Origin of the sequence: Lelliottia sp. F153, assembly GCF_002870005.1 — a bacterium.
Taxonomy (GTDB): domain Bacteria; phylum Pseudomonadota; class Gammaproteobacteria; order Enterobacterales; family Enterobacteriaceae; genus Enterobacter; species Enterobacter nimipressuralis.
Window position 1 is genome coordinate 1 of the sequence record NZ_PKFT01000004.1, and the last position, 115343, is coordinate 115343.

Annotated in this window: 112 protein-coding genes, 3 tRNA genes and 3 pseudogenes (1 of these 118 running past the window's edge); 51 read left to right on the plus strand and 67 right to left on the minus strand. The window is 53.6% G+C overall.

Annotated features, from left to right (window positions below):
• Positions 1-754 (plus strand): annotated as a pseudogene (locus F153LOC_RS21620) (type VI secretion protein); the annotation flags it as partial.
• On the plus strand, positions 751-1407 hold the full coding sequence (locus tag F153LOC_RS12015; protein WP_102103981.1) for a DUF2931 family protein: 657 nt from the start codon (positions 751-753) through the stop codon (positions 1405-1407). The pseudogene F153LOC_RS21620 and the gene F153LOC_RS12015, both read left to right, overlap by 4 nt.
• Before the next feature lie 97 nt (positions 1408-1504).
• Here the strand turns inward: F153LOC_RS12015 and lpxM are convergent, their stop codons facing one another.
• The 3 genes from lpxM to znuA all read right to left on the minus strand — a co-directional run bounded on the left by lpxM (position 1505) and on the right by znuA (position 4874).
• Complete coding sequence (gene lpxM / locus F153LOC_RS12020) at positions 1505-2476, minus strand: lauroyl-Kdo(2)-lipid IV(A) myristoyltransferase (RefSeq protein ID WP_102103982.1); 972 nt, start codon at positions 2474-2476, stop codon at positions 1505-1507.
• A 118-nt stretch (positions 2477-2594) separates the two neighbouring features.
• Complete coding sequence (gene mepM, locus F153LOC_RS12025; protein ID WP_100779783.1) at positions 2595-3914, minus strand: murein DD-endopeptidase MepM; 1320 nt, start codon at positions 3912-3914, stop codon at positions 2595-2597.
• 15 nt (positions 3915-3929) lie between these two features.
• A complete protein-coding gene (znuA, locus tag F153LOC_RS12030) occupies positions 3930-4874 on the minus strand; it encodes a zinc ABC transporter substrate-binding protein ZnuA (protein ID WP_146003463.1) in 945 nt (314 codons plus the stop codon).
• 77 nt (positions 4875-4951) lie between these two features.
• Between znuA and znuC the strand changes: the two genes are divergently transcribed.
• Together znuC and znuB are read left to right on the plus strand one after the other, a co-directional pair.
• On the plus strand, positions 4952-5707 hold the full coding sequence (gene znuC, locus F153LOC_RS12035; protein ID WP_100779781.1) for a zinc ABC transporter ATP-binding protein ZnuC: 756 nt from the start codon (positions 4952-4954) through the stop codon (positions 5705-5707).
• Positions 5704-6489, plus strand: a complete 786-nt coding sequence (znuB, locus tag F153LOC_RS12040) for a zinc ABC transporter permease subunit ZnuB (RefSeq protein WP_102103984.1) — start codon at positions 5704-5706, stop codon at positions 6487-6489. The genes znuC and znuB overlap by 4 nt, the downstream gene beginning before the upstream one ends.
• Before the next feature lie 100 nt (positions 6490-6589).
• On the opposite strand, the gene ruvB is transcribed toward znuB, so the two are convergent.
• From ruvB to aspS, 6 genes are all read right to left on the minus strand, one after another.
• On the minus strand, positions 6590-7600 hold the full coding sequence (ruvB, locus tag F153LOC_RS12045) for a Holliday junction branch migration DNA helicase RuvB (protein WP_100779779.1): 1011 nt from the start codon (positions 7598-7600) through the stop codon (positions 6590-6592).
• A gap of 8 nt (positions 7601-7608) precedes the next feature.
• The gene (gene ruvA / locus F153LOC_RS12050) at positions 7609-8220 is read right to left on the minus strand and encodes a Holliday junction branch migration protein RuvA (protein WP_102103985.1); all 612 of its coding nucleotides are present in this window, start codon (positions 8218-8220) and stop codon (positions 7609-7611) included.
• A gap of 80 nt (positions 8221-8300) precedes the next feature.
• Positions 8301-8822 carry a crossover junction endodeoxyribonuclease RuvC gene (gene ruvC / locus F153LOC_RS12055; protein ID WP_015964021.1) on the minus strand — a complete coding sequence of 174 codons (522 nt, stop codon included), beginning with the start codon at positions 8820-8822 and terminating at the stop codon, positions 8301-8303.
• Between the two features lie 34 nt (positions 8823-8856).
• A complete protein-coding gene (locus F153LOC_RS12060; RefSeq protein ID WP_100779777.1) occupies positions 8857-9597 on the minus strand; it encodes a YebC/PmpR family DNA-binding transcriptional regulator in 741 nt (246 codons plus the stop codon).
• A gap of 26 nt (positions 9598-9623) precedes the next feature.
• On the minus strand, positions 9624-10067 hold the full coding sequence (nudB, locus tag F153LOC_RS12065; RefSeq protein ID WP_100779776.1) for a dihydroneopterin triphosphate diphosphatase: 444 nt from the start codon (positions 10065-10067) through the stop codon (positions 9624-9626).
• Position 10068: 1 nt separating this feature from the next.
• Positions 10069-11841: an aspartate--tRNA ligase gene (gene aspS, locus F153LOC_RS12070; RefSeq protein WP_100779775.1), complete on the minus strand. Its 1773-nt coding sequence runs from the start codon at positions 11839-11841 to the stop codon at positions 10069-10071.
• Between the two features lie 262 nt (positions 11842-12103).
• Here aspS and F153LOC_RS12075 point away from each other — a divergent pair, with 262 nt between their 5' ends.
• The 5 genes from F153LOC_RS12075 to cmoB are packed head-to-tail and all read left to right on the plus strand — an operon-like array spanning position 12104 to position 15679.
• Positions 12104-12670, plus strand: coding sequence for a hydrolase (locus F153LOC_RS12075; protein WP_102103986.1), 567 nt, complete (start codon positions 12104-12106; stop codon positions 12668-12670).
• Positions 12667-13485, plus strand: coding sequence for a DUF72 domain-containing protein (locus F153LOC_RS12080; protein WP_102103987.1), 819 nt, complete (start codon positions 12667-12669; stop codon positions 13483-13485). Before F153LOC_RS12075 ends, F153LOC_RS12080 begins: the two co-directional genes overlap by 4 nt.
• Positions 13486-13534: 49 nt before the next feature.
• Entirely contained in the window at positions 13535-13930 is a 396-nt protein-coding gene (locus F153LOC_RS12085; RefSeq protein WP_100779772.1) for an MAPEG family protein, read from the plus strand.
• Between the two features lie 40 nt (positions 13931-13970).
• Positions 13971-14711 carry a carboxy-S-adenosyl-L-methionine synthase CmoA gene (gene cmoA / locus F153LOC_RS12090; protein WP_100779771.1) on the plus strand — a complete coding sequence of 247 codons (741 nt, stop codon included), beginning with the start codon at positions 13971-13973 and terminating at the stop codon, positions 14709-14711.
• Complete coding sequence (gene cmoB / locus F153LOC_RS12095; protein ID WP_100779770.1) at positions 14708-15679, plus strand: tRNA 5-methoxyuridine(34)/uridine 5-oxyacetic acid(34) synthase CmoB; 972 nt, start codon at positions 14708-14710, stop codon at positions 15677-15679. The genes cmoA and cmoB overlap by 4 nt, the downstream gene beginning before the upstream one ends.
• Before the next feature lie 169 nt (positions 15680-15848).
• Here cmoB and cutC read toward each other — a convergent pair whose 3' ends face one another.
• Together cutC and F153LOC_RS12105 are read right to left on the minus strand one after the other, a co-directional pair.
• Positions 15849-16592: a copper homeostasis protein CutC gene (gene cutC / locus F153LOC_RS12100; RefSeq protein WP_102103988.1), complete on the minus strand. Its 744-nt coding sequence runs from the start codon at positions 16590-16592 to the stop codon at positions 15849-15851.
• 85 nt (positions 16593-16677) lie between these two features.
• Complete coding sequence (locus F153LOC_RS12105; RefSeq protein WP_102103989.1) at positions 16678-17238, minus strand: VOC family protein; 561 nt, start codon at positions 17236-17238, stop codon at positions 16678-16680.
• Between the two features lie 239 nt (positions 17239-17477).
• On the opposite strand from F153LOC_RS12105, the gene argS reads away from it, so the two are divergent.
• Positions 17478-19211, plus strand: a complete 1734-nt coding sequence (gene argS / locus F153LOC_RS12110; RefSeq protein ID WP_102103990.1) for an arginine--tRNA ligase — start codon at positions 17478-17480, stop codon at positions 19209-19211.
• A gap of 41 nt (positions 19212-19252) precedes the next feature.
• Here argS and F153LOC_RS12115 read toward each other — a convergent pair whose 3' ends face one another.
• The 5 genes from F153LOC_RS12115 to flhB form a co-directional block, all read right to left on the minus strand.
• Positions 19253-20392, minus strand: a complete 1140-nt coding sequence (locus tag F153LOC_RS12115) for a glycoside hydrolase family 105 protein (protein WP_102103991.1) — start codon at positions 20390-20392, stop codon at positions 19253-19255.
• A 4-nt stretch (positions 20393-20396) separates the two neighbouring features.
• On the minus strand, positions 20397-21980 hold the full coding sequence (locus F153LOC_RS12120) for an MFS transporter (protein ID WP_100779765.1): 1584 nt from the start codon (positions 21978-21980) through the stop codon (positions 20397-20399).
• Between the two features lie 261 nt (positions 21981-22241).
• Complete coding sequence (locus F153LOC_RS12125) at positions 22242-22634, minus strand: flagellar protein FlhE (RefSeq protein WP_102103992.1); 393 nt, start codon at positions 22632-22634, stop codon at positions 22242-22244.
• The gene (flhA, locus tag F153LOC_RS12130; protein ID WP_102103993.1) at positions 22634-24712 is read right to left on the minus strand and encodes a flagellar biosynthesis protein FlhA; all 2079 of its coding nucleotides are present in this window, start codon (positions 24710-24712) and stop codon (positions 22634-22636) included. Before flhA ends, F153LOC_RS12125 begins: the two co-directional genes overlap by 1 nt.
• Positions 24705-25853, minus strand: a complete 1149-nt coding sequence (gene flhB, locus F153LOC_RS12135) for a flagellar biosynthesis protein FlhB (RefSeq protein ID WP_100779762.1) — start codon at positions 25851-25853, stop codon at positions 24705-24707. Before flhB ends, flhA begins: the two co-directional genes overlap by 8 nt.
• 484 nt (positions 25854-26337) lie before the next feature.
• On the opposite strand from flhB, the gene F153LOC_RS12140 reads away from it, so the two are divergent.
• The 4 genes from F153LOC_RS12140 to F153LOC_RS12155 all read left to right on the plus strand — a co-directional run bounded on the left by F153LOC_RS12140 (position 26338) and on the right by F153LOC_RS12155 (position 31457).
• Positions 26338-26943, plus strand: coding sequence for a fimbrial protein (locus F153LOC_RS12140; RefSeq protein ID WP_233210353.1), 606 nt, complete (start codon positions 26338-26340; stop codon positions 26941-26943).
• A gap of 131 nt (positions 26944-27074) precedes the next feature.
• Positions 27075-27767, plus strand: coding sequence for a molecular chaperone (locus tag F153LOC_RS12145; RefSeq protein WP_102103994.1), 693 nt, complete (start codon positions 27075-27077; stop codon positions 27765-27767).
• Between the two features lie 8 nt (positions 27768-27775).
• The gene (locus F153LOC_RS12150; protein WP_102103995.1) at positions 27776-30331 is read left to right on the plus strand and encodes a fimbria/pilus outer membrane usher protein; all 2556 of its coding nucleotides are present in this window, start codon (positions 27776-27778) and stop codon (positions 30329-30331) included.
• Positions 30321-31457, plus strand: a complete 1137-nt coding sequence (locus F153LOC_RS12155) for a fimbrial protein (RefSeq protein ID WP_102103996.1) — start codon at positions 30321-30323, stop codon at positions 31455-31457. The genes F153LOC_RS12150 and F153LOC_RS12155 overlap by 11 nt, the downstream gene beginning before the upstream one ends.
• Positions 31458-31501: 44 nt before the next feature.
• On the opposite strand, the gene cheZ is transcribed toward F153LOC_RS12155, so the two are convergent.
• The 11 genes from cheZ to F153LOC_RS12210 form a co-directional block, all read right to left on the minus strand.
• Positions 31502-32146 (minus strand): protein phosphatase CheZ, encoded by a 645-nt coding sequence (gene cheZ, locus F153LOC_RS12160; protein WP_100780859.1) that lies wholly within the window; start codon positions 32144-32146, stop codon positions 31502-31504.
• 10 nt (positions 32147-32156) lie between these two features.
• Positions 32157-32546 carry a chemotaxis response regulator CheY gene (gene cheY, locus F153LOC_RS12165; protein ID WP_095282410.1) on the minus strand — a complete coding sequence of 130 codons (390 nt, stop codon included), beginning with the start codon at positions 32544-32546 and terminating at the stop codon, positions 32157-32159.
• Positions 32547-32562: 16 nt separating this feature from the next.
• Positions 32563-33612, minus strand: a complete 1050-nt coding sequence (locus F153LOC_RS12170) for a chemotaxis response regulator protein-glutamate methylesterase (RefSeq protein ID WP_100779757.1) — start codon at positions 33610-33612, stop codon at positions 32563-32565.
• Complete coding sequence (gene cheR / locus F153LOC_RS12175) at positions 33609-34475, minus strand: protein-glutamate O-methyltransferase CheR (RefSeq protein ID WP_100779756.1); 867 nt, start codon at positions 34473-34475, stop codon at positions 33609-33611. Before cheR ends, F153LOC_RS12170 begins: the two co-directional genes overlap by 4 nt.
• 20 nt (positions 34476-34495) lie before the next feature.
• Positions 34496-36097 (minus strand): methyl-accepting chemotaxis protein IV, encoded by a 1602-nt coding sequence (gene tap, locus F153LOC_RS12180; RefSeq protein WP_102103997.1) that lies wholly within the window; start codon positions 36095-36097, stop codon positions 34496-34498.
• Between the two features lie 43 nt (positions 36098-36140).
• Entirely contained in the window at positions 36141-37808 is a 1668-nt protein-coding gene (gene tar / locus F153LOC_RS12185; RefSeq protein ID WP_100779754.1) for a methyl-accepting chemotaxis protein II, read from the minus strand.
• Positions 37809-37892: 84 nt separating this feature from the next.
• Positions 37893-38858, minus strand: coding sequence for a spore coat U domain-containing protein (locus tag F153LOC_RS12190; RefSeq protein WP_102103998.1), 966 nt, complete (start codon positions 38856-38858; stop codon positions 37893-37895).
• On the minus strand, positions 38855-41239 hold the full coding sequence (locus tag F153LOC_RS12195; protein ID WP_102103999.1) for a fimbria/pilus outer membrane usher protein: 2385 nt from the start codon (positions 41237-41239) through the stop codon (positions 38855-38857). The genes F153LOC_RS12190 and F153LOC_RS12195 overlap by 4 nt, the downstream gene beginning before the upstream one ends.
• Positions 41215-41964, minus strand: coding sequence for a molecular chaperone (locus F153LOC_RS12200; RefSeq protein ID WP_100779751.1), 750 nt, complete (start codon positions 41962-41964; stop codon positions 41215-41217). Before F153LOC_RS12200 ends, F153LOC_RS12195 begins: the two co-directional genes overlap by 25 nt.
• A gap of 16 nt (positions 41965-41980) precedes the next feature.
• Entirely contained in the window at positions 41981-42529 is a 549-nt protein-coding gene (locus F153LOC_RS12205; protein ID WP_100779750.1) for a spore coat U domain-containing protein, read from the minus strand.
• 14 nt (positions 42530-42543) lie between these two features.
• On the minus strand, positions 42544-43113 hold the full coding sequence (locus F153LOC_RS12210) for a spore coat protein U domain-containing protein (protein WP_100779749.1): 570 nt from the start codon (positions 43111-43113) through the stop codon (positions 42544-42546).
• A 433-nt stretch (positions 43114-43546) separates the two neighbouring features.
• On the opposite strand from F153LOC_RS12210, the gene F153LOC_RS12215 reads away from it, so the two are divergent.
• Positions 43547-44806: a dicarboxylate/amino acid:cation symporter gene (locus F153LOC_RS12215; protein WP_100779748.1), complete on the plus strand. Its 1260-nt coding sequence runs from the start codon at positions 43547-43549 to the stop codon at positions 44804-44806.
• A gap of 83 nt (positions 44807-44889) precedes the next feature.
• Here F153LOC_RS12215 and cheW read toward each other — a convergent pair whose 3' ends face one another.
• The 6 genes from cheW to flhD all read right to left on the minus strand — a co-directional run bounded on the left by cheW (position 44890) and on the right by flhD (position 50326).
• Positions 44890-45393, minus strand: coding sequence for a chemotaxis protein CheW (gene cheW, locus F153LOC_RS12220; RefSeq protein WP_095282421.1), 504 nt, complete (start codon positions 45391-45393; stop codon positions 44890-44892).
• A 20-nt stretch (positions 45394-45413) separates the two neighbouring features.
• Positions 45414-47453, minus strand: a complete 2040-nt coding sequence (cheA, locus tag F153LOC_RS12225; RefSeq protein ID WP_102104000.1) for a chemotaxis protein CheA — start codon at positions 47451-47453, stop codon at positions 45414-45416.
• Positions 47454-47457: 4 nt separating this feature from the next.
• Positions 47458-48387, minus strand: a complete 930-nt coding sequence (gene motB, locus F153LOC_RS12230) for a flagellar motor protein MotB (RefSeq protein ID WP_102104001.1) — start codon at positions 48385-48387, stop codon at positions 47458-47460.
• Entirely contained in the window at positions 48384-49271 is an 888-nt protein-coding gene (motA, locus tag F153LOC_RS12235; protein ID WP_100779745.1) for a flagellar motor stator protein MotA, read from the minus strand. Before motA ends, motB begins: the two co-directional genes overlap by 4 nt.
• A gap of 123 nt (positions 49272-49394) precedes the next feature.
• Positions 49395-49973 carry a flagellar transcriptional regulator FlhC gene (gene flhC, locus F153LOC_RS12240; protein WP_100780858.1) on the minus strand — a complete coding sequence of 193 codons (579 nt, stop codon included), beginning with the start codon at positions 49971-49973 and terminating at the stop codon, positions 49395-49397.
• Positions 49974-49975: 2 nt separating this feature from the next.
• Positions 49976-50326, minus strand: coding sequence for a flagellar transcriptional regulator FlhD (flhD, locus tag F153LOC_RS12245; protein WP_181826511.1), 351 nt, complete (start codon positions 50324-50326; stop codon positions 49976-49978).
• Positions 50327-51120: 794 nt separating this feature from the next.
• On the opposite strand from flhD, the gene uspC reads away from it, so the two are divergent.
• Positions 51121-51546, plus strand: coding sequence for a universal stress protein UspC (uspC, locus tag F153LOC_RS12250; protein ID WP_100779743.1), 426 nt, complete (start codon positions 51121-51123; stop codon positions 51544-51546).
• A 19-nt stretch (positions 51547-51565) separates the two neighbouring features.
• Here uspC and otsA read toward each other — a convergent pair whose 3' ends face one another.
• The 6 genes from otsA to F153LOC_RS12285 form a co-directional block, all read right to left on the minus strand.
• Entirely contained in the window at positions 51566-52990 is a 1425-nt protein-coding gene (gene otsA / locus F153LOC_RS12255) for an alpha,alpha-trehalose-phosphate synthase (RefSeq protein ID WP_102104142.1), read from the minus strand.
• Positions 52965-53771 (minus strand): trehalose-phosphatase, encoded by an 807-nt coding sequence (gene otsB, locus F153LOC_RS12260; protein WP_102104002.1) that lies wholly within the window; start codon positions 53769-53771, stop codon positions 52965-52967. Before otsB ends, otsA begins: the two co-directional genes overlap by 26 nt.
• 164 nt (positions 53772-53935) lie before the next feature.
• A complete protein-coding gene (gene araH / locus F153LOC_RS12265; RefSeq protein WP_181826512.1) occupies positions 53936-54919 on the minus strand; it encodes an L-arabinose ABC transporter permease AraH in 984 nt (327 codons plus the stop codon).
• Between the two features lie 11 nt (positions 54920-54930).
• Complete coding sequence (gene araG, locus F153LOC_RS12270; protein ID WP_100779740.1) at positions 54931-56445, minus strand: L-arabinose ABC transporter ATP-binding protein AraG; 1515 nt, start codon at positions 56443-56445, stop codon at positions 54931-54933.
• A gap of 66 nt (positions 56446-56511) precedes the next feature.
• Complete coding sequence (araF, locus tag F153LOC_RS12275; protein WP_100780856.1) at positions 56512-57501, minus strand: arabinose ABC transporter substrate-binding protein AraF; 990 nt, start codon at positions 57499-57501, stop codon at positions 56512-56514.
• A gap of 316 nt (positions 57502-57817) precedes the next feature.
• Complete coding sequence (locus F153LOC_RS12285; protein WP_102104003.1) at positions 57818-58375, minus strand: DJ-1 family glyoxalase III; 558 nt, start codon at positions 58373-58375, stop codon at positions 57818-57820.
• A 213-nt stretch (positions 58376-58588) separates the two neighbouring features.
• On the opposite strand from F153LOC_RS12285, the gene F153LOC_RS12290 reads away from it, so the two are divergent.
• Positions 58589-59092 (plus strand): non-heme ferritin-like protein, encoded by a 504-nt coding sequence (locus F153LOC_RS12290; protein WP_102104004.1) that lies wholly within the window; start codon positions 58589-58591, stop codon positions 59090-59092.
• 148 nt (positions 59093-59240) lie between these two features.
• Positions 59241-60584, plus strand: coding sequence for an anaerobic C4-dicarboxylate transporter (locus F153LOC_RS12295; protein WP_102104005.1), 1344 nt, complete (start codon positions 59241-59243; stop codon positions 60582-60584).
• Between the two features lie 71 nt (positions 60585-60655).
• Here F153LOC_RS12295 and F153LOC_RS12300 read toward each other — a convergent pair whose 3' ends face one another.
• Together F153LOC_RS12300 and azuC are read right to left on the minus strand one after the other, a co-directional pair.
• Positions 60656-60907 (minus strand): DUF2766 family protein, encoded by a 252-nt coding sequence (locus tag F153LOC_RS12300; RefSeq protein WP_015959482.1) that lies wholly within the window; start codon positions 60905-60907, stop codon positions 60656-60658.
• Between the two features lie 108 nt (positions 60908-61015).
• Positions 61016-61099: a stress response protein AzuC gene (azuC, locus tag F153LOC_RS12305; RefSeq protein ID WP_014832437.1), complete on the minus strand. Its 84-nt coding sequence runs from the start codon at positions 61097-61099 to the stop codon at positions 61016-61018.
• 213 nt (positions 61100-61312) lie between these two features.
• On the opposite strand from azuC, the gene F153LOC_RS12310 reads away from it, so the two are divergent.
• A complete protein-coding gene (locus tag F153LOC_RS12310; RefSeq protein WP_102104143.1) occupies positions 61313-62731 on the plus strand; it encodes an MFS transporter in 1419 nt (472 codons plus the stop codon).
• Positions 62732-62770: 39 nt separating this feature from the next.
• Here F153LOC_RS12310 and F153LOC_RS12315 read toward each other — a convergent pair whose 3' ends face one another.
• Positions 62771-63409 carry an RpiB/LacA/LacB family sugar-phosphate isomerase gene (locus F153LOC_RS12315; RefSeq protein ID WP_100779736.1) on the minus strand — a complete coding sequence of 213 codons (639 nt, stop codon included), beginning with the start codon at positions 63407-63409 and terminating at the stop codon, positions 62771-62773.
• A gap of 81 nt (positions 63410-63490) precedes the next feature.
• Positions 63491-63835, minus strand: coding sequence for a hypothetical protein (locus F153LOC_RS12320; RefSeq protein ID WP_102104006.1), 345 nt, complete (start codon positions 63833-63835; stop codon positions 63491-63493).
• 54 nt (positions 63836-63889) lie between these two features.
• Here F153LOC_RS12320 and yecR point away from each other — a divergent pair, with 54 nt between their 5' ends.
• Together yecR and ftnA are read left to right on the plus strand one after the other, a co-directional pair.
• Positions 63890-64225, plus strand: coding sequence for a YecR family lipoprotein (gene yecR, locus F153LOC_RS12325; RefSeq protein WP_102104007.1), 336 nt, complete (start codon positions 63890-63892; stop codon positions 64223-64225).
• A 206-nt stretch (positions 64226-64431) separates the two neighbouring features.
• Positions 64432-64929 (plus strand): non-heme ferritin, encoded by a 498-nt coding sequence (gene ftnA, locus F153LOC_RS12330; protein ID WP_100779734.1) that lies wholly within the window; start codon positions 64432-64434, stop codon positions 64927-64929.
• Between the two features lie 30 nt (positions 64930-64959).
• Here ftnA and F153LOC_RS12335 read toward each other — a convergent pair whose 3' ends face one another.
• On the minus strand, positions 64960-65199 hold the full coding sequence (locus F153LOC_RS12335) for a YecH family metal-binding protein (RefSeq protein WP_102104008.1): 240 nt from the start codon (positions 65197-65199) through the stop codon (positions 64960-64962).
• Positions 65200-65381: 182 nt separating this feature from the next.
• On the opposite strand from F153LOC_RS12335, the gene tyrP reads away from it, so the two are divergent.
• Positions 65382-66593, plus strand: a complete 1212-nt coding sequence (tyrP, locus tag F153LOC_RS12340; RefSeq protein ID WP_102104009.1) for a tyrosine transporter TyrP — start codon at positions 65382-65384, stop codon at positions 66591-66593.
• Between the two features lie 58 nt (positions 66594-66651).
• Here tyrP and F153LOC_RS12345 read toward each other — a convergent pair whose 3' ends face one another.
• The 7 genes from F153LOC_RS12345 to uvrY form a co-directional block, all read right to left on the minus strand.
• Positions 66652-67320 carry a YecA family protein gene (locus F153LOC_RS12345; RefSeq protein WP_100779731.1) on the minus strand — a complete coding sequence of 223 codons (669 nt, stop codon included), beginning with the start codon at positions 67318-67320 and terminating at the stop codon, positions 66652-66654.
• A gap of 602 nt (positions 67321-67922) precedes the next feature.
• Positions 67923-68009 (minus strand) — tRNA-Leu (locus F153LOC_RS12350).
• A 12-nt stretch (positions 68010-68021) separates the two neighbouring features.
• Positions 68022-68095 (minus strand) — tRNA-Cys (locus F153LOC_RS12355).
• A gap of 51 nt (positions 68096-68146) precedes the next feature.
• Positions 68147-68222, minus strand: a tRNA-Gly gene (locus F153LOC_RS12360).
• Positions 68223-68372: 150 nt separating this feature from the next.
• A complete protein-coding gene (gene pgsA / locus F153LOC_RS12365) occupies positions 68373-68921 on the minus strand; it encodes a CDP-diacylglycerol--glycerol-3-phosphate 3-phosphatidyltransferase (protein ID WP_100779730.1) in 549 nt (182 codons plus the stop codon).
• Positions 68922-68977: 56 nt separating this feature from the next.
• Complete coding sequence (uvrC, locus tag F153LOC_RS12370) at positions 68978-70810, minus strand: excinuclease ABC subunit UvrC (protein WP_102104010.1); 1833 nt, start codon at positions 70808-70810, stop codon at positions 68978-68980.
• Positions 70807-71463, minus strand: a complete 657-nt coding sequence (gene uvrY, locus F153LOC_RS12375) for a UvrY/SirA/GacA family response regulator transcription factor (protein WP_100779728.1) — start codon at positions 71461-71463, stop codon at positions 70807-70809. Before uvrY ends, uvrC begins: the two co-directional genes overlap by 4 nt.
• 468 nt (positions 71464-71931) lie before the next feature.
• Between uvrY and F153LOC_RS12380 the strand changes: the two genes are divergently transcribed.
• Positions 71932-72156, plus strand: a complete 225-nt coding sequence (locus F153LOC_RS12380) for a DUF2594 family protein (RefSeq protein ID WP_100779727.1) — start codon at positions 71932-71934, stop codon at positions 72154-72156.
• A gap of 69 nt (positions 72157-72225) precedes the next feature.
• Here the strand turns inward: F153LOC_RS12380 and sdiA are convergent, their stop codons facing one another.
• The 8 genes from sdiA to F153LOC_RS12420 form a co-directional block, all read right to left on the minus strand.
• Positions 72226-72948: a transcriptional regulator SdiA gene (sdiA, locus tag F153LOC_RS12385; protein ID WP_100780854.1), complete on the minus strand. Its 723-nt coding sequence runs from the start codon at positions 72946-72948 to the stop codon at positions 72226-72228.
• 224 nt (positions 72949-73172) lie between these two features.
• A complete protein-coding gene (gene tcyN / locus F153LOC_RS12390; RefSeq protein ID WP_102104011.1) occupies positions 73173-73925 on the minus strand; it encodes an L-cystine ABC transporter ATP-binding protein TcyN in 753 nt (250 codons plus the stop codon).
• Positions 73922-74590 carry a cystine ABC transporter permease gene (gene tcyL / locus F153LOC_RS12395; protein WP_100779725.1) on the minus strand — a complete coding sequence of 223 codons (669 nt, stop codon included), beginning with the start codon at positions 74588-74590 and terminating at the stop codon, positions 73922-73924. Before tcyL ends, tcyN begins: the two co-directional genes overlap by 4 nt.
• Before the next feature lie 20 nt (positions 74591-74610).
• Positions 74611-75597, minus strand: coding sequence for a D-cysteine desulfhydrase (dcyD, locus tag F153LOC_RS12400; protein WP_102104012.1), 987 nt, complete (start codon positions 75595-75597; stop codon positions 74611-74613).
• 106 nt (positions 75598-75703) lie between these two features.
• Entirely contained in the window at positions 75704-76504 is an 801-nt protein-coding gene (gene tcyJ, locus F153LOC_RS12405; RefSeq protein ID WP_100779723.1) for a cystine ABC transporter substrate-binding protein, read from the minus strand.
• A gap of 85 nt (positions 76505-76589) precedes the next feature.
• The gene (fliZ, locus tag F153LOC_RS12410; protein WP_102104013.1) at positions 76590-77141 is read right to left on the minus strand and encodes a flagella biosynthesis regulatory protein FliZ; all 552 of its coding nucleotides are present in this window, start codon (positions 77139-77141) and stop codon (positions 76590-76592) included.
• A gap of 53 nt (positions 77142-77194) precedes the next feature.
• Positions 77195-77914 carry an RNA polymerase sigma factor FliA gene (gene fliA, locus F153LOC_RS12415; RefSeq protein ID WP_100779721.1) on the minus strand — a complete coding sequence of 240 codons (720 nt, stop codon included), beginning with the start codon at positions 77912-77914 and terminating at the stop codon, positions 77195-77197.
• A gap of 212 nt (positions 77915-78126) precedes the next feature.
• Positions 78127-79302, minus strand: a complete 1176-nt coding sequence (locus F153LOC_RS12420; protein WP_102104014.1) for a DegT/DnrJ/EryC1/StrS aminotransferase family protein — start codon at positions 79300-79302, stop codon at positions 78127-78129.
• A 319-nt stretch (positions 79303-79621) separates the two neighbouring features.
• Here F153LOC_RS12420 and F153LOC_RS12425 point away from each other — a divergent pair, with 319 nt between their 5' ends.
• Entirely contained in the window at positions 79622-83176 is a 3555-nt protein-coding gene (locus tag F153LOC_RS12425; protein ID WP_158238452.1) for a glycosyltransferase, read from the plus strand.
• A 38-nt stretch (positions 83177-83214) separates the two neighbouring features.
• Here F153LOC_RS12425 and F153LOC_RS12430 read toward each other — a convergent pair whose 3' ends face one another.
• Together F153LOC_RS12430 and F153LOC_RS12435 are read right to left on the minus strand one after the other, a co-directional pair.
• On the minus strand, positions 83215-86856 hold the full coding sequence (locus F153LOC_RS12430; protein ID WP_102104016.1) for a glycosyltransferase: 3642 nt from the start codon (positions 86854-86856) through the stop codon (positions 83215-83217).
• Positions 86857-87030: 174 nt separating this feature from the next.
• The gene (locus F153LOC_RS12435) at positions 87031-87936 is read right to left on the minus strand and encodes a flagellin (protein WP_102104019.1); all 906 of its coding nucleotides are present in this window, start codon (positions 87934-87936) and stop codon (positions 87031-87033) included.
• A gap of 239 nt (positions 87937-88175) precedes the next feature.
• Between F153LOC_RS12435 and fliD the strand changes: the two genes are divergently transcribed.
• The 4 genes from fliD to amyA all read left to right on the plus strand — a co-directional run bounded on the left by fliD (position 88176) and on the right by amyA (position 91962).
• On the plus strand, positions 88176-89579 hold the full coding sequence (fliD, locus tag F153LOC_RS12440) for a flagellar filament capping protein FliD (protein WP_102104020.1): 1404 nt from the start codon (positions 88176-88178) through the stop codon (positions 89577-89579).
• A 24-nt stretch (positions 89580-89603) separates the two neighbouring features.
• The gene (gene fliS / locus F153LOC_RS12445; RefSeq protein ID WP_102104021.1) at positions 89604-90014 is read left to right on the plus strand and encodes a flagellar export chaperone FliS; all 411 of its coding nucleotides are present in this window, start codon (positions 89604-89606) and stop codon (positions 90012-90014) included.
• Positions 90014-90373: a flagella biosynthesis regulatory protein FliT gene (fliT, locus tag F153LOC_RS12450; RefSeq protein WP_102104022.1), complete on the plus strand. Its 360-nt coding sequence runs from the start codon at positions 90014-90016 to the stop codon at positions 90371-90373. The genes fliS and fliT overlap by 1 nt, the downstream gene beginning before the upstream one ends.
• Before the next feature lie 101 nt (positions 90374-90474).
• A complete protein-coding gene (gene amyA / locus F153LOC_RS12455; protein WP_102104023.1) occupies positions 90475-91962 on the plus strand; it encodes an alpha-amylase in 1488 nt (495 codons plus the stop codon).
• Between the two features lie 45 nt (positions 91963-92007).
• Here the strand turns inward: amyA and yedD are convergent, their stop codons facing one another.
• Positions 92008-92421, minus strand: coding sequence for a lipoprotein YedD (gene yedD, locus F153LOC_RS12460; protein WP_102104024.1), 414 nt, complete (start codon positions 92419-92421; stop codon positions 92008-92010).
• 210 nt (positions 92422-92631) lie between these two features.
• On the opposite strand from yedD, the gene F153LOC_RS12465 reads away from it, so the two are divergent.
• The 5 genes from F153LOC_RS12465 (at position 92632) to F153LOC_RS12490 (ending at position 97012) form a co-directional block, all read left to right on the plus strand.
• Positions 92632-93219, plus strand: coding sequence for a DapH/DapD/GlmU-related protein (locus F153LOC_RS12465; RefSeq protein WP_102104025.1), 588 nt, complete (start codon positions 92632-92634; stop codon positions 93217-93219).
• A gap of 134 nt (positions 93220-93353) precedes the next feature.
• Positions 93354-93617: a hypothetical protein gene (locus F153LOC_RS21840; RefSeq protein WP_158238453.1), complete on the plus strand. Its 264-nt coding sequence runs from the start codon at positions 93354-93356 to the stop codon at positions 93615-93617.
• Between the two features lie 469 nt (positions 93618-94086).
• Positions 94087-95568 carry an MBOAT family protein gene (locus F153LOC_RS12480; protein ID WP_102104027.1) on the plus strand — a complete coding sequence of 494 codons (1482 nt, stop codon included), beginning with the start codon at positions 94087-94089 and terminating at the stop codon, positions 95566-95568.
• Between the two features lie 10 nt (positions 95569-95578).
• Positions 95579-96691 carry a hypothetical protein gene (locus F153LOC_RS12485; RefSeq protein ID WP_158238454.1) on the plus strand — a complete coding sequence of 371 codons (1113 nt, stop codon included), beginning with the start codon at positions 95579-95581 and terminating at the stop codon, positions 96689-96691.
• A gap of 18 nt (positions 96692-96709) precedes the next feature.
• Entirely contained in the window at positions 96710-97012 is a 303-nt protein-coding gene (locus tag F153LOC_RS12490; RefSeq protein WP_102128626.1) for a hypothetical protein, read from the plus strand.
• On the opposite strand, the gene F153LOC_RS12495 is transcribed toward F153LOC_RS12490, so the two are convergent.
• Positions 97009-97929 (minus strand): hypothetical protein, encoded by a 921-nt coding sequence (locus F153LOC_RS12495; protein ID WP_102104029.1) that lies wholly within the window; start codon positions 97927-97929, stop codon positions 97009-97011. The two genes, F153LOC_RS12490 and F153LOC_RS12495, sit on opposite strands and share 4 nt — an antisense overlap.
• Positions 97930-98477: 548 nt before the next feature.
• A pseudogene (locus F153LOC_RS21630) lies at positions 98478-98894 on the minus strand (hypothetical protein); the annotation flags it as partial.
• Between the two features lie 209 nt (positions 98895-99103).
• On the opposite strand from F153LOC_RS21630, the gene xisR reads away from it, so the two are divergent.
• Positions 99104-99349 (plus strand): excisionase family protein, encoded by a 246-nt coding sequence (gene xisR / locus F153LOC_RS12505; protein ID WP_102104030.1) that lies wholly within the window; start codon positions 99104-99106, stop codon positions 99347-99349.
• A gap of 45 nt (positions 99350-99394) precedes the next feature.
• Positions 99395-100690, plus strand: a pseudogene (locus F153LOC_RS12510) (tyrosine-type recombinase/integrase).
• 26 nt (positions 100691-100716) lie between these two features.
• Here the strand turns inward: F153LOC_RS12510 and fliE are convergent.
• Positions 100717-101031 (minus strand): flagellar hook-basal body complex protein FliE, encoded by a 315-nt coding sequence (fliE, locus tag F153LOC_RS12515; protein WP_100779700.1) that lies wholly within the window; start codon positions 101029-101031, stop codon positions 100717-100719.
• A gap of 228 nt (positions 101032-101259) precedes the next feature.
• Between fliE and fliF the strand changes: the two genes are divergently transcribed.
• The 14 genes from fliF to rcsA all read left to right on the plus strand — a co-directional run bounded on the left by fliF (position 101260) and on the right by rcsA (position 112787).
• On the plus strand, positions 101260-102942 hold the full coding sequence (gene fliF, locus F153LOC_RS12520; RefSeq protein WP_100779699.1) for a flagellar basal-body MS-ring/collar protein FliF: 1683 nt from the start codon (positions 101260-101262) through the stop codon (positions 102940-102942).
• Positions 102935-103930: a flagellar motor switch protein FliG gene (gene fliG / locus F153LOC_RS12525; protein WP_100779698.1), complete on the plus strand. Its 996-nt coding sequence runs from the start codon at positions 102935-102937 to the stop codon at positions 103928-103930. The genes fliF and fliG overlap by 8 nt, the downstream gene beginning before the upstream one ends.
• Positions 103923-104630 (plus strand): flagellar assembly protein FliH, encoded by a 708-nt coding sequence (gene fliH, locus F153LOC_RS12530; protein WP_100779697.1) that lies wholly within the window; start codon positions 103923-103925, stop codon positions 104628-104630. Before fliG ends, fliH begins: the two co-directional genes overlap by 8 nt.
• Complete coding sequence (fliI, locus tag F153LOC_RS12535; RefSeq protein WP_100779696.1) at positions 104630-106000, plus strand: flagellar protein export ATPase FliI; 1371 nt, start codon at positions 104630-104632, stop codon at positions 105998-106000. Before fliH ends, fliI begins: the two co-directional genes overlap by 1 nt.
• 21 nt (positions 106001-106021) lie before the next feature.
• A complete protein-coding gene (fliJ, locus tag F153LOC_RS12540; RefSeq protein ID WP_100779695.1) occupies positions 106022-106465 on the plus strand; it encodes a flagellar export protein FliJ in 444 nt (147 codons plus the stop codon).
• A complete protein-coding gene (gene fliK, locus F153LOC_RS12545; protein ID WP_102104031.1) occupies positions 106462-107688 on the plus strand; it encodes a flagellar hook length control protein FliK in 1227 nt (408 codons plus the stop codon). The genes fliJ and fliK overlap by 4 nt, the downstream gene beginning before the upstream one ends.
• A 105-nt stretch (positions 107689-107793) precedes the next feature.
• Positions 107794-108261, plus strand: coding sequence for a flagellar basal body-associated protein FliL (gene fliL / locus F153LOC_RS12550; RefSeq protein WP_100779693.1), 468 nt, complete (start codon positions 107794-107796; stop codon positions 108259-108261).
• A gap of 4 nt (positions 108262-108265) precedes the next feature.
• Positions 108266-109270, plus strand: coding sequence for a flagellar motor switch protein FliM (gene fliM / locus F153LOC_RS12555; protein WP_100779692.1), 1005 nt, complete (start codon positions 108266-108268; stop codon positions 109268-109270).
• Positions 109267-109680 carry a flagellar motor switch protein FliN gene (gene fliN / locus F153LOC_RS12560; RefSeq protein WP_100779691.1) on the plus strand — a complete coding sequence of 138 codons (414 nt, stop codon included), beginning with the start codon at positions 109267-109269 and terminating at the stop codon, positions 109678-109680. Before fliM ends, fliN begins: the two co-directional genes overlap by 4 nt.
• Positions 109681-109682: 2 nt before the next feature.
• Positions 109683-110057 (plus strand): flagellar biosynthetic protein FliO, encoded by a 375-nt coding sequence (gene fliO / locus F153LOC_RS12565; RefSeq protein WP_100779690.1) that lies wholly within the window; start codon positions 109683-109685, stop codon positions 110055-110057.
• Entirely contained in the window at positions 110057-110794 is a 738-nt protein-coding gene (gene fliP / locus F153LOC_RS12570) for a flagellar type III secretion system pore protein FliP (RefSeq protein WP_100779689.1), read from the plus strand. Before fliO ends, fliP begins: the two co-directional genes overlap by 1 nt.
• Before the next feature lie 10 nt (positions 110795-110804).
• Positions 110805-111074, plus strand: coding sequence for a flagellar biosynthesis protein FliQ (fliQ, locus tag F153LOC_RS12575; RefSeq protein WP_039032550.1), 270 nt, complete (start codon positions 110805-110807; stop codon positions 111072-111074).
• Positions 111075-111082: 8 nt separating this feature from the next.
• Entirely contained in the window at positions 111083-111877 is a 795-nt protein-coding gene (gene fliR, locus F153LOC_RS12580; protein ID WP_100779688.1) for a flagellar biosynthetic protein FliR, read from the plus strand.
• A gap of 286 nt (positions 111878-112163) precedes the next feature.
• The gene (gene rcsA, locus F153LOC_RS12585; protein ID WP_100779687.1) at positions 112164-112787 is read left to right on the plus strand and encodes a transcriptional regulator RcsA; all 624 of its coding nucleotides are present in this window, start codon (positions 112164-112166) and stop codon (positions 112785-112787) included.
• An 89-nt stretch (positions 112788-112876) separates the two neighbouring features.
• Here rcsA and dsrB read toward each other — a convergent pair whose 3' ends face one another.
• Positions 112877-113071 (minus strand): protein DsrB, encoded by a 195-nt coding sequence (gene dsrB / locus F153LOC_RS12590; protein WP_181826524.1) that lies wholly within the window; start codon positions 113069-113071, stop codon positions 112877-112879.
• 128 nt (positions 113072-113199) lie between these two features.
• Between dsrB and yodD the strand changes: the two genes are divergently transcribed.
• On the plus strand, positions 113200-113427 hold the full coding sequence (gene yodD / locus F153LOC_RS12595) for a YodD family peroxide/acid resistance protein (RefSeq protein ID WP_100779685.1): 228 nt from the start codon (positions 113200-113202) through the stop codon (positions 113425-113427).
• Positions 113428-113720: 293 nt separating this feature from the next.
• Complete coding sequence (locus F153LOC_RS12600) at positions 113721-114548, plus strand: mannosyl-3-phosphoglycerate phosphatase-related protein (protein ID WP_102104032.1); 828 nt, start codon at positions 113721-113723, stop codon at positions 114546-114548.
• On the opposite strand, the gene dgcQ is transcribed toward F153LOC_RS12600, so the two are convergent.
• Positions 114515-115343, minus strand: the final stretch of a protein-coding gene (gene dgcQ / locus F153LOC_RS12605; protein ID WP_102104033.1) for a cellulose biosynthesis regulator diguanylate cyclase DgcQ. Its footprint extends 863 nt past the window's final position; only the last 829 of its 1692 coding nucleotides appear in the window; its start codon lies off the right edge, out of view — the gene reads right to left on this strand; its stop codon occupies positions 114515-114517. The two genes, F153LOC_RS12600 and dgcQ, sit on opposite strands and share 34 nt — an antisense overlap.

The window sequence follows — 115343 nt, forward strand, 5'->3', positions numbered from 1 at the left end:
CTTCCATATCACGGCGCAGCACGAGTGCCGCTTTAACTTCGCCCTGAACAGCGTGCAACCCGCGTGGCCGGAGCTGGCTCTGCCCGGCGCGCATTCCGATATTGGCGGCGGCTACCTGCCTGCAACACGGGAAAACATCTACCTGACCCGACCGGAAGCAGTCACAGTGCCGCTGGATACCCCGCTGGCGGATACGCGAACTTACAGACATGCCATGGAACAGTTACCGATACTCGAATCCTCTGCGGTCGCGGCTCCGCTCATTCGCACTAATGACATTACAGCTGACGCCTGGGAGGACACGAGAATGCCCGTCCATCCAAGAGACGGGATGCAGAAGCGCGCATTTGCTGCTCTAACAATGAAAAAACGGATAGTGAAGAACGACTGGTCGAAGGTGGTGCTGCGGGTAATGATCGATGCTGCGCAGGATGCGGGTGTGGTGTTTAAGCCGATCGATTCAACTAAACCTGAATACGCTCTTCCTGTAGAACTTATGCCCCTTTGTGATAGAGCTATTACATTCAGTAAAGCGACGCGTTTAAGTAAATCGACGTCTTTCTTCACGGCATCAGAAGCTGACTTTATTGCTAAAAACTATATCCACTGCTCGGCAAACTGGAACAGTATTACGCTTGATCGTAATGGAAGGTTTCATGGCGGGGCGTCAATTTCTGAGACGATTGGCTTCGTAAACAGGCCCGACGAAAAATGGCTACGGACAACATACGATATGGACGGCAATAAAATATGAAATGCGCGAAGTGGCCTCTATTCTCATTACTACTCACCATGTCAGGTTGTCATAATGGTGGAGCAACATCGCCAGAAGAAACAGGCGCAATGCCATACGGGATGTGGGAGTTTTCATTTTTCACCCCTAAAGCTTTACCAGCCGATGTTACCTATGTTGGCATTATCGATGATAAAAAAATCCTCTACTCATTTAGAACCCTTGATAATGTCGAAGACAGCTATCTCACAGTGGGAACATGGAATAATAAAGTGGGAAGACACGCGCAGTTCAATAAAGCTCGCCACCCTCCTGTTGCTTTTCTTTTTTGCTGGGACTCGGTCATCGATAAAAGGAGTTACGAAACAAGGATTATTTTTTCAGACTCTCTCAGGGAAAAAATGAGCACATCCACAGGGGTAGACAGACAGGGAAACAAAGCCTGGTATAATTCATTACTGTTTGGTCTTGCTCCAGGAGGAAAGGTTCGAATCTGGCTGCAAAACAGCGGTAGCGGGGATAATTTACCTGTGGAGCCGAAAAAGATAACGACGTTGTCTGGGGATAAGCTGGACGGGTGTAAAGGAATCACACAACATCCGAATGGATATGCCTACTTTGGTGAAACACCTGAATTTATCAAAGGTAAAACCTACCCTTACGGCGACTGGTGAGAATGGAAAATCCTGAGCTACTCACTGACGCAACAACGCGTACAGAAAGACTCCTCCTGTACGCGTAAACCGAACGTTATCTGATGGGTAACAAAAATTATCTCTTCGGGAATAACTCTTTTCGCTTATACGGCTCTTTCTCGCCGGGTTTGCGGGTTTTGAGCAGTTTCAGAATCCAGGTGTACTGCTCGGCGTGTGGGCCGACGAGGATTTCAACCTCTTCGTTCATGCGGCGCGCGATGGTGTGATCGTCGGCTTCCAGCAGATCGTCCATTGGTGGACGTACTTCGATGGTCAGACGATGGGTTTTGCCATCGTAAATCGGAAACAGCGGAACCACGCGGGCGCGGCAAACTTTCATCAGGCGGCCAATCGCAGGTAGTGTCGCTTTGTAAGTCGCAAAGAAATCCACGAATTCGCTGTGCTCGGCACCGTGGTCCTGATCCGGCAGGTAATAACCCCAGTAACCTTCGCGAACTGACTTAATAAAAGGTTTGATACCGTCGTTACGCGCATGCAGACGTCCACCAAAACGGCGGCGGACGGTGTTCCAGACGTAGTCGAAGATTTTATTGCCCTGATTATGGAACATGGCCGCCATCTTCTGGCCTTTCGACGCCATCAGCATCGCCGGAATATCCACACCCCAGCCGTGCGGCACGAGAAAAATGACTTTCTCGTTGTTACGACGCATCTCATCGATAATCTCCAGCCCTTTCCAGTCCACGCGATTTTTGACCTTCTCTGGCCCGCGCAGCGCCAGCTCGCCCATCATCGCCATCGCCTGCGGTGCGGTGGTAAACATAGCGTCGATAATCGCTTCACGTTCCGCGTCGCTTTTTTCCGGAAAACAGTAGAACAGATTGATCTGCGCACGGCGGCGCGCACTTTTGCCGAGTCGTCCGGCAATCAGGCCAATTTTACCGAGGACAGGATCGCGAACGGATGCCGGAAGCAGCGCAAGGCCCGCAAATGCGTAGACACCCAGCCAGGCGCCCCAGTTACGCGGATGGCGAAAAGATTTATCAAACTCGGGAATGTATTCACTGTTGTTTTTTTGGGTTTCCATGCGGGTTCCAGGGTCTGGTGAAGCAAAAAATAATCTTGAGATAGTGTAGCGAGGCAGAGTGTATCGCACAAAAGAAAAAGCCGGCGCATCTCTGCACCGGCTTTTAGATGACAAAAATCTAGTCGAAGCGCAGTTGCGGCATGACCTCTTTGACCTGGGCCAGATAATCGGTGCGATCTTTGCCGGTCAGACCTTCGGTACGCGGCAGTTTCGCCGTCAACGGGTTCACCGCCTGCTGGTTAATCCACACTTCATAGTGCAGATGCGGGCCAGTGGAGCGCCCGGTGTTGCCAGAGAGCGCAATGCGGTCGCCGCGTTTCACTTTCTGCCCCGGCTGGACCAGCAGCTTACGCAGGTGCATGTAGCGGGTGGTATAGGTGCGACCGTGACGAACGGCAACGTAGTACCCTGCCGCGCCGCTGCGTTTAGCAATGACCACTTCACCGTCACCGACAGAGAGCACTGGCGTGCCCTGCGGCATCGCAAAGTCAACGCCACGGTGCGGTGCGACACGGCCAGTGACCGGGTTCAGACGACGCGGGTTAAAGTTGGATGAAACGCGGAACTGTTTCGCCGTCGGGAAGCGCAGGAAGCCTTTCGCCAGGCCCGTACCGTTGCGGTCGTAGAACTTGCCGTCTTCCGCGCGGATGGCGTAGTAATCTTTGCCTTCGGAGCGCAGACGCACACCCATCAGTTGGCTTTGCTCACGCTTGCCGTCCAGCATTTCGCGGGACATCAGAATCGAGAATTCGTCGCCTTTTTTCAGTTTGCGGAAGTCCATCTGCCACTGCATGGCTTTGATGACTGAGCTGATTTCGCCGCTGGTCAAACCCGCGTCGCGCGCGCTGGCGACAAAGCTGGCGCCAACCTTGCCTTTCAGCACATTGTTAACCCAGTCGCCCTGCTGCATTTCGCTGGTCATCTTGAAACCGTTTTCGGTACGATCGTAGGTACGGGTTTCGCGACGGGAGACTTCCCAGGTCAGACGTTGCAAATCGCCATCGTTGGTAAGCGTCCAGGACAGCTGTTGACCAATCTTGAGGTTACGCAGCTCTTTGTCTGATGCGGCGAGCTGGCTGATATCCCCCATCTCAATACCATACTGATTGAGCACGCTGCTCAGCGTATCGCCCGTGGAGACAACGTATTCGTGAATACCCGCCTCATTGGCGGTTTTGTCGTCCAGCTCATCCTGAGGAATCGCTTCGTCTTCCTGAGCGGCCTGATCGATAGGTTCGCTGGCATCTGGCAGCAAGGAGCGGATTTCACTCTTTTCCAGTTCGATGGTTTTAATGATGGGAGCTGAATGTGGGTGATACACATAGGGCCGCCAGACGGCGACCGCTAAGGTAAGAACTGTAAGGGACCCCAGCATAACGCGGTGGGGTCGAGGCAGATTATTAAATGCCAGGGCGACAGAGCGGGCTATCTGTTGCACGTGTTCACTTCCTCGTTAATCTCCTTTCAGGCAGCTCGAATACTGGTTCGCCAATTGGCTGAGGAACTGCGAATAACTCGCCTTGCTCAACTGAATATTGGTTCCAAGCGGGTCCAGGGTTCCCATGCGCACGGACGTTCCCCTGGCCACGGCTTCAACGACCGCTGGCCTGAACTGTGGCTCAGCAAAAACGCATGTCGCTTTTTGCTCAACCAACTGTGTTCTGATTTCATGTAAACGCTGCGCACCGGGTTGAATTTCCGGGTTGACGGTGAAGTGACCCAGCGGGGTCAGCCCGTAGTGTTTTTCATAGTAGCCATAGGCATCATGAAAAACGAAATACCCTTTACCTTTCAACGGTGCCAGCTCGTTACCTACCTGCTTATCGGTTGCGGCTAATTGTGCCTCAAAATCCTTCAGGTTGGCGTCTAGTTTGGCTCGACTTTGCGGCATAAGTTCCACTAATTTGTCATGGATTGCAACCGCGGAGAGCCGCGCTATCTCTGGCGAGAGCCAAAGATGCATGTTGTACTCGCCATGATGGTGATGGTCGTCACCTTTTTCGCTATTGGCATGGTCATGGTCACTTTCGTGCTCGTCGTCGTCAGCCCCTTTCATGAGCAGCGGTTTCACGCCTGCCAGTTCGGCAATGGTGACCTGTTTTTGCGGCGGAACTTTACTCGCGGATTTTTGCATGAACGCTTCCATCTCTGGACCAATCCAGACCACTAAGTCCGCGTTCTGTAAGCGTTTTACATCAGATGGGCGCAACGAATAGTCGTGTTCAGATGCCCCGTCAGGCAGTAAAACCTGGGTTTCTGTGACACCATCGGCGATGGCCGAAGCGATGAATCCCAGTGGTTTAAGCGAAGCGACAACGGCGGCGTTAACATCTTGTGCTGCTGAACCCCAAAGGCCAGCGGATAATGCTGCGAAAAGAAGCGTATTTTTATGTAACATAATGCAACTTATGATCGTAATGAATGCGTGGAATGTGATATTATAACATTCGTTGACTTCTGCAAGCTTAAATTGACATGACGAATTTAGTTTCTCTTGAAAATATCTCGGTATCTTTTGGTCAGCGCCGCGTCCTCTCTGACGTATCGCTGGTTCTCAAACCCGGCAAAATTTTAACGTTGCTCGGCCCAAACGGCGCGGGCAAATCGACGCTGGTTCGGGTGGTTCTCGGGCTGGTAGCACCTGATGCTGGCGTCATCAAGCGCGACGACAAGTTAAGAATCGGCTACGTCCCGCAAAAAATACATCTTGACGCCACGCTGCCCTTAACGGTAGGCCGTTTCCTGCGACTGCGTCCAGGCACGCGTAAAGACGATATCCTCCCCGCTCTGAAACGCGTTCAGGCAGGCCATTTGGTCGAAGCCCCTATGCAGAAACTTTCCGGTGGTGAAACCCAGCGCGTTCTGCTGGCACGCGCGTTGTTGAGTAAGCCACAGCTGCTGGTTCTCGATGAGCCGACTCAGGGCGTGGATGTGAACGGCCAGGTCGCCCTGTACGATCTCATCGATCAGCTGCGTCGTGAGCTGGACTGCGCCGTCCTGATGGTCTCGCATGACCTGCATCTGGTGATGGCTAAAACTGACGAAGTGCTGTGTCTGAATCACCATATCTGCTGCTCCGGCACGCCTGAAGTGGTGTCGATGCATCCGGAATTTATCTCTATGTTCGGCTCTCGTGGAGCAGAACAGCTGGGCATTTATCGCCACAACCATAATCATCGCCATGATTTACAGGGACGAATTGTCCTGCGTCGGGGAAATGGACACTCATGATTGAACTGTTATTACCCGGCTGGTTTGCCGGGGTTATGCTTGCCTGCGCCGCGGGTCCGCTGGGCTCTTTTGTCGTCTGGCGAAGAATGTCCTATTTTGGCGATACGCTGGCGCACGCCTCCTTACTGGGCGTGGCCTTTGGCTTATTGCTCGACGTGAACCCGTTTTACGCAGTGATTGCCGTAACGCTGCTGCTTGCCGCCGGTCTGGTTTGGCTTGAGAAGCGCCCTCACCTCGCGGTAGATACGTTGCTCGGGATTATGGCGCACAGCGCGCTGTCGCTTGGCCTGGTGGTGGTGAGCCTGATGTCGAACATTCGCGTCGATTTGATGGCGTATCTGTTTGGCGATTTGCTGGCGGTGACGCCGGAAGACCTGATTTCTATCGCCATTGGCGTGGTGATCGTTCTCGGTATTTTGCTGTGGCAGTGGCGCAATCTGCTGGCGATGACCGTCAGCGCTGATTTGGCCTTTGTCGATGGCGTTAAACTGCAGCGCGTGAAGCTGCTGTTGATGCTGGTGACCGCATTGACGATTGGGGTGGCGATGAAGTTTGTGGGTGCGCTGATTATCACCTCACTGCTGATTATTCCGGCCGCTACTGCACGACGATTTGCCCGTACGCCTGAACAGATGGCGGGTGTGGCGGTAGTTGTCGGTATTATTGCCGTCACCGGCGGACTCACCTTCTCGGCGTTTTACGACACGCCTGCCGGCCCGTCGGTGGTGCTGTGTGCGGCGCTGATGTTTATCTTCAGTATGATGAAGAAACCGGCCAGCTGAACATTTCCCCCGGTGGCGCGCTGCGCTTATCGGGGAAACACCTGAATCGTTGTAGGCCGGATCACGCCTGCCGTTATCCGGCACTTAACCCGGTCGCGTACTACGGCATTTCCGGTGGTGTTATCCCGAAGTGATTCCACGCCCGTACCGTCGCCATTCGCCCGCGCGGCGTGCGTTGCAAAAAGCCCTGCTGAATCAGATAGGGTTCCAGCACGTCCTCGATGGTTTCACGCTCCTCGCCAATCGCTGCGGCGAGGTTATCCAGCCCAACCGGCCCGCCAAAGAATTTATCCAGAATCGCGAGCAGCAGCTTGCGGTCCATATAGTCAAACCCTTCAGCATCGACGTTAAGCATATCCAGCGCCTGCGAGGCGATATCCAGCGAAATGGTGCCATCGTGCTTTACTTCCGCAAAGTCACGCACACGGCGCAGCAGGCGGTTAGCGATGCGTGGCGTACCGCGCGAACGCTTGGCCACTTCAAAGGCCCCCTCATCGCTCAATTCAAGCCCCATAAAGCGCGCGCTGCGGCCAACGATGTACTGCAGATCGGCGACCTGATAGAACTCGAGGCGCTGCACAATCCCGAAACGATCGCGAAGGGGGGATGTGAGTGACCCGGCACGCGTGGTGGCGCCAATCAGGGTAAAGGGCGGCAGATCGATTTTAATCGAGCGCGCGGCCGGACCTTCGCCAATCATGATATCCAGCTGATAGTCTTCCATCGCCGGATAAAGCACCTCTTCGACTACCGGTGACAGACGGTGGATCTCATCGATAAAGAGCACGTCGTGCGGCTCGAGGTTGGTCAGCATCGCCGCCAGATCGCCCGCTTTCTCCAGTACCGGGCCTGAGGTGGTGCGCAGATTCACGCCCATTTCATTCGCCACGATATTGGCAAGCGTCGTTTTACCGAGACCTGGAGGGCCAAAAATCAGCAGATGATCGAGCGCATCCCCGCGCAGTTTCGCCGCCTGGATAAAAATTTCCATCTGTGAGCGAACCTGCGGCTGGCCGATGTACTCCTCCAGCAGTTTTGGGCGGATCGCACGATCCACCACATCCTCTGGAACATTGCTGGCTGCCGAAATCAGGCGGTCTGCTTCAATCATCCTCTACCTCACAATGCCGCGCGGAGCGCTTCACGAATCAGGGTTTCACTGCTGGCATCCGGTTTGGCGATTTTACTCACCATCCGACTGGCTTCCTGTGGTTTATAGCCCAGCGCCACCAGCGCAGCCACCGCTTCTTGCTCTGCGTCGTCATCCGTCGGGCCGTTCGGTGACGTCAGCACCAGATCGGACGCTGGCGTAAACAGATCCCCGTGCAGCCCTTTAAAGCGGTCTTTCATTTCCACAATCAGACGTTCTGCGGTTTTTTTGCCGATGCCTGGCAGCTTGACCAGCGCAGCGGGATCTTCACGCTCAACGGCATTCACAAACTGTTGCGCCGACATGCCAGACAGAATCGCCAGCGCAAGCTTAGGCCCTACGCCATTGGTTTTAATCAGCTCGCGGAACAGCATGCGTTCCTGCTTATTATTAAAGCCATACAGAAGCTGGGCATCTTCACGCACCACGAACTGGGTAAAGACAATCGCCTCTTTGCCGGACTCCGGAAGTTCATAGAAACAGGTCATCGGCATATGGACTTCATACCCCACGCCTCCCGCTTCCAGCAGAACTAACGGGGGTTGTTTTTCAATGATGATGCCTCTGAGTCTGCCAATCACATGATGCTCCTGCGTGAGATGCTAAATTAACTTCCGCCATCATAAAAAAAGGCTGGATGTTTATCCAGCCTGATTTGTGATTATCGTAACCGACCTCGCGCCAGATTGAGCCTCGATTCGCTCATCTGCATGGCGTTTTGGCTCACATGGCAGTGCGTTATCGCAATGGCCAGCGCATCGGCGGCATCCGCCTGTGGGTTTGCCGGGAGCTTAAGCAGGGTCCGCACCATGTGCTGCACCTGACTTTTCTCCGCGCTACCAATGCCCACCACCGTCTGTTTAACCTGACGCGCGGCGTATTCGAACACCGGTAAATCCTGGTTCACCGCCGCGACAATCGCCACGCCGCGCGCCTGGCCCAGTTTTAACGCCGAGTCAGCATTTTTCGCCATAAAGACCTGCTCGATAGCAAAAAAGTCGGGCTGAAACTGGGTAATGATTTCCGACACGCCTGCGTAAATTAATTTCAGACGCGAAGGCAAATCATCAACTTTGGTGCGAATACAGCCGCTGCCCAGGTAGGTCAACTGGCGACCCACCTGGCGGATAACGCCGTAACCGGTAATACGTGAGCCGGGGTCTATACCGAGAATAATCGACATCACGCGTCTCCGGTTAGAGGTTCAAACGCGCTCATTAGAGCGTCGCTGCGACCTCATCAGAGATCTCACCGTTATGATAAACTTCCTGAACGTCATCGCAGTCTTCGAGCATGTCGATCAGACGCAGCAGTTTTGGTGCGGTTTCTGCATCCATGTCTGCTTTGGTCGATGGAATCATCGACACTTCCGCGTTGTCGGCTTTCAGACCGGCAGCTTCCAGCGCATCACGCACTGCGCCCATCTCTTCCCACGCGGTGTAAACGTCAATCGCACCGTCGTCGAAGGTCACTACGTCTTCAGCACCGGCTTCCAGCGCAGCTTCCATGATTGCGTCTTCGTCGCCCGCTTCGAAAGAGATCACCCCTTTCTTGCTGAACAGGTATGCCACGGAACCGTCAGTACCCAGGTTGCCGCCGGTTTTGGTGAACGCATGGCGCACTTCAGCCACGGTACGGTTGCGGTTGTCGGAAAGACACTCAACCATGACCGCAGTACCACCAGGGCCGTAACCTTCATAAATGATGGTTTCCATGTTCGCGTCGTCATCGCCGCCCACGCCACGTGCGATTGCACGGTTCAGGGTGTCACGCGTCATGTTGTTTGACAGTGCTTTATCAATCGCTGCGCGCAGACGTGGGTTAGAACCCGCGTCGCCGCCGCCCAGACGGGCTGCAGTAACCAGCTCGCGAATGATTTTGGTGAAAATTTTACCGCGTTTGGCATCCTGTGCCGCTTTACGGTGTTTGGTGTTGGCCCACTTACTATGACCTGCCATAAAAATATCTCCAATAAACCGTCAATTCAGACGGCATGAATTACAAATTCTTCAATCGCCTGCCGGTTGCTCCACGACTTGGTTAAGGCAGCCGCTTCGGCCGCATCAACCCAGCGGTAGGTCAAATGCTCGGTGAACTCGATCTGCCGTTCATGGGGGAGCGCAAGACAGAACCACGATTCCGTATTGCGCTCAATTCCCGGCGCATAGCGATGACGTAAATGGCTAAAAATTTCAAAATCCACCGTGCGCTGACAGTCCTTCAGGGTCAGTTGCTCCTGAGCAACATTAATGGTGACCTCTTCATTTACTTCGCGCGCGGCGGCCTGCGACGCGGTTTCACCCTCTTCCAGACTGCCGGTAACCGACTGCCAGAAATCGGGATCGTCGCGACGCTGCAACATCAGCACCCGCTTCGTGTCTTCTGCATAAATGACAACCAGAACAGAAACGGGACGCTTATATGCCATATCAGTTTTTCTCTTCCTTTTTCACCACTTCGATACCCAGCTCAGACAGAGAGGCCGGGTTAGCAAAGCTTGGCGCTTCGGTCATCAGACACGCAGCGGCGGTGGTTTTCGGGAAGGCAATCACATCGCGAATGTTATCAGTACCGGTCAGCAGCATGGTCAGACGATCCAGACCAAACGCCAGGCCTGCGTGCGGTGGAGTGCCGTATTTCAGGGCATCCAGCAGGAAGCCGAACTTCTCGCGCTGCTCTTGCTCGTTAATGCCCAGAATACCGAATACGGTCTGCTGCATTTCGCCGCTATGAATACGTACGGAACCGCCGCCCACTTCGTAACCGTTGATTACCATATCGTAGGCGTTGGCCACTGCGTCTTCCGGAGCCGCGTTCAGCTCGCTCGCCGTCATGTCTTTCGGTGCGGTGAACGGGTGGTGCATCGCCGTCAGGCCGCCTTCACCGTCATCTTCAAACATTGGGAAGTCGATCACCCACAGCGGAGCCCATTTGGCTTCGTCAGTCAGGTTCAGATCTTTACCCAGTTTGAGACGCAGTGCACCGAGCGCATCGGCCACCACTTTTTTGTTGTCCGCGCCGAAGAAGATCATGTCGCCATCCTGCGCGCCGGTGCGCTCAAGGATTGCTTCTACGATCTCAGCGTTCAGGAATTTCGCAACAGGGCTGGTGATGCCTTCGATGCCTTTCGCACGTTCGGTGACTTTAATATAAGCCAGGCCTTTCGCACCGTAGATTTTCACGAAATTGCCGTAGTCATCAATTTGTTTACGGCTTAGCTGTGCGCCACCTGGAACACGCAGGGCAGCCACACGGCCTTTCGGATCGTTAGCCGGGCCAGAGAAGACCGCAAACTCAACCGCTTTCAGGAGGTCGGCGACGTCCACCAGCTCCATCGGGTTACGCAGATCTGGTTTATCAGAACCGTAGCGACGTTCTGCTTCTGCGAAGGTCATGATCGGGAACTCGCCCAGATCAACGCCCTTCACGTCCTGCCAAAGACCACGAACCAGCGCTTCCATAATTTCGCGCACCTGAGGTGCGGTCATGAAGGAGGTCTCGACGTCGATCTGGGTGAATTCAGGCTGACGGTCAGCGCGCAGGTCTTCGTCGCGGAAGCATTTAACGATCTGATAGTAGCGATCGAAACCAGACATCATCAGCAGCTGTTTGAACAGCTGAGGAGACTGTGGCAGCGCGTAGAATTTGCCTTTATGAACACGAGACGGAACCAGGTAATCGCGCGCGCCTTCCGGCGTGGCTTTGGTCAGCATCGGGGTTTCGATATCGAGGAAACCGTGGTCGTCCATGAAACGACGCACCAGGCTTGTGATCTTCGCACGGGTTTTCAGGCGCTGAGCCATTTCCGGGCGACGCAGATCCAGATAGCGATATTTCAGACGCGCTTCTTCAGTGTTGACGTGGTTGGAGTCAAGCGGCAGCGATTCTGAACGGTTGATGATAGTCAGGTCGGACGCCAGCACTTCAATGGCGCCCGTCGCCATATCGGCGTTGATATTTTTTTCGTCACGCGCACGCACGGTGCCGGTGACCTGGATGCAGAACTCATTACGCAGTTCGGAGGCCAGCTTTAACGCGTCCGCACGATCCGGATCGAAGAACACCTGCACGATGCCTTCACGGTCACGCAAATCGATGAAGATAAGGCTACCAAGATCACGACGGCGGTTGACCCAACCACACAGGGTCACCTGCTGTCCAACGTGGGACTGACGCAACTGCCCGCAATATTCTGTACGCATGAGATATCCCTTAATTTAGCCGCAGGCTAAATGTCGCCTGATTTACAGGCTACTATGTCGCAGCTTTCTGTATGTCACAACTGGATGAAAAAAGGCGGCTATTATACTGGAAATTCCGCCGTACGATAAGAGAGAAGCTTGCCAGACGCGCGATTGCTGCGCTCTTATTGCGCATTCTCACAAAAATTAACAAAATTGTCCGATCTGACCTGCCTTTATCATCGTAAGGTGTAACGGACGCTAATTTTTGACTGGAGTAACGATGTTAACACTTGATGCCACCAAAACCGCGCTTGTCGTGATCGATTTACAGGAAGGTATCCTGCCGTTCGCCGGTGGCCCGCATACCGCGGCAGATGTAGTCAGCCGTAGCGCCCGTCTTGCGGATAAATGTCGCGCCAGCGGATCGCCGGTGGTGATGGTGCGCGTTGGCTGGTCAGCCGACTTCGCCGAAGCGCTGAAACAGCCTGTGGATGCGACAGCCCCTGCCGCCGCGCTGCCTGCAAACTGGTGGACTTACCCTGAAACGCTTGGCAAACAGGATAGCGATATCGAAGTCACCAAACGCCAGTGGGGCGCATTTTACGGCACCGATCTGGAGCTGCAGCTACGCCGTCGCGGGATCGATACCATTATCCTGTGCGGTATTTCCACGAACATCGGCGTGGAATCCACCGCGCGTAACGCATGGGAACTGGGCTTTAACCTGGTCATTGCCGAAGACGCATGCAGTGCTGCTTCCGCAGATCAACATCAGGGCAGCATGACCCATATCTTTCCGCGTATTGGTCGCGTGCGCAGCACCGACGAGATTTTACACGCGTTATGATTTATCTGGGTCTTCCCCAATGGTCGCACCCGAAATGGGTGCGCCTTGGCATTACCAGCCTTGAAGAGTATGCCCGCCATTTTAACTGCGTGGAGGGCAATACCACGCTGTACGCCCTGCCTCGCGCGGAAATCGTTGCGCGCTGGCGCGAGCAGACCACCGACGATTTCCGCTTTTGCTTTAAATTCCCGGCCACCATTTCTCACCAGGCGGCGCTGCGCCAGTGCGGGGATTTAACCGAAGAGTTTTTCGAGCGGATGTCGCCGCTGGACAACCGCATCGGTCAGTACTGGCTGCAACTCCCGGCCACCTTCGGCCCGCGCGACCTGACTGCGCTGTGGCATTTTCTCGACGCTCTGCCGCGCGAATTCACCTACGGTGTGGAAGTCCGTCATCCGGAATTTTTCAGCAAAGGCGAGGCGGAAAAAACCCTTAATCGTGGGCTGCATGCGCGCAGTGTGAATCGGGTGATCCTCGACAGTCGCCCTGTTCATAGCGCCATCCCGCACAGCGAAGCCATAATCGATGCCCAGCGCAAAAAACCGAAAGTGCCGGTGCATGCGGTGGTCACAGCGAATAATCCGATGGTGCGGTTTATCGGCAGCGACAACATGCAGCAAAATCGCGAGATGTTCGCCGTGTGGCTGCAAACATTGCCAAAGTGGGAGCAAACGACGACGCCCTATCTTTTCCTGCATACGCCGGATATCGCCCAGGCGCCTGAACTGGTCGATGTTCTTTGGCAAGCCTTGCAGGCTGCGGTTCCGTCCCTCGGCCCTGCGCCTTCTATCCCACAACAATCTTCTCTTTTCTGACATCAGCCCCTATCATAGAAGTGCCATCTGCCAAAAACAGGGAGTTTGTATGGTCAGCGCACTGTACGCGGTGTTAGGTGCATTATTACTGATTAAGTTTTCGTTTGATGTTGTGCGCCTGAGAATGCAGTACCGCGTCTCTTACGGTGACGGTGGGTTTTCAGAGTTACAAAGCGCCATCCGCATTCATGGTAATGCGGTGGAATATATCCCCATTGCACTGATCCTGCTGCTCTTAATGGAGATGGACGGCGCGGAAACCTGGATGGTTCACGTCTGCGGCTTGCTGCTGATTGCCGGACGCCTGATGCATTATTACGGTTTTCACCACCGCCTGTTCCGCTGGCGTCGTTCCGGCATGAGCGCAACCTGGTGTTCGCTTTTGCTGATGGTGCTGGCTAACCTTTGGTATATGCCGTGGGAGTTGGTTTTCTCTTTCCATTAGCGCACAATACGCCACTTTATTTTTCCCGGATTTTTACGTTATGTCTGATCGCGACACGCTTTTTTCCGCGCCTATCGCCAGTCTGGGCGACTGGACCTTTGATGAACGGGTAGCCGAAGTCTTCCCGGATATGATCCAGCGCTCTGTTCCAGGTTATTCCAATATTATCTCTATGATCGGCATGCTGGCTGAACGCTTCGTTCAGCCCGGTACGCAGGTCTATGACCTGGGTTGTTCACTGGGCGCCGCGACGCTGTCCGTTCGCCGTAATGTGCATCACGAAGGCTGCAAAATCATTGCCGTCGATAACTCCCCCGCGATGGTGGAACGCTGCCGTCGTCATCTTGATGCCTATAAAGCGCCCACGCCTGTCGACGTTATCGAAGGCGATATCCGCGATATCGAGATCGAAAACGCCTCCATGGTGGTTCTGAATTTTACCCTGCAGTTCCTGGTGCCCGAAGATCGCCAGTTGTTGCTGGACAAAATTTACAAGGGGCTGAATCCCGGCGGCGCGCTGGTGTTGTCGGAAAAATTCAGTTTTGAAGACGCAAAGGTCGGCGAGCTGCTGTTCAACATGCATCACGACTTTAAACGCGCTAACGGCTACAGCGAGCTGGAAATCAGTCAAAAGCGCAGCATGCTGGAAAACGTGATGCTCACCGACTCCGTCGAAGCACACAAAGCGCGCCTGCATAACGCCGGTTTTGAGCACAGCGAGCTGTGGTTCCAGTGCTTTAACTTTGGTTCCCTGGTGGCACTGAAAGGGGACAACGCATGATCGACTTCAGTAATTTCTACCAGCTAATCGCCAAAAACCATCTCTCCCACTGGCTGGAAACCCTGCCTGCGCAGGTGGCCGCCTGGCAGCGTGACTCCCTGCACGGTCAGTTTAAGCAGTGGAGCAATGCCGTTGAGTTTTTGCCGGACATGACGCCCTACAAACTGGATCTGCTGCACAGCGTGACGGCTGAAAGCGCCGAGCCATTGAGCGAAGGCCAACTGCTGCGTCTTGAAAAGCTGATGCGCAATCTGATGCCATGGCGTAAAGGACCGTTCTCCCTTTATGGTCTGAACATTAATACCGAATGGCGTTCCGACTGGAAGTGGGATCGCGTTCTGCCCCATCTGTCTGATTTAACTGGCCGCACTATTCTGGATGTAGGCTGCGGGAGTGGCTATCACCTGTGGCGCATGATTGGCGCCGGGGCACATCTGGCGGTCGGTATCGATCCGATGCAGCTGTTCCTCTGTCAGTTTGAAGCGGTGCGCAAATTGCTGGGCAACGATCAGCGCGCGCACGTTCTGCCCCTGGGCATTGAGCAACTCCCTGCCCTGAACGCGTTTGATACCGTCTTCTCGATGGGCGTGCTGTATCACCGCCGCTCGCCGCTGGAGCATCTGTGGCAGCTGAAAGATCAGCTGGTCAGCGGTGGCGAACTGGTGCTGGAAACGCTGGTGATCGAGGGTGACGAAAACGCGGTACTGGTGCCGGGCGATCGTTACGCGCAGATGCGTAACGTCTATTTCATTCCCTCCGCGCTGGCGCTGAAGAACTGGCTGGCGAAGTGTGGCTTTGTCGATATCCGCATTGTGGATGTGTGCGTGACCTCCACCGAAGAGCAGCGTCGCACCGAATGGCTGACCACCGAGTCGCTGGCAGAATTCCTCGACCCGAATGACAGCAGCAAAACCATCGAAGGGTATCCCGCGCCGATGCGTGCAGTCTTGATCGCAACGAAGCCGTAATGTCCCTGGCGAAACAGGTGCACTACCTTTCCTCAAGACACAGTTCAAGGCCCGGCAGCGCCGCTGGGCTTAAAATATTAAAGTGAAAAAAAGGCCCCTGTTGAAATTGCAGGGGCCTGGTACAAGCAAGCATCATATTGGGCGACATGATGCGCGGTAAAAATCGTTGCTACACGTGAAACTGGTCAATCATGGATTTCATTACCGCAACCGACTCTCCATCTACGCTGTAGCGGGAGTACTCATCCGCTTCTGCATCTGTCGACATTGACAATCCTGTATTGCGATATCGCATAGGCGAAGGCGTCCACTTGCCTGCTGAGCTGTGAAGCTCTTCTACCCCTGCGTTTAAAAACGTTTTCAGATTGCTGGCTCGAACACCAGCACCTGCCATTATTATTGGAACACCGGAATGCCCTTTTAGTTCCATAATTAATTGCAGTCCTTTTTCCGCCGTTGATTGCTGGCCGGATGTCAGGATACGTGCAACGCCTAATTCTGCTAAATTTTCAAAAGCTTGAATCGGATTTTTACACATATCAAACGCGCGATGGAAAGTCACCGCCATCCCTTTTGCTGCCGCCATAATCTGTCGCATACGCGGCATATCGACATTTGCGTCTTCATCAAGCAAACCGATCACCAGACCTGGGAAGCCCAGCTCGCGAACCCGGACGACGTCTTCCAGCATGGCGTCAAACTCACCCGCCGAATAACAAAAATCACCGCCGCGTGGGCGAATGATGGGATGAACGGGGATCGTCACCGCCTCGCGAACGGACTTCAGCACACCGTATGATGGGGTTAATCCGCCCTCTTTCGGTGCCGCGCACAGTTCAACGCGATCGGCCCCGTTTTGTTGCGCAGTCACAGCACACTCCATGCTGTAACAACAGATCTCCAGTAGCGCCACACTTCCTCCTAAAATCCACGGTAATAGACCATCATGCCACGCCGCCCGAGGGCGGACTTAGCGTGAGTTCACACTCTTTTGCGGCTTACTCTTCGCTGGCGACAATTTGCTCGATCGTCCAGGGGTGAAATTTTACGGTCACTTTACCGTCGGTGACCGCCAGCGTCGGATTTGGCAGACGCTCGCGCTCCCCTTTAGGTGAGCTGGTTTTCACGAAAATACCCGGCTGGCTCAGGCCGTCGTCAGACAGTAGCGCCAGTGCGCGCGCATTCAGGGTTTCCGGATCGCCCGGCAGTACGATTTCGATGTGCTCCCAGCCCTCAATCGGATAGCGTTTTTCGCCCGGCCAGGGTAATTCGACCACGCTGAACTGCCAGTGCGCCACGCAGACCGGCTGATGGAGTTTAAACAGACAAATGGGACGCCCGTTGATCACGTTTTCTGACAGCAGCTCACCGCACTGCTCAAATCCACGACGCCAGCGCTCCGCCGTCGCATTCTGATGGCAGCGCAGGGAAATGTGATCGGCGTCGAGCGGGGCAATATCCAGCCCCAGACGGGTGGCAAGTTCTGTGAACGCCTGGGTGAAACGCGGTAAATCTGCGGAAATATCATGCAGTTCATCAATGGAGTGCCAGTTCGTCATCAGCGGTTCTCTTATCCTGTCGCAAAGCCGCTAATTTACTCTGTTGGATGCCTGCAACCAACCGCAGATTTCACGATTTTCCTGCTGCATGCTTATGCACTATTTCATCGCCTGTTTTCTGAGCGCTCTTCAGCCTGCGCAATGCTGACGCCAGAGGGCATTTGCAGTATACTCCGGCCCTAAATTCTCAAACTGGTGCGGGTTGCAACTCCCCCGCAGCAAAAAAGTAAGGTATCCAGGTGAATATTCAGGCTCTTCTCTCCGAAAAAGTCAGTCAGGCACTGATTGCCGCAGGTGCGCCTGCGGATTGCGAACCGCAGGTTCGTCAGTCAGCAAAAGTACAGTTTGGCGACTATCAGGCTAATGGCGTGATGGCAGTGGCTAAAAAACTGGGCATGCCGCCGCGACAACTCGCTGAGCTGGTACTGACTCATCTGGACCTCAACGGCATTGCCAGCAAGGTTGAGATTGCAGGTCCAGGCTTTATCAACATTTTCCTCGATCCGGCCTTCCTCGCGGGTCACATTGACGCGGCGCTGAAATCTGACCGTCTGGGTGTGACTCAGCCGCAAGCGCAAACCATCGTTGTCGATTACTCTGCGCCAAACGTGGCAAAAGAGATGCACGTCGGCCACCTGCGCTCCACCATCATCGGCGATGCCGCTGTGCGCACCCTGGAGTTCCTGGGCCATAAAGTGATTCGCGCGAACCACGTTGGCGACTGGGGTACCCAGTTCGGAATGCTGATTGCCTATCTTGAAAAGCAGCAGCAGGAAAATGCGGGCGAAATGGCGCTGGCGGATCTGGAAGGTTTCTACCGTGAAGCCAAAAAACATTACGACGAAGATGAAGCCTTCGCCGAGCGCGCACGTAGCTATGTGGTGAAACTGCAGGGCGGCGACGCCTACTTCCGCGAAATGTGGCGCAAGCTGGTTGACATCACGATGTCCCAAAACCAGATCACCTATGACCGTCTGAACGTCACCCTGACCCGCGACGACGTGATGGGCGAAAGCCTTTATAACCCCATGCTGCCAGGCATCGTGGCCGATCTGAAAGCCAAAAATCTGGCGGTCGAGAGCGAAGGCGCAACGGTTGTGTTCCTTGATGAGTATAAAAACAAGGAAGGCGAACCGATGGGCGTGATCATTCAGAAAAAGGATGGCGGCTATCTCTACACCACAACGGATATCGCCTGTGCGAAATACCGTTACGAAACGCTGCATGCGGATCGCGTGCTGTACTACATCGATTCCCGTCAGCACCAGCACCTGATGCAGGCGTGGACCATCGTGCGTAAAGCCGGTTACGTGCCGGATTCGGTTCCGCTGGAACACCACATGTTCGGCATGATGCTGGGTAAAGACGGCAAGCCGTTCAAAACCCGCGCCGGGGGTACCGTTAAACTCTCCGATCTGCTGGATGAAGCGCTGGAACGCGCGCGCCGCCTGGTCGCCGAGAAGAACCCGGATATGCCAGCCGACGAGCTGGAAAAACTGGCGACCGCCGTCGGTATCGGCGCGGTAAAATACGCGGACCTGTCCAAAAACCGTACTACCGATTACATCTTCGACTGGGACAATATGCTGGCCTTCGAAGGCAACACGGCGCCATACATGCAGTATGCTTACACCCGTGTGCTCTCTGTGTTCCGTAAAGCCGACATTGATGAAAGCGCGCTGGCGAATGCTACCGTGGTTATCAATGAAGATCGCGAAGCGCAGCTGGCTGCCCGTCTGCTGCAGTTTGAAGAGACGCTGGCGGTGGTTGCCCGTGAAGGCACGCCGCACGTCATGTGTGCGTACCTGTACGATCTGGCGGGCCTGTTCTCAGGCTTCTATGAGCACTGCCCTATCCTCTCCGCCGAAAGTGAAGCGATCCGCAACAGCCGTCTGAAACTGGCGCAGCTGACCGCGAAGACGCTGAAGCTGGGGCTGGATACTCTCGGGATCGAAACCGTCGAGCGTATGTAATACAGAAACAAAAAACCCGGCAATTGCCGGGTTTTTTATTATCAGAAGTATTTACGCAAATACTCCGTCAGACACAAAATCGCCATCGCCTGGCCGTACGGCATCGAGGTCAGCGGGATCTGGCGATAAAACTCCAGATCGCTGCCCATCCCCGTGCCAAACGACGTTTGCAGCAACTCCCCTTCCGGCGAAATGTTGTTCACAATTCCCCGAATCGCTTTCTCCGCCACTTCAGCGTATTCCGCGCCAACGTAACGCTTGCGCACCGCTTTCAAGATCCCGTAGGCAAAGCCTGCCGTGGCGGATGCTTCGAGATACGACTCGGGATCGTCGAGGAGCGTATGCCATAGGCCGCTCTCATCCTGACATTGCGCCAGCGCGGCGATTTGCGCATTCAGAACCTGCACCAGATAACGGCGCACCGCGTTGTTCTCCGGCAAATCCACCAGCTCAAGGAAATCGGGGATGACAATCGTCAGCCAGCTGTTTCCGCGCGCCCAGCGGGCTTTGGCAAAGTTGTGCTGCCCGTCGTAGTTCCATCCGTGGAACCACAGCCCGGTTTCGCGATCCATCAGGTTCTGAACGTGCAGCAGGAACTGATACACCGCCTCTTCCACATATTCCGGGCGATTGAGCAATTTGCCTATTTTCGCCAGCGGCAGGACGGTCATCATCAGCGTGTCGTCCCACATTTGCTGATGATTCTCTTCCGCCAGGGTGATGTGCTGCATGCCGCCGTGCGCCGTGCGCGGCATGTCGTTCATCGCCCACTCTGCCCAGCTCTCCAGCCATGGCAAATAGGTGGCATTTTGCGTCTCCTCAAAGCGGTACGCCAGAGTCAGGAACGGGGCCATCGTATTGACGTTTTTGGTGGTCGCGCCTTCGGCAAAGCGGTCGGCAAACCAGCCGTCGATGATGTCACGCATGTGGCTGTCACCGGTCTGGCAGTAATACTGCCAGATGCCGTATAAGCCCACGCCGTGCGTCCACTCCCATCCCGCCCAGCCTTTGGTGTCGATCACGCGCCCGTCGTCCAGCCGCAGCAAAAATTCGCCGGTTTTATCGTGGATGTTCACCAGATTGTGCGTCACCTTTTCAATCAGTGATTTCAGTTCATCCCTGGCAATAAAATGCTCAGGCTGACGCAGTAACGGGCTATGTTTGACAGGCCAAACCTTCATAATCTTAACCTCTGTGATATGTCGAATTCAGTACCGCGCGATCCTTCAGGGAAGGTGCCGCCGGTTTATTGCGATTCAGATAACCAATATTGTTGTTGCCCCACAAGGATTCGTACGGCATCCCGGCAAGCAGCTCAACGGTGGCGCGGGCCTGCGGGGTCGCCGTTTCCGGCATTGCGTGTCCGGACTCGCGCATTTTGGCGGTCTCTTCACGCAGGGTGCTGTGAGTTTCCAGGTTCAGTTTAAAGCGCAGGGAGACCAGGAAACCGCAGGCCAGCACCAGAATGGTGCCCACACTCAGGATCATCAGAATGGTGTGGCTCACTTCCGCTGGCTGAGTCTTCTGGCCGCTGACAAAGCCGGACATCTGCATCACAATCCCCACCAGCATGATGGCTCCGGCCTGCGAGGCTTTACGCGTCAGGGTCATAATCCCGGCGAAAATCCCTTCGCGGCGCTGGCCGGTGATCACTTCATCCACGTCAGCAATATAGGTGTAGATATTCCATGGAACGTAGTTGATGCCCCCGCGACCCAAACCTGCCACAGCAGAGATCAGCAGCAACAGCGAATAGACGTCGCTCAGCCCGGCGTAATAGAGCACCGCGTAGGAGATAGAAGCCAGACCAAACAGCACGACCACCATGCGGTACGACGGGGCCGGTCCAAAGCGGATGCAGAGCGGGATCATGGCGATCACGGCGATGAACTGGAAGATGGCCATGGTGCCCAGCAAGTTCGACGCCATCGATGCTTCCTGCATCAGCACAAATACCACGTAATAGGTGAACACTGCGTTGAAGACGTCCTGCGCGATATAGCCGCCCAGATACATCCCCAGATGCTGGCGGAAAATTTTCACTCGCAGCGTTGAGCTTAACTCGACAAACAGACGGTTCAGGCTCTGGCTCAGATTGAGTTTTTTCTTCTCTTCTTCTGCGCGCAGTGCCGCTTCAGACCACTCTTCACGCGGGCGCTCCCAGGTAAAGATCCAGACGAAAGTCAGCATCATTGCGCACAGCACGGAGAAGACCAGGCTCGCGTAGAAGAAGGAGATCGCGTTGTCTTTACCGAAGTGAGTCAGCAGGATACCCGGCAGGAAAGAGGCCAGAATCGCCGACATCTGCGCCATAGAGATACGCGCGCCGGAGAATTTCGTTTTCTGTTTGAAATCGTCCGTCATTTCCGGGACTAAGGTTTCGTAAGGCACCAGAATCATGGTGTACACGATATCGAAGATCAGATAGGTGACCAGGTAATACCAGAAGCCCATATCCCCTACCCACATCATCGAGTAGCTGAAAACGCAGGGAATACCGAGCAGGATAAAGAACTTACGGCGGCCAAAGCGTTTGCCGAGCCAGGTGGTACCAAAGTTATCGGTCAGGAAGCCCATTAACGGGCTGACCACCGCGTCCAGCACCCTGGCGGCCGCAAAAATAAAAGTCGCCTCAATCGGCGAGAGCCCACAGAACGTCGTATAAAAATATAACAGCCAGGCCGCCGTCAGCGCGGTTGTGCCTGCCCCAAGAAAATCGCCTGACCCGTAGGCGAGGTAATTTGCGAGTCCAATTTTACGTGTTTTCATTGCCGTCAACCCTTTGAATGTTGGGAGACTCCCTGTATGCAAACCTCGTCCGGGAGTTTTTACACGGCTACAGTAAAAGTATCGTTCTATTGATACCTTTCTGTTTCTGCCACTGCCTGAGAGCGAATGGCAATAATGCAAAGAGATTCCGTACGCGTGTCACTGATTTATAAAACAGCGTTTCTCTTGCATCAAAAGGCGGGGTCATTTTTTGGGAGCCAGCCGTCAGTTTCTACTGACGGCTGGTGAAAAGGCAGGCAATTAGCGGTAATTCACAATCACTTCGTTACTTTGAACTTTAAGTGCGGGGATCAGACGTCCTCCGCCCGGGACTTCCCAGACAAAACGCAGCGGCTCAACGGCAGGCACCCCATTGAAGGCGTGCGTGGTGCCACTTTCACCGTCCAGTTCAGTGCAGCGCGTCTGCGAGCACAGGCGTACGCGCAGGCCCGCAGGCGTCGGGCCAATCAGCTGATAACGCCAGACCACCAGCGTCATCAGCCCGGAGGCCGGTTCTGAGGCGGAAAGCGGTCGCGAGGAGGCCGATACCCCGCGATTGCTCAGGGTGATACCAATACTGCTCGCCTGCCAGGTACCTTCCCCGGCGGCCTGAGCCAGCATCGGGAACAGTAAAATCCACAGCCAGTAACGCATTATTTGCCTCCGATGGTCGCCGTCATACGAATATGACGGTTATCCGATAGTTCCAGATTCGACAGTACCACCAGCTGCGTCAGACTGCGTCGCAGGAAGCGAGAGAGCAGCGGACGCAGCGCGTGATTCACCAGCAGAACCGGCGGAGCGCCAAGCATCTCCTGACGCGCCAGTGCCTCTTGCGTTTGCGCCAGCAGACGATCTGCCAGACCCGGCTCCAGGCCGCCACCGCCCTGCAACGCCTGCAGCAGCAGACGCTCAAGCGGCGTGTCGAGACCAATCACCTGCACTTCGCCGGAACCAGGGAACCACAGCTGGGTGATGGCACGGCCCAGCGCCACACGCACCACGGCGGTGAGTTCGTGCGGATCGCTCTGCAGCGGCGCATGTTCCGCAAGAGTTTCCAGAATGGTGCGCATATCGCGGATCGGCACTTTTTCGTCGAGCAGATTTTGCAGCACTTTGTGCAGCGTGGTTAACGTCACCACGCCCGGCACCAGATCTTCTGTCAGCTTCGGCATCTCCTGGGTGACGCGGTCGAGCAACTGCTGCGCTTCCTGACGGCCAAACAGCTCCGCCGAGAACTGCCCAATCAGGTGGTTCAGGTGTGTCGCCACGACGGTACTGGCTTCCACCACCGTATAGCCCTGGATCTGCGCCTGCTCTTTCAGCGCACTTTCAATCCAGATTGCCGCCAGGCCAAAGGCCGGATCGATGGTCTGTTCGCCCGGCAGCGTACCCGCCGCTGTGCCTGGGTTAATCGCCAGCCAGCGCCCCGGATAGGCATCGCCGCTACCAATCTCCACGCCTTTCATTAAGATGCGATAGCGCGCAGGCGGCAGATCCATATTGTCGCGGATGTGCACCACCGGCGGCAGGAAGCCCATATCCTGGGCGAATTTTTTACGGATACTGCGGATACGGCCCAGCAGCTCGCCGTCCTGCTGGAAATCAACCATCGGGATCAGGCGATAGCCCACTTCCATCCCGAGGGAATCTTCCAGCTGGACGTCGTTCCAGGTGGCTTCCACCGACTGGTTATTTTCCGGCATTTTGACCGGTACCGGTTCAGCTGCCGGTTTGGTGTCGCGTCCACGCAGCCACCAGGCAAGCCCCAGCAGAGCCGCGGTAAACAGCAGGAAAACAAAGTTAGGCATGCCCGGGACAAGGCCCAGCAGGCCCAGTACCGCCGCAGAGAGCATCAGCACATTCGGGTTAGTGAACAGCTGGCTGACCATCTGCTGACCGACGTCTTCGTCGGTGCTTACACGGGTCACGATCACACCCGCCGCGGTTGAGATCACCAGCGCCGGGATCTGCGCCACCAGACCGTCACCGATCGTCAGCAGCGTATAGCTTTCCGCCGCATGGCCCATGTCCATGCCATGCTGGAGAACACCCACCAGCAGACCGCCGACGATGTTAATCACCATGATCAGGATCCCGGCGATGGCATCCCCGCGCACGAATTTACTCGCACCGTCCATCGAACCGTAGAAGTCCGCTTCCTGAGTAACGTCGGAACGGCGCTTTTTCGCTTCATCTTCGCCAATCAGCCCGGCGTTGAGATCGGCGTCAATCGCCATCTGTTTGCCCGGCATCCCGTCGAGGACAAAACGGGCGCCGACTTCAGCGATACGGCCCGCACCTTTGGTGATAACCATGAAGTTAATGATTACGAGGATAACGAACACCACGATACCAATAGCAAAGTTGCCGCCGACGAGGAAGTGACCAAAGGCCTCAACCACTTTACCCGCCGCTGCACCGCCCGTATGCCCTTCCATCAGAATGATACGCGTTGACGCCACGTTCAGCGCCAGGCGCAGCAAGGTGGTGAATAGCAGGATGGTCGGGAACGCCGCAAACTCAAGGGTACGCTGGGTGAACATCGCCACCAGCAGCACCATAATCGAGAGCGCAATGTTGAATGTGAAAAGCAGATCGAGGATAAATGCTGGCAACGGCAGCACCATCATCGACAAAATTAGCAGAATGAGAATCGGCCCGGCAAGGATCTGCCATTGCGTCGATTTCATGTTGCTGGGCAGGCGCAACATTGCCACCAGATTAGCCATCAGTGTCCTTCTCGTTCATAAAATCCAGTGCCTCAGGCACCGGCAGATTTTCAGGTTTCACAGGTCGTTGACCGCCTGCCAAACGCCAGCGTTTCAGCTGCCAGACCCAGGCCAGCACTTCCGCTACCGCGGCGTAGAGCTGACCAGGAATTTGCTGTCCAATTTCAGCATGACGATACAGAGCACGCGCCAGCGGCGGGGCTTCCAGTACCGGCACGCGGTGTTCAGCGCCAATTTCACGGATGCGCAGGGCGATAAGTCCCGCCCCTTTCGCCACCACTTTTGGCGCACTCATTTTGTTTTCGTCGTACTTCAGCGCCACGGAGTAGTGGGTCGGGTTGGTGACGATCACGTCCGCTTTCGGAACATCTTCCATCATGCGACGACGCGCAGCTGCGCGCTGCATCTGACGAATGCGCCCCTTCACATGCGGGTCGCCTTCCATCTGTTTGTATTCGTCACGAAGATCCTGCCGCGACATACGTAATTTTTTGATATGGCTGTAAATCTGGAAGAAGACGTCAAATCCCACCATCGGAATAATGCTGAGCACCACCAGCACCGCGCACAGCCCGACCAAATTCATGGCGTTGCTCATGGCCGTCAGAGGGGATTCGCTGATCAGGCGCATCATATCGGGCCAGTGGTGCCAGAGGTAAAACCCGGCGGTGCTCCCCATCAGAACGGATTTCAGAATCGCTTTGAGCAGCTCCGCCCCCGTTTGCGCCGAGAACATTTTGGCAATGCCGGGAAACGGATTGAGTTTGGAAAATTTGGGCTGCAGGGACTTCGTGCTGAACACCAGGCCGCCCAGCATAACGGGAGAGACCAGGGCCACAATCACCACCCCGGTAATCAACGGCAACAGCGCAATCATCGCGTCTTTAATCAGCAGAATGATTTGGCTGAGGATCAGGTTGGGATCATTCACCATACTGTGGTCGAAACGCAGCCCGGCCGAGAGCATTCCCGCCAGTCTGCGGGCAAACGACTCCCCACCCATCCAGATAATGCATACACCCACGATTAAAATCAGCAGGGATGTCAGCTCTCGGGATCGGGGGATTTGCCCTTCCTCACGCGCTTTGTCTAGTCGGTGGGGTGTGGGGGCTTCTGTTTTGTCGTCGCTGTCTTCTGCCACAGTGCGCGCTCTCTGCCCATTTCGTCACGCGTATCATGCCAGAGCACACCCAACTCAATGGACGGAAAAGCCTGTATAACTTGCCGTTTTTAGCCTGTTTAACGGCCAAAACTCACCAGGCTTAAAAATTTTGTGTCTAATTTTAGACTTTTCAGAGTACGTTTAATGTGGTTTATAAAATGAAATAAACGTCTTTCGTGTTGTTTAAACGCGTCTTGCAAACGCTTTACCTCGATTAACCACAAAGCACTCATAACACCAAAATAACAATAAATATCAACACGTTTATAATGGTCATGATGCTTAACATTATTAATCCGAGAATTATTTAAAACACAAACTGGTGAATACTTTACAGTCAAGTTCGAATAAATTACCCTATATAATATCAATTAAGCCATACTTCCGTCCGAAGCAAATACCTTTTATACTGGCGTGTGAAATAACGTTATTTATTAAGTTCACTTTCACCAGTAATCTCAACATGGAATTTATTGTTAAGGACGTTCTGATTATGAAACTCAGGTACCCTATTATTTATGGCGCATTGATGGCGCTGACTTCAGTAAGTACATTCGCTGCAGAAATGAATGCAGGAAAGATTCATTTCACAGGGGAAATTATTGAGCCAAGCTGTGTCATTGACGGCGATGATGGTACAGACAGTACCGTTCCCCTGGGCACCTATACCACGACTCTATTTACAGCGCCCGGTGTTGAGTCACCCTTGACTCCCTTCAAAATAACCCTGAAAGATTGTCCGTTGAAAAGTGATGGCCTTCCGTCTATTCAACTGACCTTTACCGGTGCCACCACCCTGACAAAGACGAAAAACCTGCTTGATGTCAGCAAGATAACGACAGCGGGGGCAACAGCCGCTACGGGTGTGGGTATCGCTGTGAGCCTTGATGGCGCGGATGAAGACCTTATCACAATGGACGGAGCGGAAGATCAGGTCTATATCGAACTTCCTACCAAAACCACCGACACAATTAGCGCCAATTTCAATGCGCGCTATCGATCGTTTGCTGAAAAGGTCACACCCGGCCCTGCCGATGCGGATATGACGGTTAATATTATTTATCGTTAATCGTCCGGCCAGCCCATTCCTGATATCAATACTTCCGCAAAGAAGTATATTCTCGAATGGGCATTTATAAGAATTACCTAACTCACTCCATACTTCTGAGCCATTATTTTAGATCAGGACAAATATTACGCATGCGTATTTATCCGCTAATTCTATTACTGACACCTGTTATATTTTCTTCATTCAGCCATGCGGCAGGCATCCAGGTTGGGCGTACGAGGATCGTCTACGATGCCGGTAAAAAGGAGGTTTCACTTCCGCTGACAAATAAAGAAACTGAACTTCCCTGGTTGATTCAATCCTGGACGGATACGGGAAACGGTAAAACTCGCGGGCCTTTTATCGTCACCCCGCCGTTATTTCGTCTTGAGCCCCAGAAGGAACAAAGTCTGAGGATCGCCTGGAACGGCACAGCAATCCCCGAGAACAAAGAGTCGTTGTTTTATATGAACGTTCGTACCATTCCTGCCACCGCGGCGGAGGACGACGATAAGAATGTGTTACGCCTGATCTACAAAACGCGTATCAAGCTGTTCTGGCGTCCAAAAGGGTTGAAGGGCGACCCTGATGAAACCTGCAAAAACCTGCGTTTTTCCCGTCACGGCAAGCAGCTGACGGTGACCAACGAGGGGGCTTTTCACATCACCTTTGACAACCTGAAACTGGGTAACGTAACGCTTGAGAAAGCCGATATGGTGACGCCTCAGTCGAGCGTGGAGATCCCCGTGCCTGAGAGTGCGGCAGGCAGCCAGGTCAGTTGGCGATGCATCACCGATTACGGCAACGCTTCCGCCAAATACATTGCCACCCTGGGTCAGGGATAGGAAACGCCATGGCCATAGGACTCGCTTCTATTTCCAGGCAGCGCGCCTGGCGCATAAATGCGCTCGTACGTTGCCTTGGCGGCGTGGCGTTGATGCTTTCATCCGCCGCACATACCCGAGAGTACCATTTTTCACCTTCCGCCCTGGAAGGCGATCAGCTGCCGCAGCAGGATATCGACCTGTCACTCTTTTCACACTCGAACACCCAACTGCCCGGCATTTACCCTTCCCGCATTCTGCTCAACGATCTGCGTGTGGGCGACGCCAGTATTACTTATCTTGGCGGCAAAAGGGGTGAACTGGTGGCGCAACTGACCCCTGATATGCTGCGAAAATGGGGCGTCGATATTGATAAGTTTCCGGCGCTGACGGTTGTGGATGCGTCGTCTGCGCTTCCTAAGCCTTTAGGAGATTACATTCCGCAGGCCTCGGCGACGTTCGACTTTTCCGCCATGACGCTGCATCTGAGCATTCCGCAGGCCGCCATTGCGGCTAATGGCAGAGACTACATCGCCCCTTCCCGCTGGGATGATGGCGTGCCGGTGGCGTTCACGGATTACGCGTTTTCCGGCTCGCAAAATCAGGACAGCGACAAAAACACGACCAGCAATCAGTACCTCAATATGCGCAGCGGCGCGAACCTGGGCGGCTGGCGCGTGCGCAACTATTCCACCTGGAGCAAAACCGACGACGACAACAGCTGGGACACGGTTAACACCTTCGTGCAGCACGATCTTGATGCCCTGAAAGCACAGTTTACGGGCGGCGAAAGCAGCACCCAGGGCGAGGTATTCGACAGCCTGCAGTATCGCGGCATTAACATCGCGTCGGACGAAGAGATGCTGCCCTACAGCCAGCGCGGGTTCGCCCCGGTTATCCGCGGTATCGCCAGCTCCAATGCCGAAGTGTCGGTGCGCCAGAACGGTTATCTGATCTATCAGCAGAATGTCGCCCCCGGCGCGTTTGAAATCAACGACCTCTACTCCACAACCAACAGCGGCGATCTTGATGTCACCGTCAAAGAGGCCGATGGCACCGAGCATCATTTCACCCTGCCCTACTCCAGCATCGCCGTCATGCAGCGACCTGGACATCTGAAATATGAATTTACCGCCGCACGCTATCGCGCCGACAGCGGGAGCGATCAGAATGAACCGCTGTTTGTGCAGGGAAGCGCGATCTATGGTGTGAACAACAGCATGACGCTGTTTGGCGGTGTTACGGCGTCAGAGGACTATCAGGCGGTCAATACCGGTGCAGGGATTGCGCTGGGACGTTACGGTACGGTGTCGGCGGATGTGACAACCGCGAAAACCCAGCTCGATAATCATACTGAGCGTTCCGGGCAGTCATACCGCCTGCTCTACTCAGGCAAAATTGATACCACCGACACCAACTTCACCCTCGCCAGCTATCGCTACTCCACCAGCGGCTACTACAGCTTTGCCGACGCCAACCAGAAATACGATCAGCATGAAAACGATCTGCTCTTCCAGTACAACAAACGTAACCGCATTCAGGCCAGCATCAGCCAGAATATTGCTGGCGTCAGTTTTTATCTCAATGGTTATCAGCAGGACTACTGGCAGACGTCCCAGAAAGAGCGCAGCCTCTCAGCGGGTCTCAATACCGTGGTGGAAAGCATCAGCATTCACCTGGCCTATACCTACAGCAAAACCGAGGAAGACGAGAGCGATCAGATGGTCTCCCTTGGCTTTAGCGTCCCGCTGAGCAAATGGCTGCCGCGCGCCTGGAGCAGCTATAACCTGAGCAACAGCAAGCACGGGTACACGCGGCAAAACATCGGGCTAAACGGGACGCTGCTGGATGACGAACGGCTCAACTATTCGCTGCAGCAAAGTCATTCCAACCATGACGGTGATGACACCAGCAGCCTATACGGCAGCTATCGCTCGCAGTACGCCAATCTGAACGCCGGCTATTACACCTCATCCGATAAATCGCAGCAGTTGAGCTACGGCATGAGCGGTGCGGTGGTCGCCCACCCTCATGGAATTACCCTGGCTCAGCCGCTGGGTAGCCAGTTTGCCATCGTCAATGCTAACCATGCTTCTGGCGTGCGTTTCCAGAACCAGCGTGGTATTCAGACTGACTGGCAGGGAAATGCCGTGATCCCGTCACTCACCCCTTATCAGGAAAACAGCATCCGCGTCGATACCACCAGCCTGCCGGAGGATGTCGATACCAGCGAAACCGCCGTCACGGTCATTCCCTCCCGTAACGCCGCCGTAACAGCAAGCTTTGATGCCCATGTCGGCTATCGCGCGCTGATTACCCTCACGCGCCCCGATGGCAGCACAGTGCCTTTTGCCGCCATCGCCACCGCTGTGTCACCGGTCATCAGCGGCATTGTCGATGATACGGGCACCGTTTATCTCGCCGGGGTCTCGGACACCGTTCAGTTGAATGTGAGATGGGGCGAGGGTGCGGATCAGCACTGTACGGCCAGCGTCCCGATTAGCACGAGAGGAGCCACGTCCAACCCGGCGGGTATCCGCTCCGTTAGCGCGCTTTGTAAGCAGGAAAAAAAACATGTTAATTAACGCCAAATCCCTCTGGGTACTGCTGTGCCTGTCCGTCCCTGTCACCACGCAGGCTGCGACCATTTTGCGCGACTGCTTTGTCCCTCAGGATTATCACGTTGCTTATGACGGCGATCTCAACGCCAGCGACAATAAAGCGGGACAGAATGTGGATATTCCCGACCACCTGGTCGGGGAAAGTACGGTCATGGAAGCCAACTGTGATTGCCCAAAAAACATGAGTGATTCGACGACGATTTATGAATTAACTCTGGCAGGCAGTCCGCTTTCGCAGGGCACGAGTGGCTATGGTGCTCTTACTGATAAACTGGATATTGACGTAAAGGGGTATGTCGATGCGATTAATTCCCCGGACGGGTCCGGCCTGGAGGGGCTCAATATTAACGAGTACCCCACGCCTCAGAGCTCGATGTCAAAAACGATAGAGAAATTCAAAGCGACGGAAGGCACCGCGAGCGTCTGCAGCGAGAGCACACGTCCAATCGATTCCGCTCCGGTTAAACGCCAGTTCCGCTGGAACGTTATCGGCGTGATCTTTCACGTCAAAAAGCCGATTCTTGGCAAAGAGATCATCCCCCCTACCGCTGTGGTGCAAAACTATGCCTGTCTCTATTTTGGCTCCGGGGGATGTGATGCCAGCAGTGCCCAGCAGGTGTCCACTATCTGGCTCAGTGGCTCACTCTCCGCCCCACTCAGTTGCACCATCAATGAAGGCAGCACCATTGAGGTTGAGCTGGGCAATATTGTCAGTAAACAGTTTCGGGCAAAAGGTCAGCCGCCGACGAACTATGCGTTGAAAAGTGTAGATATCACCTATCACTGCGACGATAACGCGGTTGGCAACGACGATCGCATCAGAATGACCCTCAGCGCCGATCAGGGGGTGCTCGACAGTAGCGATCCGCTGATCGCGAAAATGCTCAACCGCGATGACGTCGGCGTCAGGGTCTTCACAGACGACAACAAAGACGTCCAGCTCGACGGCAGCTACGCGTTTCCGGTGACGATGGATGAGCAGGGTAATGGGTCAGTGAAGATCAAAGCCGCACCGGTAAGCACCACGAATGCCACGCCGGCACCCGGTAAATTTGAAGGGAACGTGACGGTAAAAATGGATTTGCGCTGAGTAATTCTCAGGCTGCAGCTGCAGCCTGAGAAAAACCGTCGCGATTAGAAGCCGAGACTGTCCAGCAGATCGTCCACCTGATCCTGGCTTGCGACAACGCCCGCCTTGGAAGTGTCGAGCTGCGGGCCATTGAGCAGGCTTTCATTTTCACGTTTCGGACGCGCAGCAGGCTCTGGCATGTTTTCCAGCAGAACCATCAGCAGCTGACGTTCGATTTCCTGAATCACATCCATCATGCGCTTGATAACCTGACCTGTCAGGTCCTGGAAATCCTGCGCCATCATGATGTCCAGCAGCTGCGCGTTGGTGAAGCTGGTGTGTCCAGGGACATCGCCCAGATACTGGCGTGTATCCGTGACCAGCTCGCGGGCATCGGCCAGTTCGATCGGATTCTCGAACCACTCATCCCAGCGTTTGCTCAGGGCTTTTGCGCCCTTTTCCATCTCATCCTGATGCGGTTGAGAGGCTTCCACGCTGTTCAGGGCGCGCTCTGCTGCCTGTGCGGTCATCTGCACAACGTAGTCCAGACGATCGCGCGCATCGGGAATCGCTTCCGCCGCTTCGGCAATCGCCTGGTCGAGTCCCAGCTCGCGCAGGCTGTCGCGCAGCATACGCGTCAGGCTGCCGATGCGGGCAATAATCTCGTTGGCTGAATGTTCTTCAACCGGTTTCATAGCAGGTTGCATCATCACCAGCACCTCACATGCCGAGTTTCTCGAAGATCTTGCCGAGCTTCTCTTCCAGAGTCGCCGCCGTAAATGGTTTCACCACATAACCGCTTGCGCCCGCCTGTGCTGCCGCAATAATGTTCTCTTTCTTCGCTTCTGCAGTCACCATCAGAACCGGAAGAGAGGACATATTGCCATCAGCGCGAATTGTTTTGAGCAGCTCCAGACCATCCATGTTAGGCATGTTCCAGTCAGAGATAACAAAACCAAAGCCACCGGCCTGCAGTTTGTTCAGGGCATCAACGCCATCTTCTGCTTCTTCAACGTTATTAAAACCCAGCTCTTTCAGCAGGTTGCGTACGATACGACGCATGGTGGAAAAGTCATCCACAACCAGAAATCTGAGCTCTTTGTCCGCCATAAAAAACTACTCCTCATTAAATACGTATTGCCTGTCCGGCACTGATTTTCGCCAGCATCTGCTGGCTAACCTGGCTAAGATCGACCACTTCGCTCACGCCACCCATATTGATGGCCTCGCGCGGCATGCCGAACACCACACAACTTGCTTCATTCTGCGCAATCGTCCAGGCGCCAGCCTGGTGCATTGCGAGCATTCCGGCGGCCCCGTCGTTACCCATCCCCGTCAGGATCACCCCAACGGCGTTGCGCCCCGCGTGTTTCGCCACCGAATGAAACAGCACATCCACTGACGGACGGTGCCGGTTAACCGGCGGACCGTCATGAATTTTGATTTGATAGTTCGCGCCACTGCGCGCCAGCTCCATATGCTTATCACCCGGCGCGATATAGGCATGCCCCGGCAGGACGCGTTCGCCGTCCTCTGCCTCTTTCACGCTAATCTGACACAGCTTGTTCAGACGTTCGGCGAATGAGCGGGTAAAGCCCGGCGGCATATGCTGAGTAATAAGAATACCTGGGCTTGAGAGCGGCAATGGCTGGAGTACATGGCGAATTGCCTCTGTTCCTCCCGTTGAGGCCCCAATCACCAGCAGTTTTTCCGAACTGAGCAGCGGCCCGGCTTTGAGCGTGGCAGGCACGCCTGCAGGTTTATGCGCCGCCAGCTTCGCCCGTGACGCGGTGCGGATCTTCTCGGCGATCATCTCACTGTAAGCGAGCATCCCTTCGCGAATGCCCAGCTGCGGTTTGGTGACAAAATCCACCGCCCCCAGCTCCAGCGCACGCAGGGTAATCTCTGACCCTTTACCGGTCAGCGAGGAGACCATCACCACTGGCATAGGACGCAGGCGCATTAATTTCTCAAGGAAATCAATGCCGTCCATGCGCGGCATCTCCACATCCAGCGTCAGCACATCGGGGTTAAATTTTTTGATTAAATCCCGCGCGACCAGGGGATCCGGGGCTGTCGCCACCATTTCCATGTCGCTATGACTATTGATAATTTCAGTCATGATCTGGCGCATCAACGCGGAATCATCGACAGACAACACCCTGATCTTACTCATGCTTTTTCCTTACTCAGCGCATAAACCGTCTGCCCACGCAGCACAAATTCGCGGGCCAGGTTGCTGAAGTTCTCCGAATGCCCGGCAAACAGTAAGCCGTCAGGCTTAAGCAGCGGAGCAAAACGGCGCAGAATCTCCTGCTGCGTCGTTTTATCAAAATAAATCATCACGTTACGGCAAAAAATTGCATCAAAAGGACCCGGCACGTTGTACTGCTTATCAAGCAGATTCACCGGAGCAAATTCCACGCAATTTGCCAGCTCCTGGCGCACGCGCACCAGCCCTTCGTGCGGGCCCGTCCCGCGCATGAAGTACCGCTGTAGCTGTTGGGGCGACAGGGTTTTCAGTTCGTCCTGGCGATAGACGCCGTTACGCGCTTTCTCCAGCACTTCGGTGTCGATGTCGCTGGCGTAGACCTTCCAGCGACCGGGCGCCATGCCCAGCGTATCGGCAAGGGTAATCGCCAGCGAATACGGCTCTTCCCCGGTCGACGCCGCTGCGCTCCAGACGCGGTATTCCCCGCTACGACGGCGGGCATGTTCCGCCAGCACCGGGAAGTGGTGACCTTCACGGAAAAACGCTGTCAGGTTAGTGGTCAGGGAGTTGATAAACGCCTGCCACTCTGCGCTGTTCGGATTGGCCTCCAGCATGCCCAGATATCGGCCAAAATCATCCAGCTCCAGCGTGCGTAAGCGCCGGACTAACCGGTTGTAGACCATGTCTCGCTTATGATCGGCAAGCACAATCCCCGCACGCTGGTAAATCAACTGACATATCCGACGAAAATGCGCGTCGGACAGCGCGAGGCGCTGGGTCATTTGCTGCAATAATGACGATTGCCCCGAGGGGTTTGGTGAGGTCATAGCGCCTTCTTAATTCACTTTCAGGATACAACTGGCACGGCCTGCGACCGCCCGACTTCTGCTACTGTTTCGACTTGCTCTTTCACGTTAAAAACTGCCACCAGGCTGGTCAAATGATCGGCCTGACTGGCGAGCTGGTCAGTAGCGGCAGCCGCTTCTTCAACAAGAGAAGCGTTCTGTTGCGTTACCTGATCCATCTGCGTGACAGCCTGAGCAACCTGCTCAATGCCGCGACGCTGTTCGTCTGAGGCGGAAGCAATTTCGCCCATAATGTCGTTCACACGCGTTACGGAAGTGACAATCTCCGTCATGGTGTGAGCGGCGGTATCAACCAGCTCCGATCCCTGCTGTACGCGGGAAACGGACTCTTCAATCAACACCTTAATCTCTTTCGCGGCATTGGCGCTACGGCTGGCGAGATTACGTACTTCACCCGCCACGACGGCAAATCCACGCCCCTGCTCACCGGCCCGTGCCGCTTCGACCGCGGCGTTCAGCGCCAGAATGTTCGTCTGGAACGCGATACCGTCAATCACGCTGATAATGTCGCCAATTTTCTGCGAACTGGTGGCAATTTGCTGCATCGTGGTGGCGACGTTAGAGGCCTGATCGCCCCCCTTTTTCGCCGTCAGCGCAGCCTGTTTTGCCAGGTCCGACGCCTGACGGGCGTTGTCGGCGTTCTGGCTGACGGTCGCCGTTAACTGTTCCATGCTGGCCGCCGTTTGCGCCAGAGAGGCCGCCTGCTGTTCGGTGCGCGACGACAAATCATTGTTTCCGGCCGCGATTTCAGAAATCCCGGTGTGCATGGCATAACTGCCCTGACGCACATCGGTCACCGTTTCACGCAGCGAGCCTTGCATTGCTTTCAGGCTGGCAAAAATGGCAGAAATTTCGTTTTTCCCGAACACTGCCACCGGGCGCGCCAGGTTGCCTTTAGCGATACTGTCAAAGTGGCTGCTGATGATTGCCAGCGGCAATACGATCATCTTGCGCGACCAGAGCAGCGCCCCACCGGTCAACAGGGCCGCCAGAATCACCATGGTGGCGAAAATCACGCCCGACATGTGGTAGCTGGCCTGGCTGTCGCGGCTCGCCTCCTGGACAAACAGGTTGATGTCCTGCTGCCAGGCGTTAAAACCTTTATCAAACGCGGCCTGCGACTCCTGCACCGGCGCGGTCAGAAAGTCTGACAGCTGGTTGTTCTCAAGCCAGGTCGCCTGATGCTCCAGATCGCTGTGCCACTGGGCATAGCCCTTCTGCATTTCGGCTTTCAGCGCTTTCCCTTTATCGCTGACCGCTTCCTGCGCACTGAAGGCTTTAAACTGCGCGTCGGCCTGCTTGAGGCTATCCCGCGCGGTGGTCATCAACGCCTTAATATCGTCTGGCGGGTAGCTCAATGCCGTTAATGTGCCCGCTTTGTTCAGCGCAGTGCTGGCCTGCAGAAGCACTGCGCGCGTTTGTGCAAGCGTGGAACGCTGCTGATTACTCGTCTCAACTTCCTGTAAGTTCTGATAGCCATCGCGAAAAGCCCAGAAAGACAATCCATTACTGCCAACCTGCAACACACCGCAAAGGATCAGAATCAAAAACAGTGTGGTCGAGATACGAATACGATTTAACATCCACGCTCCCATCAAGCGGCCAGCAGCCGCGGTTAACTATCAGTCAAAATGTTTCCCAGTTTTCTTCTTGTCCGGCTGCCGACGCACGAGTGTGTTTCACCCTTGCGGCAGGCGCGGTCCCGGCAGGTGCTGCCCTGGACGCCACCGTATTTTGAGGTGTAGAGGTAAGGCGAAACGCCGAGACGGCCATCTTCAGACGGCTCGCCTGGTCTTCCAGCGCAGCGGCCGCCGCAGCGGACTCCTGCACCAGCGCGGCGTTTTGTTGTGTCACACGATCCATTTCCGAGACCGCCAGTGCGACCTGGTCAATCCCGCGGCTCTGCTCATCGGATGCCGAAGCGATCTCCGCCATGATGTCAGTGACGCGCGTGACCGCGTTAACGATGTCGGTCATGGTTTCCCCGGCGCTCTCCACCAGCACTGAGCCGGTATCAACGCGCGCCACGGAATCTTCAATCAGGGATTTAATCTCTTTTGCCGCGTTGGCACTGCGGCTCGCCAGGTTGCGCACTTCACCGGCCACCACCGCAAATCCGCGCCCCTGCTCGCCCGCTCGTGCGGCTTCGACAGCGGCGTTGAGGGCCAGGATATTTGTCTGAAAGGCAATTCCGTCGATCACGCTGATAATATCGGCGATTTTTTTCGAGCTACCGGCAATCTCGTGCATGGTTTTCACCACACCATCGACCACCTTGCCGCCGCGCTGGGCAGTTTCGGAGGCGCTTTCAGCCAGATGTGCCGCCTGACGGGCGTTATCGGCGTTTTGCTTCACGGTGGCGGTCAGCTCTTCCATGCTGGCGGCGGTCTCTTCAAGCGCAGAGGCCTGCTCTTCGGTACGCGAGGAGAGATCGTTGTTACCCATGGCGATTTCGCTGGTGCCGGTGTAAATCGCATCCGAACCCTGACGCACATTCGTCACCGTATCGGTCAGAGAGCGCTGCATGTGATCCACGCTGCTCGCCAGCTCGGTGATTTCATTGCGACCGGAGATCACCAGCGTTTTTGTAAGATCGCCGCTGGCAATCTCACGAATGTGACCAATCACCCGGCCCAGCGGATTCAGCAGAATCGCGCGAATGCCGTACCAGACACCCACCAGCACGATCACCAGCGCCAGCGCGAGGATCGCCATTTGCCATTTGGCAAAGCGGTAGTCGTCCTTACTTTCATTAAAGGCGGTGTGATACTGCTCGCTGCTGGCCGAGGCGTATTCCCCCAGCGCTTTACCGAGGGCATTTTGCATCCCCTGCGTCGGCTGGGCGAAATAGGCGTCCATGTTTCCGCTCTCAAGGAACTGGATAAGTTCCGTCAGCCCGGCCGCATAGGCGGTGTATTTTTCGTCAATGTTCTCGCTCACCTCTACCATCGAAGGCAGCGGCGTAATCTTTTTGAAGGCGTCGTAATGTTTTGCGGCGTCAGCCAGGGTGGCGCGGGCGTTTTTCAACAGATCCGTTTTCGCGCTGCTTTGCTGGTTGTTCGGGTCCATCATCATGCGCGCAGAAGAACGGCTCAGGTTGATACGCGTTTGCAGCATCAGATCCCAGGTCGACGTCAGTTCACTTTGCTGGAGGCGTAAGTCGTTCGAAACAGCAAAGCTCTGCTGATTATTTTTTAAGGATGAGAAAAACAGCCCACCGGAAATAAGCTGAAGAAGTGCGAAAATGACCAGCACCATCATCAGCATTGTGACAACGCGGATACGGTTCAACATACAACACCTTCTCTAAGATTTATTAACGGTGTTATCGGCAAAGGCTGAGGGAACTTTACATTTGCGAAAGGGAAAAGCGTCAATTCAGAATGCGACGTCGACGATCAACGTGTCGGTATAGGTTCCGGCGGGGGGTGTGGTCTGGCTGGTCAGCACTTTGGCGGTGTAGTTATAGGTACGCAAAAGCCCGTCAGCGCTCAGCAGCGATGAGGTGGCGCTGGTCCAGCGCTCGGTACCGCTGCCTCCCCAGCGGTTGGTGGTCGCCTCTTTATAGATGTCGTAGCTCATGTAGTTGCTGCCGCTCACCATCCGGCGCACGCCGTTGAGGGCATTCGCCCCATTATTGATGCCGATGGTATAGACGCTGCCCTTGGTGCAGGTGACTGCAATGGCCTGAGAAACGGTGGGGAAATTTTGCACCAGCGGCGCGCTGTTAAAGTTGACGTTGGGCGTGGTCATCGCACTACAGTTGTTGGTGACGTTCATGTTCAGCGTAATGCTGGTCGTCGCCGTACCGGTTTGTGGCGTAAGGCATAAACCCACGGCCCCCACGGAGCAGACGTTGTAGTTAATGCTGAAAGTCAGCACCACCTGATAAGGCCCCGCCGTCACGTTTTGCCCCGCCACCGTGCGAAAATAGAGCGGAATGTTGTACTGCTTGGCACCCAGCAGATTTAACAGCGTACTGCCGTTCCAGGTGTAGGCTTTGGCGATCTGCACTTCGCTGCTGCCGGAACAGCCCGACAGCCCACACAGCCGCGTGGGGATAACGTCGGTGATGGCCGCATTGTCCGTGCGTTTCATTGTCGCGCGGCTGTTGGCCGAGACGGTCGCCGCCGTGTAGTTCAGGGTGACCGAGTCATTGGTGAGTAAATTCAGGATCGCATCGCAGCTCACCACCAGCGTGCCGGTGGTTTCAACTTCGCCCGTTCCGCTGAGGGCAAACGAAGTCACGCTGCCAAACGAGGCGTTGACGGTGCTGACGGTACAGGCCGCCCAGCTGCCGCCCGAGAGTATCAGAAGCACCAGGGCGATCAGCAGACGTTTCACGGGGCCTCCCGGCAGGTCAGCGGCCCGAAAGTTTGCAGTTTATGCTCCGGATTGGCGCCCACCGTCAGCGTGGCGTAGCAACGTTTCCCCTCCGGCAAAATCACTTCCAGCGGGTTCACATCGGTCAGATTTTCCAGCCAGGCGATACCGTCATAGCCGACCACCGCCGTGCTGCGCGAGGCGCGCCGCACCTGGCTGCCAACGGGAATCGCCAGCCCCTGCGGATCGTGCAAAATCACGCTCGCCACCCGCTCCTGCTCCATCGGGAAATCCACCAGAAAACCGCTATGACGGCGAATCGCCACCCGGCGTTCCGTCTCCTTAAGCCGCGTATCAGCGGGCAGATTCAGGGTATTGATGCTGTAACTCGCCGGGTAGTAGGCCGAGACGCCGCTCACCAGCAAATAGCCATTGCGGTTGGTTTTACCGACCGGCTGGTTTTCATAATTGACCGGTACATCCGGGTGACCATCGGTGCTGATCACCACAAAGGCATCGTTGATTTTGTTGGCCGCAAACAGCTCGTTGTCCATCAGCACGATGGACCCCATCGCCTCGCCCCACCAGGTCATCATGTCCTGTTCACCGTAACCGCCGCCCTGCACTTCGATATTGTTGTTGCGCCAGCCCAGCGTCCCTTGCTGGTAGTTGCGTGATTTTGACTGATTGGCCCACGCCATGTTCCAGCTCAGCCCGCCGTCGGACGGCATCGAGTGGTTGTAGTTTATGCGCTGGGTGCTGCCGGAATCCGGCGTGTTTTCGAGGGTGACGGCGGCGCTGTCGCGTTCGCCAATCGGAATTTGCAGGGACATTGCCACCGTCCAGTCGCCGCGCTGCTGATCGCGGCTGGCGGCGAGATAGATGCTGCTGCTTCCCCACAGGTTGCGGCTCCATGACAAGTTCAGCAGCTCAGTTTTTTGGCTATCAAAACTCTCGACGCCAATCCACGCCGCGCCGATATTGCCGTACTCCCCGAGATTAAAGGTCAGGGAATATTGATCCGTGTTGCGACTGAGGCTAGCGATCGGCTGATCGTGTTCATCATAGATCGTGGGCTGATCGTACAGCGCCAGGTTGCCGTAGCCGCGATCGCGTCGGGAGTGCTGCGTCGCCAGACTGAACGCGCTGGTACTGTACTGATAGCCCCAGTTAATCTGCCCGCCATCGTCTCCGCGCATCCGGCTGTGGGTATACGAAGAATTCACCACGCCGTAGCGCCCCAGTTTCACCACGGTTCCTGCGCCGCCCAGCGCCAGCTCCTCGGCGGCTTCGCCGTGCCCTTCCAGCGTCAGCCAGTCGGTTAAGCCGTAGCGATAGGAGCCGCTGCCCGCCGCCGGGCCGTAGTCAAAATTCTCAATACCGTAGTTGCGGCGCAGGCTGCCAAGCGTCACCGCCCCGTCGCTCAGCCCCTGTTTGAGCAGATCGCTGGTGACATAAAACGGCATTGTGGTGCTGACCTGGCGCCCGAGTGCATCGGTGGTGATCAGCACGGCGTCCCCTGCGCCATTGATGTAGGGCAGATTGGTCAGGGTGAACGGGCCAGGCTGGAGCTGCGTGGAGCCGGAGCGGTAGCCGTTGATAAACAGATCCACGGAGGTCGGCACCGCCGCTTCACCGGAAAACTCCGGCAGTGGCCAGGTGACGAGATCCGGGCGCAGGGAGAAGTCGCGTCCGTAGCTGATCCCGCCCATGCGCACACTGCTGCTCCAGCTCAGAGCATCGCTGATCACATCTCCGACCGTCCAGGTTGTGGCGTCGTCTTCGTTGGTGATCATCACCGTGGTGTCGTAACGTACGTACCCTTCCTGCTGGCCCGTGTCACCGGCAAAACTTTTGCGGGTATACCCCGTTGAAGAGAGCGATCCGTTTTCATTGAAATAGCGGAACTCATGCCAGAGCGACGCCTGGCCGCCAATATGCTCCGTGTGGTTGGTGTAGAGATCGTAATTGAGCAGCGCCCCTTTGCCGTACTGCGGTTTGCTTTGGGTCGGCTGCCCGCTAAAGGGGGTAACGCGGGCCGATATCCAGTCGCGGGGGACGTTAAGCAGCAGGCGCTGGGCGGCGCTGTCATATTCAACGCGCACCTTCGAGAGACGGGAGAGATCGACCTCACCGTTGGGCACCTGCTCCGGCGGTAAACCCGCGCGCAGCAGATCCGCACTGGAGATAAAAAAGGTCCCGTTGCGCTGCGTGACGGGGACCACCAGTCCAGTGTCATAGTGGTTGATCACCACCGAGAGCTGAAACACTGCTTCGCTATTTATCGCCTGCGCATCTGGCGGGGGCGGTAAACTGTCATCGCCAGATTCGGCCCAGGCGCTGGTCGAAACACAAAGCAGGATAATCATCGCCGGTTTCAGTGGACGGGCGCCGACTGCCATTGCGTATTCCCGGCATTAATTTGCGCACTCATCTGGCTTGCCTGATGCACGCCCGCCGGAAGCGGCCAGCTGCGGGTGCTGTCCGGGAGAACATAGCCGAGCAGACCGTCAGCGATGGTGCGTTTATCCAGCACCACCTGGCTTAAACGGACGTGAACGTCCCCCCGATTACGCACCTGCAGCGCGGGTTTTCCTCCTTCCTGAATAATCTTCCAGCTCAGATTTTGCGTATCGGCCAGCGCGTGATGCGCCCCCTCTTTTATTGTTGGGATGCCTTGTCCGTAAACGAACAGCGGAATGGAGTAGCGCATCTGGATTTTCAGGCCAATTTCAGGCTGAGATTTGTCAGCAGGCTGGGGAATTTCATCGACGATAATGCGGTAGGCTTGTTCAACGCCCATCGGAACGTTGCCCTGTTTGATCAGGCGAATCAGCTGTTTGCCGTCTTTGCCAATGGTCACAATCGGCGGGCTGGCAACCACATCCTGCTGAGCGGTGTAGCGCTCAAATCCGTTCTCCTGTTTCCAGCGCATAATTCGCACCTGCATGGTGGTGGCGCTGTTCCCCTGATTCTGGATCCACAGCTCGGTGGCTTTGGTGTCGGCCGAAAGCCAAGGGTCAATCGGCCAGAGCAAAATGGTCGCCGCTGCATTGGCCCGTCCCGACATCATGGCCAGCATCGCCCACATCCCCAGTACGCCATAGCGAATCATTGGTGCCTTCATTGCCCTTCTCCCTGTTTCACCATGACAACGTCACGGTGAGTTGATCTGAATAGGTTCCGGCAGGGCTAAACCCTGTCAAAAGCGCCACACCAAACAGCGGCAGCGCAATATTGTTGCTATTGGTATAGGTCACCGGCACCGCCTGATTGACCCCGATCTCACTGTTTGCCGCCAGCGAACTGCTGCTGTACAGCCGGTAGGCCACCATTTCCGTGCCGCTGGCGCGCTGCATACGGCGCACGGAGGAATAATGTTGCCCGCCGTCGATACTCATACTCAGCGCAACATTCGGTGTGCAGGCGATCGACAAGGATCCGTTCGGCACAAAACTGGTGCTGACCTGCCCGGTGGCGACGCCCGACCGCGTACCGAAGTTGAGCGTACCGAGCACCCCACCGGTGCCTGTCGTCACCGAGCAGCCGGGCGTTATCGTCGCCGACACCTGAAACGACTGCGAGGTGACCGCGTGCGCCGTTCCCGCCGTCACTAACCCGGCGCAGAGAGCAAAAAAAAGGCGCAGTTTTCCCTCTGCGATTTTTCGCAGACGTGCGATGACTTCGGTCATTTCCGGCGCTTGAACTAGTAGGTCACACTGACGTTAATGGTGTCCGTATAGGTTCCCGGTACCACGGTGACGCTGTTTCCGCCCCCGGTGATGCGGCCATACAGGGTGTAACTGTCGACGCCGCCTGCGGTGGAAGCCACTGGGAGCGGTGCGTTGTTGGCAATGATGTTATTAAATCCGCTGTCGCTAAACAGGCTATAGGCCACGCCCTGCGCGGTGTTGGCGGTATTCACCAGATAACGTGCGGGCGTGCCCGGCGTTCCGACGACGGTGCCTGGCGCGGTGGAGTTAGTGTTTCCGGTGATCGCCACCGTATAACTGGCGGTCGTACACTGGATGGTGAAGGTATTCCCGCCGCTGGCCCCCGCAAGCTGGGTAGTCAGAGTGGAGAAGGTTGCGGGATGCGTCCCGAAGTCGAGGCTACCGAAATTAATACCGTTTTGCGTCGGAGAGCCGTTGATCAGGCAACCGTTGGTTAGCGTCAGGGTAGCGCCGATGGTTCCGCTACTGGTCACCGCTATCGCCTGATGTGCCGCTAACGCCAGCATGCCGCCCGTACAGATCAGAAGGAGTTTACTTTTCATTTACAGCCCTCCAGGAAGTGTGCCCTTCGTTTTTTCGTATTTTATTGAGAGTACTCAATCCGTTAGCAGCACTTAACCTTCCCAATGAGCACTCATTGTGAATTTAGTTTATGGATCGGGGTTCAACCACCTGCTCCGGTTCGCCTCATGCCTTTGCGGTATTGACACTTTATTACCATATAAAACAGACAGTTATTACTTACCGGGCAGGTTTAAAAGTGGGCATCAGGAGGATATATTCATAATACTGTGATTTAGGTCACAATATATCGGTCACAAAGAGATAACAAAATCAATAAAACTTAAAAAATAGTTGTATCTGTATTCGCTTTACTTCAATTTATGCGATGAATGTATTTGTGCGCTGAAATTAAAAAATTATATGACTCAGCGCACTGATGAAACTTAAGCGCATAACAGAGGGTCTTTTTTCGTGGCAAGTGCAAACAAACTCACACTGTTCATCGTGATTTTCATGCTGGCGGGTATTCTTTCAGGGGCAGTTATTCACGAGTACGCGTCTGCCGACGCGATCGCGACCTGGGCAGACAACATCACACTCCTCACCGATATTTTCCTCCGACTGATCAAAATGGTTATCGCGCCGCTGGTGTTTAGTACGCTGACGGTGGGCATTATGAAGCTTGGCGAAACCTCCACCATTGGCCGCGTGGGCGGTAAAGCGATGGTGTGGTTTATCAGCTCCTCCGTGCTGTCGATTCTGGTCGGCTTGTTTATTGTCACTCTCGAACAGCCGGGTACGGGCCTGAACCTGACGATCCCCGCCGGTTCTGTCGACACCGGGCTGGCAGTGAGCGGGATGTCACTCAAGGGCTTCCTGTCGCACACCATTCCGACCAGTATTGTCGGGGCGATGGCGAATAATGAAATTCTGCAAATCGTCGTTTTCTCGATGTTCTTTGGCATCGGCGGCGCGTCTCTGGGCGAGAAGTTCAATGCCCCCCTCGTCGCTGCGCTGGATGTGGTGTCTCACATCATGTTGAAAGTCACGGGCTATGTGATGTACGTTGCACCGCTGGCGATATTTGCGGCCATCTCGTCAGTCATCGCCACTCAGGGGCTGGGGATTTTGCTCAACTACGCTTCCTTTATCGGCGGATATTACGTGGCGATTATGCTCACCTGCCTGGTGCTGCTGGCGGTGGGATACATGGTGCTGAAAAAAGAGGTTTTCCGCCTGGTCAGCATGCTGAAAGATCCGGTGCTGGTCGCGTTCACCACCAGCAGCTCCGAAGCGGCCTACCCGAAAACCCTGGAGCAGCTCACCCGCTTCGGCTGTTCCCGCAATATCGTCTCCTTCGTTCTGCCGATTGGTTACTCCTTTAACCTGGTCGGCTCGATGGTGTACTGCTCCTTTGCGTCGATGTTTATCGCGCAGGCTTACAATATTCATCTGAGTTTTGCCGAAGTCACCGTTCTGATGCTGACGCTGATGCTGGCTTCCAAGGGGATCGCAGGCGTGCCACGTTCCGCGCTGGTGGTATTAGCCGCGACCATCCCAAGCTTCAACATTCCTGTCGCAGGGATCTTGCTGCTGATGGGGATCGACCATTTCCTCGATATGGGGCGTTCTGCGATTAATGTGCTGGGCAACGGGATTGCAACGGCGATGCTGGCACAAAACGAAGGGCTGCTGGAAGAAGAGCCGGAACTCATTGAGCAGGAAGCGTAAGAGGTAAAAAAGCCGGGTAGCGCTAACGCTCACCCGGCTTTATCTGTTAATGCCATTCTCTGCCGGGTCTCCCCGGCATCACATCACGCCACGTGACTCGCCGCGATATCCAGCAGGGCCATCTCGTCGCTGTTCAGCAGTTTCTCGATGTTCACCAGAATCAGCATACGGTCGCCCAACGCGCCCAGACCGGTCAGGTATTCGGTAGACAGGGTCACCGCGAATTCCGGTGCCGGGCGGATCTGATCGGCGGTCAGCGACAGCACGTCAGAAACGCCATCGACCACGATACCCACTACGCGCTGGCCCAGGTTCAGGACGATTACCACAGTGTTGTCGTTATACTCCACGTCACCCTGGCTAAACTTCACGCGCAGATCGACGATAGGGACAATGACACCACGCAGGTTGGTCACACCTTTGATAAAGGAAGGTGTGTTGGCAATGCGAGTCACCTGATCGTAGCCGCGAATCTCCTGCACTTTAAGAATATCGATGCCGTACTCTTCATCGCCTAAAGTGAAAACCAGGAATTCCTGCCCTGATGGCTCGCCGGCCAGTTTCGTTACATTACTCATACCGGTCATGTTTATACCTTCTTAACTAATCAGGCGGCTGTGTACGCCACACGTTGTTCACGATTTAAACCCTGAAGCGCCGACACATCGACGATCAGTGCGACGCTGCCATCGCCAAGGATGGTGGCAGCTGAAATTCCTGGCACTTTGCGGTAGTTGCTTTCGAGGTTTTTGACCACCACCTGGTGCTGACCAATCAGTTGATCGACCAGCAGCGCATAGCGGCGCCCCGCGCTTTGCAGAATAACCACGATGCCCTGAGTCGCTTCGGTCTTCGCGCCGTCGACTTCAAACACTTTCCACAGTTCCACCAGCGGCAGATACTCGCCACGCACTTCCAGCACGCGCTCGCCACCGGCCAGCGGATGCAGATCTTCATCACGCGGCTGCAGGGACTCCATCACCGCATTCAGCGGAAGAATAAATACTTCGTCGGCGACCTTCACGGACATCCCGTCGAGGATCGCCAGCGTCAGGGGCAGCAGGATACGGATAGTGGTGCCGGAACCTTGCTTAGACTTGATCTCAACGTGGCCGCCCATCTCCTGGATGTTACGTTTTACCACGTCCATGCCCACGCCACGGCCCGACACATCAGTCACCTGCTCGGCAGTCGAGAAGCCCGGGGCGAAGATCAGCATGCCGACTTCTTCATCGGTCATGTTCTCGTTCACCTGCATGCCCTGCGAAAGAGCTTTCGCCAGAATACGCTCGCGGTTCAGGCCTGCGCCGTCATCGGTGACTTCAATGCAGATGTTGCCGCCCTGATGTTCTGCGGACAGAATCAGGTTACCGACCGGGGATTTCCCTGCCGCAATACGGTTTTCCGGGGATTCAATGCCGTGATCGAGGCTGTTACGCACCAGGTGCGTTAACGGATCGATAATGCGCTCAATCAGGCTCTTATCCAGCTCGGTTGAACTCCCCAGCTGGGTCAGTTCAATCTGTTTGTTCAGCTTGCTGGCCAGGTCGCGGACCAGACGCGGGAAGCGGCTGAAGACGTACTCCATCGGCATCATACGGATGGACATCACCGATTCCTGCAGATCGCGGGCGTTACGTTGTAACTGACCCATGCTGGTAATCAGATCGCCGTGGGTCACCGGGTCCAGTTCGTTCGAACGTTGCGCCAGCATGGACTGGGTAATCACCAGTTCGCCCACCAGGTTAATCAGCTGATCGACCTTCTCTACCGCCACGCGGATACTGGTGGATTCACTGCTGCGGGCCGCCGGTTTTTCACGTTCAGCGCGGTTCGGCGCAGCCGATTCGCCAGGAACGGCTTTCAGCACGGGCGTCGGGGCAACTACCGCTGGCACGCTCACGTCAGGCGCTGCCACCACTTCCGCGACCTCAACGGGGGCTTCTGCAGCCGCTGTTTCAGTTTCAAAGGTGATCTGGTCGGCTTCAATCACGAAGCACAGCACCGCGACGATATCATCCTGACCGATACCGCCATCGATGGTAGCTGCCAGACTATCGGGGCCTTTAACGATGTTGCTCAGGGTCGCCAGGTTACCCAGCTCTTCTTCCAGCAGATTCACTTCACTCTCTTTCAGACGAGAGAGCACCACGCGCAGCTTTGCTTCGGCTGCAGGCGGGGTCGCGTCTTCTGACGCCAGTGCATCAACCACGCTTAATTTTGCCGCGCTGACCGCAGGTGCAGCGACTTCGCCCTTCGCTTCCAGAGCTAACTGGCGCAGTGCGTTGCAGATGTATTCAAAGCTTGCAGCATCTGGCTCTTGCGAGCTTTTATAGGCGTCGAGCTGTTCCTGCATAATATCTTTGGTTTCCAAAAACAGGTTAATAATGTCGGTGTTGAGCTGCATCTCACCGCGACGAGCTTCATCCAGCAGGTTCTCCATTAAATGGGTAGTTTCCTGCAAAATGGTAAAACCAAATGTTCCGGCGCCACCTTTAATGGAATGTGCCGCACGGAAAATGGCATTGAGCTGTTCTGAATCCGGTGCCTCAGGCACTAAATCCAGCAGATGCTGCTCCATGTCCGCCAACAACTCGTCGGCTTCATCAAAAAACGTCTGGTAAAAATCGCTAATATCCATGCTCACGCTATCACCTCGGATTGGCTGGTGGCGATGTTGGAACGGCAGCCGAAGGCACTGCCCCTGGCTGTTTTAAATCATCCAGTGACTCATTCTGGCTTTCGGCGTTTTCGTGCAGAATGGTCTGCTCCGCCTGCTGATTGAGCACTAAAAGACTGATACGACGGTTGATGGCATCGTCCGGGCCGCGATCGGTCACCCGCATGGTGGCGGCCATTCCGACGACGCGCAGGACTTTGCCTTCATCAAGCCCACCCACCACCAGCTCGCGACGCGAGGCGTTGGCACGATCGGCAGAAAGCTCCCAGTTGCTGTATCCCTTTTCGCCGTTGGCATACGGGAAATCATCCGTATGGCCAGAGAGACTGATGCGGTTCGGAATACCGTTCAGCACCGGCGCAATACCGCGCAAAATATCGCGCATATAAGGCTCAACTTCCGCGCTGCCGGTTTTGAACATTGGGCGGTTCTGGCTATCAATAATCTGGATGCGTAACCCTTCCTGCACCAGATCGATTTTCAAATGTGGACGCAGCGCGCGCAGTTTCGGGTCAGCCTCGATGAGCTGGTCGAGGTCGCCACGCAGTTTTTTCAACCGCGCCTGCTCCATGCGTTTTTTCAGCTCGTCGATATTCGGCTCTTTCTTCACTTCACCCTTTTGCTGGGTGTAATCATCACCCCCGCCAGGGATTGGGCTGTCGCTGTTCGCGATTCGCTGCCCGCCCGTCACCGCCGTCGCCAGCGGTGTTCTGAAATACTCCGCGATCTGAATCAGCTCTTTCGGGCTGGAGATGGAAATCAGCCACATCACCAGGAAAAACGCCATCATTGCGGTCATAAAGTCCGCGTAAGCGATTTTCCACGAGCCATGGGAACCGCCCCCATGGCCTTTGTGTTTGCGCTTTTTAACTATGACGATGGGATGGGACTGATTTTTCATGCGTCCTCAGTCGTCGTCTGTTGGTTAGGGTTCTTCACAGCGCGGACGTGTTCTTCAAGCTCGACAAACGATGGACGCTCGCTGGAGTACAGGGTTTTACGCCCGAATTCCACCGCGATTGGCGGTGCGTAGCCGTTCAGGTTTGACAGCAGGGTGATCTTCACGCACTGCATCATCTTGGTAGTTTCCGCACTCTTCTGGCGTAGTACGCTTGCCAGCGGCGAGATAAAACCGTAGGCGAGAAGAATACCGAGGAATGTCCCAACCATTGCGTGGGCAATCAGTGCCCCCAGCTCTGCGGCCGGACGGTCGGCGGAGGCCAGTGCGTGTACCACGCCCATCACCGCTGCGACGATACCGAAAGCCGGCAGTGAATCCCCCACCAGCGCCAGGGCGTTAGCCGGCACTTCGGATTCGCTTTCGTGAGTTTCGATCTCTTCGTCCATCAGCGCTTCAATCTCGAAGGTGTTCATGTTGCCGCTGATGATGAGTCGAAGATAATCGACGATAAAATCCAGCATCATCGCGTCAGCGAGAATACGTGGATAACTGGCGAAAATTTCGCTCTCTTTCGGGTTCTCAATATCACGTTCCAACGAGAACATGCCCTGTTGACGCGACTTTGCCATCAGACGATAGAGCAGCGCCAGCAGGTCCATATACATGCTTTTGGTGTATTTTGAACGACGAAACAGTAATGGGAGCGCTTTGAGCGTTCCTTTAATCGATTTACCGTTGTTGCCAACGATAAAAGCACCTACCCCTGCGCCGCCGATAATAATCAGTTCAGCCGGTTGATAGAGTGCTCCCAGGTGCCCGCCGGTCATCATATAACCGCCGAAAACTGTACCGATAACAACCAGGTAACCTAATAAGATAAGCACGACATCATCCTTCCGCTAGAGACCATGACAGGATGTTGAGTTCGAAGGCGTTACCGGAATGCGGGGTAAAAAAAAGCAGCGGTAATTTCTTACCGCTGCTGGAATCTTTCCCACACGTTCGGGTTAAACAGCTTGTTCGATCTGTTCATCCAGCAGTTGTGGATTAATATCGGCAGCTTCCGGGGAAAGTTTACGTCTTTTTACCGCACGGGACGGCGGCTGGCATAAACTGCAGGCGAAGCTACCAACTGGCTGATGAGCATGGGTGATAAAGTTGCCGTCGCAGCAGTTACAGCGCGACAATTGCAGCAATCCACTCTCAACGAAGCGCACCAGCGTCCATGCGCGGGTCAGCGCCAAAAGTGGCCCCTCTTCCGGCTGCGGACATTGTTCAAGGTAGAGTTTATAGGCTTTGATGACAGCATCTACGCCACTGCACAAGCCAGTTTTCAAGAGAAACTGCCAGGCATTGCAAAACATCGATGCGTGGATGTTTTGCTCCCAGGTCATAAACCAGTCCGTTGAAAAGGGCAGCATCCCTTTCGGAGGCGGGCTACCGCGTAATTCTTTATACAGTTTGATAAGTCGACCGCGGCTCAGCTGAGTCTCGCTTTCCAGCATTTGTAAGCGAGCACCCAACGTGATCAGTTCCATTGCCAACTGAATGTCGCGAGCTTCCTGAACAATGCTTTTTTCGCTCATCATTAAGCCCTTTTCTTGCGGGCCACGTCGTCAGGCTGGCTGATTTCGGTGAGAAGGCGGGTTGAAAGCAAAATCCCGGTGTGGATCTGTTGCAGATCGTCAACGCGTGAATCCTGAGTCAGACGCGTAATGGTCTGATGACTGTCGAAGCGGAACTGACATACCAGCTGGTTGGTTTCCGCCAGTTTGACCATCTGAGGGAGAGTTAATCCACCGAGCGTTGTTGCCATTTCTTCGCTGATACCCAGGCGGAACATGGCGGACGGTTTGTCCTGACTAATCAAACGCTGTGCAAGTAATAAGTATGACAAATTGATGTCATAGACGTGTTTAAGCATCTCGGATGTATGCATTTTTCCCATCCAGAATAACCAACTATAATTTTTTATGCGGTAAGACCGCACCCCGTGATGTCGCCGAGAAAACCCCGGTAAAAAAAAGAAAAGGCGAAAATGCATAGTCGAATTAAGGTTAAACTGGATAAAACGCGCGGTTTTTAAATGGTGATCCCTGACCATAGCGTCTTATCATTACTTACAAATAACTAAGATTTTTCCTAATTCGAGGCAACTCTACTCGTCCGTTTTCCCACATACAATGCAGCCCCGCCCAAATTTTAAAAAAAATGTGATCTACGTCACAAAAATTAAGCGATAAGCAGGCATTAATCCATCAGCGTGACTTGTAAGTTGGTTGATTTTTAGCCAAATGAGGCTCTTTTCTATTCTGAATGGACGAATACTCATGCAGTGGCTTATCCGACCAGCTCACTCCTCGCCAGAGAGCATTATCCTTAATGATCTTTTGCTTAACATATTAAGCCATAGTTAATAACACATCATTAATTTCATTTAAAATCATGAAGTTATAAAATTAAAAAATGTAACAAATTTCCGTTCGTGAAGATAACTTGCTGGTCAAAAACGGCGGATATCTGATGACGGGTTCAATATTAAAAAGGGGATGTTTTGGTTAAGTAACGCTTTTACGTTGATAAGCTCGGTTATGACACTATTCGTTTTATAAGAATAATTAATGAATAATTATGATAAGCGTCACACCAATGTCGTATTGCCCTCTTGCGAAGCGGTACGAATCGCGCTAATGGTGATGAATCTTCTGTCTCTGGACATCAAAGGAGTGAGCGATGAGTTACTCACACATTCTGGTATGCGTTGCTGTTACCCCGGAAAGCCATCAGCTGCTGGCGCGAGCGGTCTCTATCGCCCGCCCGCTCAATGCGCGGATTAGTCTGGTTACGCTGGCGGCCGAGCCGGAAATGTATAACCAGCTGGCGGCACCGATGCTGGAAGATATTCGTGGGCTGTTGCAGGAAGAGACGCAGCAGTTTTTGCAGGAGCTGGAGGATAAAGCCCAGTATCCTATCGCGCGGACCTTTATCGCCACCGGCGAACTGAGCGAACATATTCTGGATATTTGCCGCAAAGAGCAGGCCGATTTGGTGATCTGCGGTAACCATAACCACAGCTTCTTCTCACGCGCCGCCTGCTCCGCCAAAGCAATTGTCAGCTCAAGTCAGGTGGACGTGCTGCTGGTTCCCCTCGGCAACTGATGCCGCCGAGGGGGACTCGTTAAGCCAGTTTAGGGAAGGTTGCGACCTTTTTTTGCAGATTGCTCTCCCGGCTACGGGGAGTGATCCGCTCAAGATCGCGAATAAAATGCTCCTGCCAGTGATTAATATCGTTCTCGCGAATCACTTTCATCATCTCCGCATGGCGCGAGATACGCTCAGTCAGCGGCATGGTCAGCGCCCTGTCGAGGGCATTCGCCACATCATCGCTGTCGTAAGGATTGACGATCAGCGCCGAAGTCAGCTCGTTCGCCGCCCCCGCAAACTGTGAAAGCACCAGCACGCCAGGATCTTTCGGGTCCTGCGCGGCGACATACTCTTTTGCCACCAGGTTCATCCCGTCGCGCAGAGGCGTCACCAGCCCCACTTCCGCATAGCGGAAAACCTTCATCAGAATTTTGCGCTCAAAATGCTGGTTGAGATAATACAGCGGTGTCCAGCCCAGTTGCCCGTAGCGACCGTTGATGCGCCCGGCCTCGGTTTCCAGCTGATGCCGGATATCCTGATAGGCCTGCACCTCACCACGTGAGGTCGGGGCAATCTGCGTATAACGGATTTTACCGTGATGCTGCGGGAATTTTTCCAGCAGTCTCTCATAAGCCTGGAAGCGTTCCGGCAGCCCTTTCGAGTAATCCAGACGCTCCACGGAGAAGATGTTTTTGACGTTTTTCAGCTCGCTTTTGAGCTGCGCCAGTTTCGGCGGCAGCGGGCCAGAGGCATCAGCGGCGATTTCATCAGGTTCAATACCGATAGGATAGACTTCGGTCTCGAAAGTCTTGCCCCACGCGGTATGAGACTTGCCGCTGCGGGTGGTCACGCGCGTTTTACCGGAGACGCTATCGAGAAACGCCACGCGGTCGTTTTCCGTCTGGAAGCCAAGCAGATCGTAATCGCACAGCCCTTCCAGCAGCTCTTCATGCGGCGGCAACGCGGTGAAAATCTCCGGCGTCGGGAACGGGATGTGCAGGAAGAAGCCGATCCGGTTATTCACCCCACGTTTGCGCAGCTCGCTGGCGAACGGAATCAGGTGATAATCGTGGATCCATAAAATATCGTCTTCCTCGATTAACGGCAGCAGTTTATCCGCCAGCAGCGCATTGACACGTGTGTACCCTTCCCACGAATCGCGCTCAAATTTAACCAGGTCCAGACGATAGTGAAACGCCGGCCACAGCACGGCATTCGAGAACTGCGAGTAATATTCTTCGTAGTCCTTCTCACCCAGATTAAACGATGCCCACGTGATGTTGCCCCGTGTCACCTTTTTTAGCGGCTGGTCTTCATTACCGACGTCACCGCTCCAGCCAAACCACAAACCGCCAGCTGTTTTTAAGGCACCCAAAATCCCTACCGCCAGACCACCCGCGCTGGATTTTTTATCGTCCGGTGGCGCAATTCGGTTAGAGACTACGACTAAGCGACCCATCATGTTTTCTCCTGTTGTTATGCGCTATTTTTTCTTCTTGTTGCTGGTTAGCGACTTCGGTGACCCATTGCCAGACGCTGGCGACATTCGCCAGTCGCCATTCGGCGCAGGTTTCACCCTGTCCGACTTTAATTGATACCCCTCCGGCCTGATTGACGGCGCTAAAACCGCTTTCGTCCGTCAGGTCGTCGCCGATAAACACCGGCGTTCTGCCCGCAAAAGGCGCCTCGGTCATGAAGGCCTTGATCGCCTCTCCTTTATTAATGCCCCTCGGTTTTATTTCCACCACACATTTCCCCGGCTGCAGTGCAAGCTGAGGGTGTGCCGCGACGATGGAGGTTGCCAGCGCCGTGATGGCAGCTTCGTGCTGCGGCCCCTGACGATAGTGCAGCGCAAAGGCCATCCCTTTCGCCTCCAGCTCCGTTCCCGGCAGATGCTCGAGCGCCGCGGTCAGTTGTACCGTGAGCGACTGAATCAGTGAATCGGGAAGAGAGACGATATGCGCATTGCCATGGATGTCGCGGCGCTCCGCTCCGTGCACACCGGCAAGCGGAAAGCGGTAAGGCCTGGCAAGCTGATCCAGCTCGGCCATTGAGCGCCCTGATATCAATGCCAGTGCCCCATGATTGATGCTGGAGAGCTGATGTAACACCCGGAGAATATCGGCAGGTATCACCACCTGATCGGGGTGCGGTTTGATGTCGGCGAGAGTCCCGTCGAGATCGAAAAAGAATGCGAATTCTCCGGTCAGTGCAGGCGGTACGTTTAACGAGTCTGCCACCCTTATCCTCCTTACGGTTTTCGAGATGTCAGACATTTAACATCTCAGTAGCCATGTAAGTATAGACAGTGTGACGCTGCTCGCCATTTAGCAAACCGCCTGCCAGCATTGCTGGCAGGCGGCAGGGAGGTAGGACTAGACTTAAAAGTTGGGCCAGATTTTGCTCAAACGGTGCGCTTCGCCTTTTGCTTGTAACGGTCGAAGATCACTGCTGCCAGCAGGATTAGGCCACGTACGACGTACTGCGAGAAGGGGGAAATATTCAGCAGGTTCATGGCGTTCTCAACGGTGCCGAGGATAAGGATACCGGCCACCACATATGAGATTTTTCCGATGCCGCCTTTTAGCGAAACCCCACCCAATACGCAGGCAGAAATCACAATCAGCTCATAGCCAATCGAGGTCATCGGCTGGCCGCTGGTCATACGCGAAGCCAGAATAATCCCCGCCGCCGCCGACACCAGACCGGAGAGCACAAAGATAATAATTTTGGTACGCACCACCGGGACACCTGCCAGGCGTGCAGCCTCTTCATTCCCACCGATCGCCAGCGTATTGCGGCCAAAGGTGGTTCTGTTGAGCAGGAAGCCAAATATAATCAGACAGCCCACCGTCAGCCAGATTGGCGCCGGCAGACCCAGCCAGTTGGCGTAGCCGAGGGTAAAGAAACGCTCGTCTTCAATCCCCACCGCTTTCCCGTCAGAGATAATATAGGCCAGGCCGCGCACAATTTGCATGGTGGCAAGCGTGGTGATCAGGGCGTTGATCTTCAGGCGGGCAATGACAAAACCATTCACCAGCCCGCTGAGCACACCCAGCATCAGCCCGGCAAAAACCCCTATCCACAGGCTTTCCGTCAGGTTGATCACCACCGCCGCCGTCACACCTGCACAGGCGATGACCGACGCAACGGAGAGGTCAAAGTCGCCGGACGCCAGACAGAACAGCATTCCGCAGGCGACCATACCGGACATAGAGATCGCCAGCCCCAGCCCTTTCATGTTGACGAAACTGGCGAAATTCGGCACGAAGATCGCACAGCCCAGGAACAGGACGGCAAAGACCACCAGCATCCCGTATTGATCCCAGATGCGCCCCAGGCTAAAAGCCGATTTCGGTGCGCGAGAGGTAGTTACAGAGGACATCATTCACTCCTTGCTCAGGCGACAGCCTGGCTGACTTTAGGCATGGCTAGGCTCAACGCCTGTTGTTCATTCGCCTGTTCATGTAGCAATTCACCGGCGATATCCCCTTCGCGCATCACAATAATGCGGTCGGCAACGCCCAGCACTTCGGGCAGATCGCTGGAGGCGAATAACACCGCCACGCCGCGTTTTGCCAGCTCATAGATGACGTTATAGATTTCGTGCTTGGCCCCAACGTCGATGCCGCGCGTCGGTTCATCCAGCAAAATGACTTTCATCTCTTCCGACAGCCAGCGGCCCAGAATGGCCTTTTGCTGGTTCCCGCCGGAGAGATTCATGATGAGCTGTTCAGCACCGGGGGTTTTAATATTCAGGGAGCGAATATGGTAATCGGCGTTAATGTTTTCCCAGCTGTCGTTGATCAGGCATCCGGCGCGAATGAATTTTCGGCGTGCCGAAATGTTAATGTTGTCGCGCACGGAGTGAACCGGAATAATCCCGTCGGCTTTACGATCTTCCGGACAGAGCATCATCCCCGCGCGGATCGCGTGAGCCGGTTTCTGAATATCCACCGGCTGACCGTCGATATACACCTGGCCTGCGGTGATCCGCGTGCCGCCGAACAGCCCTTTCATCAGCTCGCTGCGCCCTGCCCCCACCAGCCCGAACAGACCGACGATTTCGCCGCTGCGCACCGACAGGGAGATTGGCGTACGCACGCCTGGTGCTTTGACGCTCTCCAGACGCAAACGCTCGGCAGCGTATTCTCGCGGCTGCCAGTGATAGATATCCCCCAGTTCACGTCCGACCATCGCCTGCACCAGCTGGTCATGATTGACCTGCTGCATATCGGTGAAGGTGCGCACGTAGCGGCCATCTTTGAACACGGTGATGGCGTCGCTAAGGGCAAAAATCTCTTCCATACGGTGCGAAACATACAAAATGATGCGGCCTTCTTTGCGCAGCTCGCGGATCACCCGGAACAGGTTGTCGATCTCACGTGCCGAGAGCGAACTTGTCGGCTCATCAAAGGCGATAATTTTTGCGTTGCGCGCGAGCGCCTTGGCAATTTCCACCATCTGCCACTGGCCAATCGACAGATATTTCAGCGGCGTTTGTGGGTCGATATCCAGCCCGAGATGCTGCAGCTGCAGTCCGGCTTCATAATTGAGGAGCGAACGATTGACGATCCCGCTCTTGTGAGGCAGTTGCCCCAGATAGATGTTTTCCGCCACCGTCATTTCAGGTACCAGATGCAGCTCCTGATAAATGATAGCGACGCCAGCATTCAGCGCCGCCGTGGTATCGGCAAACACCATCTCTTCGCCGCGAATCGCCAGCGTGCCGGTCGTCGGGGCGTAGTTTCCGCTGAGGATTTTTAACAGCGTGGATTTCCCTGCGCCATTCTCCCCCATCAGGGCGTGGACCTGACCGGGATAGCAGTCGAAACTGATATCGGTCAGCGCGTTTACACCGGGGAACGTTTTCCCGATGCCGCGAAAAGAGAGATACGGGTCAGACTGTTGCATAACGTCTCCGTGATTCGAGTAGTGTACGTCTGGCCCCTCCGCATCGAGGGGCGCAATCACAACAAATTACTTACCGCCCAGCCCTTTTTTCGCCAGTTCCTCTTTGAAGTTGTCGCGGGTGATCAGCACCACGTCCGTCACCTCGGTGAATTTCGGAGGCTCGGCGTCTTTCGTCACCCAGTTGTAGAGCATTTCGCTGGATTTATAGCCATGCACATCCGGGCTTGGCAGCAGCGAGCCGTAGAAGCCGGTCGCTTGCGCTTTAGACAGCTCGCTCACCGCATCCACGCCATTAATGCCGACGCCGATGACATCCGCCGCTTTAAAGCCCTGACCTTCTGTCGCGCGCACGCCGCCCAGCACGGTGTTGTCGTTCATGCCGACCACCAGCCAGTGTTTAACTTCAGGGTGTTGCACCAGCATGGAGTTTGCGGCGTCGAAGGCGCCTGGAATATCGTTCGATTTCGTCGGGACTTTATAGATCTGTTTTTCCGGGAACCCGGCCGCTTTCAGCGCGTCCATCGAACCGGACGTGCGGCGACGCGCGGTATCGAGTTCATCTGCGGTGATCGCCATAACGGCAGTCTCTTTCACATCCCAGCCGCGTTTTTGCATCTCTTTATAGAGTTCCTGGCCCTGACGCTCACCGATTTTGGTGGCCGCCATCATCACCAGCGGAACGGTATCCATCGGTTTGCCTTTGGCATTGACGAACTGATCGTCAACCGCAATCACCTTCATGCCGTAACCTCGCGCTTTTGCCACAATGGCCGAACCGAGTTTCGGATCTGGCGTACAAATGACAAAACCTTTCGCGCCGCTGGCCGCCAGGCTGTCGATGGCGTTCAGTGTTTTTTCACCATCGGGTACGGCAATTTTGATGACATCAAAGCCGAGATCTTTCCCGGCTTTATCCGCAAATTTCCATTCGGTCTGGAACCAGGGTTCTTCAGGCTGTTTCACCAGAAAACCGAGCTTTAAATTCTCTGCCATAGCGGATTGTGACATAACGGCTGCCAGGCCGATGGCCGCCAGCGTTTTAGTAAATTTGTGCATGGTTAACTCCAGCATTAGCATACTTTTATGTAGGGTATAGTGTCGTGCTTTTTATTTAATCGGACGTAAAACAAGGTATTAGCGCTCACCCTTGAATAAGTGATGGTGCTGGAGATAGTTTTAGCGGGAAATTAATCATCCATAAGAGAGCGGCATCACACCGCAGAATTACAGTAATTGCGTACATATATTCAGCGATAAATGACATAAAAAAGGCAGGTATTGTCGGACAAATTGGAGGGGATTAAGCAGAATTATCCATAAGGTCAGCTAAGACGTCCCTGTAATACGGACGCCGTAGCGTCCGCGTAAGAATTTACCAGGCGTAGTAAATATGATCCGCGTGATCGCGAACCGGTGCTTCATCCCCCAGTAAACGGGCGGCCAGGGTCAGGGCAAAATCAAACGCGTGGCCGAGGCCTTTGCCGCTGAGGAGATTCTGATCCTCTACCACCGGCGCATCGACGTATTCCCCGTCGTTGACCGTTTCCCATAAATCGCCTGAGCAGACATAGCGACGCCCTTTCAGCAGGCCGTTGCCGCCCAGCACGCGCGCCGCGGCAGAGCAGATTGGGCAGATCAATTTGCCCGCGTCGTCATGTGCCTTAACAAAACGAACCACTTCCTGGCTGGCAGCCAGATTGACACTACCCTGCGGCCCGCCCGGCAGTACCACTGCGTCGTACAGCGTATCGGCGCGCTCGGTGAGCGTGCTGTCTGCCACCATCGGGATGTTGTGATAACTCACCACCGCGCGAGACTCCGCGCAGGCCAGCGTTTCGACGTCAATATGCATACGGCGCAAGATATCAATCGTGATAATTGCTTCCGCTTCTTCAAATCCTGGTGCCAACAATACCGCCACTCTGCCCATTTTGATCCTCATAAATGAAATAGATAAAACATCGTTTCATTTTACAAGAAGTCACCCGTCAAACCTGTGCGTGGATCACAGTTCATTCTTTTTACAAATTACGGGCATTATTCCTAATTGCATGACGGGAAATGAAAAGTGGGTCACATAACGACGGTACAGAACGGCTTTATTCTGTTGTTAATCATCCCTCCTCTAGATAAGGATATTATAATGACAACTTCAGGAATGATTCAGAAACTCAACACCCAGATGAACCTCGAGTTCAACGCCTCCAATCTCTATTTGCAGTTGAGCGACTGGTGTTCAGAGCACAGCCTCAACGGAACCGCCACCTTTCTGCGCACCCAGGCGCAATGCAATATCACCCACATGATGCGGGTCTTTGACTATATGAAACAGGCCGGGGCTAACCCGATTGTCAAAGCGCGTGTGATCTCCGATGACGCCTGTTCATCGCTGGAAGAGATATTCCAGAAAACCCTCGACGAGTACGAGCAGCGCTGTACCATGCTGAAAACGCTCGCCGGAGAAGCCAAAGCGCTGAATGATGACACCACGCTCGATTTCTTACGTGATATGAGAAAAGAACAGCAGCAGGATGGATTATTGCTGAAAACCATTCTGGATGAGGTGCGCAGCGCGAAGCGTGCCGGGTTGTGTATGACGCAGACTGACCAGCATCTGCTTAATCTGGTGAACTATCAGCGCCACTGACACCCGGCTAGTTATCCACAATTGTTAAATAATAGTTACCAAGTAACTGCTTTTATTGAAATTTAACAAATCAGATCTGGCTCCCAGCCAATAACCTTACAAAGTGAAATGATTTATTTCATTTCACTTTGATTGACGAGGGAGCTTCATGATCACCATCGAGTTTATTGTCATTATCCTCTGCCTGCTGGTAGGAACGCGGTTCGGCGGGATGGGCCTTGGGCTGATAAGCGGTATCGGTCTTTTCATTTTAAGTTTTGTGTTTGGACTCCAGCCCGGTAAACCGCCGGTGGACGTCATGCTGACGATCCTTGCCGTGATCGGCTGCGCGGCGACCCTGCAGACCGCGGGTGGCCTGAATGTCATGATGCAGTTTGCTGAGCGCCTGCTGAGAAAACATCCGCAGCACATCACCCTCCTCGCTCCCTTTACCACCTGGATGCTGACGTTTCTCTGCGGGACCGGTCACGTGGTGTACACCATGTTTCCGATTATCGCCGACATCGCGCTGAAAAAAGGCATTCGCCCGGAACGCCCAATGGCCGTTGCTTCTGTTGCCTCGCAGATGGCGATTACGGCGTCCCCGGTCTCTGTTGCCGTGGTATCGCTGGTGTCAATTATTGGCGCCCAGCACGGTATCGGTCAGGCGTGGGGGATCCTCGAGATTCTGGCCGTTTCCGTACCCGCTTCGCTGTTTGGAGTGATGATTGCCGCACTCTGGAGCCTGCGTCGTGGAAAAGATCTGGCTGACGATGCGGAATTCCAGGAAAAACTCAGCGATCCGAAACAGCGCGAATTTATCTATGGCAGCACCGAAACGCTGATGAACCAGCGCTTTCCGAAGCAGGCGTACTGGTCGACGTGGATTTTCTTCGCCGGCATTGCTGTCGTGGTGCTGCTGGGGGCGTTGCCCGAGCTGCGTCCTGCCTTTGAAATCAAAGGCAAAATGACAGCGCTTTCCATGAATCTCGTCATCCAGATGATGATGCTGATTGCCGGTGCGGTGATGCTGATTGCCTGTAAGGTTAACGCCTCTGCCATTTCGAACGGTGCGGTGTTTAAGGCCGGGATGGTGGCGATTTTCTCGGTCTTCGGCGTTGCGTGGATGAGCGATACCTTCTTCCAGGCGCACCTCGACGAGCTGAAAATGGCGCTCGAAGGGGTAGTAAAAAGCCATCCGTGGACTTACGCCATCGTGCTGTTCCTGGTCTCCAAACTGGTAAACAGCCAGGCCGCAGCATTGACCGCCGTCGCACCGATGGGCCTGATGCTGGGCATTGAGCCAAAAATGCTGATTGCTTTCTTCCCGGCCTCCTACGGTTACTTCGTGCTGCCCACCTACCCGAGCGACCTGGCCTGTATCGGTTTCGACCGCTCCGGTACCACCCGCATTGGCAAATTCATCATCAACCACAGCTTTATTCTGCCGGGGCTTATCGGCGTCAGCTGTGCCTGTGCTGCCAGCTATCTGCTGGTGCAGACCTTCTTCTGAACGCCAAAAGGGCGACATTGCTGTCGCCCTTTTGCATAAACTTGTTTCTAAATTCAAAACATCGGTTTATTTTAGTGTGACTCACCCTGCGGTGTGAACTTGAGTTCGATAAGCGCGATGGCTTTTTGAATGGCGCGAAGCGTAACGGGGTCCGCCGCAGCAGGATGGCTGGTGAAATCGATGTTTTTCAGTTGGGTGGACATTTTTTCACGCACTTCAATCGGCGCGATAATGTCTAACACATCCAGGATTTGTTTGATGACCAACTGGCATGCGACGACGTCAGATACCAGTTCCTGATCGGCGCTCAGATTTTGAGACATAGGAAGCTCCTTACATAAAGAGCGCCATAGTAGCAAAACGATAGCCCTTTCATCTTCCCTCTCGTCGAACGCAGACATAAAAAAACCTGCCGAAGCAGGTTTTTTTCATCAGAACATTGCGCCTGGCGGTACGTCTTTAAACGTGTTGCAGTAGTTAGCCCACATGCTTTTCAGGATTTTGCGCAGTTTCATTTGATGCTCCGGTAATGTGTTATGCAGGTGTTATTGTCTATGCGCATATAATATGACCAGCGTCACAAAAATCAATGATTATGTGACGCAAATCACGGTTACAAAATCAGCAATGCTGCGGGATTGTTACAAAAATCCATGACAAATCCGCAGCTTAGAAATCGATAAGTTCCAGTAAATTTTTATAAATTTTTTTGATATGGCAGGGTAATGATGACTGACAACATCACCGGAAAGGAGAACCGCGGGCTGTCGCCAGCGGCACTGCTGGTTGCCGGGGCGTTCTTTATGGAGTTTCTCGACGGAACCGTGATTGCCACCGCGCTTCCCGATATGGCGAAAAGCTTTGGCGTACAGGCCGTGGATTTAAATATTGGCATCAGCGCCTATCTGATCACGCTGGCAGTCTTAATCCCCGCCAGCGGCTGGATTGCCGACCGCTTTGGCGCACGCAAAGTGTTTGCCGTGGCGCTGGCGATCTTCACCCTCGCCTCCGTCTTTTGCGGGCTGTCCACCACGGTGGATCAGTTTGTCGCTATGCGCGTGCTGCAGGGCATGGGCGGTGCGCTGATGGTCCCGGTCGGGCGGCTGGCTGTCTTGCGCACCACGCCTAAACATCAGTTGATCACCGCTATCGCCACCCTCACCTGGCCCGCGCTGGTGGCACCCATTATCGGGCCGCCCCTCGGCGGCTTTATTACCAGCTACGCCGACTGGCGCTGGATCTTCTTTATTAATGTGCCCCTTGGGATCGTGGCGATTATTCTGGCGCTGCGGATTATTCCCGATCTGCACGACGATGAACGTCGTCCCTTCGATACGCCCGGCTTTATCGCCACCACGATTGCGATGGTGAGCCTCGTGTATGCCATGGAGTCGATGGGGGCGAAGCATTCACAAGGCTTACTCACCCTGGGGCTTTTGGTTGTCGGGGCGGTCACGCTTATCTATGCTCTGCGCCATTTTCAGCGCGCCCAGTGGCCGATGATTCGCCTCGACGCCATGCAGGTTCCGACGTTTCGAGTAACGATGTACGGCGGCTCACTGTTTCGCGCCTCCGTAAGCGCGGTTCCTTTCCTGCTCCCCCTGATGTTCCAGGTAGGCTTTGGAATGGATGCTTTTCACTCTGGTCTGCTGGTGCTGGCAGTATTTGTCGGTAACCTGACGATTAAACCTGCCACCACGCCGCTGATCCGTCGCCTGGGTTTCCGAAAACTGCTGCTGATAAATGGAGCGCTAAACGTATTGTCCCTGCTGGCCTGCGCGTTTATCTCACCGCAGACGCCGGTCTGGCTGATTATGTTGATCCTTTATCTGGGCGGGGTGTTCCGTTCGATTCAGTTTACGGCGGTCAGTACGCTGGCCTTTGCGGATGTACCATCGGTACAAATGAGCTACGCCAATACGCTGTTTTCCACAGCGACGCAGCTGGCGGTCGGGCTTGGGATCACTCTCGGGGCGATTGGAATCCGGATTGGCGAGAAAATGGGCGATTTGCTGGACATGGCAAGCGTGCCAGGGATCAGCTTTCGGCTGGCCTTTGTCGCTATCGCGCTGATTTGCCTGGTGGGGATGGTGGATACTCTGCGGCTGACGAAAGATGCGGGGAGCGCAGTATCGAACAAGGCATAAAAAAAGCCAGCATAGCTGGCTTTTCATTCAGATAGCCGTTTAGCCTACGATACCGCGAACAAATGCTTCGATCTCTTTGTCCTGGCAGTTTTCGAAGAAGCACTGCTGGAAGCGCTGACCGGAAACGGCGGTTTTCACCAGCTCAGGATCGATTGCACGCAGGGTATCCAGATAGTTCTCTTTCACCACGGCGGCTTTCACCTGGTTCAGAATACCGGCGTTACGCACCTGTGGCTCTTTACGCTCTGGCGGATACCCTTCGCCTTTACGGCCAGTAAACGCTTTTTCGAAGATAAAGCGCACGTTCAGCTCAGCACCCCAGCCGAAGCCTTTGGCGAATGGCAGAGAGAGCGCGTTACCGTTGTTGATCTGCGCAAACAGGAACGCATCTGCCGGGTCGATACAGTAACCGCAAATCACGCCCGGGTGGATGTTCAGCGACATCAGCGCGCCCTGGCCTGTCCCGCAACCGGTGACCACAAAGTCCACCGCCTTAGAATTTAACAGGATGCTGGCCATGATACCCAGGTGGATGTAAGTCAGATGGTGATCGTTCTCGTCACTCATCCCGACGTTGTAGACCGGGAAACCTTTCTCATCAACGACGGTTTTCAATTCGTTGAGGATAGTGGCGTTTTTGCCAGCCTGGCTGTTTTCCATCATCAGTGCAATTTTCATTCTTCATCTCCTGAATACGTTGCGGGTGTTGCCGCCAAAGATAGCGAATCCAGACAACCTTACTATCTAACAAACGCACTTTCAAATTAACTGAAAAAATGTTTTAAAAAACGAAAGCCGCTTCACATAATCAGGCAATGGAGAAGAAATGAGATGCGGTTGCTCAACGTTAAGAAATACCTGCTCACCAATCCAGCCGTTGGCTAGACTGCTTTTGAAAGACAGTAAAAAACCTTTGAGGAACACTCGTCCTGTGAGGAGCTGCCGGTCGCCTCGCATCCCTTTTACGGATACTTTCCTGGGCCAGCGCCGTTTTTGCCCCGTGCCGCCAGCAGCACTGGCGTTTTGCATAATCTTCGGCAGGCTCTCCCACCAAATCATGTCGTTGAAAAGAGAGAGGGAAATTCGTCCGGCTATTCGCGGCATTGACCGTTCTGGCAGGCGGTAAAATAGCGTGTTTACATTGAATCAGAGCGAAATATGAAGAGATTATTCGTTGCCGGTTTATTTCTGCTCCTCGCGGGCTGCACGGTCACCCGTCAGGCGCAGGTGAGCAACGCCGATGCGCCAGGCGGCGTTGTGCGACTGGATTACGGTCAGGCGATTTTCCAGAATGCCCGTTACGATGACTATGTCACCAACGGGACGGCCACGCGCGAGTGCCAGAGCATGGGCTTCGCGACCGCCTCTTTCTATGGTCAGCCGATAAAAACCTGCAGCCTGTTCAGCGGGTCGGTTTGCCTCAACCAGACCGTCACTATCCAGTACAAATGCATGGGCTATGCGGTAAATCCCGCAGCGACGAAAACCTGGTAATAATAATAGTGCTGCCAGTTTTCCACTGGCAGTCTATTTAATACGAAGCGAAACCATTCTCATTAATATATAAACAACTGCCAATGCGTTTTATTCCCATTCGTATTTTGAATAATTAATCTTTTATTTTACCTTTTGCAAATAATTAAATAACAAATTATAGTGACGCCCTGACTGACTAATAAATAATTCCATGGAGCTGCACTATGCTGAAAACTGAAATGATCGATAAGCTCAACGAACAAATGAACCTCGAGCTTTTTTCATCCCTGCTTTATCAACAAATGAGTGCCTGGTGCAGCTACCACAGCTTTGAAGGCGCGGCCGCGTTCCTGCGTCGCCACGCCCAGGAAGAGATGACGCACATGCAGCGTCTGTTCGATTATCTCGCTGACACCGGCAGCCTGCCACGCATTAATCCAGTGGCATCTCCGTTCGCTGAGTATGCGTCACTGGACGAGCTGTTCCGCGCCACTTACGAACACGAACAGCTGATCACCCAGAAAATTAACGAACTGACTCACGCGGCGATGATTGGCCAGGATTATCCGACCTTTAATTTCCTGCAGTGGTATGTTGCAGAACAGCACGAAGAAGAGAAACTGTTTAAATCCGTACTCGATAAATTATCGCTGGCGGGTAAATCAGGCGAAGGTTTGTACTTTATTGATAAAGAGCTGTCGACTCTCGACACGCAGAAATAAAGTTTCGGGAGCCTTCTGGCTCCCCTTTTTTTAATGGCGACAGATTTTACTTACGTGCGTTGAAAACCCCTCGTCTGCCGGAATAAATTTCCCCCGCGCCGCCAGAAATGCCACCAGCTCCGCCGCTGTCATATTCTCTGCCGAGCAAGTATGAAAGCGCGCAATATTGCCAAAGCGGGAATCAATCGCCTGAACCAGGCTTTGCTCCGTGTACTGCTCACCCGACTCAATCATCATATTGAGCACATCATGTCCGTGAATCGATGGCATAACCCCTCCAAATCAAAGCCACAGTCTAAACAGGTATGCGCCCTGCTGCCTTGCGCTGGCACAGGTTTGTAACTGTAAAAATATGATTACACCGGTTGTAACGGTGATTTGACGAGTAACGACTTTTGTCTTACTCTGCGCCGCAAATTAGGTTGCGATTAGCGGTTGTGGTAGAGGAAAGCGTGAAGAACAGAACTCTGGGAAGTATTTTTATCGTCGCTGGCACGACGATTGGCGCAGGAATGCTGGCGATGCCCTTGGCCGCTGCGGGCGTCGGATTTAGCGTCACGCTGGTTCTTCTGGCCTGCCTGTGGGCGCTGATGTGCTATACCGCATTACTGCTGCTTGAAGTCTATCAGCACGTTCCAGCCGATACGGGCCTTGGCTCGCTGGCCGCCCGCTATCTTGGCCGCTACGGTCAGTGGATTACGGGGTTTAGCATGATGTTTCTGATGTATGCCCTGACAGCGGCCTACATGAGCGGCGCAGGCGAGCTGATCGCGTCAAGCGTCAACGACTGGTTTGGCTCTGCTATTTCTCCGGCGACCGGCGTGATCTTCTTTACGCTGATTGGCGGGGGCGTGGTATGCGTGGGAACGTCGCTGGTCGATCTGTTTAACCGCTTTCTCTTCAGCGCCAAGATTGTTTTCCTGGTAGTCATGCTGGCGCTACTGGCTCCGCACGTTCACAAAGTGAATTTGCTTACCCTCCCCCTGCAACAGGGTCTGGCGCTTTCTGCCATTCCGGTGATTTTCACCTCGTTCGGCTTCCACGGCAGCGTGCCGAGTATCGTCAGCTATATGAATGGCGATATTCGTAAACTGCGCCGCGTGTTCATTATCGGCAGCGCGATCCCCCTCATTGCCTATATCTTCTGGCAACTGGTGACTCTGGGCAGCATTGATTCGTCTACGTTTATTGGCTTAATGGCCGATCATTCAGGTCTGAATGGATTCTTGCAGGCGTTGCGTGAAGTGGTGGCTTCCCCGCACGTTGAGCTGGCAGTGCATCTGTTTGCCGATCTGGCGCTGGCGACCTCTTTCCTCGGCGTCGCCCTCGGGTTATTCGACTATCTGGCGGATCTGTTCCAGCGCAAACGCTCCGTCAGCGGACGCATCCAGACGGGTCTGATTACCTTCCTTCCGCCGCTGGCCTTCGCGCTGTTCTATCCGCGTGGGTTTGTCATGGCGCTGGGCTACGCGGGTGTGGCGCTGGCCGTGTTGGCTCTTTTGCTCCCTTCCCTGCTGGCGTGGAAAAGCCGTCAGCAACACCCTGATTCGGGTTACCGTGTGTGGGGCGGAAAACCGCTGTTAGGGCTGGTGTTTACCTGCGGGATTGTGGTGATTCTGGTGCAGTTTTCGATTGCAGCGGGGCTGTTGCCGGAGGTGGGATAAACCGACGAGCAATAGGTACCCGCAGGTATTAAAAGGGCTCATTGCGAGCCCTTTTTTATTAATGCAAACAGCAGCTTTTAAATTTCTTCCCGCTTCCGCACGGGCACGGATCGTTGCGTCCTACTTTAGTCCCGTTGACGATCGGCTTTTTGGCCTCAGGCTGCTGTGGATTCGCCAGCCAGTAGTTATATAAACGAATCGCCGCCGGACGGATGCTGTCCACGCTCGCCTGATACTCTTCTTCCGTCATTGCTTCAACGCGATCAACGTTCTCTTCCGAGCCATGCAGAGCGATCACCGCCAGATCAGGTTTCAGCTCTTCCGGCAAGGTAGACCAGTCGGTCAGTGCCATACCGCGCATGTAGCCGTAACACCACTCTTCCACCACGGTATAGGTGGTCCCCTCGACATCGTTCTCGCCAAAGACTGGCTCAAACTGGTCGGGATAGTCGCTCAGGCGCTCGGCGATGTCGTTCATATGCTTAAAGCAGAGATCGATAAAACGGTGCATTTCACGATCGTTTTTCCAGCGCGGGATGTGTTTTTCACCGCCCCAGATCGCCACCAGCCAGGTGTCGGGTTCCACCACAAGAGGACCGGACAGCACTGCGGTTAGCATGCCGTCGAGTTCGGAAACGTCAAGCACAGACGCATCGTCATGACCGTGAGAGATTAATGTCTCTTCCAGCCACTCCATTTCGTTTTCATTTAATGGGCCTTCAGTCATTACTGATACTCCTGAAAAAAAGAAAAGGAGCTTACCACACTTCGGGCGAGGACTCTTTAAATGCCGGTGCCTGGCGGGCAGAACACTGAGCCAGGAAGTGCGTTATGCACTTTGTGAGAGGCAGGGTTTGAGCACAACATACCAGACTCTGACCCCGAAATGCTGCGGTGAAATTATCCGGTCAAAATAACGTCCCCAATAAAACCGCCGATGAATATTATGCCTGCGTATTAAAGAATGAAGGACGGGTAATTGAAGCAGAGGGTATTTGTTTAGAGGTTATAAATTACCCATACTAAATTGGCACTTAATCATTGCTTAAATATACGTTTTTGCGGGGTTCTAACCAGAGAAGGTCCTTTGTTTCTTCACTGTATTCTTCATGCTCAAACCTTCTCCTCTCTGTAAGCACTTTTTAGCCCGGAGTCGTACAAGGTTTTATTTCTCATGCTGTATATCTCCGGGCATATTGCGGCTCACCAGCCAGAATGAAAATAGGGGCAAGTAAGAAGCGTGAAGATGGCGAAGGACAAAAACAAAAAAACCACCCGAGGGTGGTTTCACGACACTGCTTATTGCTTTGATTATTCTTGGCTTTCCCATGGTACCCGGAGCGAGACTTGAACTCGCACAGCGCGAACGCCGAGGGATTTTAAATCCCTTGTGTCTACCGATTCCACCATCCGGGCTCGGGAAGAAATTGGAGGCGCGTTCCGGAGTCGAACCGGACTAGACGGATTTGCAATCCGCTACATAACCGCTTTGCTAACGCGCCGTAAATCTGTTGTCTTTCGACCAGCACCCGCAACTGCCGATGCTTTTAATTTGGAGCGGGAAACGAGACTCGAACTCGCGACCCCGACCTTGGCAAGGTCGTGCTCTACCAACTGAGCTATTCCCGCATGTCACCAAGTCATTTGTAATCACTTGATTTCATTATCGTCCGACTGACTGTGCCGCCGTTCGATGCGTTGCATTCTACTTATATGACGATGTGAGTCAACGTTATTTTTGCATCCCAGGATCGTTTGCTGAAAATTGCGCCGAAACGATCACTGTTCAAGCAAATCGCCGCGTGCAGCGTTCAGGTACTGCAGCATTGACCACAGCGTCAGCACCGCTGCAACCCACAGCAGGCCGATACCCGCCCACTCGACCCACGCGTTAGGACGCCACAGCATCCACACCAGCGATGCCATCTGCGCGGTAGTTTTCACTTTACCAATCCAGGAGACCGCCACGCTGCTGCGTTTACCCAGCTCAGCCATCCATTCGCGCAGGGCGGAGATAATGATCTCACGGGCGATCATAGTCGCCGCAGGTAACGTCACCCACCAGGTGTGGTAATGCTCTGCCACCAGCACCATCGCAATGGCAACCATCACCTTATCGGCAACCGGATCGAGGAACGCACCGAACCGCGTGCTTTGATTCCAGCGACGGGCCAAATAGCCGTCAAACCAGTCCGTCACCGCAGCCACCAGGAAGATCAGCGCACATGCGAAAGGAGCCCACGTGAAAGGCATGTAAAAAGCCAACACAAAGAAGGGGATAAGGACGACGCGAAAAAGCGTGAGCAACGTAGGGATGTTAAATCGCATAGTGACGGTAACTGTCTGTTGTCAGTAAAATTTAGCTCTATGTTGCTACAGAGCCCTCAATGTTTCAACGAGTAGTAGATCTTTTCTGCCAGCCCTTGCGAAATACCCGGCACTTTTGCAATTTCCTCCACGCTGGCGTTGAGTAATCCTTGCAATCCGCCCATGTACTTCAACAACATCTGTCGACGTTTTGGCCCGACGCCCTCGATTGTCTCAAGCGTACTGGTGTTTTTCACTTTAGCGCGTTTTTTACGGTGTCCGCCGATGGCATGGTCGTGCGACTCATCACGAATATGCTGGATCACATGCAGCGCAGGGGAATCCGGCGGCAGACTGAAGCCCTCACCTTCCGGTTCGAAGAAGAGTGTTTCCAGACCGGCCTTACGATCGGTCCCTTTTGCCACGCCAAGCAGTAAAGGATGATGTTTATCCCACGGCACATCGAGCTCAGCGAAAACGGCTTTAGCCTGGCCCAGCTGCCCTTTCCCGCCGTCGATCAAAATGACATCCGGGATTTTGGCCTCTTCAATGGCTTTACCATAGCGACGGCGGAGCACCTGATTCATCGCCGCATAGTCATCACCCGGCGTAATCCCGGTGATGTTGTAGCGACGATATTCCGCGCGCACCGGCCCGTTGGCATCAAACACCACACAGGAGGCGACGGTTTGCTCACCCATTGTATGGCTGATGTCGAAACACTCCATCCGCTTCACTTCCGGCAGTTTCAGCAGCGTAGCCAACGCCGCCAGGCGCTGGTGAACGGTCGATTGCTGAGAAAGCTTCGTCGTCAGCGCCGTCGCGGCGTTGGTCCGCGCCAGCTTCAGATAGCGCGCGCGATCGCCGCGCGGTTTGGTCTGAACGTTAACGCGACGCCCTGCCAGCTCGGAAAGGGAGTCCGCCAGCAAAGTTTTATCATCAAGATTAAAATCGAGCAGGATCTCCGATGGCAACGTGCGCATCTGGCTGCCCTGCAGATAGAACTGGCCGACAAAAGTTTCAACCACTTCACCCAGCTCAGTACCGCCCGGCACTTTCGGGAAATAGCTGCGGCTGCCCAGAACCTTGCCCTGACGTATAAACAGAACATGGACGCAGGCCAGCCCGGCATCAAAGGAAACACCAATGACGTCCAAATCGTCGCCGGTATTCGACACAAACTGTTTTTCCGTGACGCGCCGCACCGCCTGAATTTGATCGCGGATACGTGCGGCCTCTTCAAACGCCAGCGCCTGGCTGGCTTTTTCCATTCGTGCAATCAGCTGCGTTAAGACCTGATCGTCTTTACCCGCCAGGAACAGACGCACATATTCAACCTGTTGCGCGTACTCCTCTTCGCTGACCAGTCCTGCCACGCATGGGCCGAGACAGCGGCCAATCTGGTATTGCAGACAAGGGCGGGAGCGGTTGCGATAGACGCTGTTTTCGCACTGGCGAACCGGAAAGATTTTCTGCAGCAACGCCAGGGTTTCACGCACGGCGTACCCGTTAGGGAAAGGACCGAAATACTCCCCTTTCGCATGTTTCGCCCCGCGATGCATGGCCAGACGCGGATGGGTGTCGCTGCTGAGGAAAATGAAAGGGTATGACTTATCATCGCGCAACAATACGTTATAGCGCGGCTGATAGAGCTTAATGTAGTTATGTTCGAGCAGCAGCGCTTCCGTTTCCGTGTGCGTCACGGTGACGTCAATTTGCTGAATCAGCGCCACCAGCGCTTCCGTCTTACGGGAGGCCAGATTGGTGCGGAAATAACTGGAAAGACGTTTTTTAAGGTCTTTGGCTTTGCCAACATAGATAACCGTACCGCCAGCGTCATACATTCGATATACGCCAGGCTGGCTGGTTACGGTTTTCAGGAAAGATTTTGAATCGAACACATTACTCACTGACTTGTTAGGGTCTCTGCATTACACAGACCATGACGAATGGCCAGGTGAGTGAGTTCGACATCGCCGTGAATGTTCAGTTTACTGAACATACGGTAGCGGTAGCTGTTCACCGTTTTCGGACTGAGATTCAGCTGCTCAGAAATCTCATTCACCTTTTGGCCTTTGGTGATCATCAGCATAATCTGCAATTCACGCTCAGACAAACTGGCAAATGGCGATCCGGTTTTTTCCGGTTCAATCTGACTTAACGCCATCTGTTGAGCGATATCCGACGCGATATAGCGCTGGCCGGCGAACACTGAACGAATAGCATTAACCACTTCCTGTGGTGCAGCGCCTTTGGTGAGATAGCCTGCGGCCCCGGCCTGCATCACTTTCGCGGGCAATGGGTTCTCCGTGTGGACGGTCAGCATGATGACTTTGGTGTCCACGTAAGCACGCGCGATTTTACGCGTGGCTTCAAGGCCGCCAATACCAGGCATGTTCATGTCCATCAGGACTACATCGGCTGAGTGGGTACGGCACCATTTCACGGCGTCTTCGCCGCAGCAAACTTCACCGGCGACTTTAATACCCTTTATATCTTCAAGTATGCGTCGTATCCCTGCGCGCACGAGTTCGTGGTCATCAACAAGTAGAACGTTGATCAAAGGAATGTCTCCAGAAATAGGGATAACGCTACTGACTACTAATTTGGCTTATATTAACGGTTTTCTGCCCAAGTTTAAAACGCTAAAAAGCATGTCATTCGATTTCGTTCTCGTTTTTGGAAATTAGCCTGTACAGCAAGTGGAAAGAGAATCGGATTTAAAAAGTCAAATACCGTTATTTTTAAGCCGCTGTATTCAAAAAGTTACGAAAAGATCGCCCCTCTGCGCCAGGAAAGTACGGCTCTTATATTTTTGTAACAATAATTAACAGCAAGAGAACGGGCTATAAACAATTTAGGCTGGTTAAAACATTATAGTGATTACACTTAAAACGTGTTTACTTAAATAAACAAAGAGCACAATTGAACAAAAAATAACCACTGCTTTTTTTCCTCTCTCTTGTGGTATACTCCGCCGCCATAACTTTCATCGTCGCGCTCTAGCGCCGTTTTGTAATGAGGAATAACAATGAGCACACCTGAATTCGCCACCGCCGAAAATAACCAAGAACTGGCGCAGGAAGTATCCTGTCTGAAAGCACTGCTGGCACTTATGTTGCAGGCGATGGGCCAGGCTGACGCGGGCCGTGTGATCATTAAGATGGAAAAGCAGATCGCCCAGATGGAAGATCAGGGCCAGGCAGATGTGTTTGCCGATACGGTTAAGCAAATTAAACAGGCTTACCGCCAGTAAAAAAAGAACGGCTGAACGCATTGCATTCAGCCGTTTTCGTGTCTGGCACGCAGAACAACTAAAGTGTGGTCAGATGAATCCCGTTGCCGCCGCGTAGCAGGCAATCTGCGTCTTATTCGGCGCATTGAATTTCTTCTGCATATTCTTCTGATGGAAGTTCACCGTATTCTCTGAGATCGACAAAATAATCGCGATTTCAGCCGACGTTTTGCCCTCAGCTGTCCACTTCAGAATTTCCTTCTCGCGCTTGCTGAATTTCATCTCTGGCGGCATCACCATGTCATGCTCAAAGCGCAGCAACGACGTCAGTGCCATTTGCACTAACATTTGCAGACGCAGCTCTATTTCATCGCTGTCCATCATTTTGCCAAACTGACTGGCGCGAGAAACGGAGAGAAAACCGAGCGCGTGATTAGGCAGCATCAGACACTGCGTAATTCCCTTGCGAATACCGTGGTCGCGCGCGCCGTCCCATAGCGGCTGTGCCTCAGAAAATAACGCATCCGTCCAGGGAAGGTGTCCCTGAATGAAATTCTCCCGCTTTAATACCGGGTCAATGGCGAAATAATTTTCTGACTGATATTGCGACATCCATTCAGCCGGATAGCTCGAATGAACCGTAATTTTAGGGCGCGTAAACGGAACCGGATGGCGAACACAGAGTGAGTAATAATCGAATTCAAGATCCTGTGTTTGTTGCTGAAGTTCCTGATAAACCTCGTCCGCCGTCCCCATTTGCTGGAATCGCAGGAAGCAATTCCGTCGCCAGGTGAAAAAGTCTGTATCCCTCATACTTACTGAATGAAGCCCCTGAAAAAGATAATCATTATTATGGTGAATATAACCTAACACATAAATCTTATTTATATGTATAAAATATCGACCCAAGTGAGAATTACTTTCATGTTCCTCACTTTCAGTGTCGATAAATAGAATATAAGAATCTATAAACAGGCAAATCTGGAGGATAATTTGCTCCAGAACGTCCTTCTGGAGCAAATCAGTCAGGAGAATCTCTACCGTGTCAGGAACTTTTCCAGGAACTGACGGGTGCGAGGTTGTTGGGGATACGTAAACAATTCTTTTGCGGGGCCCTGTTCGACAATGCGACCCTGGTCCATGAAAATCGCCCTGTCAGCCACATCTCTGGCAAAACTCATCTCGTGGGTGACGATCACCAGCGTGCGTTTCTCCTGCGCCAGCTGGCGAATGGTGTTCAACACCTCGCCCACCAGCTCTGGATCCAGCGCAGAAGTCGGTTCATCAAAGAGGATCACGTCCGGGCGCATCGCCAGCGCACGGGCAATGGCCACACGCTGCTGCTGCCCGCCCGACAGACGGCGTGGATAACTGGTCTCCTTCCCGGAAAGCCCGACTTTCGCCAGCAGCTCCCGCCCACGGGCAATGGCCTCTTCTTTCGGTTCACCTTTTACGATGACCGGCCCCTCAATAATGTTCTCGAGTACCGTGCGATGCGGAAACAGATTAAAGCTCTGGAATACAAAGCCCACATGCTGGCGAAGACGGCGAATCAGCCCTTTTTGCTGCCCGAGAGACTTACCGGTATCGATAGTAATATCACCGACCCGAATGGTGCCCCCTTCCGGGTGCTCCAGCAAATTTATGCTGCGCAGCAGCGTGGTTTTACCCGAGCCGCTCGGCCCGATAATCGCGACCACTTCGCCCTCTTGCACCTCCAGGTCGATACCGTGTAATACGGTCTGTCCGTGAAATTTTTTGACCAGGTTTTTGACGTCGATAGCACTCATTTCGGATCTCGCTCCTGGCGGTTAAGCTGGTTTTCAAAATAGTTTTGCAGTGCGGAAAGCACCGTCGCCATGATCCAGTAAATCAGCGACGCCGCCAGATACATGGTGAAAACTTCCAGCGTGCGCGAGGTGATAAGCTGCGCCTGACGGAACAGCTCCGGCACCTGGATTGTCGCCGCAAGGGACGTGTCTTTGACCAGGCTAATAAAACTATTGCTGAGCGGGGGAAGCGCCACGCGCGCAGCCTGCGGCAGGATCGCGCGTCGCAGGGTCTGCCACGGCGTCATCCCGATACTGGCCGCCGCTTCCCATTGGCCCTTATCGATGGAGGAGATCGCCGCGCGCAGCGTTTCAGAGGTGTACGCCGCGGTATTCAGCGACAAACCAATCATCGCCGCCGGGATCGGGTCCAGCTCAATGCCGAACTGCGGCAGACCGTAGTAGATCATGAAAAGCTGGGCGATCAGCGGCGTACCGCGAAACACGGAGATGTAAAAACGCGCCAGCCAGCGTACCGGCAGGATCGACGACATGCGCATCAACGCGAGGATAAAGCCCAGCACCAGCCCAAAAAACATCCCTCCGAGACTGAGCTGCAGCGTAAACACCGCCCCTTTCAGCAGGTACGGCAATGAATCAATAACCAGTTGAATACTTTCTTGCATTATTATTTTCGACCCGTGATTCAAACGTGAGGATGATAAGCAAACAGCGCGGGCGCTCCGCCGGTATGGACAAACAGAATCGGCCCTTCATCCTTAAAGCGCTTCTGGGTAATGCCGTCGATAAGCCCGGCCATCGCTTTACCCGTGTAAACCGGATCTAACAGGATGCCTTCCAGACGCGCCAGCAGTTTTATCGCTTCCAGCCCTTCTTCGTTTGGCGTGCCATAGCCTGGCGCAAAATAGTCATCCCACAGCAAAATATCGGCTTTCGCCTGCACGTCGAGCTGCTGCGCAACCGCCTGCTGTAGGCTGACGACTTTAGGCTTCTGATCCGCGATGCTGCGGGAGACGGTCACCCCGATAAGTTCAACATCCGGCATGAGCTGCTCCAGCCCGACCGCCAGCCCGGCATGCGTCCCGGCGCTACCGGATGCCACCACCACAGAGGAGAGGCTCACCGCCCCTTCGCACTGCTGGGCAATTTCCAGCGCGCTTTCCACATAGCCCAGCGCACCCAGGGCATTAGATCCGCCGACCGGGATCACATACGGACGAAAACCCTGCGCTTCGACGCGGGTTGCCAGTTCTTCCAACTGAGCCGCCGGATCCGTTAACGCATCGCACATTTCGATCTGCACATTGAACAGATCCAGCAGCAGACGGTTGCCGTTCGTGAGATAGTTTTCCGCCCGCGTTCCGATGGGATTTTCCAGCAACGCCACGCAGTTCAGCCCCAGTTTCGCCGCCACTGCCGCCGTCTGGCGCACGTGGTTAGACTGAATGGCACCGGCGGTGATCAGTGTATCCGCTCCCTCACGCAGCGCATCCGCCGCGAGAAACTCCAGCTTACGCAGCTTGTTCCCGCCCATCGCCATAGGGGTCACGTCGTCACGTTTAATAAAGATATCGCGCCCTAAATAGTCAGAAAAACGCGGTAAGTACTCCAGTGGCGTTGGCGCGCCGATAAACTCGAGGCGCGGAAAACGCGTTAAATTTTGCAGTGACATGGATCCTCCGGTAACGCTGTTTTTGTTTATTATTTTTATTATGCACGCTGAAGTGCCAGAAATGAAAAAGGCGCTTTTAAAAGCGCCTTTTTTTTCAGGGAAAGACTTATTTGGTGACGTCTGCCCCGAACCACTTCTCGGAGAGCGCCTTGAGGCTGCCGTCTTTCTGCATCTCGGCAATAGCACCGTCGACAGCTTTCACCAGGTCCTCGTTACCTTTGCGGATCGCCACCCCGGCTTCCTGACGCGAGAACGCGTCACCGGCTACGGCCAGGGTATCGTTGGTTTTCTTCACCAGATCCAGCGCGGCCAGACGATCAACCAGAATGGCATCGATACGGCCAACGCGCAGATCCTGGTATTTGGTCGGGTCATCATCATAGGTGCGAATATCCACGCCCTGTACGTTCTGGCGCAGCCACTCTTCATAGTTGGTGCCCAGACCGACGCCCACTTTTTTGCCTTTCAGATCGGCGGCCGATTTAATTGTGCCTTCATTGCCTTTCTTCACCAGCGCCTGAATACCGGAGACGGTGTACGGCGTAGAGAAATCATATTTCTTCTTACGCTCATCAGAGATGGTGACCTGGTTGATGACCACGTCGATACGTTTAGAGTCCAGCGACGCCAGCATACCGTCCCATTTGGTCGGCTTCAGGGACGCTTTCACGCCCAGATGCTTCGCCAGCTCTTCAGCAAACTCAACTTCAAAACCGGTCAGTTTGCCATCATCACCCTGGAAGCTGAACGGCGGATACGTCCCTTCCAGTCCCACCAGCAGCGTGCCGCGCTCTTTCACTTTATTCAGCAGATTTTCAGCGGCGAACGTTTTCACGCTCATCCCTGCGACCAGCGCCACAGCCATGACGCCCATCAGTGCCTGACGACCCAGAAGTGCTAATTTCATAGTTACCCCGATATAGTGGTTTTTTGAGTAGTGTAGGGATTTCGTTTATAACGTCAAACACGAGTCCGCTACATCTTATTCAATTTTAATATATATCAGAAGTTGTCCCGGCGTAGACTTTCTGCTTAATCACACCTGGCATTTGCGCTTTATATTGCGCGTACTTACGCAGGGCGATGCGGTAGTTGTTGGTGCTGGTAGCCGGCAGCCACGGCTCCAGACTTTCATCCAGATAGCCGGTTTTCAGCAGATCGCGGGAGATGTTTTGCACCGTCAGATGCTGGCCCAGACGACGCAGACGAACAACGTATTCGCGCACGGTTCCGTGGCTCATCTCGGTTTGCTCAAACAGGAATTGTTTAAAGCCGATGATGTCAAAAAAGTCGCTTTGCTCTTTGCAATGCAGATCGCCACAGAACCGACATAGGGCTACCCACTCCTGCTGCTCTTCCTGCCACGCGGATTCATCCATCAGGGTGTCGAGGCGTGATATCGCGATCTTATTCACGATTTCGCCGCGACGTACCAGCGTGATACGGTCAAGTAACTTATTGCAATGGGCGCAATGCGTCTGACTGTGTTTAAAGTCTTTTAGGTAGCGGCTTAAAGGCCGTCTTTTAGATTGCTGCACCGTCATGATAACTCCTGGTTGTCAATACGTTGTGCGGCACTTTTCGGGCGATACATCGCCTATAACTTACCCAGTTTGGTTCGTAAGCGTTTAATGGCCTGGCTATGCAATTGGCTCACCCGAGACTCCCCTACTTCCAGAACCGCGCCGATCTCCTTCAGATTCAGCTCTTCCTGGTAATAAAGGGTTAACACCAGCTGTTCGCGTTCCGGTAAAGCTTCAATAGCTTCCATTACGCGATGGCGTAAATTACTTTCCAGTAAATGGTGTAACGGGTTTTCATTCTGATTTTCATCAGTCACCAGCTCGATGCTATCGCCATGCTCTTCACGCCACTCATCATAAGAGAAGAGCTGGCTGTTATTGGTATCAAGCAACATCTGGCGATAATCAGCCACAGCAATGCCAAGCCGCTCCGCCACTTCGGTTTCCGTCGCGTTGCGTCCCAGTTCCTGCTCAAGCTGTCCGATAGCATGTGCCACTTCGCGGGCATTGCGGCGAACACTTCGCGGCACCCAGTCACGGCTGCGCAGTTCGTCCAGCATCGCACCACGAATACGCTGTACTGCGTAAGTCGTAAATGCCGTTCCTTGCAGAGCGTCGTATCGGTCTACTGCATTCAGTAACCCGATTCCGCCCGCCTGTAGCAGGTCGTCCAGTTCCACACTCGCCGGCAATCGCACCTGGAGGCGCAATGCTTCGTGACGCACCAGCGGGACATAACGCTGCCACAGCGAGTGTTTATCCATTACACCTTCAGCGGTATAGAGTGAATTCACGATAAACAGCCCTGCGTTAATTGAGTTATCGGCATTATTATCCGATTCTGGAGGGGTTTTAATCGGATGAATAGTGGGTGAAATGAGGGGTTATTTAGACAAATGGGTTTATTCACTTTGCCGCGTCATATTCCGCTTTTGAGGCAGGCCGCGCCCTGGACGAAGGCTGGTGCAAAATATGACGCGTATAATTTAGTCAACCGTCTGATTTGTTATGCATTAATTGCTAATTCACCCAAGTTAACATTTTTTTCGTTTACATCGTCAGAACATTTAGACCGACTTATACGTTGCAGTGCCGCAATAATTCTCCCCTGCTCTTCGTCAGTGAGATCGGGGAAGATCGGCAAGCACAGGATTTTTTCCGCAATTTGATTTGCCACCGGCAATTCGTCAGGCCCTGCCGACGGTAAATGACGGTACATTGAGAAAGAACTTATTAGAGGATAAAAATAGCGTCTCGCAAAAATATCCTCTTCCTTAAGCATTTCATAGAGTTCGTCACGAGTGAGTGGAAATGCTTCTTCCACCAGCAGCGGGAAGTACGCGTAGTTCCACTCATACTCCCCGGTAAATTCATAGCAGGACAGACCGGGTGCCGATGGCAACTCACGCATATAGCGCTGATAAATTTGCTCTCTTGCCAGCAGGGCGCGGTCAATATGCTTTAACTGAAGCAGACCAAAGGCGGCATTCACTTCGCTCATTTTGGCGTTAATGCCCGGTGCAACCACTTTGGTTTCACCTGCAAACCCAAAGTTTTTAAGATAATCAATGCGTTGTTTTGTTTTCAAATCGTGGGAAATGATCGCCCCGCCTTCAAAGGTGTTAAACACTTTCGTCGCATGGAAACTCAGCACGGATAAATCGCCGTTATTCAGCACACTTCCGTCACTATTTTTAACACCAAAAGCATGCGCTGCGTCATAAATGACTCTAAGGCCATAAATATCCGCGATTTGCTGAATTTTATCGACCTCACAGGGAATACCGTAACAATGAACCGGTAAAATTGCCGTGGTCTGAGGTGTGATCAGCGCCTCTATTTTATCCGGGTCAATGTTAAATGTTAAAGGATCGATATCGGCGAAAACGGGCGTGAGCCCATTCCATAATAGTGTGTGCGACGTTGCCACGAAGGAATAGGGTGTGGTTATCACCTCGCCCGTCACGCGTAATGCCTGCAGCGCAGTCAATAAAGCCAGCGTACCATTGGAAAACAAACTGACATACTTAACGCCGAGATAACTCGCCAAGGATGTCTCCAGCTCCTGGTGGAAACTCCCTCCATTTGTGAGCGTTCTGCTGGACCACATTTTTTCCAGGTAGGGTATGAACTCCTCCAGGGGAGGCAGCAGAGGACTTGTCACAAATATTTTGTTGTTCATTTCTGGCGTCGCATATAAGTCATGAAATGAATATCTTATAAGGCAGCAACAGGAACGATCGTTTGAACACACGCCAATTTGTATTCTAATTACCCGTCCAAAAGGCCCAATAGGGTAAAAAGACTCCAAAACGCCCTGCTGTTTCCGTCATGGAGAGCGGCACAGCATCGCTAAAATGAGCAAAACTCCCAGTGCGGGAACTCATCATCGCTGACAATCCTGACTCATCTCAACATTTTGGCCTCTCAGGGAAGTACGGCCCCCGCATTAGAAACGCGCATATCTCATCGAAGAAATGATAATCACAACGAGAAATAATATGTCTCAGCATGAATTAGTCAGCATTCTTATCCCGGCTTACAAAGCCGATTTTTTCGAACAGGCTCTGCAAAGCGCCATTGAACAAGACTGGCCGAACATTGAAATTATCGTCTGTGATGACAGTGATAATGACGCTATCCGAGTGACGTGCGCGAAAGCATCGCCACTCCTAAAGAAGCCCATTATTTATCATAAAAATGCCGATCGCTTACTAGAGATGGGAAACGTTCTTCACTGCTTGAGCCATGCAAAAGGGAAATACGTCAAATTTTTGTATGACGATGATCTTATTGCTCCAAACTGTATCTCGCGCTTAGTGAAAGCACTGGAGGATAATAAGAACTGTGTATTAGCCTCTTCACGCCGTACGCGTATTGATGAGTCTGGAAATATCTTACCTGACATTGTTGCAACGGCATTCCCTTTCAGTGGTGATACGCTCCTCAACGGAAATGACCTCATCTCTTTCCTCTGCGATTACCAGGTTAATTTTATTGGTGAGCCGAGTGTTTTCCTCTGTTATCGCGACGATCTTCTGGCCTTAGGCGACCAGTTATTTAATATCGATCATGAAGAGATGCCCTATTTTGCCGATGTCGCATTGATGATCAAACTATTCCGCAAAGGCGATCTTGCCTTTATCAGCGAACCTCTTTCCTCATTTAGAATTTCGGCGGGCCAAACCAGCCAGATGGCAAAATCGCAGCAGGAACAGGTCGCCAGAACGTATTCCTTGATGCCGCAGCTCATTAAAAAACTGGGGTGGTACAAGGGGTCGAAAGAGGAGAATCAGCACGTTTCGATTGCCGCGACGTCTTCGCCTGAAGAGTGGCATCAGGTGAATCTTGTGCAGGCACTACGCCAGGCAATGCATAACAGCGCGCTGGATTACCAGAGCACACAAATTGCTCAGTGGCTTGAGAGCAGAACGTTACTTCCACAGCACAGAGAACTGGCCTCCACTTACCAGGCATCACGAGCGGTTAGCCAGTCGCTTTGTATCTTGATCCGTGACACGGGACGAGCAGATGCTCTGGATCGGACCCTGGAAAGCGTGGCAGTCTGGCAGGGTTTTGGGCTGACAGTCCACCCTGTTGTGGTCGGCAATATGGTTTCTCAAAGCCGCTTCCCGGCGACCGCCATAGACGCCACCGTGTTTAACACCGTTGCCCGTATCAATGATTATCTCGACACCAGCCCACACGACTGGGTTATGGTGCTTGACGCAGGCGAACTGCTGCTGACCAGCGGATTGTTATCCTTCGATTTGGCCCTTGAGGGGGCTTCAGGCTGTGATGCTGTTTATTGCGATGAAGTGAATTTCGACGGCAGCCGAATCACCAGTACCACCCTGCGCCCGGACTTTAACCTCGATTTGCTGCTCAGCAACCCCTCTGAAATGGCGCGCCACTGGATCTTTAAACGCACCACGCTACTCTCCCTCGGTGGCTTTAATAAGACGTACCGTCAGGCATGGCAATTTGACTATATCGTGCGCCTGATCGAGCAAAAAGGGATTCAGTTTGCAGGACATATTCCTGAACCTTTGGTCGTGGCTCATAGCCAGCTCAACGTCGCTATTGAGGAAGAAAAAAATATACTGCGTCATCATCTTATTCAACGCGGTTATTCTCAGGGGGAGGTAGAATCCCCGCGACCAGGCATTTACGCATTACGTTATCATCACGACCAGCAGCCGTTGGTGTCTATTATTATCCCGACCAAAGATCAATTACCGGTGCTGGTTCACTGCGTCACTACGCTTTTGGAAAAAACGCGATATCCGAATTATGAAGTGCTGATCGTCGATAACAACAGCGAGACGCCCGAAGCGCTGGAATGGCTCAACGGTATTTCCACTATTGATCCACAGCGTATTCGCGTTTTACGTTACCCGCATCCGTTTAACTACTCCGCAATCAATAACATGGCCGCTCGTGAGGCGCGTGGGGAGTATCTGGTATTGCTGAATAACGACACCGGGGTGATTGAGAATAACTGGCTGGATCATCTGCTCAATCATGGATTACGCCCAGAAGTGGGCATTACCGGCGCTAAATTGTTATATCCAACCGGGAATATTCAGCATGCGGGCGTGGTAATGGGGTTGCGCGGCCCGGCGGACCATCCGTTTATTGACAGCAGCAGCGAAAAATCCGGTTATATGAACCGTCTGCACTGCGATCAAAACTACAACGTGGTGACAGCCGCCTGCCTTCTGGTGCGAAAATCGGTTTACGAGCAGGTCGGTGGACTGGACGAGGATCAGTTCCGCGTCTCCTACAACGATGTTGATTTCTGTCTGAAGGTGCGTGAAGCGGGCTATCTGACCGTCTGGACACCTTATTCCATCGTGATGCATGAGGGCAGTGTCAGCCAGAAATCCGTGGACAAAGCGACTCAGGAGAAAAAGCGTCAGCGATTTACGGGTGAGCAAGATGCCATGTATCAGAAATGGCTACCGGTGATTGCCAACGATCCGGCTTACAACCCTAATTTATCCCTGAATAACACCGGTTTTCAGCTGCAGGTCGATGCGCCGGGAACCTGGAAACCCTTGCACTGGAATCCACTGCCGACACTCCTTGCGATCGCCGCCGATCGAACGCATCACCACCAGCGACACTTCCTCGATCGGCTGACGTCACTCCACGATCAAGCCATCGCCGAGACGTTGCTCCCCTTCGTTCCGCCTTCTATCGGTGAAATGGCGCGCATCTCCCCTGCAAGTCTGATCTTGCAGGAAACGATCACACCCGCAGCGCAGGAATGGCTGGCGCGCCTGCGTAAAGCGACATCTCAGTTCACCGTCTTTACGCTGGACAATTATCTGCCTGCCCTGTCGGCAAAATCCCTCCTGCGCGACACGTTGCCTGCGGAAATCACGGCGGCCCTGCAGGCAACTCTACGTCATACGGATCGCCTGATTGTCAGTTCAGCAATGCTGGCAGAAACCTGTGCATCGTGGCATCACGACGTTCGTTTCATCGAGCCTCGTGTATCGTCTGCACAGTGGGGGAATCTGGTGATTGAACGCAGATATGGTCACAAGCCACGCGTTGGCTGGGTATGCGATGGCGAAAATAGTGCGGATCTTGAAATCATTCATAAAGTCATCGTGCAATTATCCGACCGGGTGGAATGGGTTCTGATGGGATACTGCCCGCCGTCGCTGAGATCTCATGTTTCTGAATATCACGCAGCCGTGAATGTGGAACACTACCCGCAAAAGCTGGCGTCCTTGAATCTTGATCTGGTTCTTGAACCGCTTGCGGATAATCAGTACAACCGCCATCGCAGCGTCATTCGTTTGCTGGAGTTCGGCGCATGCGGTTATCCGGTCATTTGCAGTGATAATGTCAGTATGCGTAATGAGTATCTTGTCACTCGCGTGAAAAACACCACGAATGCCTGGCTTGAGGCGATCTCAGCCTACCTGGAGGACCCGCAGGCTCGCGAGAATGCCGGAGATGGGTTAAGGGATCAGGTTCAACGCAAGGGAATGTTGCGGCGAGATGATTTGGAAACGTTTGTGGGTGACTGGCTACCCTGACGCTTAAACAAAAGGCACCCTTACGGGTGCCTTTTTTGTTACTTCCGATCCCTCAACCAGGCTTCACGCCAGTCATCAAGCCCCTGACCACGCAGATACCAGTCACGATGAATAGCTTCACGCAGTGCATCCCCCTGGGAGGCCAGGTACTGCGCATCATTGATGTGCGCCCGAATCGCGCTCATCCAGTTTTTAAAGCGGTTTTCTACCAGCGTCACGGGCAGACCGCAGCGATACGGCACTAAATCAGTGGCAATAATGGGTACGCCACAGGTGCCAATCTCCAGAAGCCTCAGGTTGCTCTTACACTCATTGAAGTGGTTCACTTCAAGGGGCACCAGTGCCAAATCCAGATTCAGACTCGCCAGTTTTTCTGGATACATTTCGAATGGCACGCCTGGGTGGAACTCACAGCGGACATGTTTAGGTTTCATACCCATAAACACCCACTCCACCTCATTCTCCAGCGCTTTAATGATCGGCAACAAGATCTCCAGATCGCCCGCATGCGAACTTCCTCCCGCCCAACCTACGCGGATCTTCTTGCCAGTGCCGCGCTGACTTTGCAAATGCCCCCACTGGTCTGGCGCCAGACGGTTTTGCGCAATACGAATATCAGAGTGGAAACGGCTATACGCTTCTGCCAGCGGTTCCGTCGACACCACAACCCAGTCGGCATTGTCCATAATTTTGCGCAGGCTCTTAACCATGTGCTGCGGGAACTTGCTGTTATTGCCATTTTTCATTGGCAGGTTCAGGAGGTAATCATCATATTCAACGACGATTTTCGCACCAGAGAGACTGCGCATCTGCTGCATCACATCCGGGAAACGACTTCCCGTAGGAAGCTCGAGCAGCACCACATCCGGCTGGAGTTGCGCCACTTCCATTAGCCCAGGTACGGAATTTATCAGCCCTCCTTCGAGCAGCGTATGACGTTCCATGGCCTTGAACGGCTGTAACACGCGATGATGTCCATTGCCCTGCCAGTTAATATGATGCGCGAGCACCACAGGTAATGGACGACCCGGCAGCGGTTCGTGGAAACGTGCAGTGCTCTCACTCAGGGTGAAAGGTACTCCTGATTTTTGCAGCAGCGGATGGTACGACGGATCGGCCAGTAATCGTTGACCCCACTCCTGATTGAGCCTTGCGTAATCGCCTCCTAACGGGCGCTCCTGAACGTGGAACTTCTGGCTGAGTAAACGCGTGGCCCCACCCATATGTTTGACTCGGGCATAAGGCGTCCAGACATTAAGATATCCCAGAGACTGCGCGCGTAAACAGAGATCCACGTCCGCAAAATAGAGCGGGAATTTCTCTTCTGTGAAGCCATTGAGCGCGAAGAACACCTCTTTTCTCACCATCATGCAGGAGGCGCTCACGGCACTCAGGTTGTGCGGCGTTTTAAGGTAATTTTCATAACCAGCGCTCTCGCCTTCAGCGCCCTCAAAAACGACCCCAACCCCCTGCTGAACACCGGCGAGATACCCCCCGTGCTGTATGCGACCATCCGCATATTCCAGACGCGCACCGACCATCGCGATTTCCGGGCGCAGGGCATGTTCAACCATGGCATCCAGCCAGTCGCCATCAATAATTTCACAGTCGTTATTGAGGAAAACCAGGATCTCGCCGCGTGCATACTGCGAAGCCAGATTGTTGATTTGCGCAAAGTTAAACGGCGCATCGTGACGCAGAATCCGAACTTGATCGAGACCCAACCGTTCAAGCTGCTGGAGGAAATCGCACGCATCCGCGTCCACAGACTGATTGTCGACAATCAGCAGTTCATAATGCGCGTAGCGGGTTTTCTCCATCAGGCTTTCAATGCACCGACGCAGCAAGGCGACATGGTCGCGCGTCGGGATGATTACCGAGATCAGTGGCTTCTCCACCCACTGATAGCGAATGCGCGCAACGGAAGTCTCCCCCTCCTCAACGGTGGCTGCAATGCCCAGACGCGCAAGATGCTCTGTGACAATCTGCTTGTGCTCAGCCATGACTCCCGCAGCGTTTTGCCACGTTTTAGGCAACCGATCCGTTGAGACCAGGACTTCAGCCACCCTGTCAACTGCACCCGGTCCCGCCGCTTCAACAAAGCGCCAGACCAGATCAACCAACGCCATCTCCTGAAAACGCCCCTGAATTCCGCCCACCTGCAGCGCGGCCTCACGGTTGATAAGCCAGGTTTGCCCTGTATAAGGCGTAGCCCGCAGAAGATCGATATTGGTGCCCGGACGAAGCGTCAGGCGCGGCTCTTCATTGGGCGAGACCATCATCTCATCGCAATAAAGGGCTAACGCAGTCTGGTTTTTAACGCGATGGGCCGCAAAGTGAAGCAGCGCATCGTCAATCAGAGTAAAACCGGCGGGGATCACCAGCAGTGCGTCGGCGTCTCGCTCACTCAACAGTGAATTCAGGCCTTCCGCCTCATCAATGACATCCACACTCAAGGCCGGAAGAGATTGTGCTGACAGGGAGGCCATGGTTCGCACGCAGGCCTGTGCATCCCCATCGCGTGAAATCACCACCACGCCGAGACGTGCAGCAGCCGGAACATCACCGGATATTGCCAAAAGCGCTTCCCGGCGGGCCGGGCTGATATTCCGGTCTTCCAGCCAGCGGCTGATAGAGTATTTCAGTGACTGATGCGCGAGGTGAGCTTTTCTGTGCAAGGTCAGGGCATAAGATGATTTTTCATCTAATTCGGGTGATTTTACGGCCAGGGGCTGCGCAAAAATGCGCCCCATCACCGCTTCAACGCCCCACTTTTGCGCACATTGCGCGCGGTTGTCTCGCGCCCAGCGTGCCGCTGACGGATAGCCCGTTTGAAGCAGTGACAGCCATTCATCACTGTCCGGGCAGTTGCGCAGTGACATACCGCTAAAATGGTTATGCTCATGCGCGGCCATGTTATCTGCGTTAAGATAATCATCCACATAGCCATTTACGGCCAAGAAGAGCGGGATACCCAGTGCCAGCGTTTTGGTAGCCAAAGACTCGTTGCCAATAACCGCGTCATACTGCGATAACCACTCGGGTTCAACGAGGTTTAGCTGCTGTTTCTCATCCAGCCAGTGCAGCGTGATGCCCTTCTCCGCTGCCTTTTGCTGAAGTTCATACACCTCTGCAGTCATTTCAGGCGCCACGTACAAGGCCTGTTTTAATTCGGGCGGGCGCGTTGCGCTCGGGTAGTCAATAAAACGTACGGGAACGAGCCAGGGCATTAGCGCCAGCTGATCTTCAAGGATCCCGGTCAGTTTGAGCTGTTCGCAGGTCAATTCGGAGAGGCCCAAGGTCAGAGAGGCCAACTCATTCTCAAGCTGCACACCGTAGGGAATATAGAGATCGTTATAATCGCTGAAATGGCGGAAGACCAGCGGGCCGCTCAGACGCTGCGCCTGCAGCCCGGCCATCAGCTTCTGGCTAAAGAAGCCGCGCCAGATAATGATTCTGTCATAAGCCGGATCAATGTCACCCTCGTCTTCGGTAATGACACGAAAGCGCCCTGTCGCGTTCAGCTCATCGAGCTTGCTCTTCATTGCCTTGCCGGCGGATTGTGTGCACAGATCAATTCGAGCGCCTTGTGACAACCAGAAATCGACCAGGTCGAGAACCTCAACGGTATAGGGGGTATAAGCGTCGAATTTATCAACACTGAGTAAGTAACTTTGCATCCTGGTTCCTTTTTATGCCTGCACGTCACAACGTTCAGAAGACAGAAATGAAAACAGGTTATTGTGCGTGACCGGAGGGAATGTGAGGCGAAAAACAGCTGGCAGAAAAGCGGCTATCTCTTTCGATTGCAAAAAAAAAGGCATCCGAAGATGCCTTTGAATCGCGTCTGAAAATTAACGCAGCAGGGACAGCATGGTCTGCGGAACCTGGTTGGCCTGGGCCAGAACAGAAGAGCCAGCCTGTTGCAGGATCTGCGAACGAGACATGTTGGACACTTCCGTTGCGTAATCAGAATCCTGAATACGGCTACGCGCTGCAGACAGGTTGTTTACGGTGTTGTTCAGGTTGGTGATGGTGGACTCGAAACGGTTCTGAGACGCACCCAGCAGGCTGCGCTGGTTATCAACAGATTTGATTGCCGCATCGATGTCTGCCAGCGGGCCGCCATCTACGCCACCGGTAGAGTTCACTGTACCGCTCAGCACGTCAAAGCCTTCAGCTTTGGTGGTACGTGCAGTACCGTTAATTGTCTGACCAGAGGTATCAAAGGTTGCGCCAGTGGCGTTGTACAGGTTGAAGCTGTCAGAGCTGGTCAGGTTGATAGCGATAGTTTCGTTATCTTTAGAGCCTACCTGGAAGCTGTAGCTGCTTGAACCAGTACCGGTGTTCAGCACTTTGATGCCGTTGAAGTCGGTCTGCGTGGTAACGCGGTTGATTTCTTCCATACGCTGGTTAACTTCAGCCTGGATGGAGTCGATGTCAGATGCAGAGTTAGAGCTGTTCTGCGCCTGAACGGTCAGGTCACGGATACGCTGCAAGTTGTTGTTGATCTCGCCCAGCGCGCCTTCAGCGGTCTGTGCCAGAGAGATACCGTCGTTGGCGTTACGTGCAGCAACACCCAGACCGTTGATGTTAGAAGTGAAACGGTTAGCAATCGCCTGACCCGCAGCATCGTCTTTTGCGCTGTTGATACGCAGGCCGGAGGACAGACGCTCAATGGCGGTGCCCAGAGATGACTGGGATTTGCTCAGGTTGTTCTGAGTCATCAGAGAAAGGGTGTTAGTATTAATAACAGCCATAGTGTATTCCTTTGAATTAGTTGTCAGATTTAGGCGTCTGCCTACGGCTTTCTCGCCGTCAATGTGATTATCGACACCGCTTTCTCAACCTTTAGAAAAAAGATCATTTTTTTAAAGGCGCAAACTACCCATTATTTGCCTCCTTTATTTGCGCATTGTTTTTTTAAATTAACGCTAATCTTTTTTGCGTTTCTGCCGATAGACCATCCAGTGATTGTCTCAATAAAGGATGAAGTGTTATGGCAAGTATCAGTTCGCTCGGCGCAGGTACCAATCTGGGACTCAGTACGTTGTATGACAATTTACAGACTGCTGAGCAGACCAAACTGACACCGATTACTACGCAGCAAACCTCTTATAAAGCAAAACTCACTGCGTGGAACGTGGTTCAGGCTTCGTTAACCAAATTACAGACGGCCTCTGACGCGTTAAAAAATACCTCGGCTATTGCTCAGGCAAAGGTGTCCACCACCAACTCGGCATTTAGCGCCACGCTTTCTACTAGCGCAACAGCGGGCACTTATTCAGTTGAAGTCAGTTCTTTAGCCGCTTCACAATCCTTGCTCAGCCCGAAAGTGGCCAGCAAAGATACCGATCTTGGCGACAGCAGCATGAGTTCGCGCACGATCACGATCACTCAGCCAGGCCAGAAAGATCCGCTGACCGTCACACTGGCTAGCGATAAAACCAGCCTTTCTGATGTGCGTGACGCGATTAACGCCAAACAGGGCAGCGTGACCGCCAGTATTATTAAAGCAGACGACAACAGCTATTATCTGGCACTGACGTCTCGTGATAGCGGTACGACGAATAAAATGACCGTCACCACGGATGACGCTGAACTGGCTAAATTCGTGAGCTACGATCCGGCAGGATCAAGCAATGTCATGACCGAGCAGGTTGCGGCTTCCGATGCGGTCGTAAAAATTAACGGGATTGAAATTACCCGTAGCAGCAACACCATTACCGATGCGCCAGAAGGCGTAACGCTGAACCTGACCAAAACCAATAAAGGCAGCCCAGAAACGCTGACGGTGGTGAAAGATAACCAGCCGATGCTCGACGCGGTTCAGGCCTTTGTGGATGCGTATAACTCGCTACAAACCACCATTGGTAACCAGACGAAATATACCAAGGTTGATCAGGGTAATGGCGCGCAGGACACCAGCAACGGCGATCTGTTGGGCGATGGTACGCTGCGCAGTATTCAGACTCAGCTGCGTTCAAAACTCTCTGCGCCTCAGGGTAGCGGCGATTTAGCCACTCTGTCTCAGCTGGGGATTACGCAGGACATCACCGGTAAATTGACCGTTGATAGCACCAAGCTGAATAAAGCGCTCACCGAGAAATCGGCCGATGTGATTTCGTTCCTGTCGGGTGATGGCAAGACAACGGGCTTCGCGACCGAAACCAGCAACTTGCTGAAAAGTATCTTAGGTACCGACGGTTCCGTTAAAAACGCCACCGACGGCATTAACAAAACGTTGAAACAGCTTTCGGATCAATACGATCGCGTCAACGACCAAATTACCGCCACCATGGCACGTTATAAAACGCAATTTACCAGCTTGAGCCAGCTTGTTTCTCAGATGGATTCCACCGGTAGCTATCTGACTCAACAGTTCAACGCCATGAACAGTTAATCAATGATGAGTTGAGGTTTTACCATGTATACAAAATCGGGGATTCAGGCATATGCCCAGGTTGGCGTGGAGAGCGCCGTCCTGAGCGCCAGCCCGCATCAGTTAGTGGTACTCCTTTTTGATGGCGCGTTAAGCGCCATGAAAAAAGCCATGATACTGATTGAGCAAGGGGATATTCCCGGTAAAGGGCAGGCGCTGAGCAAAGCAATTAATATTATCAGTAACGGTTTGCAGTCCGGGATCAACCATGAAGTTGGCGGAGAACTGGCGACAAACCTTGATAGTCTTTACGACTATATGACAAGGCGCCTTTTACAGGCCAATCTTCATAATGACATTAATGCCATCAATGAAGTGGTGGAGTTACTGAATAACATCGCTGACGCCTGGAAAGAGATAGGCCCACATTCTCAAAACGTGCGGGACAATTACTAATGGATGCCAATCTCGGGTTGCTCCAGCATTATCAGCAGTTGTTAGCCACCAGCACCGCGATGCTGGTGCTGACAAAATCTGGGCGTTGGGATGAACTTATTGCTTATGAAGTCGATTACCTTTCGGCCGTAGAAAAACTTACCCGTTACCAGGATGCAAGCGAAATTGCGCCCCAGCTTCAGGCACAAATTCGCCCTATTCTGAAACAGATCCTCAGCAATGAGGTGGAACTCAAAGCGTTATTGCATCAGCGTATGGAAGAGTTAAAAGCTCTGGTTGGGCAAACCTCCCGACAACATAATCTTAATGCGACCTATGGACGTCTATCAGGCAATATCCTTTTCCCCAACGATCTCTAGATTGACGGTGGCCCTGGCGGGTGAATGAAATTTCGCATTTCACCCGCTAATTCTTTTCTTCTCGACCATACTCTCTGTGTCCTCATTCTGGAGCACGGAAGATGAAAAACCCCACTCTATTACAATGTTTTCACTGGTATTACCCCACAGGCGGTGAGCTGTGGCAGGAAGTCACTGCACTGGCGCCCAATCTCAACGAGATTGGCATCAACATGATTTGGCTGCCTCCGGCTTACAAAGGTGCATCGGGCGGGTATTCCGTCGGATATGACTCTTACGATCTTTTCGATCTCGGTGAGTTTGACCAGAAAGGGTCCGTCGCCACCAAATACGGTGATAAAGCCCAGCTGCTCGAAGCCATCAATGCCTTAAAAAGCAATGAGATCGCGGTGCTGCTGGACGTGGTGGTGAACCACAAAATGGGCGCGGATGAGAAAGAGCCAATCCGCGTGCAGCGTGTGAACGAGCAGGATCGCACCCAGATTGACGATGAAATCATCGAATGCGAAGCCTGGACCCGCTACACCTTCCCCGTTCGCGCCGGGCAGTATTCCGAGTTTATCTGGGACTACAAATGCTTCAGCGGTATCGACCATATCGAAAACCCCAACGAGGACAGCATCTTTAAGATCGTCAATGATTACACCGGCGAAGGCTGGAACGATCAGGTCGATGATGAGATGGGGAATTTCGATTATCTGATGGGCGAAAACATCGATTTCCGCAATCACGCCGTCACGGAAGAGATAAAATACTGGGCGCGCTGGGTGATGGAGCAAACCCAATGCGACGGTTTTCGTCTCGACGCGGTGAAACACATTCCGGCCTGGTTCTATAAAGAGTGGATCGAACACGTCCAGGAAGTGGCCCCCAAACCGCTGTTTATCGTGGCCGAATACTGGTCCCACGAAGTCGACAAACTGCAGCACTATATCGATCAGGTGGAGGGCAAAACCATGCTGTTCGACGCCCCGCTGCAGATGAAATTCCACGAAGCGTCCCGCCAGGGCCGCGACTATGACATGAGCCAGATCTTCACCGGTACGCTGGTTGAAGCCGACCCGTTCCATGCCGTCACGCTTGTGGCGAACCATGACACTCAGCCGTTGCAGGCGCTGGAAGCGCCGGTCGAAGCCTGGTTTAAACCGCTGGCCTACGCGCTGATTTTACTGCGCGAAAACGGCGTACCGAGCGTGTTCTATCCGGATCTGTTCGGGGCGAGCTACGACGACACCGGCGGCGACGGCGAAACCTACCACATCGACATGCCGGTAATCGAACAGCTTCACGAGCTGATCCTGGCCCGCCAGCGTTTCGCCCACGGCGTGCAGACATTGTGGTTCGATCATCCTAACTGCATTGCGTTCAGCCGCAGCGGGACGGATGAGGATCCAGGCTGCGTCGTGGTGCTCTCCAACGGAGACGACGGCGAAAAAGTGATTAATCTTGGGGATAATTACGGCAACAAGAACTGGAAAGATTTCCTCGGCAATCGCGAAGAGACGATCACCACCAGCGCCGAGGGCGAAGGGACATTCACCTGCAATGGCGGCAGCGTAAGTATCTGGGTGATGGAGGATGTGCTGTAACGGGGATGGTTTGCCGGGTGGCGCGCTCGCTTACCCGGCAAACACTCACTTCACCTGGGTCTCAAGCGGATTTTTGGTCAGGTAATCTGCACACTCCACCGTCGGACGGTCGACGCGCTGCAACTCCATTCCATCGTATTCCAGCGTGTTGCCATCGCGTTCGAGCGGATAGATATCCAGCTTGCTGGTGACGTTGTAATAATCATCTGAACGCAGCATGATTTTACCCGGCACCGCAATCACGCGCTGCCACTGTCGGCAATCGAGAGTATCGCCCTGCTCTGTCACCACCAGCGTGGCGATCGCTTCCGGACTCACCATTTTGCTCTGCGGCCCTTTGGTCTGCCAGTAGCCCGCCAGATCTGAGGGAACAGGATGCTTAATCACGTCCTGATAATTATCGACCTGCACACATCCCGTTAATGCCAGCAACGCGCCAGCCATGATCATTTTTTTCATCATCTTTCCTGCCTGCGAAGAAAAAAAGATTGTGGCATTAAAGGCATGATGTCGCCAGACTTTCTGCTCACTGAAGTCGTGTCACATGGGTAAATGCGCAATCAGCGATGAACCCACCCACCTGCTCATGCGATTGTTTGATTCCCTAAGCGGTTATGCTCAGACTGACAATTATTACCTGCAATCGAATACCCACTGGAGAACTTCATCTTGCGCCAAAATCCCTTCGATCCTGGCTACTACAATGAGAATGAACTTAAGGACTTCGGCATCGGCTCTGTAGGAAAAAACGTCCTCATCGCAAAAAACTGCACCCTCATTGGATTAGAAAATATCTGCATTGGCGATAATGTTCGCATCGACGGTTTCAGCACCATTATCGCCACCGCCCCCGGCTTTTTACACATCGGTTCCTGGGTGCATATCGGAGGTTACAGCGCGATTTTCGCGGGCGCAGGGGTAACGTTGCAGGACTTTAGCGGGCTATCCCAGGGCGTTAAAATCTACACCACCAGCGACAATTATGATGGCTCCGTGATGACCAACCCCACTGTCCCGCAGGAGTTTACCGGTGTCATACGCGCGCCCGTTCAGATCGGTAAACATGCCATTGTTGGTTCGCAAAGTATTATTTTGCCTGGGGTTACGCTCGGCGAGGGTTGCGCAGTGGGTGCAAATTCACTGGTCTCTAAAAATGCGGAGGCATGGTCAGTCTATTTTGGATCACCCGCCAGACGTCTGAAAAAACGAAAAATGACACTGCTTGAACTCGAAGCGAAACTTAGAGAAAAGACTTAAGGGTCTCTCTCGGCAGTTTGATTTGCTGCTTTTCAGGCTCTGCACCGCGGTGCAACCGCCCAGAGGGCTATGTGTGATTAACTGACAATATCCACAAGTTTCTACCGACAGGTGATATATCACCAGTAGATAAAATGAATGCGGTTATTGGACGTTACCAGGGTGTGCATTATTGCACTCTCTTCTTTCTGGCATGGGAAGATATGGGTCAGCACGCCGTGGGCCACGACATCATCCAGCACCTCACCTTCTATCGCCACACCGTCTTCTGTTATCAAAGCGCCGCCCATAAGCCTTACGAAGTGATTCCGTCCGTCGTATGTCGCCAGAACAACGCCGTCTGGTTCTGGCTTCAGCGATGTGTTTATCACCGCTCAGCCGGAGTCTGTTTCGATTAATCTGCAGTTCATGTCGACTTCGTAGATTTTATTGAGTGTCAGCCGATCCTCTTCATAATCGGTCGCAGGTGAAGTAAATTCCATCAGAACACCCTCCCCATATTGCGGAGTATCCAGTACCGATTCTCGCAGAAATCCGGTGTCTTGTCGCAGAAGTCAGTCTGGTTGCACTCAATCCACAGGTCGGCTTCCGAATGACTGAAGTGCCGGCTGGCTTTCCTTAGCTCTCGGATAAAATCTTGTGTGTGCATATACCAGTATCCCTTCTGGCTTAGCTGAACTGCGGATACGAAAGCGGCATTGATGTCTGGTTTACGAGGCATGCTTCCCTCCGATTAATTACTGTATACATATACAGCATCGTCAATAATCAGAGTCGATCAAGTCTTATTGAGATGCTAAACTTCACCCCTTTCGGATTTCACTGATTTTAATCAGATTAACCTCACAGGAATAACGGGGCCGCACAATGCTGTTTAGCTCATCAGTATTCATTTTTATGTTTTTGCCAGTATCATTTTTTGGATACTTTTTGCTCAACAACCGCAGGTTGATTTCGGCGGGTAAGTGCTGGCTTGTAGCGTGCAGTCTGTTCTTTTATGGATACTGGGATGTAAGCTATTTGCCTTTGCTCCTTGGCTCAATCTTCTTCAACTTTGCGATTGGCGGAGCGGTTTCTCCTTTCACAAAAGGAACCCGCCTTGGGATTTCAAGGAGGATGCTCCTTGGCATTGCCATAACAGTTAATCTTGCATTCCTTGGTTATTATAAGTACACGAATTTCTTCATCGATAACATTAACGACCTTGCTGGTACCGAATTAACATTCAGGAACATAGTTCTTCCATTGGGAATCAGTTTTTATACTTTCACCCAAATAGCATTCCTAGTAGATAGCTTCAGAGGGCAGGCTAAAGAATACGACTTCATAAATTACGCCCTTTTCGTAACATTTTTCCCACATCTGATAGCGGGCCCCATCCTTCATCACAAAGAGATGATGAGCCAGTTCAAATCAAAATGGACCTGGGCGATTCGTTACCGAAATATCTTCATGGGACTTTTCATTTTTAGCATTGGGTTGTTTAAAAAAGTCATTATTGCAGACAACTTTGCTATCTATGCTGACGCTGGATTTGCACCCGGGGCACAACATGATTTTCTCAGCTCTTGGGCAACTAGTTTATCTTATACATTCCAGTTGTATTTCGACTTTAGCGGCTATTGCGACATGGCAATAGGTGCTGCACTACTTTTCAATATTTGGTTACCACTAAACTTCAACTCTCCATATAAGTCTCTCGATATCCAGGACTTCTGGCGTCGTTGGCATATCACGCTTGGTCGCTACTTACGTGACTATATTTACATCCCACTTGGCGGAAATCGTTGCGCTAACTATAGAGTGTATTTGAACTTGTTTATTACCTTCGTGCTAGGTGGGCTTTGGCACGGAGCAAGCTGGATGTTTGTGATCTGGGGTGCTATGCATGGCGGTGCCTTAGTTATCCACCGGTGGTGGAAAAAGCGCGGCTATAGTATGCCAAAACCTATGGCATGGGTCGTTACCTTCTTGTTTGTGAACACTGCCTGGGTCTTTTTCAGGGCTCATTCTCTTGAGGATGCGAAGCGCATTTTACACGGCATGATTGATATCAACTCGCTATATTCAATCTCTATTGAGCAGGCTCCGACAAAGATGATCGCCTGGAGCGGAATTCTTGGCGATTCCTTGGCTCAGCATTTGCCAGTAGGTGCCGTAGAAAACTTTGTATGCCTTGGTTTGATAATTGCCGGGTTTATCATTACACCTTTCAAAAACTCATATGAAATGACAGTAACGAAAGGTATGTACGGCTTAAAAACTGTGTGGATGAGCATCCTGTTCATAATCGCAGTTTATGCAACCATTCAGTCAACAAGCGCAGTATTCCTGTACTTTAACTTCTGAGGATTTTGAGATGAAAAAGTACATTCATAACTTCATCATTACTTCCCTTATCGGTCTGTCCATTGTGCCAGTTATAAATATTTATAATGATTTTACTGGCCCAAAAAATATCAACAAAAATGGGATTACCTGGCTTCACCATAGCAATCTCTTCAGTATGGACTTTGCGCTTCCACTTCTTGGTTATGCCTATTATAAAAATGGCGCATCCATTTCCCCAGAAAATACCATTGTTGGAAAAGATGGGTGGCTTTTTTTAGGCGACCGACACGCTTACGTCATGTCTGAATCAAGAGGCATGAAACCGTTCAATCAAGATCGTTTGGACAGATTTGCTGAGGCAAGAGCTAAATGGGATGGATTCGTGAAATCTCAAGGCGGGCTTGGTTACTTTGTCAGCATTGCTCCGAACTCTCATACAATTTATCGCGAGATGATGCCTGACTGGGCATTTAAGTCAAAAGCAAGCCCAAACGTTGAATACTTACTGTTACAGTCAAAAAAGGACAGGACTTTAGCGGACCTTAGCTCATCTATCAAAAGATACAAAAACTCTTCTCACGAGCCTTTATATTACAAAACCGATACACACTGGAACGAATTCGGCGCATGGTATGGCTACCAAGACCTACAAAGAAAAATCAGCGAGACCTTGCCTTCATTGCATTGGCTTGGCCCGGATGACATCCATTTGTCATTCAGTGAAAAATTAGGGGGCGATTTAAGTCGTTTTCTTCACATTACTCCATACGTTAAAGACACGGAAGTTTCAGTCAGGATTAAACGTGAATCGGAGTTGGAAATCACTGATTTTGAAGGCCATCATATTAGAAACGGTGACCTGTCTGATCGCCAGGAAAATATGGAAAAGCAACTGATTGTTCATTCTTCAAACGCGCTTAATGACAAGAAAGTTTTATGGTTGAGAGACTCTTTCGGGGTGGCGCTGTATCCGTACATGAACGCGACATTCTCCACCATCATTCAGCGTCACTACCAAGAGGTCTTGTCCGATCCAAAAAATATGGAAAAACTGATAAAGGAATTCAAGCCAGACCTCGTTATCATCACAACCATTGAGCGTAACTCTGTATCTGGATACTTTGGGAACACCCCCAACTAACATTGGAACGAGACACTAATGAAGAAAATAGCAATCCTTCTCACTTCATGTATGGCAGCTATAAGTGTGTCAGCAATTGGTGAGACAAAAGCATTAAGACTTTCACCAGATTTTTGTGTCTCGGCATTCAGGTCGCTTATGTCAGGCAGCGCATTGGCTCTTGATATCAAGCCAACAAATTCATCCGATACAGAAGTGGCTGTCATTATGCATTATCAAAATGGGGAGAACTTTCCGGAGGACTCGGTGGGAAAATGCAAATTGGTGGATGGCAATATTGTCATCTTCCCACCTGAAGTTACTTACAAATACAATCGTTAATCCATCCAGGCACCATAACCTGCGTTAGAACTGTTGCACTCAACCTCCAGAGAGTAATAGGCGGCGACATTAGCTCCGGATGTAGGGAAGTTGAAACGCAGGTACACCCTTGCCCTGTTGATGGTTGGAAAGCCCGCAGTCTTTGTTTCAGTAGTCGCATTTGGGTCCGACCAGACAACCTGAACAGAAGTTGGTTTTAGCAAGGTGGCCTGCGACTGGAACGGATAGAACAAATCAAAGAATGCATCTCCTCTCGGAAGGGCAATAATTTTCGAAACTCCATTCAATGTCGTATCGCTTGCCCCATTTGTCTTAAGCTTAGCTTCAAAGGTAAAGGAATCCCATACGTGGTTCCATAGCTGAGCCTGTCTATAAAGCCCCCTGGGCAGTGGGAAATCAACTTGCGCTGGCATCTGTGCGGCTGTAGCAAGTATGGAGCCTGTGTTAGCGCGCCCTACTGTTGGTTGCTTGAATAACAACACTTGCTTGCTGCCGTTTGTGACGGCTGCATTTGTCTTGAACACATCTTCATGATCACATGGTTCTAACACAAAATAACAAAGGTTAAGGGCATTTGGACCTGAGTTATGTACATATACAAATTTCCAACCTCTACCAACAAGCGATCCTACCCATGATTTCTTGGTTTCGGATGTTGGCCTTGCTGGTGCTACATAGTTAACCGTCTCACGAATTTCAGATGACATATGTTTCGGCTGGATGCGGTTGATAGCCGCATACCCGTCAACGGTATTCTCAGGTTGCGCCATTGAAATTACCCCTCCCTCCAGATAACCAACCATGAAGACATTTGCGGCTTCACAATCAAGATAAAAAGAGAAAAAGCTTACCGCTCCTGAGGAAGCGGGCATCGTCCCTGTTTGCCCATTTAAGACAAAGGATCCGGTAAGATTCATTGACTGAGTAGTATTCTTTCCAAACCACCCAATTCCATCCGAACTCCTTCCAGGCTGTTGTGCAGAAAATGATGAAATACCTTTGAATGGCCTTACCCATCCGCCAGCAAGGACGAAAGAGGCGACCGCGTCACCATATTTTGCATATCCAGCTTTATTGAAATGCACTGCATCAGAATAAACACTGTTATAGGTGCAATATTGGATGACGCTGTCACTGTCGAAAACAGGGCACCCGTACGCCTTAGCTAGCGATCTGACATATTCTGTGTATCTTTGCCCACCATCATTTTGACCAAACTACTGCGGAGTTGCAGTATGGACAACAACACTACAGCCCCAGTCAATGTAACGGCGGATTAATCGCTCGTAATAATCGCAGTATTGTTCGAAGGTTTCACCATCGACACCAGTAGCATCATTGATTCCCAGCATTAAATGGCAGACATTCGCATTAGGCTTAGTGGTCCACCTTGTCCAGCTTCTCATCACCGTGTCGCCTGACCAGCCGCGGTTAATTACGGAAACACTGGCAGGCGTTAAAAAGTTCAGCCTAATCTCAAGTCTACCAGGGTACTGTATCGGCGCAATTGTCTGAGGGTTGCCGGTTGGCGAGGCGATTTTATCTGAACTGATAGTGTCTGCCCCGCAGTAATGCGGTCCCCCACACAAACTATTTTCAATGAACCTCCCGAGCGCAGAAGATTATTAGCAACTCCAAGGTACCGAGTATTTTTTGCAAGGTAGAGAGACTGGTTTGCTTTATCTGCGACATCATTCAATGCCAATGCAACTGTCGTATCTTGGTGCCCCACCATGGCAGAACCGCCTGACGTCGCTAACTCTTTTCGAAGCACGTCACTAATGTCGACAGCAACCCATTTGCCGTCACCAATTCCTCCAGTTGAATCCGGGGTTGACCCTGCAGGTACAACTTTTGGTATGGATGAAAGATCGTCCCATCGATACCAGACATCATTCGTCTCATCTTAGTCCAGCTTAAGACTGGCGGCATACATGGATACGTTGAGAGCCAGATAGAACCAGATAGCGATCACCATAAATACTGATGCCGATGGGATGATGGAAGCTATCAGATGCACAACGAAAATGAACTTCGCGCGGCCACACCAGACCAGCCGCAGTTTTATAACAAGATGTCATAGGAGCGACCATGAGCGAACTGAACTTAATCGTGCCCAACGACTGGGTAACACAAGAAAAGCTGGTCGAGATTACCGGACTTCGCCCGGGAACTATCGAGGCGGCGCGCAAAAAATGCTGGATGGTAGGGCGAGAATATCTTCACATCTCCCCTGATGGCGTGTCGAAACCAAACAGTGAATGCATGTATAACCGTAAGGCCATTGACCAGTGGGTCGAGAGTCTCCGAAAAAATCAGCCGGGTGCACGTCAATGAAGAACCGTTTATGCTTAGCGGGTTCTTGGACGTCAGGAGGGAATAATGACTAAGTCAGCATACCCAACAGGCGTGGAGAACCATGGCGGTACGCTCCGCATATGGTTCATCTATAAAGGCAGCCGGGTGCGTGAAAGCCTCGGTGTGCCAGATACACCAAAAAACAGAAAGGTCGCTGGCGAACTGCGAGCGTCGGTGTGCTTTTCTATTAAGACCGGTAATTTCAACTATGCCGCTCAGTTTCCTGACTCTCCTAACCTGAAGAAATTCGGCGTGGAGAGCAAGGAAATCACCGTGCTAGAGCTGGCTAATAAATGGCTCGAACTGAAGCGCATGGAGATCAGCACCAATGCGATGTCTCGCTATTCATCTATAGCGCGCAATATGGTGCCGAGGATTGGCGGGGACAGGCTGGTATCTGCGGTTACTCAGGAAGACCTGCTGTTTATCCGAAAGGAATTGTTAACCGGCTATCACGTTATGAAAAAGGGACAGAAAACACCTGTAAAAGGCCGCTCTGTCAGGACGGTGAACAACTACATGAGAACCATGTCAGGTATGTTCAACTTTGCGGCTGATAGTGGCTATGTCAAAGCGAATCCGTTCAATGGTATCTCCCTTCTCAAGCGGTCACGTACAGAACCAGATCCGCTAACACGTGAAGAGTTTGTCAGGATGATAAACGCTTGTAGCCATCAGCAACTGAAAAACATGTGGTCGCTGGCGGTGTACACCGGGGTACGTCACGGCGAACTGGTGTCTTTGGCGTGGGAAGATATCGACCTCAAAGCGGGAACAATGATCATTCGCCGGAACCACACTTTAACGAAGGAATTCACACTTCCTAAGACAGAAGCTGGGACGGACCGCATCATTAACCTGATTCAACCGGCTTTAGACGTGCTGAAGAATCAGGCGGAAATGACTCGCCTTGGAAAGCAGTATCAGGTTGAAGTGAAACTACGCGAGTATGGTCGTTCAGTTGTGCATCCATGCACGTTCATGTTCAACCCGCAAATCGTATCGCGTAATAGTCTTGCCGGGCATCATTACGCAGTGGGGTCGATTAACCAGTCATGGGAGGTGGCAATGCGACGCGCCGGGATTCGCTATCGCAGAGCATACCAGTCCCGACACACTTATGCTTGCTGGTCATGAGCTGCCGGTGCCAACCCAAACTTCATTGCGAAGCAAATGGGCCACACCGACGCGCAAAGGGTTTATAGGGTGTACGGATCCTGGATGTCCGAAAATAACCAGGACCAGGTACTCATCCTTAACCAGAAATTGAGTGAGTTTGCCCCATCCATGCCCCACGCAGTGGGATCGGATGGTTATTAATTTTATATTTCATTAGGTTAGCTAACCTAAACCTGCATCGACATCATTTCCTGATAAGCCGAAACCAGCTTATTACGCACCTGAATACCCATCTGCAAAGAGACCGATGATTTTTGCAAATCGGTCATCACGTCGTTCAGCGCCACACCCGGTTCGCCGAGGGAGAACTTCTCTGCCTGCGCGCGTGCCGCGTTTTGCGTGTCGCTGATGCGATCGAGAGCGGCGTGCAGCTGTCCTGCAAAGCTGACCGTCGATTGTGTGTCCGTAACGTCCTGATTACGGGCTGTCATCGCCGTTGCCTGCAACTGGCTGATCACCCCTTCAATGCCTTGTATTGCCATGACTCTCCCCTGGATGGTTTTTTACGGGGTCAAGACTAGCACCTTGTCAATGAGATAATGGCGGTAAATAGCGTTAAAAAACCAGGTTATTTGACGAATAGAAAATCCCGAATCATCAAATAATGGCAGGGCCATCAATATGGACCTTTTGTCGTGTTTGCCGACCCGGGAGTCAGTTTTGTTTCACTACACGAATAACGTTATCCACAACGAGCCACGAGGTGCGCTATGACTGCGACAGCATCGGCAGCACCGCAAAATAAATCGCTCGAGTGGATGAACCGCCTGCGCGCGAACCCTAAAATCCCGTTGATCGTGGCAGGCGCTGCCGCTATTGCGATTCTCGTGGCGATGGTCCTGTGGGCAAAAAGCCCGGACTATCGCACCCTTTATAGTAACCTGTCCGATCAGGACGGCGGGGCTATCGTCACCCAACTGACCCAAATGAACATCCCTTATCGCTTCGCCGATAACGGTGGTGCCCTGGAAGTTCCTGCGGACAAAGTCCACGAACTGCGTTTACGTCTGGCCCAGCAAGGTCTGCCGAAAGGTGGCGCCGTCGGTTTCGAACTGCTGGATCAGGAAAAGTTCGGTATCAGCCAGTTCAGCGAGCAGATCAACTACCAGCGTGCGCTGGAGGGTGAGCTGGCCCGCACCATCGAAACGCTCGGCCCGGTTAAAACTGCCCGTGTACACCTGGCGATGCCAAAACCGTCCCTCTTCGTGCGTGAGCAAAAATCGCCGACCGCCTCGGTAACCGCCACTCTCGAACCCGGCCGAGCGCTGGACGAAGGACAGATCAGCGCCATTACCCATCTGGTCTCCAGCGCCGTAGCCGGTCTGCCGCCGGGTAACGTGACCGTGGTCGATCAGGGTGGCCATCTGCTGACCCAGTCCAATACCAGCAGCCGTGACCTGAACGACGCCCAACTGAAGTATGCAACCGACGTGGAAGGCCGCGTCCAGCGCCGTATCGAAGCGATCCTCGGTCCTATCGTTGGCACCGGCAACGTCCACGCGCAGGTTACTGCACAGATCGATTTTGCCAATAAAGAGCAGACGGAAGAGCAGTACAGCCCGAACGGCGATGCGGCTCAGGCAGTGATGCGTTCCCGTCAGCTGAACACCACCGAGCAGATCGGCGGCCAGAATCCGGGCGGCGTACCGGGTGCGCTCTCGAATACCCCTGCCCCGGCTAACGCGGCACCGATTTCGACGCCTCCGGCGAATCAGCAGAACGGTCAGCAGAATAATGCACAGCAGACCACCTCGACGGCGGCCAGTACGGGTCCACGTAACTCCAGCCGTAACGAGACCACCAACTACGAAGTCGACCGTACCATTCGCCACACCAAAATGAACGTGGGCGATGTACAGCGTCTCTCCGTTGCCGTGGTGGTGAACTACAAAACGCTGCCGGACGGGAAACCGCTGCCGCTGACCACCGATCAGATGAAGCAGATCGAAGACCTGACTCGCGAAGCCATGGGCTACTCCGAGAAACGCGGTGACACCCTGAACGTAGTGAACTCTCCGTTCACGGCGACCGACGAAACGGGTGGCGAGCTGCCGTTCTGGCAACAGCAGTCGTTTATCGATCAGCTGATGTCTGCAGGCCGCTGGTTACTGGTACTGATTGTGGCGTGGCTGCTGTGGCGTAAAGGTATTCGTCCACAGCTCAACCGTCGCGCAGAGCAGCTGAAAGCCGCACAAGAAAGCATGAATTCGCGTCAGGAAACGGAAGATGCCGTTGAAGTTCGCCTGAGCAAAGACGAGCAGATGCAGCAACGCCGTGCCAACCAGCGCATGGGCGCTGAGGTCATGAGCCAGCGTATTCGCGAAATGTCCGATAACGATCCACGCGTCGTCGCGCTGGTGATTCGCCAGTGGATGGGTAACGAAGATGAGTAATCTAAGCGGTAAAGATAAAAGCGTCATCCTGCTGATGACCATCGGTGAAGACCGTGCGGCTGAGGTGTTCAAACACCTCTCCCAGCGTGAAGTGCAGTTGCTCAGTGCGGCGATGGCGAACGTGCGTCAGATCTCTAACAAACAGCTGACGGAAGTGCTGGCGGAGTTTGAGCAGGAAGCAGAACAGTTTGCTGCCCTCAACGTCAACGCCAACGACTACCTGCGTTCCGTCCTGGTCAAAGCCCTGGGCGAGGAGCGTGCTGCCAGCCTGCTGGAAGACATTCTCGAGACGCGCGATACCGCCAGCGGCATCGAAACGCTCAACTTTATGGAGCCGCAGAGCGCCGCCGACCTGATTCGCGACGAGCACCCGCAGATTATCGCCACCATTCTGGTCCACCTCAAACGGGGTCAGGCGGCAGATATTCTGGCCCTGTTCGACGAGCGTCTGCGTCACGACGTGATGCTGCGTATCGCCACCTTCGGGGGTGTCCAGCCGGCCGCGCTGGCGGAACTGACCGAAGTGCTGAACAGCCTGCTCGACGGCCAGAACCTCAAGCGCAGCAAAATGGGCGGCGTGAGAACTGCAGCGGAAATCATCAACCTGATGAAAACCCAGCAGGAAGAAGCCGTTATTACCGCCGTTCGCGAATTCGACGGCGAGCTGGCCCAGAAAATTATCGACGAGATGTTCCTGTTCGAAAACCTGGTCGAGGTCGACGATCGCAGCGTTCAGCGCCTGCTCCAGGAAGTGGATTCCGAATCCCTGCTTATCGCCCTCAAAGGTGCCGAGCAGCCGCTGCGCGAGAAATTCCTGCGCAACATGTCCCAGCGTGCGGCGGATATCCTGCGCGACGACCTTGCCAACCGTGGCCCGGTTCGTCTGTCTCAGGTGGAAAACGAGCAGAAAGCGATCCTGCTTATCGTTCGTCGTCTGGCCGAAACCGGCGAGATGGTGATTGGCAGCGGAGACGATGCGTATGTCTAAGGAGCTGCCGTGGAAGCGCTGGACTCCTGACGATCTGGCCCCTCCGATGACGGAGTTTATGCCCGCGCTGGCCCCTTCCCTCACGGAAGAGCCAGACGAAGAGGCGCCAGAGCTGAGCGAAGAAGAGCAGCGGGCGCAGATGCTGGCGCAGCTGCAAATGCAGGCGCATGAGCAAGGCTATAACGCCGGTCTGAGCGAAGGTCGCCATCAGGGCCACCAGCAGGGCTATGAAGAAGGCAAAGCACAGGGCCTGGAGCAAGGTCTTGAGCAGTCTCGCCAGCAGCAGGCGCCGATCCATGCGCGGATGCAACAGCTGGTGAGCGAATTTCAGAATACCCTCGACGCGCTGGATAGCGTGATCGCCTCGCGCCTGATGCAGATGGCGCTGGAAGCGGCACGTCAGGTGATTGGTCATACGCCGGTGGTAGATAACTCGGCGCTGATAAAACAGATCCAGGGTCTGCTCCAGCAGGAGCCGCTGTTCAGCGGTAAACCTCAGCTGCGCGTACACCCTGACGATCTCCAGCGAGTCGAAGAGATGCTGGGCGCGACGCTGAGCCTGCACGGCTGGCGTCTGCGCGGCGATCCGTCGCTACATCACGGCGGCTGCAAAGTCTCTGCCGACGAAGGCGATCTGGATGCCAGCGTCGCCACGCGCTGGCAGGAACTGTGCCGCCTGGCTGCACCGGGAGTTGTCTGATGACCGCCCGTCTCACGCGCTGGCTCAACACGCTCGACAATTTTGAAACCAAGATGGCGCAACTGCCATCGGTTCGTCGTTACGGGCGTCTGACCCGCGCAACCGGGCTGGTTCTGGAAGCCACCGGCTTGCAGTTGCCTCTCGGCGCGACCTGCGTGATTGAACGTCAGGACGCCAATGAAACGCGCGAAGTGGAAAGCGAAGTCGTCGGTTTTAATGGCCAGCGACTGTTTTTGATGCCGCTGGAAGAGGTGGAAGGCATTCTGCCCGGCGCGCGCGTGTATGCGAAAAATAATGCTGGCGACGGGCTGCACAGCGGTAAGCAATTGCCGCTCGGTCCGGCGCTGTTAGGCCGTGTCCTCGATGGCGCAGGTAAACCGCTCGACGGCCTGCCTGCTCCGGATACCACCGAAACCGGTGCGCTGATCACCCAGCCGTTTAACCCGCTGCAACGTACCGCCATTGAACACGTGCTGGATACGGGCGTGCGCCCGATCAACGCCTTGCTTACCGTCGGTCGCGGCCAGCGTATGGGCCTGTTCGCCGGTTCCGGCGTCGGTAAATCGGTGCTGCTCGGGATGATGGCGCGCTACACCCAGGCCGACGTGATTGTCGTCGGGCTGATTGGCGAGCGTGGCCGCGAAGTAAAAGATTTTATCGAGAACATTCTCGGTGCTGAAGGCCGCGCACGTTCCGTGGTCATCGCCGCACCGGCAGATGTCTCTCCGCTGCTGCGTATGCAGGGCGCGGCGTACGCCACCCGTATTGCCGAGGATTTCCGCGATCGCGGCCAGCACGTGCTGCTGATTATGGACTCCCTCACCCGCTACGCGATGGCGCAGCGTGAGATCGCGCTGGCGATCGGCGAACCACCGGCGACCAAAGGCTATCCGCCTTCGGTGTTTGCCAAACTGCCTGCGCTGGTTGAACGCGCGGGTAACGGCATTAGCGGCGGCGGCTCGGTGACGGCGTTTTACACGGTTCTGACCGAAGGCGACGACCAGCAGGACCCGATTGCCGACTCGGCGCGTGCGATCCTCGACGGTCACATCGTGCTCTCGCGTCGTCTGGCCGAAGCGGGCCACTATCCGGCGATTGATATTGAAGCGTCGATCAGCCGTGCGATGACCGCGCTGATCAGCGAAAAACATTACGCCCGCGTGCGTAACTTTAAACAACTGCTCTCAAGCTTCCAGCGCAACCGCGATCTGGTGAGCGTGGGGGCATATGCCAAAGGCAGCGACCCGATGCTGGACAAGGCGATTACGCTTTGGCCGCAACTGGAAGCGTTCTTGCAACAAGGTATTTTTGAACGCGCCGACTGGGAAGACTCAATCCAGGCTCTGGAACTGATATTCCCGCAGGTGTAACACAGGTGGAGGGCGAAGATCATGGCGCAAAACAGCGCATTAGCTACGCTAAAAGATCTGGCTGAAAAAGAAGTTGATGATGCCGCACTGCAGCTTGGCGCAATGCGACGCGGATATCAGCAGGCTGAAGAACAGTTGACGATGTTAATCGACTATCAGCATGAATATCGCACCAACCTCAATACCGATATGACACAGGGCATTGGCAGCCAGCGCTGGATTAACTATCAGCAGTTTATTCAGACGCTGGAAAAGGCGATCGAGCAGCATCGCCAGCAGTTGTCCCAGTGGGACCAGAAAGTCGATAAGGCACTGAATTTCTGGCGAGAGAAAAAGCAGCGGCTCCAGGCCTGGACTACGTTACAGGACCGACAAACCGCCGCCACCCTGCTTGCCGAGAACCGCCTTGATCAGAAAAAAATGGATGAGTTTGCCCAGCGCGCATCAACGAGGAAACCGGAATGATCACACTGCAACAACTGCTGATGACCGACACTGACCTGTCCGGCGGTACGCAGACTGGAAAAGGCGCAGAAGGCGCGCAAGATTTTCTCTCCCTGCTGGCGGGTGCGTTAAGCGACACCGCAGGCCAGGGCAAAGACGCGCCCATTACGCTGGCGTCCCTGAAAGCCGCCACCAGCAAGCTGTCGAAAGAGGCGATCCTTAAGGACGGCGATAGCGCTCTCCAGACGAAACTCGCCACTCTGCTGGCACGTCAGGATCAGCTCGTGGCCGATGACACGGCGCAGGACGCTCCTCTGCAAACGCTGGTGTCCGGGTTAATTCCTGCCACTCACGGCGATGCGCTGAAAGCGCTGACGGCGAACGCGAACGCGCAAAAAGATGACCTCAAAACAGATCTGAACGACGAAGAGCTGGCCGGGCTGAGCGCGCTGATGGCGATGTTACCGCATCAGCAAACGGCGACGGCGGCCGTTGCCCAGGCCGTTGAGACCCATACAGTGGCAACGCAGCCGACGGCGGCGCAGCCTGCTTCAGGACGCGGTTCACTGATGGATGTCGCTGATTTTTCGCTTCGCGGTAAAACTCAGGCAAACAGTGCCGATGCAGACAGCCCCCCTCTTCCAGCCAGCGCGCAGCCGTTAACACCGGCAGCCGCAGCCTCTGCCGCGAAGCAGGAAGTCGCGAGTGCCGGTTCGGCGACGGCGCCAACCTCCACGCTTGCGCCAATTCTCGCCAGCAATATTACCGCCCCACCTGCCGCAGCCGCCGCTCCCGCGCCGGTTATCAGCCAGCCGCTGGGGACACACGAATGGCAGCAGGCCGTCAGTCAGCACGTCACGCTATTCACGAAACAAGGTCAGCAAAGCGCTGAACTGCGACTGCATCCAGAAGATCTGGGACAAGTGCAAATTTCGCTTAAACTTGAAGATAACCAGGCACAGTTGCAGATGGTTTCAGCCCACAGCAACGTGCGTGCGGCGCTGGAAGCAGCGCTGCCTATGCTGCGCACGCAGCTGGCGGAGAACGGCATTCAGCTGTCGCAAAGCAACATCAGCAGTGAGAGCTTTGCCGGTCAGCAGCAGTCCTCTTCCCAGCAGCAACAGCAGGCTTCGCGCTCTGGTCAGCAGGGTGGATTTAACGACGACAACGATGAATTGCTGGTCACGCCTGCTGCACTGCAGTCCGCAGCACGTGGAAATGGCGCCGTAGACATCTTTGCCTAAACGCCAGAGGTAACGTGATTATCCCCGTCTTTTCCACGCTTTGACCAAAGCAGGACACGGGATAATCACTGTATTAGCTGTACCGAAACAGGATGCTCGAATCAGATGACTGACTCCGCTATCACCAAAAAAAGCAAGCGCTCCATCTGGGTCCCGCTGCTGGTGTTAATTACGCTCGCCGCTTGTGCGACCGCTGGCTATAGTTACTGGCGTTCACAGCAGGCGCCGTCAGCCGCTGCCGTTGCCGAACCCCCGCCGCCTCCGGCCCCGGTCTTTTTCGCACTGGATACGTTCACCGTTAACCTCGGTGATGCGGATCGCGTGCTGTACGTCGGCATTACCCTGCGCCTGAAAGATGACGCAACTCGCACCCGTCTGAGCGAATACCTGCCAGAAGTGCGCAGCCGCCTGTTACTGCTTTTCTCTCGTCAGGACGCCTCCGGGCTTGCCACCGATGACGGGAAGCAAAAGCTGGTCGAGGCCATCAAACAAACGCTGGCAGCGCCACTGGTAGCAGGTCAACCTAAGCAGGAAGTCACTGACGTTCTGTACACAGCATTTATCCTGCGGTAAAGACATGGGCGATAGTATTCTTTCTCAAGCGGAAATCGATGCGCTGCTCAATGGCGACAGCGATAAGAGCGATGAACCACTACCGGGACTGGGCGGCGAACCTGATATTCGCCCCTATGACCCGAATACCCAGCGTCGCGTGGTGCGCGAGCGCCTGCAGGCGCTGGAGATCATCAACGAACGTTTTGCGCGTCAGTTCCGTATGGGGCTGTTTAACCTGTTGCGTCGTAGCCCGGACATCACCGTCGGGGCGATTCGCATTCAGCCGTATCATGAGTTTGCCCGCAACCTGCCGGTGCCAACCAACCTTAACCTTATCCACCTGAAACCACTGCGTGGCACCGGGCTGTTCGTGTTTTCACCGAGCCTGGTCTTTATCGCGGTGGATAACCTGTTTGGTGGTGACGGTCGTTTCCCGACGAAGGTCGAAGGGCGCGAATTTACCCATACCGAGCAGCGTGTCATTAACCGCATGCTGAAGCTGGCGCTGGAATCCTACAGCGACGCATGGAAAGCGATTAACCCGCTGGAAGTGGAGTACGTGCGTTCGGAGATGCAGGTCAAATTCACCAACATCACCACGTCGCCGAACGATATCGTCGTCAATACGCCGTTCCACGTCGAAATCGGCAACCTGACCGGCGAATTTAATATTTGTCTGCCCTTCAGCATGATTGAACCTCTGCGTGAAGTGCTGGTAAACCCACCGCTGGAAAACTCGCGCAATGAAGATCAGAACTGGCGCGAGAATCTGGTGCGTCAGGTTCAGCACTCACAGCTTGAACTGGTGGCGAGCTTTGCGGATATCCCGCTGCGCCTGTCCCAGATCCTGAAATTACAACCCGGCGACGTTCTGCCGATAGAAAAACCCGACCGCATAATTGCCCATGTGGATGGCGTACCGGTATTGACCAGTCAGTACGGCACCGTTAACGGTCAATACGCGCTACGCGTTGAGCACTTGATCAATCCGATATTGAATTCGCTGAATGAGGAACAGCCCAAATGAGTGACATAAACAATCCGTCCGATGAAAACAGCGGAGCACTGGACGATCTGTGGGCTGATGCGTTAAACGAGCAACAGGCAACCCCGAGCAAAAGCGCGGCGGACGCAGTCTTTCAGCAGATAGGCGGCGGCGACGTCAGCGGTACGCTGCAGGATATCGATCTGATTATGGATATCCCGGTCAAGCTGACCGTGGAGCTGGGCCGTAGCCGTATGACCATCAAAGAGCTGCTGCGCCTGACGCAGGGTTCCGTGGTGGCGCTGGAAGGGCTTGCCGGTGAGCCGCTGGATATTCTGATCAACGGCTATCTGATTGCACAGGGCGAAGTGGTGGTGGTAGCCGATAAATACGGCGTGCGTATCACCGACATCATCACCCCATCCGAACGTATGCGTCGTCTGAGCCGTTAAGCATGAAAACTGAGGCAACGGTATCACAGCCCTCTGCGGTTCCCGGCTCGCCGCTGCTCCAGGTGAGCGGCGCGCTGTTCGGTATTATTGCCTTTATTTTGATCGTCGCGTGGCTGGCTAAACGTTTTGGCCTGGCGGGTAAAACCGCCCACGCGCGCGGTCTTAAAGTGAGCGCCAGTACGTCGCTCGGCCCGCGCGAGCGCGTGGTGATCGTTGAAGTAGAAGATGCGCGCCTGGTATTGGGCGTGACGGCATCACAAATTACTGTGCTGCATAAACTGCCTCCTGCGCCGGAAACGGTGCCAGAGAACGCAGAGAGTCCAGCGGATTTTCAGTCCGTTATGAAGAGTTTGCTTAAGCGTTCCGGGAGATCCTGATGCGCCGTTTGTTGTCCCTTACGCTGGCAGGCATCGCCCTGTTTACTCCCGCGGTCTATGCCCAATTACCCGGTCTGATTTCGACCCCCATTGCCGGTGGAGGTCAAAGCTGGTCCCTGCCGGTTCAGACGCTGGTGTTTATCACCGCCCTGACCTTTATCCCGGCCGTTCTACTGATGATGACCAGCTTCACCCGTATCATTATCGTCTTTGGTTTGCTGCGAAATGCGCTGGGTACGCCCTCCGCGCCGCCGAACCAGGTGCTGCTCGGATTAGCCCTGTTTCTGACCTTTTTTATTATGTCGCCGGTGATCGACAAGATATATGCCGACGCCTATCAGCCGTTCAGTGAAGACAAAATTTCCATGCAGGTGGCGCTCGAAAAAGGCGCTCAGCCGCTGCGAGAATTTATGCTGCGCCAGACCCGTGAAGCGGATTTAGCGTTGTTTGCTCGCCTGGCGAACACCGGCCCGATTCAGGGACCTGAAGCGGTGCCAATGCGCATTCTGCTGCCGGCTTACGTGACCAGCGAGCTGAAAACCGCGTTCCAGATTGGCTTCACCATTTTTATCCCGTTCCTGATTATCGACCTGGTGATCGCCAGCGTGCTGATGGCGCTCGGGATGATGATGGTCCCCCCCGCCACCATTGCCCTGCCCTTTAAGATCATGCTCTTTGTGCTGGTCGACGGCTGGCAACTGCTGGTCGGATCGCTGGCGCAGAGTTTCTACAGTTGAGGCACGCCGAATGACACCCGAATCGGTCATGATGATGGGCACGGAGGCGATGAAAGTCGCCATTTCCGTGGCCGCCCCTCTGCTGCTGGTGGCGCTGGTCACCGGTCTGGTCATCAGTATTTTGCAGGCCGCGACGCAAATTAACGAAATGACGCTCTCCTTCATCCCGAAGATCATCGCGGTTTTCGTGGCGATTATCATCGCCGGGCCGTGGATGTTAAACCTGTTGCTCGACTACATGCGCAACCTGTTTACTAACCTGCCGTACATCATCGGCTGATCGACTGAATGCTACATTTCACCAGCGACCAGTTTATACAGTGGCTCGGACTCTATTTCTGGCCGCTGCTGCGCGTGATGGCGCTGATCATGACCGCCCCTGTGCTGAGCGAAAAATCGATCCCTAAGCGCGTCAAAATTGGGCTGGGGATGCTGATTACCTTTGTGATTGCCCCTAATCTGCCGCCGGTCAACGTCGCGATTTTCTCCCCGCAGGCCGTCTGGCTTGCGCTACAGCAGGTGCTGATTGGCGTGGCGATTGGCTTTACCATGCAACTGGCGTTTGCGGCCATCCGTACCGCCGGTGAGCTGATCGGCCTGCAGATGGGCCTGTCCTTCGCCACGTTCATTGACCCGGGTAGCCACCTCAACATGCCGGTGCTGGCGCGTATCATCGATATGCTGGCGCTACTGCTGTTCTTAACCTTCAATGGCCACCTGTGGCTGATTTCGATGCTGGTGGATACCTTCCACACGCTGCCGATCGGTGGAAACCCGGTGAACAGCAATGCGTTTATGGCGCTGGTCCGTGCGGCCGGGCTGATTTTCCTCAACGGCCTGATGCTGGCGCTGCCGGTCATTACGCTTCTCCTGACCGTTAACCTCGCGCTCGGGTTACTGAACCGTATGGCGCCGCAGCTGTCGGTATTTGTCATTGGCTTCCCGATCACCTTAACCGTCGGTCTGATATTGATGGGCTTGTTAATGCCACTTATCGCCCCCTTCTGTGAACATTTATTTGGCGAACTGTTTAATCTTCTGGCCGATATTGTTCACGAGCTACCCAAGAATATTAATCCTTGATGTTTATATTGTCTCTCTAAGGATATTCTTAAAATAAAACATGAAAAACATCTACCAGGATATATCTGGTGCGGTTTATTTGTTTTTATGCCCTTCACATTACTCAACATTTACTTTACTTTAAGATGATTCCTGGCAAATTATACGTAACTTTACGGGATAGTGAGTTCGCCTGAAAGTCTTTGTATTGCTCACAGGTTTATACCTTTTATTCCATCCCGTATGGCTGTTTATGAGCTCTCAGGCAGATGGTGAATTATCGTTACGCATTGAGTGAGGGTATGCCATGTCAACGATCATTATGGATTTATGCAGTTACACCCGGCTAGGGCTAACCGGGTATCTGACCAGCAGAGGGGTTAAAAAGCGAGACATCAACGATGTTCATGATGTTGGCGAACTTGCAGCCGCTTGTGATACTTACAAGCCTGGCGTGGTGTTTATTAATGAGGACTGTTTCATTCACGATCCAGCCAACAGTCAGCACATTAAGCAGATCATTAATCAACATCCTAAAACCCTGTTTATTGTTTTTATGGCCATTGCAAATATCCATTTCGATGAATATTTGCTAGTGCGTAAAAACCTATTAATCAGTTCTAAATCAATTAAGCCCGAGTCGCTGGATGACATTTTGGGTGATTATTTGAATAAAGAGACAAAGAGTGTAGCTGAGTTTAACTTACCCACGTTATCATTAAGCCGTACTGAATCGAGTATGCTGAGAATGTGGATGGCGGGACAAGGCACAATTCAAATCTCTGACCAGATGAATATCAAAGCAAAAACGGTATCGTCACATAAGGGTAATATTAAAAGGAAAATAAAAACGCATAATAAACAGGTCATCTATCATGTTGTTCGTCTGACAGATAATGTGACTAACGGTATTTTTGTCAATATGCGCTGATAATTTCACTCTTCACACATATCAATCTCTGGCCTGGCCAGAGATTTTTCGTTTTTGGGCCGGGCGAGTTCTCCTCACCCGACACCGTCTTACTCAGATTCTGCTTTTTCCACAAAGATCCCGTCAGAGTGGCCAATCTCGTTAAAGAACCAGATGCCGAGCGGGTAATCTTCCAGCGACACCAGATACATGATGCCTTCGTTGAACTGTTCCACTGCCAGTACTACGCCTGGGCGGCGCGGTCCGCCGTCCGTCTTGACGGTGACCCGATCGTTGACCTTCATAAAATCCTCCTGTGGTTTTGAGCCAGTGTAGAACAAAACGCAGCAACTGGCAGCGGTTGCAAGAGTGAATGGCGCTTTTGTGGGCAGTCTATACTTAACGCTGGGAACGGCGAAATGAGGTATGAAGAATGAAGACCGCGAAAGAGTACAGCGACACGGCGAAACGTGAGGTGAACGTCGATGTCGATGCCCTGCTGGCCGCGATTAACGAAATCAGTGAGAGCGAAGTGAAGCGTGCGGAAGATGACCCTACGCGCGTGAGCATCGACGGACGGGATTATCACACCTACCGTGAGCTGGCCGAGGCGTTCGAATTAGACATTCATGATTTCAGTGTCAGCGAAGTGAATCGGTGAGGCGAAAAAAATCCCGGTCATGGGGATGACCGGGATCAAACTTGCTTATGCAAGAAGCACTTGTAAATTCGTTACACCAGGAAATCTGATGTGGGATTTACCTTATCCCCAATAAAATTGCATGACAAGGATATATTCCTTTCATAAATGCTATTTGCGGTAACTGTCAGTTTTGATTATGAATCGCGGCCCTTGCTCCATGCGGGTCGGCGGGATCGGTTCCGGAATCGGGACTGCTTATGCAAAATTTGTTTTAGGATTAATCTCAGGCACAACACCTTTCAGGAGATGCTATGTCCCTACTTAAGGAGACGCTGCTGATTTTTACCGACCTCGACGGTACGCTGCTGGATATTCATACCTATGACTGGCGCCCTGCCACGTCCTGGCTGAATAAATTGCAGGACCATCAGATCCCGGTCATTTTATGCAGCAGTAAAACGGCCGCCGAAACGCTCGAAATTCAGCAGGATTTGGGGCTGGAAGGGTTGCCCTTTATTGCCGAAAACGGCGCGGTTATTCAGCTCGACGTACGCTGGGACGATCACCCCGACGCGCCGCGCCTGATTAACGGGACACCGCACACTGAGATTCGCCGTCTGATTGATCCGATACGGGAGCGCACTGGGTATAAATTCACTACCTTCGATGATGTCGATGAACGGGTCATCGGGGAATGGACCGGGCTTAACCGCGAGCGCTCAGCGCTGGCGCGACTGCATGAAGCCTCGATTACCCTTATCTGGCGCGACAGCGATGAGCGTATGACGCAGTTTGAAGCCGAACTGGTCCAGCTCGGCCTGAAGTTCGTGCAGGGAGCACGGTTCTGGCACATTCTGGACGCGCGCGGCGGTAAAGATCAGGCGGTGAACTGGCTGATCGACGAGTACCGCAAACGCGAGGGATTTGTTCCCACCACCATCGGGCTGGGCGATGGCCCTAATGACGCCCCCCTGCTCGATAACGTCGATTACGCCGTGGTGGTAAAAGGCATTAACCGTTTCGGTATTCAGCTACAGGATGACATTCCTGAGCGGGTCTATCACACCACCCAACCGGGACCGGAAGGCTGGAGTGAAGGACTCGATCATTTCTTATCGGCATCGCGCCACATCACCTGATTTCTCCCCTGCTGCTTCGCCAGGTAGAGGCGCATATCAGCAATGGATTGCAGCTGCGGGAAGTCGAAATTACCGTTCTCCTCCGTACTGCTCACCCCGAGCGAGGCGCTGATCCGCGTGGTGGTACTCTTCATCACCAGAATCTCTTTGCGATTGATACAGGCGCGAATACGCTCGGCGACATTTGCCGCCTCCTGCGTCGTGGCCCCTGGCAGCACCACGCAAAACTCTTCGCCACCCACACGCCCGGCCACGTCGCTGGTGCGTAACGCGCTGGCGATCAGCCCGGCTGCGTGGCACAACACTTTATCGCCCGCCTGGTGGCCGAATCTGTCGTTAATGCTTTTGAAATGGTCCAAATCGATCTGAATCACGGAGAACGGCAATTTCTGCTGACGGCACTCTTCGGCCAGCACCTTCGCCCGTTCGAACAAGGCGCCGCGATTGTTCAGGCGCGTCAGCGGGTCGTGCCACGCCTGCCACTGCAGGGAATGTTGCATCCGGTACATGTTGCTGACCATCCGGCGGATCACCAGCCAGGAAATCAGCAGCATCGCCGTAAAGAGCGCCCACAGCAGGGCCAGTGCAATGCTGATACTGCCGAACTCACCGTTCACGCCCTCCTGCAGGGTATGAACCCGCAGCACCACGCCATCAAAATGATCGAGCCGCTCCCAGCTCACATAGCGCGAATTCAGTCGAATCCCCCCTTCCGTGTCGCCTTCGATGGCGTGGGCAATTTGCGCCCGCTCGCGCTCGTCAAACTGATTCACCAGGCCGTCCGGCGGCTCGGAG

What these genes read in the sequence shown, in the direction of transcription:
- F153LOC_RS12015 (WP_102103981.1), top strand. Translation starts at nt 751, where the DNA reads ATGAAATGCGCGAAGTGGCCTCTATTCTCATTACTACTCACCATGTCA.
- lpxM (WP_102103982.1), bottom strand. Translation starts at nt 2,476, where the DNA reads ATGGAAACCCAAAAAAACAACAGTGAATACATTCCCGAGTTTGATAAA.
- znuA (WP_146003463.1), bottom strand. Translation starts at nt 4,874, where the DNA reads ATGTTACATAAAAATACGCTTCTTTTCGCAGCATTATCCGCTGGCCTT.
- znuC (WP_100779781.1), top strand. Translation starts at nt 4,952, where the DNA reads ATGACGAATTTAGTTTCTCTTGAAAATATCTCGGTATCTTTTGGTCAG.
- znuB (WP_102103984.1), top strand. Translation starts at nt 5,704, where the DNA reads ATGATTGAACTGTTATTACCCGGCTGGTTTGCCGGGGTTATGCTTGCC.
- ruvB (WP_100779779.1), bottom strand. Translation starts at nt 7,600, where the DNA reads ATGATTGAAGCAGACCGCCTGATTTCGGCAGCCAGCAATGTTCCAGAG.
- ruvC (WP_015964021.1), bottom strand. Translation starts at nt 8,822, where the DNA reads ATGTCGATTATTCTCGGTATAGACCCCGGCTCACGTATTACCGGTTAC.
- F153LOC_RS12060 (WP_100779777.1), bottom strand. Translation starts at nt 9,597, where the DNA reads ATGGCAGGTCATAGTAAGTGGGCCAACACCAAACACCGTAAAGCGGCA.
- nudB (WP_100779776.1), bottom strand. Translation starts at nt 10,067, where the DNA reads ATGGCATATAAGCGTCCCGTTTCTGTTCTGGTTGTCATTTATGCAGAA.
- aspS (WP_100779775.1), bottom strand. Translation starts at nt 11,841, where the DNA reads ATGCGTACAGAATATTGCGGGCAGTTGCGTCAGTCCCACGTTGGACAG.
- F153LOC_RS12075 (WP_102103986.1), top strand. Translation starts at nt 12,104, where the DNA reads ATGTTAACACTTGATGCCACCAAAACCGCGCTTGTCGTGATCGATTTA.
- F153LOC_RS12080 (WP_102103987.1), top strand. Translation starts at nt 12,667, where the DNA reads ATGATTTATCTGGGTCTTCCCCAATGGTCGCACCCGAAATGGGTGCGC.
- F153LOC_RS12085 (WP_100779772.1), top strand. Translation starts at nt 13,535, where the DNA reads ATGGTCAGCGCACTGTACGCGGTGTTAGGTGCATTATTACTGATTAAG.
- cmoA (WP_100779771.1), top strand. Translation starts at nt 13,971, where the DNA reads ATGTCTGATCGCGACACGCTTTTTTCCGCGCCTATCGCCAGTCTGGGC.
- cmoB (WP_100779770.1), top strand. Translation starts at nt 14,708, where the DNA reads ATGATCGACTTCAGTAATTTCTACCAGCTAATCGCCAAAAACCATCTC.
- F153LOC_RS12105 (WP_102103989.1), bottom strand. Translation starts at nt 17,238, where the DNA reads ATGACGAACTGGCACTCCATTGATGAACTGCATGATATTTCCGCAGAT.
- F153LOC_RS12115 (WP_102103991.1), bottom strand. Translation starts at nt 20,392, where the DNA reads ATGAAGGTTTGGCCTGTCAAACATAGCCCGTTACTGCGTCAGCCTGAG.
- F153LOC_RS12120 (WP_100779765.1), bottom strand. Translation starts at nt 21,980, where the DNA reads ATGAAAACACGTAAAATTGGACTCGCAAATTACCTCGCCTACGGGTCA.
- F153LOC_RS12125 (WP_102103992.1), bottom strand. Translation starts at nt 22,634, where the DNA reads ATGCGTTACTGGCTGTGGATTTTACTGTTCCCGATGCTGGCTCAGGCC.
- flhA (WP_102103993.1), bottom strand. Translation starts at nt 24,712, where the DNA reads ATGGCTAATCTGGTGGCAATGTTGCGCCTGCCCAGCAACATGAAATCG.
- F153LOC_RS12140 (WP_233210353.1), top strand. Translation starts at nt 26,338, where the DNA reads ATGGAATTTATTGTTAAGGACGTTCTGATTATGAAACTCAGGTACCCT.
- F153LOC_RS12145 (WP_102103994.1), top strand. Translation starts at nt 27,075, where the DNA reads ATGCGTATTTATCCGCTAATTCTATTACTGACACCTGTTATATTTTCT.
- F153LOC_RS12150 (WP_102103995.1), top strand. Translation starts at nt 27,776, where the DNA reads ATGGCCATAGGACTCGCTTCTATTTCCAGGCAGCGCGCCTGGCGCATA.
- F153LOC_RS12155 (WP_102103996.1), top strand. Translation starts at nt 30,321, where the DNA reads ATGTTAATTAACGCCAAATCCCTCTGGGTACTGCTGTGCCTGTCCGTC.
- cheZ (WP_100780859.1), bottom strand. Translation starts at nt 32,146, where the DNA reads ATGATGCAACCTGCTATGAAACCGGTTGAAGAACATTCAGCCAACGAG.
- cheY (WP_095282410.1), bottom strand. Translation starts at nt 32,546, where the DNA reads ATGGCGGACAAAGAGCTCAGATTTCTGGTTGTGGATGACTTTTCCACC.
- F153LOC_RS12170 (WP_100779757.1), bottom strand. Translation starts at nt 33,612, where the DNA reads ATGAGTAAGATCAGGGTGTTGTCTGTCGATGATTCCGCGTTGATGCGC.
- cheR (WP_100779756.1), bottom strand. Translation starts at nt 34,475, where the DNA reads ATGACCTCACCAAACCCCTCGGGGCAATCGTCATTATTGCAGCAAATG.
- tap (WP_102103997.1), bottom strand. Translation starts at nt 36,097, where the DNA reads ATGTTAAATCGTATTCGTATCTCGACCACACTGTTTTTGATTCTGATC.
- tar (WP_100779754.1), bottom strand. Translation starts at nt 37,808, where the DNA reads ATGTTGAACCGTATCCGCGTTGTCACAATGCTGATGATGGTGCTGGTC.
- F153LOC_RS12195 (WP_102103999.1), bottom strand. Translation starts at nt 41,239, where the DNA reads ATGGCAGTCGGCGCCCGTCCACTGAAACCGGCGATGATTATCCTGCTT.
- F153LOC_RS12200 (WP_100779751.1), bottom strand. Translation starts at nt 41,964, where the DNA reads ATGAAGGCACCAATGATTCGCTATGGCGTACTGGGGATGTGGGCGATG.
- F153LOC_RS12205 (WP_100779750.1), bottom strand. Translation starts at nt 42,529, where the DNA reads ATGACCGAAGTCATCGCACGTCTGCGAAAAATCGCAGAGGGAAAACTG.
- F153LOC_RS12210 (WP_100779749.1), bottom strand. Translation starts at nt 43,113, where the DNA reads ATGAAAAGTAAACTCCTTCTGATCTGTACGGGCGGCATGCTGGCGTTA.
- cheW (WP_095282421.1), bottom strand. Translation starts at nt 45,393, where the DNA reads ATGACCGGTATGAGTAATGTAACGAAACTGGCCGGCGAGCCATCAGGG.
- motB (WP_102104001.1), bottom strand. Translation starts at nt 48,387, where the DNA reads ATGAAAAATCAGTCCCATCCCATCGTCATAGTTAAAAAGCGCAAACAC.
- flhC (WP_100780858.1), bottom strand. Translation starts at nt 49,973, where the DNA reads ATGAGCGAAAAAAGCATTGTTCAGGAAGCTCGCGACATTCAGTTGGCA.
- flhD (WP_181826511.1), bottom strand. Translation starts at nt 50,326, where the DNA reads ATGCATACATCCGAGATGCTTAAACACGTCTATGACATCAATTTGTCA.
- uspC (WP_100779743.1), top strand. Translation starts at nt 51,121, where the DNA reads ATGAGTTACTCACACATTCTGGTATGCGTTGCTGTTACCCCGGAAAGC.
- otsA (WP_102104142.1), bottom strand. Translation starts at nt 52,990, where the DNA reads ATGGGTCGCTTAGTCGTAGTCTCTAACCGAATTGCGCCACCGGACGAT.
- araH (WP_181826512.1), bottom strand. Translation starts at nt 54,919, where the DNA reads ATGATGTCCTCTGTAACTACCTCTCGCGCACCGAAATCGGCTTTTAGC.
- araG (WP_100779740.1), bottom strand. Translation starts at nt 56,445, where the DNA reads ATGCAACAGTCTGACCCGTATCTCTCTTTTCGCGGCATCGGGAAAACG.
- araF (WP_100780856.1), bottom strand. Translation starts at nt 57,501, where the DNA reads ATGCACAAATTTACTAAAACGCTGGCGGCCATCGGCCTGGCAGCCGTT.
- F153LOC_RS12285 (WP_102104003.1), bottom strand. Translation starts at nt 58,375, where the DNA reads ATGGGCAGAGTGGCGGTATTGTTGGCACCAGGATTTGAAGAAGCGGAA.
- F153LOC_RS12290 (WP_102104004.1), top strand. Translation starts at nt 58,589, where the DNA reads ATGACAACTTCAGGAATGATTCAGAAACTCAACACCCAGATGAACCTC.
- F153LOC_RS12295 (WP_102104005.1), top strand. Translation starts at nt 59,241, where the DNA reads ATGATCACCATCGAGTTTATTGTCATTATCCTCTGCCTGCTGGTAGGA.
- F153LOC_RS12300 (WP_015959482.1), bottom strand. Translation starts at nt 60,907, where the DNA reads ATGTCTCAAAATCTGAGCGCCGATCAGGAACTGGTATCTGACGTCGTC.
- azuC (WP_014832437.1), bottom strand. Translation starts at nt 61,099, where the DNA reads ATGAAACTGCGCAAAATCCTGAAAAGCATGTGGGCTAACTACTGCAAC.
- F153LOC_RS12310 (WP_102104143.1), top strand. Translation starts at nt 61,313, where the DNA reads ATGACTGACAACATCACCGGAAAGGAGAACCGCGGGCTGTCGCCAGCG.
- F153LOC_RS12315 (WP_100779736.1), bottom strand. Translation starts at nt 63,409, where the DNA reads ATGAAAATTGCACTGATGATGGAAAACAGCCAGGCTGGCAAAAACGCC.
- F153LOC_RS12320 (WP_102104006.1), bottom strand. Translation starts at nt 63,835, where the DNA reads ATGCCGCGAATAGCCGGACGAATTTCCCTCTCTCTTTTCAACGACATG.
- yecR (WP_102104007.1), top strand. Translation starts at nt 63,890, where the DNA reads ATGAAGAGATTATTCGTTGCCGGTTTATTTCTGCTCCTCGCGGGCTGC.
- ftnA (WP_100779734.1), top strand. Translation starts at nt 64,432, where the DNA reads ATGCTGAAAACTGAAATGATCGATAAGCTCAACGAACAAATGAACCTC.
- F153LOC_RS12335 (WP_102104008.1), bottom strand. Translation starts at nt 65,199, where the DNA reads ATGCCATCGATTCACGGACATGATGTGCTCAATATGATGATTGAGTCG.
- F153LOC_RS12345 (WP_100779731.1), bottom strand. Translation starts at nt 67,320, where the DNA reads ATGACTGAAGGCCCATTAAATGAAAACGAAATGGAGTGGCTGGAAGAG.
- pgsA (WP_100779730.1), bottom strand. Translation starts at nt 68,921, where the DNA reads ATGCGATTTAACATCCCTACGTTGCTCACGCTTTTTCGCGTCGTCCTT.
- F153LOC_RS12380 (WP_100779727.1), top strand. Translation starts at nt 71,932, where the DNA reads ATGAGCACACCTGAATTCGCCACCGCCGAAAATAACCAAGAACTGGCG.
- sdiA (WP_100780854.1), bottom strand. Translation starts at nt 72,948, where the DNA reads ATGAGGGATACAGACTTTTTCACCTGGCGACGGAATTGCTTCCTGCGA.
- tcyN (WP_102104011.1), bottom strand. Translation starts at nt 73,925, where the DNA reads ATGAGTGCTATCGACGTCAAAAACCTGGTCAAAAAATTTCACGGACAG.
- tcyL (WP_100779725.1), bottom strand. Translation starts at nt 74,590, where the DNA reads ATGCAAGAAAGTATTCAACTGGTTATTGATTCATTGCCGTACCTGCTG.
- dcyD (WP_102104012.1), bottom strand. Translation starts at nt 75,597, where the DNA reads ATGTCACTGCAAAATTTAACGCGTTTTCCGCGCCTCGAGTTTATCGGC.
- tcyJ (WP_100779723.1), bottom strand. Translation starts at nt 76,504, where the DNA reads ATGAAATTAGCACTTCTGGGTCGTCAGGCACTGATGGGCGTCATGGCT.
- fliZ (WP_102104013.1), bottom strand. Translation starts at nt 77,141, where the DNA reads ATGACGGTGCAGCAATCTAAAAGACGGCCTTTAAGCCGCTACCTAAAA.
- F153LOC_RS12420 (WP_102104014.1), bottom strand. Translation starts at nt 79,302, where the DNA reads ATGAACAACAAAATATTTGTGACAAGTCCTCTGCTGCCTCCCCTGGAG.
- F153LOC_RS12425 (WP_158238452.1), top strand. Translation starts at nt 79,622, where the DNA reads ATGTCTCAGCATGAATTAGTCAGCATTCTTATCCCGGCTTACAAAGCC.
- F153LOC_RS12430 (WP_102104016.1), bottom strand. Translation starts at nt 86,856, where the DNA reads ATGCAAAGTTACTTACTCAGTGTTGATAAATTCGACGCTTATACCCCC.
- F153LOC_RS12435 (WP_102104019.1), bottom strand. Translation starts at nt 87,936, where the DNA reads ATGGCTGTTATTAATACTAACACCCTTTCTCTGATGACTCAGAACAAC.
- fliD (WP_102104020.1), top strand. Translation starts at nt 88,176, where the DNA reads ATGGCAAGTATCAGTTCGCTCGGCGCAGGTACCAATCTGGGACTCAGT.
- fliS (WP_102104021.1), top strand. Translation starts at nt 89,604, where the DNA reads ATGTATACAAAATCGGGGATTCAGGCATATGCCCAGGTTGGCGTGGAG.
- fliT (WP_102104022.1), top strand. Translation starts at nt 90,014, where the DNA reads ATGGATGCCAATCTCGGGTTGCTCCAGCATTATCAGCAGTTGTTAGCC.
- amyA (WP_102104023.1), top strand. Translation starts at nt 90,475, where the DNA reads ATGAAAAACCCCACTCTATTACAATGTTTTCACTGGTATTACCCCACA.
- yedD (WP_102104024.1), bottom strand. Translation starts at nt 92,421, where the DNA reads ATGAAAAAAATGATCATGGCTGGCGCGTTGCTGGCATTAACGGGATGT.
- F153LOC_RS21840 (WP_158238453.1), top strand. Translation starts at nt 93,354, where the DNA reads ATGAATGCGGTTATTGGACGTTACCAGGGTGTGCATTATTGCACTCTC.
- F153LOC_RS12480 (WP_102104027.1), top strand. Translation starts at nt 94,087, where the DNA reads ATGCTGTTTAGCTCATCAGTATTCATTTTTATGTTTTTGCCAGTATCA.
- F153LOC_RS12485 (WP_158238454.1), top strand. Translation starts at nt 95,579, where the DNA reads ATGAAAAAGTACATTCATAACTTCATCATTACTTCCCTTATCGGTCTG.
- F153LOC_RS12490 (WP_102128626.1), top strand. Translation starts at nt 96,710, where the DNA reads ATGAAGAAAATAGCAATCCTTCTCACTTCATGTATGGCAGCTATAAGT.
- F153LOC_RS12495 (WP_102104029.1), bottom strand. Translation starts at nt 97,929, where the DNA reads ATGAATCTTACCGGATCCTTTGTCTTAAATGGGCAAACAGGGACGATG.
- xisR (WP_102104030.1), top strand. Translation starts at nt 99,104, where the DNA reads ATGAGCGAACTGAACTTAATCGTGCCCAACGACTGGGTAACACAAGAA.
- fliE (WP_100779700.1), bottom strand. Translation starts at nt 101,031, where the DNA reads ATGGCAATACAAGGCATTGAAGGGGTGATCAGCCAGTTGCAGGCAACG.
- fliF (WP_100779699.1), top strand. Translation starts at nt 101,260, where the DNA reads ATGACTGCGACAGCATCGGCAGCACCGCAAAATAAATCGCTCGAGTGG.
- fliG (WP_100779698.1), top strand. Translation starts at nt 102,935, where the DNA reads ATGAGTAATCTAAGCGGTAAAGATAAAAGCGTCATCCTGCTGATGACC.
- fliH (WP_100779697.1), top strand. Translation starts at nt 103,923, where the DNA reads ATGTCTAAGGAGCTGCCGTGGAAGCGCTGGACTCCTGACGATCTGGCC.
- fliI (WP_100779696.1), top strand. Translation starts at nt 104,630, where the DNA reads ATGACCGCCCGTCTCACGCGCTGGCTCAACACGCTCGACAATTTTGAA.
- fliJ (WP_100779695.1), top strand. Translation starts at nt 106,022, where the DNA reads ATGGCGCAAAACAGCGCATTAGCTACGCTAAAAGATCTGGCTGAAAAA.
- fliK (WP_102104031.1), top strand. Translation starts at nt 106,462, where the DNA reads ATGATCACACTGCAACAACTGCTGATGACCGACACTGACCTGTCCGGC.
- fliL (WP_100779693.1), top strand. Translation starts at nt 107,794, where the DNA reads ATGACTGACTCCGCTATCACCAAAAAAAGCAAGCGCTCCATCTGGGTC.
- fliM (WP_100779692.1), top strand. Translation starts at nt 108,266, where the DNA reads ATGGGCGATAGTATTCTTTCTCAAGCGGAAATCGATGCGCTGCTCAAT.
- fliN (WP_100779691.1), top strand. Translation starts at nt 109,267, where the DNA reads ATGAGTGACATAAACAATCCGTCCGATGAAAACAGCGGAGCACTGGAC.
- fliO (WP_100779690.1), top strand. Translation starts at nt 109,683, where the DNA reads ATGAAAACTGAGGCAACGGTATCACAGCCCTCTGCGGTTCCCGGCTCG.
- fliP (WP_100779689.1), top strand. Translation starts at nt 110,057, where the DNA reads ATGCGCCGTTTGTTGTCCCTTACGCTGGCAGGCATCGCCCTGTTTACT.
- fliQ (WP_039032550.1), top strand. Translation starts at nt 110,805, where the DNA reads ATGACACCCGAATCGGTCATGATGATGGGCACGGAGGCGATGAAAGTC.
- fliR (WP_100779688.1), top strand. Translation starts at nt 111,083, where the DNA reads ATGCTACATTTCACCAGCGACCAGTTTATACAGTGGCTCGGACTCTAT.
- rcsA (WP_100779687.1), top strand. Translation starts at nt 112,164, where the DNA reads ATGTCAACGATCATTATGGATTTATGCAGTTACACCCGGCTAGGGCTA.
- dsrB (WP_181826524.1), bottom strand. Translation starts at nt 113,071, where the DNA reads ATGAAGGTCAACGATCGGGTCACCGTCAAGACGGACGGCGGACCGCGC.
- yodD (WP_100779685.1), top strand. Translation starts at nt 113,200, where the DNA reads ATGAAGACCGCGAAAGAGTACAGCGACACGGCGAAACGTGAGGTGAAC.
- F153LOC_RS12600 (WP_102104032.1), top strand. Translation starts at nt 113,721, where the DNA reads ATGTCCCTACTTAAGGAGACGCTGCTGATTTTTACCGACCTCGACGGT.